The 115,343-nt window shown below is 36.9% G+C and carries 107 protein-coding genes, 2 tRNA genes and 1 riboswitch (1 of these 110 running past the window's edge); of the genes, 57 read left to right on the forward strand and 52 right to left on the reverse strand.

The window, feature by feature from the left end; translation table 11 throughout:
- Positions 1-200: 200 nt before the first annotated feature.
- Genes cobN through Q4493_RS12145 form a run of 3 tightly spaced genes read right to left on the reverse strand, consistent with a single transcriptional unit; the run spans position 201 to position 5,109 of the window.
- Positions 201-4,208, reverse strand: coding sequence for a cobaltochelatase subunit CobN (cobN, locus tag Q4493_RS12135; RefSeq protein ID WP_303452947.1), 4,008 nt, complete (start codon positions 4,206-4,208; stop codon positions 201-203).
- Positions 4,205-4,540, reverse strand: coding sequence for a DUF2149 domain-containing protein (locus Q4493_RS12140; protein WP_303452949.1), 336 nt, complete (start codon positions 4,538-4,540; stop codon positions 4,205-4,207). The genes cobN and Q4493_RS12140 overlap by 4 nt, the downstream gene beginning before the upstream one ends.
- Complete coding sequence (locus Q4493_RS12145; RefSeq protein WP_303452951.1) at positions 4,540-5,109, reverse strand: MotA/TolQ/ExbB proton channel family protein; 570 nt, start codon at positions 5,107-5,109, stop codon at positions 4,540-4,542. Before Q4493_RS12145 ends, Q4493_RS12140 begins: the two co-directional genes overlap by 1 nt.
- A 218-nt stretch (positions 5,110-5,327) precedes the next feature.
- Here Q4493_RS12145 and Q4493_RS12150 point away from each other — a divergent pair, with 218 nt between their 5' ends.
- Positions 5,328-7,484 (forward strand): TonB-dependent hemoglobin/transferrin/lactoferrin family receptor, encoded by a 2,157-nt coding sequence (locus tag Q4493_RS12150; protein ID WP_303452953.1) that lies wholly within the window; start codon positions 5,328-5,330, stop codon positions 7,482-7,484.
- A gap of 134 nt (positions 7,485-7,618) precedes the next feature.
- On the opposite strand, the gene msrA is transcribed toward Q4493_RS12150, so the two are convergent.
- Together msrA and Q4493_RS12160 are read right to left on the reverse strand one after the other, a co-directional pair.
- Positions 7,619-8,155 (reverse strand): peptide-methionine (S)-S-oxide reductase MsrA, encoded by a 537-nt coding sequence (gene msrA / locus Q4493_RS12155; RefSeq protein WP_303452955.1) that lies wholly within the window; start codon positions 8,153-8,155, stop codon positions 7,619-7,621.
- Between the two features lie 175 nt (positions 8,156-8,330).
- On the reverse strand, positions 8,331-9,443 hold the full coding sequence (locus Q4493_RS12160) for a DUF3083 family protein (RefSeq protein ID WP_303452957.1): 1,113 nt from the start codon (positions 9,441-9,443) through the stop codon (positions 8,331-8,333).
- Positions 9,444-9,632: 189 nt separating this feature from the next.
- Between Q4493_RS12160 and Q4493_RS12165 the strand changes: the two genes are divergently transcribed.
- Complete coding sequence (locus Q4493_RS12165; RefSeq protein WP_303452959.1) at positions 9,633-9,851, forward strand: DUF3820 family protein; 219 nt, start codon at positions 9,633-9,635, stop codon at positions 9,849-9,851.
- A 292-nt stretch (positions 9,852-10,143) separates the two neighbouring features.
- Positions 10,144-10,317, forward strand: coding sequence for a ribosome modulation factor (gene rmf / locus Q4493_RS12170; RefSeq protein WP_303452961.1), 174 nt, complete (start codon positions 10,144-10,146; stop codon positions 10,315-10,317).
- 130 nt (positions 10,318-10,447) lie between these two features.
- On the opposite strand, the gene Q4493_RS12175 is transcribed toward rmf, so the two are convergent.
- The 10 genes from Q4493_RS12175 to moaA all read right to left on the reverse strand — a co-directional run bounded on the left by Q4493_RS12175 (position 10,448) and on the right by moaA (position 17,432).
- Positions 10,448-11,197: a HesA/MoeB/ThiF family protein gene (locus Q4493_RS12175; protein WP_303452963.1), complete on the reverse strand. Its 750-nt coding sequence runs from the start codon at positions 11,195-11,197 to the stop codon at positions 10,448-10,450.
- Between the two features lie 47 nt (positions 11,198-11,244).
- A complete protein-coding gene (modC, locus tag Q4493_RS12180; RefSeq protein WP_303452965.1) occupies positions 11,245-12,339 on the reverse strand; it encodes a molybdenum ABC transporter ATP-binding protein in 1,095 nt (364 codons plus the stop codon).
- Positions 12,340-12,359: 20 nt separating this feature from the next.
- Positions 12,360-13,052 (reverse strand): molybdate ABC transporter permease subunit, encoded by a 693-nt coding sequence (gene modB, locus Q4493_RS12185; protein ID WP_303452966.1) that lies wholly within the window; start codon positions 13,050-13,052, stop codon positions 12,360-12,362.
- A complete protein-coding gene (modA, locus tag Q4493_RS12190) occupies positions 13,045-13,884 on the reverse strand; it encodes a molybdate ABC transporter substrate-binding protein (RefSeq protein WP_303452968.1) in 840 nt (279 codons plus the stop codon). Before modA ends, modB begins: the two co-directional genes overlap by 8 nt.
- Before the next feature lie 3 nt (positions 13,885-13,887).
- Positions 13,888-14,364, reverse strand: coding sequence for a molybdopterin synthase catalytic subunit MoaE (gene moaE / locus Q4493_RS12195; protein ID WP_303452970.1), 477 nt, complete (start codon positions 14,362-14,364; stop codon positions 13,888-13,890).
- Between the two features lie 2 nt (positions 14,365-14,366).
- Entirely contained in the window at positions 14,367-14,612 is a 246-nt protein-coding gene (gene moaD, locus Q4493_RS12200) for a molybdopterin converting factor subunit 1 (RefSeq protein ID WP_303452972.1), read from the reverse strand.
- A gap of 96 nt (positions 14,613-14,708) precedes the next feature.
- Complete coding sequence (gene moaC, locus Q4493_RS12205; protein WP_303452974.1) at positions 14,709-15,200, reverse strand: cyclic pyranopterin monophosphate synthase MoaC; 492 nt, start codon at positions 15,198-15,200, stop codon at positions 14,709-14,711.
- The gene (moaB, locus tag Q4493_RS12210) at positions 15,200-15,754 is read right to left on the reverse strand and encodes a molybdenum cofactor biosynthesis protein B (protein ID WP_303452976.1); all 555 of its coding nucleotides are present in this window, start codon (positions 15,752-15,754) and stop codon (positions 15,200-15,202) included. Before moaB ends, moaC begins: the two co-directional genes overlap by 1 nt.
- Complete coding sequence (locus Q4493_RS12215; RefSeq protein WP_303452978.1) at positions 15,747-16,457, reverse strand: molybdenum cofactor guanylyltransferase; 711 nt, start codon at positions 16,455-16,457, stop codon at positions 15,747-15,749. Before Q4493_RS12215 ends, moaB begins: the two co-directional genes overlap by 8 nt.
- A gap of 3 nt (positions 16,458-16,460) precedes the next feature.
- Complete coding sequence (gene moaA, locus Q4493_RS12220; protein WP_303452980.1) at positions 16,461-17,432, reverse strand: GTP 3',8-cyclase MoaA; 972 nt, start codon at positions 17,430-17,432, stop codon at positions 16,461-16,463.
- Positions 17,419-17,572, reverse strand: a riboswitch (molybdenum cofactor riboswitch). It overlaps the preceding gene by 14 nt.
- Positions 17,573-17,731: 159 nt before the next feature.
- Here moaA and moeA point away from each other — a divergent pair.
- Both moeA and Q4493_RS12230 read left to right on the forward strand, forming a co-directional pair.
- Positions 17,732-18,967 carry a molybdopterin molybdotransferase MoeA gene (gene moeA / locus Q4493_RS12225; protein ID WP_303452982.1) on the forward strand — a complete coding sequence of 412 codons (1,236 nt, stop codon included), beginning with the start codon at positions 17,732-17,734 and terminating at the stop codon, positions 18,965-18,967.
- Between the two features lie 61 nt (positions 18,968-19,028).
- Positions 19,029-19,745 carry an alpha/beta fold hydrolase gene (locus Q4493_RS12230; RefSeq protein WP_303452984.1) on the forward strand — a complete coding sequence of 239 codons (717 nt, stop codon included), beginning with the start codon at positions 19,029-19,031 and terminating at the stop codon, positions 19,743-19,745.
- 184 nt (positions 19,746-19,929) lie between these two features.
- Here Q4493_RS12230 and Q4493_RS12235 read toward each other — a convergent pair whose 3' ends face one another.
- On the reverse strand, positions 19,930-20,280 hold the full coding sequence (locus Q4493_RS12235; RefSeq protein ID WP_303452987.1) for a DUF3718 domain-containing protein: 351 nt from the start codon (positions 20,278-20,280) through the stop codon (positions 19,930-19,932).
- 437 nt (positions 20,281-20,717) lie between these two features.
- Here Q4493_RS12235 and Q4493_RS12240 point away from each other — a divergent pair, with 437 nt between their 5' ends.
- The 10 genes from Q4493_RS12240 (at position 20,718) to Q4493_RS12285 (ending at position 31,854) form a co-directional block, all read left to right on the forward strand.
- Positions 20,718-21,032: a YebG family protein gene (locus Q4493_RS12240; protein WP_303452989.1), complete on the forward strand. Its 315-nt coding sequence runs from the start codon at positions 20,718-20,720 to the stop codon at positions 21,030-21,032.
- 19 nt (positions 21,033-21,051) lie between these two features.
- Complete coding sequence (locus tag Q4493_RS12245; protein WP_303452991.1) at positions 21,052-21,771, forward strand: M48 family metallopeptidase; 720 nt, start codon at positions 21,052-21,054, stop codon at positions 21,769-21,771.
- A gap of 576 nt (positions 21,772-22,347) precedes the next feature.
- Positions 22,348-22,713 carry a response regulator gene (locus Q4493_RS12250; RefSeq protein WP_303452994.1) on the forward strand — a complete coding sequence of 122 codons (366 nt, stop codon included), beginning with the start codon at positions 22,348-22,350 and terminating at the stop codon, positions 22,711-22,713.
- Entirely contained in the window at positions 22,710-23,342 is a 633-nt protein-coding gene (locus Q4493_RS12255) for a chemotaxis protein (RefSeq protein WP_303452997.1), read from the forward strand. The genes Q4493_RS12250 and Q4493_RS12255 overlap by 4 nt, the downstream gene beginning before the upstream one ends.
- Positions 23,342-24,298 carry a GGDEF domain-containing protein gene (locus Q4493_RS12260; RefSeq protein ID WP_303452999.1) on the forward strand — a complete coding sequence of 319 codons (957 nt, stop codon included), beginning with the start codon at positions 23,342-23,344 and terminating at the stop codon, positions 24,296-24,298. Before Q4493_RS12255 ends, Q4493_RS12260 begins: the two co-directional genes overlap by 1 nt.
- A gap of 244 nt (positions 24,299-24,542) precedes the next feature.
- The gene (thrA, locus tag Q4493_RS12265) at positions 24,543-27,011 is read left to right on the forward strand and encodes a bifunctional aspartate kinase/homoserine dehydrogenase I (RefSeq protein WP_303453001.1); all 2,469 of its coding nucleotides are present in this window, start codon (positions 24,543-24,545) and stop codon (positions 27,009-27,011) included.
- Entirely contained in the window at positions 27,011-27,994 is a 984-nt protein-coding gene (gene thrB / locus Q4493_RS12270; RefSeq protein WP_303453003.1) for a homoserine kinase, read from the forward strand. The genes thrA and thrB overlap by 1 nt, the downstream gene beginning before the upstream one ends.
- A gap of 53 nt (positions 27,995-28,047) precedes the next feature.
- A complete protein-coding gene (gene thrC / locus Q4493_RS12275; RefSeq protein ID WP_303453005.1) occupies positions 28,048-29,352 on the forward strand; it encodes a threonine synthase in 1,305 nt (434 codons plus the stop codon).
- 65 nt (positions 29,353-29,417) lie between these two features.
- Positions 29,418-30,140, forward strand: coding sequence for a uracil-DNA glycosylase (gene ung, locus Q4493_RS12280; RefSeq protein ID WP_303453007.1), 723 nt, complete (start codon positions 29,418-29,420; stop codon positions 30,138-30,140).
- A gap of 196 nt (positions 30,141-30,336) precedes the next feature.
- Complete coding sequence (locus Q4493_RS12285) at positions 30,337-31,854, forward strand: aminotransferase class V-fold PLP-dependent enzyme (RefSeq protein ID WP_303453009.1); 1,518 nt, start codon at positions 30,337-30,339, stop codon at positions 31,852-31,854.
- 40 nt (positions 31,855-31,894) lie between these two features.
- Here the strand turns inward: Q4493_RS12285 and Q4493_RS12290 are convergent, their stop codons facing one another.
- Entirely contained in the window at positions 31,895-32,464 is a 570-nt protein-coding gene (locus Q4493_RS12290) for a GNAT family N-acetyltransferase (protein WP_303453011.1), read from the reverse strand.
- A gap of 65 nt (positions 32,465-32,529) precedes the next feature.
- On the opposite strand from Q4493_RS12290, the gene Q4493_RS12295 reads away from it, so the two are divergent.
- Positions 32,530-33,867 (forward strand): FAD-binding oxidoreductase, encoded by a 1,338-nt coding sequence (locus Q4493_RS12295; protein WP_303453013.1) that lies wholly within the window; start codon positions 32,530-32,532, stop codon positions 33,865-33,867.
- Between the two features lie 102 nt (positions 33,868-33,969).
- Here Q4493_RS12295 and Q4493_RS12300 read toward each other — a convergent pair whose 3' ends face one another.
- From Q4493_RS12300 to Q4493_RS12315, 4 genes are all read right to left on the reverse strand, one after another.
- The gene (locus Q4493_RS12300; RefSeq protein ID WP_303453016.1) at positions 33,970-36,381 is read right to left on the reverse strand and encodes an Ig-like domain-containing protein; all 2,412 of its coding nucleotides are present in this window, start codon (positions 36,379-36,381) and stop codon (positions 33,970-33,972) included.
- Positions 36,382-36,502: 121 nt separating this feature from the next.
- Entirely contained in the window at positions 36,503-37,459 is a 957-nt protein-coding gene (locus tag Q4493_RS12305) for a D-2-hydroxyacid dehydrogenase (RefSeq protein WP_303453018.1), read from the reverse strand.
- Positions 37,460-37,476: 17 nt separating this feature from the next.
- Positions 37,477-38,682 carry an NnrS family protein gene (locus tag Q4493_RS12310; protein ID WP_303453020.1) on the reverse strand — a complete coding sequence of 402 codons (1,206 nt, stop codon included), beginning with the start codon at positions 38,680-38,682 and terminating at the stop codon, positions 37,477-37,479.
- Between the two features lie 129 nt (positions 38,683-38,811).
- Positions 38,812-39,057: a DUF2164 domain-containing protein gene (locus Q4493_RS12315; protein WP_303453022.1), complete on the reverse strand. Its 246-nt coding sequence runs from the start codon at positions 39,055-39,057 to the stop codon at positions 38,812-38,814.
- A gap of 436 nt (positions 39,058-39,493) precedes the next feature.
- On the opposite strand from Q4493_RS12315, the gene iscX reads away from it, so the two are divergent.
- From iscX to Q4493_RS12375, 12 genes are all read left to right on the forward strand, one after another.
- Positions 39,494-39,694 (forward strand): Fe-S cluster assembly protein IscX, encoded by a 201-nt coding sequence (gene iscX / locus Q4493_RS12320; protein ID WP_303453024.1) that lies wholly within the window; start codon positions 39,494-39,496, stop codon positions 39,692-39,694.
- 167 nt (positions 39,695-39,861) lie between these two features.
- Complete coding sequence (locus Q4493_RS12325) at positions 39,862-41,553, forward strand: NAD-dependent malic enzyme (RefSeq protein ID WP_303453027.1); 1,692 nt, start codon at positions 39,862-39,864, stop codon at positions 41,551-41,553.
- Positions 41,554-41,869: 316 nt separating this feature from the next.
- Entirely contained in the window at positions 41,870-42,301 is a 432-nt protein-coding gene (ndk, locus tag Q4493_RS12330) for a nucleoside-diphosphate kinase (protein WP_303453030.1), read from the forward strand.
- A 325-nt stretch (positions 42,302-42,626) separates the two neighbouring features.
- Positions 42,627-43,784 carry a bifunctional tRNA (adenosine(37)-C2)-methyltransferase TrmG/ribosomal RNA large subunit methyltransferase RlmN gene (locus Q4493_RS12335; protein WP_303453033.1) on the forward strand — a complete coding sequence of 386 codons (1,158 nt, stop codon included), beginning with the start codon at positions 42,627-42,629 and terminating at the stop codon, positions 43,782-43,784.
- A gap of 32 nt (positions 43,785-43,816) precedes the next feature.
- On the forward strand, positions 43,817-45,094 hold the full coding sequence (gene pilW / locus Q4493_RS12340) for a type IV pilus biogenesis/stability protein PilW (RefSeq protein WP_303453036.1): 1,278 nt from the start codon (positions 43,817-43,819) through the stop codon (positions 45,092-45,094).
- Positions 45,095-45,098: 4 nt separating this feature from the next.
- Entirely contained in the window at positions 45,099-46,133 is a 1,035-nt protein-coding gene (gene rodZ, locus Q4493_RS12345) for a cytoskeleton protein RodZ (RefSeq protein ID WP_303453039.1), read from the forward strand.
- Between the two features lie 39 nt (positions 46,134-46,172).
- Positions 46,173-47,291, forward strand: coding sequence for a flavodoxin-dependent (E)-4-hydroxy-3-methylbut-2-enyl-diphosphate synthase (gene ispG / locus Q4493_RS12350; protein ID WP_303453041.1), 1,119 nt, complete (start codon positions 46,173-46,175; stop codon positions 47,289-47,291).
- 100 nt (positions 47,292-47,391) lie between these two features.
- The gene (hisS, locus tag Q4493_RS12355) at positions 47,392-48,672 is read left to right on the forward strand and encodes a histidine--tRNA ligase (RefSeq protein ID WP_303453043.1); all 1,281 of its coding nucleotides are present in this window, start codon (positions 47,392-47,394) and stop codon (positions 48,670-48,672) included.
- Between the two features lie 2 nt (positions 48,673-48,674).
- Positions 48,675-49,310: a tetratricopeptide repeat protein gene (locus Q4493_RS12360; RefSeq protein WP_303453045.1), complete on the forward strand. Its 636-nt coding sequence runs from the start codon at positions 48,675-48,677 to the stop codon at positions 49,308-49,310.
- A 125-nt stretch (positions 49,311-49,435) separates the two neighbouring features.
- On the forward strand, positions 49,436-50,644 hold the full coding sequence (bamB, locus tag Q4493_RS12365; RefSeq protein ID WP_303453048.1) for an outer membrane protein assembly factor BamB: 1,209 nt from the start codon (positions 49,436-49,438) through the stop codon (positions 50,642-50,644).
- A 117-nt stretch (positions 50,645-50,761) separates the two neighbouring features.
- Positions 50,762-52,216, forward strand: a complete 1,455-nt coding sequence (der, locus tag Q4493_RS12370; protein WP_303453257.1) for a ribosome biogenesis GTPase Der — start codon at positions 50,762-50,764, stop codon at positions 52,214-52,216.
- Positions 52,217-52,374: 158 nt separating this feature from the next.
- Positions 52,375-53,058, forward strand: coding sequence for a PilZ domain-containing protein (locus Q4493_RS12375; protein WP_303453051.1), 684 nt, complete (start codon positions 52,375-52,377; stop codon positions 53,056-53,058).
- Between the two features lies 1 nt (position 53,059).
- On the opposite strand, the gene xseA is transcribed toward Q4493_RS12375, so the two are convergent.
- A complete protein-coding gene (gene xseA, locus Q4493_RS12380; RefSeq protein WP_303453054.1) occupies positions 53,060-54,397 on the reverse strand; it encodes an exodeoxyribonuclease VII large subunit in 1,338 nt (445 codons plus the stop codon).
- A gap of 182 nt (positions 54,398-54,579) precedes the next feature.
- On the opposite strand from xseA, the gene guaB reads away from it, so the two are divergent.
- The 5 genes from guaB to Q4493_RS12405 all read left to right on the forward strand — a co-directional run bounded on the left by guaB (position 54,580) and on the right by Q4493_RS12405 (position 61,230).
- Positions 54,580-56,052, forward strand: a complete 1,473-nt coding sequence (guaB, locus tag Q4493_RS12385) for an IMP dehydrogenase (RefSeq protein ID WP_303453057.1) — start codon at positions 54,580-54,582, stop codon at positions 56,050-56,052.
- Between the two features lie 277 nt (positions 56,053-56,329).
- Positions 56,330-57,913, forward strand: coding sequence for a glutamine-hydrolyzing GMP synthase (gene guaA, locus Q4493_RS12390; protein ID WP_303453060.1), 1,584 nt, complete (start codon positions 56,330-56,332; stop codon positions 57,911-57,913).
- A gap of 191 nt (positions 57,914-58,104) precedes the next feature.
- Positions 58,105-58,455 (forward strand): RidA family protein, encoded by a 351-nt coding sequence (locus Q4493_RS12395; protein ID WP_303453062.1) that lies wholly within the window; start codon positions 58,105-58,107, stop codon positions 58,453-58,455.
- 129 nt (positions 58,456-58,584) lie between these two features.
- The gene (locus Q4493_RS12400) at positions 58,585-59,286 is read left to right on the forward strand and encodes a glutathione S-transferase family protein (RefSeq protein WP_303453064.1); all 702 of its coding nucleotides are present in this window, start codon (positions 58,585-58,587) and stop codon (positions 59,284-59,286) included.
- Positions 59,287-59,289: 3 nt separating this feature from the next.
- Positions 59,290-61,230, forward strand: a complete 1,941-nt coding sequence (locus tag Q4493_RS12405) for an ATP-dependent DNA helicase RecQ (protein ID WP_303453067.1) — start codon at positions 59,290-59,292, stop codon at positions 61,228-61,230.
- Positions 61,231-61,264: 34 nt separating this feature from the next.
- On the opposite strand, the gene Q4493_RS12410 is transcribed toward Q4493_RS12405, so the two are convergent.
- Positions 61,265-62,368, reverse strand: coding sequence for a GGDEF domain-containing protein (locus Q4493_RS12410; RefSeq protein ID WP_303453070.1), 1,104 nt, complete (start codon positions 62,366-62,368; stop codon positions 61,265-61,267).
- A gap of 172 nt (positions 62,369-62,540) precedes the next feature.
- Between Q4493_RS12410 and Q4493_RS12415 the strand changes: the two genes are divergently transcribed.
- Positions 62,541-62,801: a hypothetical protein gene (locus tag Q4493_RS12415; protein ID WP_303453073.1), complete on the forward strand. Its 261-nt coding sequence runs from the start codon at positions 62,541-62,543 to the stop codon at positions 62,799-62,801.
- A gap of 86 nt (positions 62,802-62,887) precedes the next feature.
- On the opposite strand, the gene Q4493_RS12420 is transcribed toward Q4493_RS12415, so the two are convergent.
- Together Q4493_RS12420 and ygfZ are read right to left on the reverse strand one after the other, a co-directional pair.
- Positions 62,888-63,376 (reverse strand): peptidylprolyl isomerase, encoded by a 489-nt coding sequence (locus Q4493_RS12420; protein ID WP_303453076.1) that lies wholly within the window; start codon positions 63,374-63,376, stop codon positions 62,888-62,890.
- A gap of 18 nt (positions 63,377-63,394) precedes the next feature.
- Complete coding sequence (ygfZ, locus tag Q4493_RS12425; RefSeq protein ID WP_303453079.1) at positions 63,395-64,369, reverse strand: tRNA-modifying protein YgfZ; 975 nt, start codon at positions 64,367-64,369, stop codon at positions 63,395-63,397.
- 164 nt (positions 64,370-64,533) lie between these two features.
- Here ygfZ and Q4493_RS12430 point away from each other — a divergent pair, with 164 nt between their 5' ends.
- The gene (locus tag Q4493_RS12430; protein WP_303453082.1) at positions 64,534-64,797 is read left to right on the forward strand and encodes a succinate dehydrogenase assembly factor 2; all 264 of its coding nucleotides are present in this window, start codon (positions 64,534-64,536) and stop codon (positions 64,795-64,797) included.
- Positions 64,745-65,260 carry a hypothetical protein gene (locus Q4493_RS12435; protein ID WP_303453086.1) on the forward strand — a complete coding sequence of 172 codons (516 nt, stop codon included), beginning with the start codon at positions 64,745-64,747 and terminating at the stop codon, positions 65,258-65,260. Before Q4493_RS12430 ends, Q4493_RS12435 begins: the two co-directional genes overlap by 53 nt.
- A 32-nt stretch (positions 65,261-65,292) precedes the next feature.
- On the opposite strand, the gene nadB is transcribed toward Q4493_RS12435, so the two are convergent.
- Positions 65,293-66,891 carry an L-aspartate oxidase gene (gene nadB / locus Q4493_RS12440; RefSeq protein ID WP_303453089.1) on the reverse strand — a complete coding sequence of 533 codons (1,599 nt, stop codon included), beginning with the start codon at positions 66,889-66,891 and terminating at the stop codon, positions 65,293-65,295.
- A gap of 202 nt (positions 66,892-67,093) precedes the next feature.
- On the opposite strand from nadB, the gene rpoE reads away from it, so the two are divergent.
- The 12 genes from rpoE (at position 67,094) to Q4493_RS12500 (ending at position 76,427) form a co-directional block, all read left to right on the forward strand.
- On the forward strand, positions 67,094-67,672 hold the full coding sequence (gene rpoE / locus Q4493_RS12445; protein WP_303453092.1) for an RNA polymerase sigma factor RpoE: 579 nt from the start codon (positions 67,094-67,096) through the stop codon (positions 67,670-67,672).
- Between the two features lie 27 nt (positions 67,673-67,699).
- Complete coding sequence (locus Q4493_RS12450) at positions 67,700-68,290, forward strand: sigma-E factor negative regulatory protein (protein ID WP_303453094.1); 591 nt, start codon at positions 67,700-67,702, stop codon at positions 68,288-68,290.
- Positions 68,287-69,252: a MucB/RseB C-terminal domain-containing protein gene (locus tag Q4493_RS12455; RefSeq protein WP_303453097.1), complete on the forward strand. Its 966-nt coding sequence runs from the start codon at positions 68,287-68,289 to the stop codon at positions 69,250-69,252. Before Q4493_RS12450 ends, Q4493_RS12455 begins: the two co-directional genes overlap by 4 nt.
- 2 nt (positions 69,253-69,254) lie before the next feature.
- Entirely contained in the window at positions 69,255-69,716 is a 462-nt protein-coding gene (locus tag Q4493_RS12460) for a SoxR reducing system RseC family protein (RefSeq protein ID WP_303453100.1), read from the forward strand.
- Between the two features lie 161 nt (positions 69,717-69,877).
- Positions 69,878-71,668, forward strand: coding sequence for a translation elongation factor 4 (gene lepA, locus Q4493_RS12465; RefSeq protein ID WP_303453102.1), 1,791 nt, complete (start codon positions 69,878-69,880; stop codon positions 71,666-71,668).
- A 10-nt stretch (positions 71,669-71,678) separates the two neighbouring features.
- Positions 71,679-72,599, forward strand: a complete 921-nt coding sequence (lepB, locus tag Q4493_RS12470) for a signal peptidase I (protein ID WP_303453105.1) — start codon at positions 71,679-71,681, stop codon at positions 72,597-72,599.
- The gene (gene rnc / locus Q4493_RS12475; RefSeq protein ID WP_303453108.1) at positions 72,599-73,321 is read left to right on the forward strand and encodes a ribonuclease III; all 723 of its coding nucleotides are present in this window, start codon (positions 72,599-72,601) and stop codon (positions 73,319-73,321) included. The genes lepB and rnc overlap by 1 nt, the downstream gene beginning before the upstream one ends.
- Complete coding sequence (era, locus tag Q4493_RS12480) at positions 73,318-74,226, forward strand: GTPase Era (protein WP_303453111.1); 909 nt, start codon at positions 73,318-73,320, stop codon at positions 74,224-74,226. Before rnc ends, era begins: the two co-directional genes overlap by 4 nt.
- 31 nt (positions 74,227-74,257) lie before the next feature.
- Positions 74,258-74,938: a DNA repair protein RecO gene (recO, locus tag Q4493_RS12485; protein ID WP_303453114.1), complete on the forward strand. Its 681-nt coding sequence runs from the start codon at positions 74,258-74,260 to the stop codon at positions 74,936-74,938.
- A 10-nt stretch (positions 74,939-74,948) separates the two neighbouring features.
- Entirely contained in the window at positions 74,949-75,683 is a 735-nt protein-coding gene (gene pdxJ, locus Q4493_RS12490; RefSeq protein ID WP_303453119.1) for a pyridoxine 5'-phosphate synthase, read from the forward strand.
- 4 nt (positions 75,684-75,687) lie between these two features.
- Positions 75,688-76,068 carry a holo-ACP synthase gene (gene acpS / locus Q4493_RS12495; protein WP_303453123.1) on the forward strand — a complete coding sequence of 127 codons (381 nt, stop codon included), beginning with the start codon at positions 75,688-75,690 and terminating at the stop codon, positions 76,066-76,068.
- Positions 76,069-76,181: 113 nt separating this feature from the next.
- Entirely contained in the window at positions 76,182-76,427 is a 246-nt protein-coding gene (locus tag Q4493_RS12500; RefSeq protein ID WP_303453126.1) for a hypothetical protein, read from the forward strand.
- Positions 76,428-76,614: 187 nt separating this feature from the next.
- Here Q4493_RS12500 and barA read toward each other — a convergent pair whose 3' ends face one another.
- Positions 76,615-79,500 carry a two-component sensor histidine kinase BarA gene (gene barA / locus Q4493_RS12505; RefSeq protein WP_303453128.1) on the reverse strand — a complete coding sequence of 962 codons (2,886 nt, stop codon included), beginning with the start codon at positions 79,498-79,500 and terminating at the stop codon, positions 76,615-76,617.
- Positions 79,501-79,613: 113 nt separating this feature from the next.
- Between barA and rlmD the strand changes: the two genes are divergently transcribed.
- The 4 genes from rlmD to Q4493_RS12525 all read left to right on the forward strand — a co-directional run bounded on the left by rlmD (position 79,614) and on the right by Q4493_RS12525 (position 85,373).
- Positions 79,614-80,969 carry a 23S rRNA (uracil(1939)-C(5))-methyltransferase RlmD gene (gene rlmD / locus Q4493_RS12510; protein ID WP_303453129.1) on the forward strand — a complete coding sequence of 452 codons (1,356 nt, stop codon included), beginning with the start codon at positions 79,614-79,616 and terminating at the stop codon, positions 80,967-80,969.
- Between the two features lie 41 nt (positions 80,970-81,010).
- Positions 81,011-83,206 carry a GTP diphosphokinase gene (gene relA, locus Q4493_RS12515; RefSeq protein ID WP_303453131.1) on the forward strand — a complete coding sequence of 732 codons (2,196 nt, stop codon included), beginning with the start codon at positions 81,011-81,013 and terminating at the stop codon, positions 83,204-83,206.
- Positions 83,207-83,246: 40 nt separating this feature from the next.
- Positions 83,247-84,065, forward strand: a complete 819-nt coding sequence (mazG, locus tag Q4493_RS12520) for a nucleoside triphosphate pyrophosphohydrolase (RefSeq protein ID WP_303453133.1) — start codon at positions 83,247-83,249, stop codon at positions 84,063-84,065.
- 117 nt (positions 84,066-84,182) lie between these two features.
- Complete coding sequence (locus tag Q4493_RS12525; RefSeq protein ID WP_303453135.1) at positions 84,183-85,373, forward strand: iron-containing alcohol dehydrogenase; 1,191 nt, start codon at positions 84,183-84,185, stop codon at positions 85,371-85,373.
- A gap of 85 nt (positions 85,374-85,458) precedes the next feature.
- Here the strand turns inward: Q4493_RS12525 and Q4493_RS12530 are convergent, their stop codons facing one another.
- From Q4493_RS12530 to Q4493_RS12565, 8 genes are all read right to left on the reverse strand, one after another.
- Positions 85,459-86,187 (reverse strand): YebC/PmpR family DNA-binding transcriptional regulator, encoded by a 729-nt coding sequence (locus tag Q4493_RS12530; RefSeq protein WP_303453137.1) that lies wholly within the window; start codon positions 86,185-86,187, stop codon positions 85,459-85,461.
- A 202-nt stretch (positions 86,188-86,389) separates the two neighbouring features.
- Positions 86,390-86,527 (reverse strand): hypothetical protein, encoded by a 138-nt coding sequence (locus Q4493_RS12535; protein WP_303453138.1) that lies wholly within the window; start codon positions 86,525-86,527, stop codon positions 86,390-86,392.
- A gap of 9 nt (positions 86,528-86,536) precedes the next feature.
- Positions 86,537-87,049: a hypothetical protein gene (locus Q4493_RS12540; RefSeq protein ID WP_303453139.1), complete on the reverse strand. Its 513-nt coding sequence runs from the start codon at positions 87,047-87,049 to the stop codon at positions 86,537-86,539.
- A gap of 129 nt (positions 87,050-87,178) precedes the next feature.
- Entirely contained in the window at positions 87,179-88,051 is an 873-nt protein-coding gene (locus Q4493_RS12545) for a LysR family transcriptional regulator (protein ID WP_303453260.1), read from the reverse strand.
- Between the two features lie 539 nt (positions 88,052-88,590).
- Entirely contained in the window at positions 88,591-90,723 is a 2,133-nt protein-coding gene (locus Q4493_RS12550; RefSeq protein ID WP_303453141.1) for a bifunctional diguanylate cyclase/phosphodiesterase, read from the reverse strand.
- 1 nt (position 90,724) lies between these two features.
- Entirely contained in the window at positions 90,725-91,222 is a 498-nt protein-coding gene (locus Q4493_RS12555; RefSeq protein WP_303453144.1) for a Rab family GTPase, read from the reverse strand.
- Positions 91,223-91,300: 78 nt separating this feature from the next.
- Positions 91,301-93,064: an OmpA family protein gene (locus tag Q4493_RS12560; RefSeq protein WP_303453147.1), complete on the reverse strand. Its 1,764-nt coding sequence runs from the start codon at positions 93,062-93,064 to the stop codon at positions 91,301-91,303.
- The gene (locus Q4493_RS12565) at positions 93,064-93,600 is read right to left on the reverse strand and encodes a hypothetical protein (RefSeq protein ID WP_303453150.1); all 537 of its coding nucleotides are present in this window, start codon (positions 93,598-93,600) and stop codon (positions 93,064-93,066) included. The genes Q4493_RS12560 and Q4493_RS12565 overlap by 1 nt, the downstream gene beginning before the upstream one ends.
- A gap of 464 nt (positions 93,601-94,064) precedes the next feature.
- Between Q4493_RS12565 and Q4493_RS12570 the strand changes: the two genes are divergently transcribed.
- Positions 94,065-94,727, forward strand: a complete 663-nt coding sequence (locus tag Q4493_RS12570; protein WP_303453153.1) for a hypothetical protein — start codon at positions 94,065-94,067, stop codon at positions 94,725-94,727.
- A gap of 79 nt (positions 94,728-94,806) precedes the next feature.
- Here Q4493_RS12570 and Q4493_RS12575 read toward each other — a convergent pair whose 3' ends face one another.
- Genes Q4493_RS12575 through Q4493_RS12595 form a run of 5 tightly spaced genes read right to left on the reverse strand, consistent with a single transcriptional unit; the run spans position 94,807 to position 102,512 of the window.
- Complete coding sequence (locus tag Q4493_RS12575) at positions 94,807-95,736, reverse strand: glutaminase (RefSeq protein WP_303453155.1); 930 nt, start codon at positions 95,734-95,736, stop codon at positions 94,807-94,809.
- 5 nt (positions 95,737-95,741) lie between these two features.
- Positions 95,742-96,767, reverse strand: coding sequence for a zinc-binding dehydrogenase (locus Q4493_RS12580; protein ID WP_303453157.1), 1,026 nt, complete (start codon positions 96,765-96,767; stop codon positions 95,742-95,744).
- Positions 96,768-96,774: 7 nt separating this feature from the next.
- Complete coding sequence (locus tag Q4493_RS12585) at positions 96,775-98,187, reverse strand: TolC family protein (protein ID WP_303453159.1); 1,413 nt, start codon at positions 98,185-98,187, stop codon at positions 96,775-96,777.
- A 2-nt stretch (positions 98,188-98,189) separates the two neighbouring features.
- Positions 98,190-101,333 (reverse strand): efflux RND transporter permease subunit, encoded by a 3,144-nt coding sequence (locus Q4493_RS12590; RefSeq protein ID WP_303453161.1) that lies wholly within the window; start codon positions 101,331-101,333, stop codon positions 98,190-98,192.
- Positions 101,334-101,342: 9 nt separating this feature from the next.
- Positions 101,343-102,512: an efflux RND transporter periplasmic adaptor subunit gene (locus Q4493_RS12595; RefSeq protein ID WP_303453162.1), complete on the reverse strand. Its 1,170-nt coding sequence runs from the start codon at positions 102,510-102,512 to the stop codon at positions 101,343-101,345.
- A 116-nt stretch (positions 102,513-102,628) separates the two neighbouring features.
- On the opposite strand from Q4493_RS12595, the gene Q4493_RS12600 reads away from it, so the two are divergent.
- The 3 genes from Q4493_RS12600 to Q4493_RS12610 all read left to right on the forward strand — a co-directional run bounded on the left by Q4493_RS12600 (position 102,629) and on the right by Q4493_RS12610 (position 105,663).
- On the forward strand, positions 102,629-103,573 hold the full coding sequence (locus Q4493_RS12600) for a LysR family transcriptional regulator (RefSeq protein ID WP_303453167.1): 945 nt from the start codon (positions 102,629-102,631) through the stop codon (positions 103,571-103,573).
- 83 nt (positions 103,574-103,656) lie between these two features.
- On the forward strand, positions 103,657-104,238 hold the full coding sequence (locus Q4493_RS12605) for a DNA-J related domain-containing protein (RefSeq protein ID WP_303453263.1): 582 nt from the start codon (positions 103,657-103,659) through the stop codon (positions 104,236-104,238).
- Between the two features lie 645 nt (positions 104,239-104,883).
- The gene (locus Q4493_RS12610) at positions 104,884-105,663 is read left to right on the forward strand and encodes a PEP-CTERM sorting domain-containing protein (RefSeq protein ID WP_303453169.1); all 780 of its coding nucleotides are present in this window, start codon (positions 104,884-104,886) and stop codon (positions 105,661-105,663) included.
- Between the two features lie 100 nt (positions 105,664-105,763).
- On the opposite strand, the gene Q4493_RS12615 is transcribed toward Q4493_RS12610, so the two are convergent.
- The 7 genes from Q4493_RS12615 to Q4493_RS12645 all read right to left on the reverse strand — a co-directional run bounded on the left by Q4493_RS12615 (position 105,764) and on the right by Q4493_RS12645 (position 112,064).
- Positions 105,764-106,768 carry a GTP-binding protein gene (locus Q4493_RS12615; protein WP_303453172.1) on the reverse strand — a complete coding sequence of 335 codons (1,005 nt, stop codon included), beginning with the start codon at positions 106,766-106,768 and terminating at the stop codon, positions 105,764-105,766.
- 61 nt (positions 106,769-106,829) lie between these two features.
- Entirely contained in the window at positions 106,830-107,225 is a 396-nt protein-coding gene (locus tag Q4493_RS12620) for a MerC domain-containing protein (RefSeq protein WP_303453175.1), read from the reverse strand.
- A gap of 35 nt (positions 107,226-107,260) precedes the next feature.
- Entirely contained in the window at positions 107,261-107,740 is a 480-nt protein-coding gene (locus Q4493_RS12625; protein ID WP_303453176.1) for a Fur family transcriptional regulator, read from the reverse strand.
- 120 nt (positions 107,741-107,860) lie between these two features.
- Positions 107,861-108,538: a DUF1826 domain-containing protein gene (locus Q4493_RS12630; RefSeq protein ID WP_303453179.1), complete on the reverse strand. Its 678-nt coding sequence runs from the start codon at positions 108,536-108,538 to the stop codon at positions 107,861-107,863.
- A gap of 287 nt (positions 108,539-108,825) precedes the next feature.
- A complete protein-coding gene (locus Q4493_RS12635; protein ID WP_303453181.1) occupies positions 108,826-110,010 on the reverse strand; it encodes a serine hydrolase in 1,185 nt (394 codons plus the stop codon).
- A gap of 396 nt (positions 110,011-110,406) precedes the next feature.
- Positions 110,407-111,663, reverse strand: a complete 1,257-nt coding sequence (locus tag Q4493_RS12640) for a Y-family DNA polymerase (protein ID WP_303453183.1) — start codon at positions 111,661-111,663, stop codon at positions 110,407-110,409.
- Positions 111,651-112,064: a LexA family transcriptional regulator gene (locus tag Q4493_RS12645; protein ID WP_303453185.1), complete on the reverse strand. Its 414-nt coding sequence runs from the start codon at positions 112,062-112,064 to the stop codon at positions 111,651-111,653. The genes Q4493_RS12640 and Q4493_RS12645 overlap by 13 nt, the downstream gene beginning before the upstream one ends.
- Before the next feature lie 428 nt (positions 112,065-112,492).
- On the opposite strand from Q4493_RS12645, the gene Q4493_RS17750 reads away from it, so the two are divergent.
- Positions 112,493-112,669 (forward strand): tyrosine-type recombinase/integrase, encoded by a 177-nt coding sequence (locus tag Q4493_RS17750; RefSeq protein WP_368506785.1) that lies wholly within the window; start codon positions 112,493-112,495, stop codon positions 112,667-112,669.
- Positions 112,670-112,671: 2 nt separating this feature from the next.
- Here Q4493_RS17750 and Q4493_RS12650 read toward each other — a convergent pair whose 3' ends face one another.
- From Q4493_RS12650 to Q4493_RS12670, 5 genes are all read right to left on the reverse strand, one after another.
- Positions 112,672-113,097 carry a hypothetical protein gene (locus Q4493_RS12650; RefSeq protein WP_303453187.1) on the reverse strand — a complete coding sequence of 142 codons (426 nt, stop codon included), beginning with the start codon at positions 113,095-113,097 and terminating at the stop codon, positions 112,672-112,674.
- A gap of 44 nt (positions 113,098-113,141) precedes the next feature.
- Positions 113,142-114,137 (reverse strand): hypothetical protein, encoded by a 996-nt coding sequence (locus Q4493_RS12655; protein ID WP_303453189.1) that lies wholly within the window; start codon positions 114,135-114,137, stop codon positions 113,142-113,144.
- A gap of 533 nt (positions 114,138-114,670) precedes the next feature.
- Positions 114,671-114,746, reverse strand: a tRNA-Thr gene (locus Q4493_RS12660).
- A 96-nt stretch (positions 114,747-114,842) separates the two neighbouring features.
- A tRNA-Phe gene (locus Q4493_RS12665) sits at positions 114,843-114,918 on the reverse strand.
- Between the two features lie 176 nt (positions 114,919-115,094).
- Positions 115,095-115,343, reverse strand: partial view of a TMEM165/GDT1 family protein gene (locus tag Q4493_RS12670; RefSeq protein ID WP_303453191.1) — the 3' portion only. Its footprint extends 36 nt past the window's final position; the window shows 249 of its 285 coding nt (coding positions 37-285); its start codon lies off the right edge, out of view — the gene reads right to left on this strand; the stop codon is at positions 115,095-115,097.

A 115,343-nucleotide genomic window follows, 5' to 3' on the forward strand; every position in this document is an offset into this window, starting at 1 on the left:
GATTCGACACCTTTATCAAAACGGGTAACTCTCAATTTTTCAAATCGAAATGTCAGATCTTGTCTGAACTAATTCAAATTACTTAAATAAAAATGAGTTATTACACAACTTTTTTTGCGTAATAACTCCTTGCTTAATAATTCATTGAGAATTGTCTTTAATAAACTAGTTTGTATGACGAATGCTTGTAATGCTTTTCATTACAAGCTTGGCGCTTCGTCATCACGTCGATAGAAGCCATAACCAAAAATTAATAAGATTAAACCGGCAATAATCCAATAATCTGTAGGAATATCTGTTTCTTCAACGTCTGTTTTTTGCTCTTCAAGCTGTTGTCCTTGAACGTATTCAGCTTGCTCATTGGCTTGAGATTGTGCATTTTCTTGCGCGGCCATATCAATACTAGGTAAAGGTGCCAGACCAAAACCGGCAGCTTGGTTATTCACATACTCATTAAATTTTTCATTCTGCGTGGTTAAATCATAGTTTTTGGCGAGCTCTAGATAAGTTTCTATCATTTTTTTCATGGTTTCTTCATCAGTTTGCCAATAGTCTTTACGCTCAGCTTCAACCATACGTTCAATCATTTGTGCTAATGCAGCAGGGTTTGATTGCTCAAAAAATTCTTTCATATCCATATCGTAAGCATCGTTCACATAGACTTCAAAAAATTGTTGCCATTGATCATCACGAACATATTCTGGTGTCATGACAGTCCAACCCCAAAAGTTATTTAATCTGTCTAATATTGCCGTTGAACCGGCATAACCGCTTTCTTGCATTTTCTTTATCCATCGAGGATGAAAATAACGGCTGCGTAATTCTTTGTTCAGGAATTGATCCATATTCTCTGATTTTACGGCATCTTTACGACGTAAATTTGCTACGTACATTTCAGGTGTTTTACCGTCAATATTACGAACGGCTAGGCCAATACCACCAAAATATTGGAAAGGGTCGTCATTGGTCATTAAAGCATACAAGTTGGATGAACGAGAGAAAACTACCGCTTCAGTGCCACTTAACATTTTAGTGTACATGTCAACGTCATCTATTTTATCGCTCCAGCGATTCTCGTCTTTGCCGTAAAAATACCCCATACGTTTTACGTATAACTCACTTAATTTGCTGTCAGAGTCCCACGTATCAGAAGCTAGGCTAGCCCCAGCTAAACCTGTACCGTAATTTCCTGATTCATTCGAAAATATTCGAACGCTTGAAAGGTAGTCCGCTTCTTTTTCATCTTTGCCTTGTTCAAGCAACTCTTGCTTAAACGCAAGTGAATGACGATAAACAAAGTTATTGTCTTCTTTTAATTTTGCGACTTTATCAATGGCATCAGCAAGCCATAACATCACGTTAGGGAAAGCATCTCGATATAAGCCTGTAGCCGATACTACAACATCAACACGCGGACGTTTTAATTCGCTGTATGGAATGATTTCTATTTCTTTAAATCGTCCTTGCTTGTCCCAAACAGGTTTAACCCCCATGGCATGAAGAATTTGGGCTTCTAATGCTCCTTGATGACGCATGGTTTCTAATGACCAAAGTGAAAATGCTAATTTTTTCGGATATTTACCATGTTTTTCAAAGTAATCTGCGAGCGTTTGATCCATCACTTTTACCCCAGCAACATAGGCTTCTTGCGAAGGTACTTTTGCTGGATTAAAGCCTATCAGGTTCTTGCCTGTTGGGATCGCATCTGGATTACGAATAGGATCATTCCCATTGCCTGGTGCAATATATTTTCCGTTTAAGGCATCAATTAGTGCACTTAATTCCCCCATAGCGTTGAAATTTTCCCAATATTTTTTCGCTAGTGGGTACTCTAATGTGAGTGAATCAGGAAGAGTAATTTTTTCGCCATCCACTATTGTGCGTTTTAACAATTGAAAACCTTTTAATGCGTAAAGATGTGTCACGCCTTGTTCATCGAAACTTTCACTCTCTGGTACTGTCCAGCCAAGAGTTTGTTCAAATGCTCCTGCGGCTTGAACAAAATCATCACCTAACATTTGTAACATAGTTGAAAGAATGTGATTTTCTTTTGGCGTTAAACCGAAAATATGTACCCCAAGCGGTTGGCTCATTTGCGACATTTCAACAAGATAATCTTGCATTCTTGCTAAATCCCCTGAAAGTGTCGGTGAATTATCACTTAGTGCTAACTCAAGATCTGCAAGAATATTCATGTCAGTAGAAATACTGATAATACGCTTTAATGTTTCAGCTTGCGTTGAACCTTCATCGAGTAAAAAATAATTGTTTATTAATTCATTTAGTTCAGAGATTTCACGATATAAACCTGCTTTGGCAAAACCAGGTGTTAAGTGACTGATCATGGTTGCGCGACCACGACGTTTGGCTTGCATTGCTTCGCCAACATTATCAATTATATATGGGTAAAAAACAGGTATATTACCAACAGCAAGATTTGGGGCATCAAATACAGATAATCCACGTTCTTTACCTGTTAACCACTCTTGCGAACCATGGGTACCCAAATGAATGAAAGCATCAGCACCAAAGGTTTCTCGAGCATATAAATAAAACGCTAAATAAGCATGATTTATCGGGGTTTTAGTGCTGTGGTAAAGCGAGGCATGTTCTTCGGCATTATCACTTCGCATACCTTGTGGTAGAACAATCATATTGCCTACTTGCATGCGAGGAATCACCATTTTTTTCTCGCCGTTATGCTCTCTCACTAAACCGTTGTTTTCTGGTTTGCCCCAACGATCGATAATAGGCTTTCGTGCACTTTCAGGTAGTTGATTAAACCAATTTAAATAGGTGTTAAGCGGTAAATAATCAGCTAAACCTTTACTCACTAGCGTTTCTACGTCTTCGCTTCGATAAAAAGGTCGTAATAAAGCACCGGCTCCTTCAATAAAAAACTGATCAGCTTGTGGTGTGATTTTGTAACCTTGATTTTTTAGTTCATTCGATATTTGCACTAATGAATTTGGTACGTCTAAAAAAGCAGCACCAATGTTTTTCTCACCTGGAGGGTAATTCCAGATAAAGGTTGCTATTTTTTTATCATGGTTGCTAATTTTTGCTAGTTTGCCGTGATTAAATGCCCGGTCGACAAGAGCAGAAACTTGATCGGTTAAAATGACTCGGTCGTTATTTTCTTTTGCGGTAATAATGACAGGATCAATGCTACCACTGCTTTCTGGCATTACTAAAAAGAATGGTGTCATATTGGCCGAAACACCACTATGATCCTTTTCAAATGCTTGAGCATTACCATCTAAATAATTTAAGGCATGAATGACAGGTATACCTAACTTAGTAAACTCAGCTTTTCTTTTTTCAACGTAGTGCAATGAGCGGTAATTAATTGCAACTTGAGCGCGAGGTTGGTTTTGTTCATCTAATAATAAGTCGACGTAATTGAGTGGTGCGTCTTCGTTCTCAAAATAAAAACCGAATGCTTTACTTCCTTTTGCGGCAAAACGTGCAATAAGGTCGTCTATTACTTGGCGTTGTTCATAATCCACTAAGTTACGATACATAGCTATTGCTACTGTTGGTGCATTTGGCACGTCATTGGCAACCGAATTATCTAAATGTTCAAAAAATGCTTGTTCATTATTAGTTAATAAGCTTGGGTAGCTAGGGTGATATAAACCTACTTCTGGGACTTCAAATACCGGAGGAACTTGTTCATTGGTTAATTTAAGTATTGAGGATGAAACATAATCCATAAAGTAACTATAGTTTTGACGGCCACCGTTAAGGTAGTAAGTAATGGCTAACTTACGTATGTCGTTTTCAATACCATGATTCATTGGAGAATCATCACTGTCGCCAATCGCTAATGTTTTAATCTCTGGAAATTGGCTTAATAATGCTTGGTGTTTATGAAACATAAACTTTGACAGGGCAGGGTTAATACCATCCAATAAAACCAAATCAGCTTGTTGCCATATTAATGCCAGTTTTTCAGTAGAAAGTCCTTTGGTGGTAGGCACATAAAAATTAAATGCTTTGTTTTTAGCGACTTCTTTGATTAATCGAGTTTTGCTGGCGCTTGAATGGCTCGATTGCATTAAAATAACTACCGGTTTTTTACTCGCCGCTAATTCTGTGATCGTTTCTTGTAACGCATCATCATTTGCAAAAGTTACGGGAGTCAATAAAACAAGGCTCAAGAATATTGAGCTAAAAATACTAAATAAAGAGGTTACTGCTTTCATTGTTTCGCGCCTTTTTCATTATCTTTACCTTCTGGAACATAAATCATCGAACCATCGTCCATTTTATAGGCTGTTCCTGCACGTAAACCTTGGCCACCACCAATATTGCCTGATGATTTGTAATGAGTGATTTCTTTTCCTTTTTTCACGATCACTTCCATGTTTTCTTTACCCTCATTTTTGATCACAGTAACGTCATCACTACTCATTGGGTTAAGTGGATTTTGCGCGATAGAAATTAACAATGCTGCAATTACCACCAAAAATACGTCGACCAAATTAACCGCAGATAATATTGGATTTAATTCTTCATCTTCATCTAAAAATCGCATTATGCTGCTTCCTGTATGCCACTTTCTTGCTCAAGTTTTGACAGAGCTTTACGATTTTTGTCAATTGTTGTTAGCTCGGCGGCCAACCAACGTTTTTGTACCGTTGCAGGCCAAAATGTTAGTGATGCGGCTAATAATCCCCAAATAACCGCGGCAAAGGCGACTACTAAGTTTTCACTGATACCTTGAACATTACCATCAGCAAGTGATTTTAGTGCCGGTCCCATTGGGATCATGGTGGCAATTAAACCAAGCATCGGCGCTAGTCGTGTCACAAGACGAAGATTCTCAAGTAATTTTAATGCGTAAACTTCGAGTTCTTCAAAAGAGGCGGTTGGATGAGCGACTAAATAATTATGTACGGGGTAACCTTTGATCGATTTTTTAGGTAAACCATTTGAGTGTTGCGTGTAAACCAGCTTATTTTTCTTACGTTGAACATACCAACCTGCAAATTTCCCTATCGCAAATACAGCATAGCAAACAACAAAGATAATCATTAAAAGAACAGGGCTTAAAAGCAGATCTGATAAGTCATACATGCTTTGCTCAAGAGCGGCGATATTCATTATTTTTACTCCAAATTATGAATTGAATTTTGTACATTTATAAAATTAACCGCAATAATAATGCGAATAATTGTTATTTGCAATATTGTTTTTTATTAGATGTTAAGGTAATATTCCTACATCAAGAATAGTTCTCATTTAGATTTAGTCATTTTAATTGTCTTTCGCTAAATGAGTAAACCCCTATACCTAATGTGAAATAAATAAGAGTTGTAAATATGAAAAACTTTTCTCCAACACTATCTGCAATAGCTGTTTTGATTGCTACTACTGGTGGTAGTGCGACAGTACTTGCTAACGATGATGTGGTAAAAAAAACGAATACCGATGTTGAAACTATTGTTGTTTCTGGTAATAAATCAGAACAAAACTTAGGAGATGTTGCCGGTAGTATTTCAGTGATGACAAATGAAGATATGCAGAAACAAGTTGTGACTGATATGAGAGATTTATTCAAATATGAGCCTGGCGTTACTGTTGTTGGTGGTAGTGGCGAAGCGCAAAATATTGTCGTTCGAGGTATGGGGGGCGATCGTGTTTTAATGATCAAAGATGGCATGCGTATGAATGAAGGTTACGGTGCAAATGGTCAAAATGATGTTGTCGGCAGAGGTTTTGTTGAAACCGGAATTTTAAAGCAAGTTGAAGTGTCAAAAAGTGCAGCTTCAAGTTTATATGGATCAGACGCTATTGGTGGTGTTGTTATCTTCACTACAAAAGACCCGAAAGACTTGCTACAAGGCGAAGATACTTATTTAGATTTAAATTTAGGTTATGCCGGTGCTAGTAGCCAACAATTCATTGGTTTTACCGGAGCACATTCGACAGGGGATTTTGAGCAATTATTGTCTGCAACTTATCGTAAAGGTAATGAAACGAAAAATTTTAATGATGATTTAAATCCCGTTGATGTTGACTCGTACGATATCTTTTATAAAGGCGTTTATAATATTTCAGCAAACGATCAATTCAAATTTACGGCTGACTTATGGAAGCAAGATGTTGATAGCCCTTATGCTATTTATGCCAATAACTTTCGAACGCTACCAGGATATAGCGTGTTAAATGAGTATACTAAAGCGGAACAAGAAAATACCTCGTTTAAAGTGTCATACCACAGTGAAAAAACAAATTTTTGGTACGACACCCTTAATGTCGCATTATATCATTCAAATACCTTACAAGATGATGAAGAGTATTTTGAAGTTGAAGTAAAAGACTCTCCTTATGGACCTGATTCTTATCGAAATATTGCTCAGTATTCGCGTTATGAACAAGAAACTATTGGTTTTTTATCGAACGCATCTAAAAAAATTGTTATTGATGGTGTAAATCATACTTTTGGTTTTGGTATCGATGTTGAATCAACGAACAGTTTACGAACAGTACATGAATATCGTTTGAGAAATGGTGAAGTAGATAGAGATCTTCATAGTAGTAAATTCCCGGAAAACGATACTTTACGTGCTGGTGTTTTTATTAATAATGTCATTGAGTTAGGAAAACTTACTGTTACCCCAGGCTTACGTTTTGATTATTACGATATGGAACCAAAAAACTCAAACGATGAAGGAGCAACACAGTTTGAAGCCATTGATGAACATCAGCTTTCACCAAGTTTAGGCGCAGTGTATAAATTTAACCCAAGACTTTCTGCTTATGGTCAATTTGCCCAAGGCTTTAAAGTACCTCCTTATGACCTTGCTTATATTGATCATAATAATGTCATGGCTGGTTATAGAGTGGTGCCAACAGATCATTTAGACCCAGAAACGAGTGATTCATATGAAATTGGATTACGCGGCCATGTTGGAAATTTTGCTTTTACATCAGCAATTTTCCATAACAAATATGATGATTTTATTAATACCGCTTTAATTGATACTGAGGTAGGAGTTTTTGGTCCTGTACAAGTTTTTCAATATGAAAATATTGAAAGTGTCACTATTGAAGGTGCTGAGTTAGGAGTAACTTATTATATTGGTGATAACTGGAGTTTATACGGCAACGCTGCATATATGAACGGGAAAAATGATGATACTGATAATTATATTGCCAGTATCAGTCCGGTATCAGGTACTGCTGGTATCGCTTATGATGATGAAAATTGGGGAATTGACAGCGTATTGCGTTGGGCTAGTTCAATGAATAAGGTAAACGATGGCGAACATCAAACCGCGGGTTTTGGTGCGCTTGATGTTATTGGATATTATAACTTGGGTGAAAACTTCAAAGTTAACCTGCGTATTGCCAACTTTTTTGATAAAGAATATGTTCAACACTACAACATTGCCGGTGCAGAAGAAGGTATTGAATTAAATAAATTCACTGAAACGGACCGTAATTTATCGGTAAGTATTAACTATACGTTTTAATTTATTAGCTCAGTAATCGTGTAGTGAGAATATTAAAAAAGTGCTTAGGCGATATGCTTAAGCACTTTTATTTTGTCTAGAGAAAATAAAAACTAAATAAAAATGAATAAAACTCTTCTGAGCTTTTTTAATTTTTAATCTTTTAATAAGTGTGAAAAGTTATTTAAAAATTTCTGTATTTTTTTAGCAACAACAAGCTGACAATACTGGTTATCAGCATTGTTGTTGTAATAGTCTTGATGATAGTCTTCAGCGGCATAGTAATTCTTTTTATGTTCTACCAAGGTTACAATGTCATCAGCAAACGCGTTCGCGTCAGTTAATTGTTTAATCTTCTTTAAGGCGGCATCTTGCTGTTGGTCATTTTCAACGACAATAATTGAACGATATTGAGTACCAATATCATTGCCTTGACGATTCAGAGTCGTTGGATCATGTATGGCAAAAAATACATCTAATACGGTATCTAAGGAAACTAAAGTAGGATCAAAGCTGATTTTAACGACCTCAGCATGGTTAGTGTTACCCGAACAAACTTGTTCATAGGTTGGATTTTCAATATCGCCATTGGCATAACCGCTCACTGCCTTTGTGATACCTTTGACTCTTGCAAAAATATTTTCAATACACCAAAAACAGCCACCACCTAAGGTTATTTCTTCTAAATTCATTACCCAAGCCTATTTAGTTACATGCCTCATTATTTCAGCGAAGCAATCCTATAAAAGAAAGGGCAATATAATCAATTGTCATTGCAAGGTCTATGTTAATTTTAACGAATGAGAGGAGGTTACGGCATGAGCTAACACTCGGTGCAATCTTTATTTATTACACCGAAATGTTAGATTACAGGTTATATGCTACATGCTGATGAAACCGAATCATAAGTTCTTCTTTGTCAGCTTGCATTTCTAGCTCAGTTGCCAGTAATCGCATCGCTTGTTCTATTTGATTAATAAAACGTCCAAAGCGATTGTCTGTGCCGTCAAGCTTAGTGGCAACAAAAATAAACTGTACATTATCAACCAATTGATCTGCTTGCCATTTACTCACTAATCCGCATGGACTTTGTTCAGGGTTGTAACCTAACATTTGTAATTCACCGACCCGAGAAACGATTTCATGAAGGCTATAACGAACTATTGGTACCAAACCATTTGCTATTAAAGCGCCATTATTTAAATTAAATCTTTTGGCGACCATTGAAAAAGTATCGGTGAGAAAAGTGTATAACGGGTTGTAAGGATCATTTGAGCTTGGATCTATGTCAACCATATTTAACAAACGGTTATTTATCGTTAAGTTGATGATTGCGTAAGTAATAGCCGAATTTTTTTCAGGTAAAGTAACCGATTGGCTTTGATAACGCTGTTCGATACTGCGAAGTTTATGAGCAACCGAACTTGTACAGCCTTTGTTTTTAGCAAAGATATCGTACGTGATATGTTGATGATCTCTCACCCTTATATCATTTTCTTTTAAAGATAATTGTTGGCAATAACATCTGAGCAGTTTGGCTACTTTTTGATGGAATTCAGCGGCATTAATGCGAATGTCACTACCTGAGGCCAAAAACAATAAGGTTATTTTTTTAGCTTTAACATTGGCATCGAAAAAAGAATTTTGTAATTCATGTACTTGCGGATCATAATAAAACAAAATTTGTTGGCTAGTTTGCCACTGATGCATCTCTTGGCTATAACGTACTCTTACTAATTTATCATTGGCAACAAACACACTACTTTTTACGTTAAAATCATTACTTAAGGTAAACAGTAATTGTGATAAATTTTGATAAAATTGAAAGTAAGCTTGTTTGTTATTTTCAGAAAAGTCGGGATACACTTGAGTTAACAAATCATCAGACAATTGAAATTCTGCCAGTATATACTGATTATCTCGGTTATTTGATGGAATATAAGCTTTATTTGCCGCACTTCTTTTACGTACTATTGACATTGAATGTCCCTATTTTTAACGCGTTAGTTTCTAAATAATGCTGAAATTATAAGAGCAAGTTATGACAAATTTATGTCAGAAACTCCGTTAAAATAAGTTAAGCTACGGCGAGTAAACCCTTAGCGTATAGTGCAAAATATTATCAAGCTGTACAAAGTAAACATGAATGTAATAAATAGTTAGGAACCTATGCTTTCAGATCAACAGGCGCTTATTCGCGCAATAAATCAAGTGATGCCTTTTGGCAAATATGCCGGGCGAAAACTACTGCAATTACCTGAGCCTTATTTAGTGTGGTTTCATAATAAAGGTTTTCCAGAAGGGAAATTAGGTGAGCAATTGGCACTTATTTATGAAGTAAAATTAAATGGTTTAGAAAAAATGTTAGAGCCGTTATTAGAAAGTTAATGATGTATATTTTCAAATATCGTTAAATGAATTTCTCATATAAAAATTCTTTTTATTATCTTTAGATCTATTTCATTGTTATTAACAATCTGTTTTTCAAACACTTCTTTATTGTGTAAAAATTAGCCGAGTACTAACAGCTGAAAATTTCAAAAAGTTGACACTTTTATGATCATTTGAGACTTGCTTTAAAAAAATAAATGTTCTTAAATAAAGTGTCAGTTGTTATTTATTGCTGACAAATAAAGCACAAGAAAAACTATACTTATCATCTGGTTATGGAGACTCGTATATGAGAAGACAGAAAAGAGATCGTTTAGGTAGAGCACATTCAAATGGTTATCAAGCAGGCCTTTCAGGTAAAAATAAAGAAAATTGTCCTTATCAAAATACTGATGCAAGATCTGAATGGTTAGGCGGATGGCGAGAAGCCGTTACTGACCGAAATTCTGGATTATTTAAATAGGCATAAATTTTAAATTACGCTAATTAATCACGTTAAAAACAGTATAGAGCCCTCAATGTTGAGGGCTTTTTTATGCCTATATTTTTTTGATATTTAGCAGAAATAACTATGGCTACGAGTACTTTTAGCATTAATTATTTTGGCAAATAGGGCAATCGACTTGTTTTGAAATATTGAATTGTTGCCATTGATTGTAAAAGCCATCATATACGTTTAATTGATTATATTTAACATCAATGCCAGTTAATAGCTTAATGGTTTGTAAAGCTTGTAATCCAGCAATAATTGCTAAAACCGGCCCTAAAATACCAACCGTTTGGCAGTTATTCGCCGGGGCTTTTTCAGAGATAGGAAAAAAACATTGATAGCAAGCTGCATTATCTTTTCTCGGATCTACAACAAGTTGTTGGCCATCGAAGCCTGTCGCAGCACCTACTACAAATGGTTTTTTATGATCAACACAAAGTGAATTGACTAAATAACGTGTCTCAATATTATCGCTACAGTCGACAACCACATCAACTTGTGGGATATAAAATTGCCCCAGTTCTTCATCAAGCATTTCGTCGATAACTTCAATTTGTGTATCGCTATTGTTTTTATTCAGTTTTTCAGCGGCACAATCGGCTTTGTTTTGCGTGAGATCTGACTCGCCGAATAACACCTGACGTTGTAAGTTGGTGATCTCAATATTATCGCCATCAGCAATCATTATTCTGCCGACGCCAGCAGCATTTAAATACATAGCAACAGGGTTTCCTAAACCGCCCATTCCTACAATAAGGACACTAGCATTACGCAATTTTAATTGGCCATTTTCGCCAATATGTTTAAGCATAGTTTGTCTGCTGTACCTAAGTTGTTCGTTTGATGTAAGCACGTTGTTCTCGTTGGCTAAAAAATAAAATAAATAAACGTTAAATTAAACTAAATTGTTAATGTTCGCACTGCACTTGCCTTAAACTGAATGTAGACAGCTTGATTAATGCTTAACGATAGTTTATCGAGCGAATAAGTTGAAATACTGGCAAAAAATGTTTGCTGATGACACGTTAATGTCAACAGTACTTGCGATTGTACTTGAGATATTTTTGTGATTATTCCATACAATTGATTCACAATTGAACTACTCGTTGGTTCAATTGTGGTAATACTAATATCACTGGCAAAGATATAACAACGTAAGGAATTAAATTGAGCTAACGCTAGTTTATCTGCCTCAGTTAAGTGATTTATCGCCATAAAAATATGTTGTTCAGCAAAGGCTAATTTTACTAAACCATGTTGGTTATTCACCTCGACAACTTTCACAGATAAGCTAGTTTGTTGCTTAATTAATTGCGTATTATTTAATTGATGAAAAACCTGGTGAACATCGCCTGACTCTATGATTTTACCACGTTCAATGACCACTAATTGCTCAGCGAGTTGCTGTAATTCTTCACTACTGTGGCTGACATAAATCATCGGTAATTTTAACTTTTGATGGACAGTTTTAAGAAGCGTTAATAACTCTTTTTTACTTTGTCTGTCTAAAGCACTTAATGGCTCATCTAATAACAATAAGCTAGGCTCTGATAATACAGCACGCGCTAACGCGACTTTTTGCTGTTCGCCACCAGACAATTCCGTAACTTCTTTACCGAGTAACGCACTGATATTGGTTAATTCAATAATATCTTTTTTAGCTAAACTACTGTGATGGCAACGTTTAATAGCAAAATCTAAATTAGCTTCTACAGTTAAATGAGGAAATAATCTAGGCTCTTGAAATACCATGGAAATATTTCGGTTTTCCGCTTTAATATCTTGCTTATTTTTACTATCAAGTAATAACTGTTCATTAAAAGCGATAGTGCCTTTAACTTGTTGTTCAAGCCCTGCAATCGCCCTTAGTAAGGTGGTTTTTCCTGAGCCAGAATGACCAAATATGCCAACAATGCCTGAAAATGATAAGCATTGATTGATAACCAGTGAAAACTGGTCTTTGGTTGATTCAATGTTTAACGTTAAGCTATTCATTGCGAGTATTTATCCCTCATTTAACTTACCACTTTCTCTGTTTTTATTGGTCGATGATTGAGTAAATAAATCATCGATAATAAAACTAAAGAGGCGATCACTAAACTGATGGCTAAGGTATGCGCTTGTGCATAATTAAACGCTTCAACATGATCAAATAGGGCGATTGAAAGTACTCGGGTTTCCCCAGGAATATTACCGCCAATCATTAGCACCACTCCAAACTCACCAACCGTATGGGCAAAACCTAAACTTGCCGCGGTAATAAAACTGGCTTTTGTCATCGGGAAAACAAGAGTGAAAAATCGATCTAGTGGCCCCGCTCTTAACATGGCACCGGCTTCTAAGTAATCGCTTCCTAGTTGTTCGAAGGCTTTTTGTAAGGGTTGTACGACAAATGGCAGGGAATAAAAAATAGAGCCTATCACTAAAGCGCTAAAACTAAAGGCCAATTGTTGCCCGGTGATCTCTTGCCATATTTGGCCGGGGAGATATTGTGGCGAAAAAGCGATTAATAGGTAAAAACCCAAAACTGTTGGGGGTAACACTAACGGTAGTGCCACGATCGCTTCAATAAACACTTTGCTTTTACTTTTCATTTTAGCCAAAAACCACGCTAATGGAGTGCCAATTATCATCAAGAAAAACGTGGTAAGTCCGGCCATTTTAAGGGTAGTAATTAATGCTAAACCGTCGTCAGAGATCTCAGTCATTGTCACTTCTCTTTAAATTCATTAAAGGAGTGACAGCTTGATAACCTAAAGTTGCAATGATTTGTTGCACCTCATTTGATAATAAATAGTCACTCAGTAATTGGCTTTGTGATACTTTTTTACTCGCTGACAAAATAACTAATTGTTGCTCAATGGCTTGATAATACTGACGTGGTATTTTAATACCTGCTAAGTCATTTAAGATGAGTTGGCTATCGGCCACAATGCCTAGCGGCACGGCACCACTTCTGACTTGTTGAAATGTTTGATTAATATTGCTGCCCATAATTAATTGTTTTTTATCAACCATCTGCCACAATTTTGTAGCTTCCAATAATTGCTTTGCAGCAACACCATAAGGGGCAATAGTAGGATTGGCTATGGCAATTCTTAGGCGTTTACGCGGGATGTCTTGTAACAAGTTTTCAAAAGTTAGGGAGTTATTGCTAGCCTGGTTATCGTGTTGCCATGTCGATGACCAAAATGAAATAGTGCCAAAAGCATAGGTTTTTAAACTGTTTCCTAGCGCGAGTTTAGCTTTAACAAGCTTTGAGGGCCTTAGCTTATCTGCAGCAATAAAAATGTCAAAAGGAGCGCCGTGGTGTATTTGTTGAAATAAATTTCCCGTAGAACCAATAAATACTTGGGTATTGATACCGGTTTGTTGCTCAAATTGGGGTAATAATTTTTTTAAGGCTGGCGCAAAATTGGCTGACACAGCAATATTGAGTATTTTTGAGGAAGGAGCAGATGAACCTTTGGCAAAGAGTGCTTGTGAAGTAACAAGTGCTAAAAAAAATAAAGTGATGGAGCAAATATTAACTTTCGTCATTATTTAAGGTTGCCATTGTTTTGCTTTAATTTCATCACTTTGTTTTGCTTCTAACCAATTTTCTACACCTTCACTTAATTCCTTTTTCCAAAATGGTGCGCTAACTTTCAAATAATCCATAATAAACTCGCAGCCGGCAAAGGCGTCTTGCCGATGTTTACTGGTGACGCCAACAAAGACAATTTGTTCGCCTACGGTGAGTTGACCAATGCGATGAATGACAGTAACTCGTCCTAATTGCCATTTTTTTTGTGCTTGTTCAATGATGTTATGTAAAGATTTTTCAGTCATGCCAGGGTAATGCTCAAGGAATAACCCACTGACTTTTTTGCCGAGATTATTGTTTCGCACTCTGCCACTAAAAGTAACAACCGCACCATCTTCTTCGTTTTGCGCTTCTAATAAATTGACTTCATCTGACAAACTAAAGTCAGCGGTTTGAATGGCAATTTTTATGGCTGAATTCTCATGCTTTACCATGTTTACCCACCTGTCACAGGAGGAAAAAAAGCAACTTCATCACCAGCGTTAACGGGATGATCTCTGCTCACCATGTTTTGGTTAACTGCACAAAGCAGACTTTGAGTAAATGCGGACTGCCATTGAGGGTGTATGGCGAGTAGAGCATCAATAACGTCTGCAATGGTTGCCGGTTTTGCTACAGGTACTGTGATTTGCTCACTGCCTAGTTGTTCACGCAGTGCGGCAAAAAATAATACTTTTATCATAGGCTTCTCGTTTTATTATCAGGTGTTTCTCTTCAGTATTTTTCTAAAGTATTTGCTATTTAATTTTCAGCAGAATTTAGGTTATAGCAATAAAAACTACGCCTGCCAGCTCCCTGACTTGCCACCCTCTTTCGTTAATACTTTAATGCCAAATATTTCCATTTTAGGATCTGCCGCTTTACACATATCAAATAAGGTTAAGCATGCAACAGAAACCGCGGTTAAGGCTTCCATTTCAACCCCTGTTTGTCCGGTTAAGCGACATAAGCTTGTTACTTTGATTTGATTTTTCTGATCGTCAATTTCAAAGTCGACATTCACTTTGGTTAACATTAACGGATGACATAAAGGAATTAGGTCACTACATTTTTTTGCGGCTTGAATGCCAGCAATACGAGCAACGGCTAAAACATCGCCTTTTTTGTTATCGCCTTGATGAATTAATCCGAGGGTTTCAGCGGTCATTTTTATAAAGCCAACGGCGGTCGCTGTTCGTGAGGTCATTGCTTTTTCGGTGACATCAACCATGTTTGCTTCGCCTTTTGAGTTTACATGGCTTAAGGCGACTTCATTGTTTTGTTCGGTCATTAGCTTCTTGTCTCACATTGCTCGGTATTAATATTTAAATGAGGCACAAAATTACAAGGGCGATGGCTAGCGTCTAATTGCTCTTTAATTAATTTATCCCAAGCGGTTCGACATGCGTTAGTTGAACCTGGCACACATAAAATAACGGTTTGATTAGCTATGCCACCAAAAGCACGAGATTGAATTGTTGAAGTGCCAATTTCATCTAATGAGATAGCGCGAAATATTTCCCCAAACCCTTCAACGTTTTTATCAAAAAGTGGTAATAGGGCTTCGGGGGTATTATCACGTAAAGTAAAGCCTGTACCGCCAGTACTGATCACCGCATGAATATTGTCATCAGCAATCCATTTAGAGACGATAGCGCGTAATTGATAAACGTCATCTTTAACTATCGCTTTTGCGGCTAACAGATGTCCTGAAGAAGTGACGCGCTCAGCTAATAATTGCCCTGAAGTATCATTTGATTCATCACGTGTATCAGACACGGTTAATACCGCAATGTTAAGAGGAATAAACACTTTACTGTTGTGATTGTTACTTGAACTAGACATGATTTTTCCTGTTTTGCACAATAGGGTTGTTAAACTTTTGTTTAGCTTGCTGCCACTGCTCAGGCGTATTGGCATTAAACAAGCATTGTAAATTTTTTGGGGTTAATGTTTTATGGGGAATTTGCGTTAACAATGCTTTTATCGAAGGTCCTTTAATCGCAGGTTTATTCGTTGTTTGGCTAGATAACGCTGATTTCTTATTAGTGAAGCTTTGTTTAAATGGTAAAAAGGCTTGCTCAAAAAACTGTTCAACAAAAGCATTAATAGGTAAATATAATGGCAACATATTATTTTGAAAAAATACTGCCTTTTGTGACAATTCGCCAGCACGCTTGAGTTGCAGTAATGATTCACTGTCGATTAAAGGCAAATCAACCGGTAAAATTAACATGGCTTTTGGATGGTACTTCTTCAGAATAGTATAAATGCCGCCCATTGGTCCTAATTGCTCAAATTGATCTGCAATGCCATGATTTTTTCCGCTAACAATAATCTCATCAACTCCGGCACTTTTTAGCTGTTGTTTGCTATATGACAGCATATTTTCTTGGGGAGCATGATTTTGTTCAGAGTTACTGGTTTGACGGTTTCCGCTTGCGCGATTAAGTAAGGCTTTATCACTTCCCATTCTAGATGATAAACCGCCCGTTAAAACCACCCCTAAACAGTGTTGATGTAGTGTTAAATCTGTTGCTGTTTTCATCGATTAGCCACCAAGCATTGCTAAGTTTTTGGTGGCACCCGTGAGATTATCATGGAGAAAATGCGTGGCTTTTTTATCACTCATCATAGCAACAATTTGTTGTTTTAATGGCTCTACATCATCTTGTTGTAAATACTCTTTTAATGACAAGCCTGCTTCGGTAAATAAACATAAATGCAATTTACCTAAGGCACTGACTCTTAAGCGATTACAAGTATTACAAAAGTCTTTGCTGTAAGGCATGATCAAGCCAACTTTTCCTTGATAATCAGGATGATAAAATTCTTGAGCAGGACCTGATGATTTATCTCGAATGGATGGCAGCCAACCGTCTAGAATCAATTTTTGTTTGATCCGAGATGCTTGCACATGTTGTTTATTAAAAAACTCCTGATTGTCACCAGTTTGCATTAATTCGATAAAACGCAAAGTAACCGGGGTATCTTTGAGCCACTCTAAATAGGTTTTAATGTCATAGCCATTAAATTCGCGCATTAACACGGTATTAATTTTTACCGATGTTTTACCACTCGCCAATGCCATATCTATACCTTTTAATATTATAGGTAATTTGTCATGGCCGGTAATGGCATGAAATTGTCTCGGATCTAAACTATCAATACTGATGTTAAGCGCATCAAGACCTGAATCTAACCATGAGTTAATATGTTCTGGTAATTTGTAGCCGTTTGACGTTAATGCGACTTTTTTGATGTTTTCAGTTTGTTTGCAGGCGGCAATGATGTCGGGAAGATCTTTTCTTAACGATGGCTCACCTCCTGTGATACGAATTTTTTCCGTGCCTAATTGACCAAAGGCTTTGGCAACGCGTTTGATTTCAGCAAACGATAAAAAGTCACGGTCGTGATCACATTGATAACCATCGGGTAAGCAATAGTTACAACGAAAATTACAGACGTCGGTAATCGATAGGCGTAAGTAATAAAACTTACGACCAAAATTGTCAGTTAACATTCCACCTTTCCAAATGTCGGGAGGCTAATATGTTTCCACATTAACCCTGGCGATTAATAAATAATCACGGCTAAGATCACGTATTTGTTTTTCTTAAGTAAAACAAAGTTAGCAATAGAAGCTCGGCGAATAATCAATATAATATAACATAGTTATTAGCAGATGATATGATAAATAACGATGTTCCAAGTTGATTTGTATCAAAAAATAACGGTGCAATTACCTAGTGGTTCGTTGTCGATTATCAGATAATACCGATATTAATAAATTTAGATAAAGATTATTTAAGGTAAAGATTAATGGTTGATTGTTGTTCAGTTCCAGGTTTACTTCCTTTTGAACAAGCGTTAGAAAACATGTTAACAGCGATCAATCCGATCGATGAAACAGAGCCAGTTACGCTGAAAAATGCCTTGGGGAGAGTATTAGCTCAAGACATAAAAAGTCCGGTGAATGTGCCGCCCAATGATAATTCGGCAATGGACGGCTACACGTTTTCTCAGCAAAGCTTAGCTATAAATACAACATTAAAATTAGTTGGGCGATCAATGGCCGGCTCGCCCTTTGTTGGTGAATGCAAAGTTGGCGAATGTGTACGAATTATGACAGGCGCAAAAGTGCCTGCTGATTGCGATACCGTCGAGATGCAAGAAAATTGTCAAGTTGAAGGAGAAAATGTTACTTTTTTATCTCCCAGAAAACACGCAGATAATGTCAGAAGTAAAGGCGAAGATATTGGCCTTGGACAAGCAGTTTTTCTTACTGGACGCGAACTTACTGCTATTGATATTGGCGTATTAGCGTCATTAGGAATTGATAACGTCACCGTTTTTAGAAAACTAAAAGTAGCATTAATTTCCACCGGCGATGAACTTAAAAAACCAGGGCAAGCGCTTAATGACGGTGATATTTATGAAAGCAATAGTCAATTTTTAACTGCAATATTGACTAAACTTGGCGCTGATATTATTGATTTTGGTATTATCGAAGACGTAGAAACTAGTATTTTTAACGCTTTTAAAAAAGCCGATGAAGTTGCCGATGTGGTAATATCCTCTGGTGGCGTGTCTGTAGGGGATGCCGATTATACAAAAACCGTGCTTGAATCTTTAGGTGAAATAGCGTTTTGGAAAATCGCCATGAAACCCGGTAAACCTTTTGCATTTGGCACCTTACCTAATTCCTACTTTTTTGGCTTGCCGGGGAATCCTGTTTCTGCTTTAGTAACCGCTCATCAGCTAGCGCTTCCCGCGTTATTAAAATTGCAAAATGTTAATCGTGTTCAAGCATTAACACTAAACGCTAAAACAACGAGTACATTAAAGAAATCGCCAGGTAGAATGGATTTTCAAAGAGGCATTGTTAGTAATGATGAAAATGGCAACTTACAAGTGACTTCTACTGGAAGCCAAGGCTCTGGCATTTTAACCAGTATGGCCGCAGCTAATTGTTATATTGTTCTTGCGGCTGAACAAGGTCAGGTGAGTGAAGGCGAATGGGTAAAAGTGCAAATGTTTGATAAATACTTACAATAATTTTACTGGCTTTTCAGTTGTCTATGATGACTTTATTTACCGTTAGTTTGGCGCTTTGATAATGCGACAATCGATATATTTATTACCCGGCACTATGTGTGATACTCGTTTATGGCAGCCGATGATTGCCTCATTGAAAAAGTTGGAAGTCAATGAGATTGACTTTCACTTTTTAACGATTGCTCCAAAACCAACCATTGATGGTATTGTTGACGATATAAAACAACAACTCCCCAATGAGAAAGTAACGCTTATGGGCTTTTCCTTAGGGGGATATTTAGCATCTGCTTTAACGTTAAAATATCCTCAAATGGTAAAGCGATTATTGGTGATCGCTAATATGCCTTGTGCTCTACCAGCAAATGAGATTAAAGAGCGTTCGCGAGCGGTTGCATGGATCAAAAGAAATGGCTATGCCGGTATTGCTCAAAAAAGAATATTAGCCTTATTAGATAAAAGTGCCCATCATCGCAACGATATTGTGTCGTTGATTGATAAAATGGATAAATCATTAGGGCAGGACGTACTCGTTCACCAATTATTGGCTACGACCAAACGTGAGGATATATTCCCTAAATTAGCCTTACTTGATCAGAAAAAACATTTTTGTGTTGGTGAAAATGATCCTTTGGTTTCGATAACATCATTAGCTGATTTTCAACAACAAGATAAAAATATGACGTTAGCTATTTTTAAACATGCAGGCCACATGTTGCCATTAGAAAAGCCCGATGAAGTAGCTAATTGGCTAACGAATATCCTAGTTAATCACCCATAAAAGTTTATGCTTTATTTGATTGGCTTGGCTTAATTTGGTTTAGTTTAGCTTGAAAGAGGGAAAGCTGAGTAGTGAAAAGGATAAGCAAACAGCAAGCAATTGAATGGGTTAACTTCAAATTGCTTCGCCGTTGTCGCTTATAAACTCTATATCTTACGGCTCCTTCTTTGCGATAGTACTGAGATTACTCCACAAAATTCACATGAATTTTACTAAGTGCTGCCACATCCGTAATACTTACATCACCATTTAGACTCTTCTCAAGTTTTGCTGCAACTTTATATGAACCGTGGTTTCTAGCAAAGTCAGTAATATCATCACCATTACACATTACTTTATTAGCAACCGCTTTGTTGTTTAAACGGAATGATTTCATGGTTTTGTTAAATTTAACTGTGCTATTGCTCGTTGAAGCTTTGCAAACTTCAATTAATGATTGCTCTATATATTTGTCCATTGCTGAACTAGAAAAACTTGTGCTAGCCAATAATGTCAATGTAATGGCTGTTGTAGTAATTGATTTAATTTTATTCATGGTAACGCTCCTAATAATAACTAAAGTGGTGAAAACTGCATTTGTATATTTGCTATGTACACTCTAATAGTGGCGTTTTTTTCAAATAAAGTTGCAATATTTATCTTGGTGAATGTAAGAGAAATCTACTTGTTAAAAGTGCTTGAAATTGCTTTAACGTTCTGATTTTTAATTTGAAAAAATAAATTATTGATGTTTTTTTTATTGAATGATGTCATTAATATTTACATTCATCGTTAAATTGACACAAATTACATGAGGAATATGTCAGTCGTCGCATGACAGTTAACAGGTTAATTTTCACTTTTTAGTCAATTTATATTGCATTTTTACTGAAAAGAGATACTCTACTGTTTTTATATACAGCTCTTGTGGTGTTCAATGCTTCGTTTAAGATGGACATACTTGAGTAGCTTTTCGTTAAATAAGGGAAAACAATGGCCGTTGAAAGTCGATTTGTTGTCATAAGACAAGGTGTGGAGGTAGAAACGTTTATGGATAAGAAAGCCGCAGATGAATATGACAAGATGTTAGACATGGCTGACAATCTTGCTGAACTATTTGAAAATGCCACCATAGAATTATCGGAAAATATGCGAGAAGAACTTAGTGTTTATATCGCACAAAATAGAGAACAAGTGCTAATTGCCTTGCAAGCTAAGAAACCTAAAACTGTGAAGAAAACAGTTCAAAAAGTTGAAGACAACAACAGTGCTGCGAAGGAAACCGTTAGTAAAAGTGATGCTGCTTAGTCGTTAACTGTTAGTGTGTATGATTGAATATCAGTTGATCCGCAGTAATAAGCGGAAAAGTATTGCCTTACAAGTAAAGCAGGGCGTTGTGATCGTTCGAGCCCCACACTATGTTAAAGAAAGCTATATTCAGCAATTGGTATCGCAAAAGTCCTCCTGGCTTGAGGCTAAGCTGTTAATACAAAATAATCAGCTTAAAGATCATCGATTAAATCATCAAGGCAATGTATATAGTGACAATGGCTTTTTATGGTTTCAAGGTACCAGAAAAAACATTTCACTTACTTTTTCTATTAACAATAGCCTCGAAAATAACGATAACACCATTCAAATTACACTCGCTCAGCGGTATAAAAAACTGTCCGAAACTCAACAACAAAAAGCCGCTAAACGGCTCGTTGAAGCATGGTTTAAACAAAGTGCTATAACATTATTATCAAACAAAGTTGAATATTTTAGTGCTCAGCTTAACTTATATCCAAGCAGCATTAAGGTCAGACAATATAAAGCTCGTTGGGGGAGTTGCAATAATAACGGGCAATTAAGTTTTAACTATTTATTGATGATGGTTCCTGATTGGGTAGTTGATTATGTGGTTGTTCATGAACTTTGCCATTTAAAACATTTAAATCATAGTCGGCAATTTTGGGCGTTAGTTGCAGCGTATTTTCCTCGCTTTCAAGAAGCTAAAGCTTGGCTTAAAGATCATCAGCATCATCTGCAATGGCCAGCTCTTTAATTGATATAATCAACTCGTTTTGTTTTCCTAATTTATTGATTTAAATGGTATTGTCTGGTTTTTTGTCTTTTCTTGTATTCATCACTTTTTGCTAATTAAATATTAATAATTCTTTTGTTATCAATTAGTTGATTTAGTATTGGCATGATAATAGCTTGTATTTTAATCAAATAATTAAAATAGCTTTTTAGTCAACAAATTGACTAGAAGAATAACATGAGGAATTGTGATGAAAGTAAATCGATATAATTGGAAAATGGCGTGTATTTATGCAGTTTCAGCTTTTTTGTCCGTTGCTATTTTAAAAGTGTTATTTGGTTTTTAAATCATTTTAATCAAATTTCCGTTTTATTAAGCCGTATAAATTTAACAGGACGTTGAATTTATACCGATACTACCTTCTACTAAAAATCTATTTATTATATATATATCAACACATTAAATTATTTGAATTTTTGATGTGAGCGATTTGCCTAAAAAAAAATCAAAAATTGTACTATTAGTCGTTAACAGCCTGACTTTTTTAAGGTAAATTACACCCCATTAAAAAATAATAATAATAGGAACGTTCACTTCATGAGTTTGTCTGTCCTTATCTGTGATGACTCCAATATGGCCCGTAAACAGGTCTTAAGAATTTTACCTGAATCGTTATCTGAAAATGTTCAACTTGCCACTAATGGTGTTGAAGCATTAGAAATCTTAAATAATCAAGCCATTGATATGCTTTTTCTAGACCTCACTATGCCAGTTGTTGATGGTATTGGGGTATTACAAGGAATAAAAGAGGCGGGAATTACTGTTAAGGTTTTTGTTATCTCTGCGGATATTCAGCCTGAAATGCAGAATAAAGTATTAGAATTAGGCGCGAAAGCTTTTCTTCGTAAACCCGTTCAATTAGATGTCCTTAATTCTCATCTAAAAGAACATGGAATTATATGAATAACGTTAATTTAAACGACGATCAACAAGATTGCTTACAAGAAATTATCAATGTTGCTATGGGGCAGGCAAGTGATCAGCTCGCGCGCTATTTAGATACTTTTGTCTACCTGAAAGTGCCAAGTATCGAGCAGGTCAGCTCGCAACATTTATCTGATACCTTAAAATCTGAAGCGCAATCTGTTGCCGTTGTGAGTCAAGGTTTCTTTGGTTATGAAGGTATCCGTGGCGAAGCCTTATTAATGTATCAACCGAAAGATTCTGATCGTTTAGCTGATTTGCTTGGTTATGAACCTGATGAATTATCGGTTGAAGAACAAATTATTGATTTAAGTTCAATCCTAACGACAACATTTTTAAATGTCTTTGCAAGCCAAATAGACAATCAAATGTCGTATAGTGCGCCGCGATTATTGTTTTCAAGTAATGCCGATAATAACACTTCAAGTCAATCATCTATTTCAGAGCATATTCAACATAATGCATTTAATTGGGAAGTCGCATTAAAAGTTAAAATTAGTTATCAAGTAACTGATTATTCGTTTAATTGCGATATGATTTTATTGATACCTGAATCTGCCATTATCAATATTACCTCTGTGATAGACCGTATATTGGAAGATTACTAGTGTCAGATAATCCTTTTTGCACAACCATTGCTGAACAATTAAATACTGGAATTTTAATTCTAGATTTAGAGTACAATATTGTTGAATGGAATCGTTTTTTCGCTATCCATGTTCATAAAAACTTACAAGATATGGTGGGAGAAAATGTTTTTACCGCTTTTCCTGAGTTACCTAAAAAGTGGTTTGAAAGAAAGTTATCAAGCGTTATTCAATTAAATACCCAAAGTTTTTGTTCTTGGGAACAGCGTCATCACTTATTTGAATTATCTCATACCAGACCAATTACGACTGATAGCCACTTTATGGCACAAAACTGTACATTTTTGCCGATTGCTACAAATAAGATAAATACCCATATTTGTATCTTAATTGAAGATGTTACCGATGTATGTCATTACCAAACTAAACTAAATAAAACCTTAGAAGAGCTCGCTAAAGCCAATAGAATTGACGGTTTAACACAAGTCTTTAATCGTAAACATTGGGAAGAGTGTTTAGATAAAGAGTTTGCTCGCGCACGTCGATATGATCATGGTTTAGCGTTGATTATGTTCGATTTAGATCATTTTAAATTACTCAATGACACCTACGGGCATCAGTGCGGTGATCAAGTATTAATTGAAACTGCCCAAGAAATCAGTTCATTACTTAGATTATGTGATCAGTTTGGCCGATATGGTGGTGAAGAGTTTGCTGCCATATTACCTGAGACAGATTTAGCGGGCGCATTAGATGTCGCAGAACGTATTTGTCGGGCGATTGAAAAACGTGTAATTAAATTTCAAGATAAAAATATTCGTATTTCTACCAGCGTAGGCGTTGCCACTATTAACCCTGAAGATAAGCGTTATGAAGACTTAATATCTAACGCAGACCTTGCCCTATATGAAGCGAAGGAAACCGGGCGGAATAAAGTATGCGCGGCAAAAGAAATAGAACTTATTCTTGAAGATTAAATATTTATACGATTTTATCTGCGTTTATTCATAAATCATCTAATTTTATTCATAAATTTATATTGACAGAAAATTACATTTCAGGCACTTTAAGGGCATGAAAAATATTACACGTCGCACCATTATTATTATTACCACCACCTTCACCGGAATGGCGGTCATTGGCTAACGTGTAAAATATAGTATTTTATCAAAGCCCGTGACCATAGGTTACGGGCTTTTTTCGTTTTTAGAGGAAGTAAAAATGCGTGTGTTAAAATTTGGCGGGTCATCGTTGGCATCTGCTGAACGGTTTGTTCAAGTTGCTAATATCATCAAAAATCAAAGTTCGTCTTCAGCTGTTGCTGTGGTTGTTTCTGCGCCACAAGGGGTTACTAATCATTTAGTGGCAATGGCAGAAAATATTTCTGATGAAATAAAATTACAAAAAGACCTTCAACATTTTAGACAGGCAATTGAAACTATTATTGAAGACCTTGCTGCGTCACTGAAAAATTTTGATGTTCAACATGCCGAGCAAACATTGGCGAATTGGGAACATCAATTAGGCCGATACTTGCAAGGGGCGACAATGTTGTCGTATTGCCCTGATCATATCCGCTCTATTATCATCAGTATTGGGGAACGCATGAGTGTTGCGATATTAGATTCTGTATTACGCACAAGCGATATAGACGTTTCTCTTTTAGCACCAGAAAAATTCCTCAGAACGAACGACGTATCTTTAAACGCTTTAGCAGATTTAGTGCTATGTAAAGAGAAATTTCAACTCGAATACGAAAACTTAAATAGAGTTTCATTGATGCCAGGTTTTATTGGTGTTGATAGCCAAGGTCAAGTGACTACTTTAGGGCGTAATGGTTCCGATTATTCTGCAGCGGTATTAGCGGTTTGTACGCAAGCAGAATGTTGTGAAATTTGGACAGATGTTGATGGCGTATATAATGCGGATCCTCGTTTAATTAAAGAAGCAAGTTTACTTGATTACTTGTCGTACCAAGAGGCGATGGAGTTATCGTTTTTTGGCGCAAGTGTTTTACACCCTAAAACCATTGGTCCTATCGCGCAATATCATATCCCTTGCCTAATTAAAAATACCGGTAATCCTGAAGCACCGGGAACATTAATTGCCAATGAAAATGATCAAAAGAAACAAGTAAAAGCGATTTCAAACCTTGATGATTTAACCATGGTTAATGTGTCTGGTCCTGGTATGAAAGGTATGGTTGGTATGGCTAGCCGTGTGTTTGCTACGATGAGCCGTGATAATATTTCTATTGTTCTGATCAGCCAATCATCGAGTGAATATTGTATTAGTTTCTGTATTCATTCTGCCGATGCGCGTTTGGCGGAAGAGAGCTTAAAACAAGAATTTGAATTAGAATTGTTAAATGGATTATTAGAACCTATTTCACTTACTAACGACTTGTCTATCGTGTCATTAGTGGGAGATGGTATGCATCATCAACAAGGTGTTGCGGCTAAATTCTTTAGTTCGCTTGCCCAAGCGCGTGTAAATATTGTCGCTATTGCGCAAGATTCATCTGAACGTAGTATCTCGGTAGTCATAGAAAAACGAAAATGTACCGATGCGATGAAAGTCAGTCATCAAAACTTTTTCTCTCATAAACCTACTATTGATGTTTTCTTGGTTGGTTGTGGTGTGGTTGGAAGTGAACTTATTGCTCAAATTGCACGTCAACAACCTAAATTAACTGCACAGAATATTTCGGTAAAAGTTTACGGATTAGCCAATAGTAAAGGCATGGTTTTTGACAAAAACGGTATTGATTTAGATAACTGGCAGCCATTATTAACGGCAGACTCTAATAAGCAACCTGTAGCGGTTACCGCTGAAAACATTAAAGAATTTGTTCGTGAAAATCATTTAATAAACCCTGTTATTGTAGACTCAACCTCTAATGAAACGTTAGCAATGAGTTATGTCGACTTCTTAAACGAAGGCTTTCATGTAGTAACACCAAATAAAAAAGCTAATACTGATTCTTGGGAATATTACCAAGCGTTGAGAACGGCTGCGCAAAAAACTAATCGTCGATTCTTATATGAAACTACTGTTGGTGCTGGCTTACCTGTTATTGATACTTTACAAAGTTTGATCAAAGCAGGGGATGAATTACAACAGTTTGAAGGTGTGTTGTCAGGGTCGCTTTCCTATATTTTTGGTAAATTAGAAGAAGGAATGACGTTGTCAGAAGCGACGGCTATTGCCAAAGAAAATGGTTTTACGGAACCAGATCCTCGTGATGATCTCAGTGGTATGGATGTCGCGCGTAAATTGTTGATCATGGCACGTGAAGCAGGAATGCAATTAGAATTGTCAGATATTAAAGTAGACTCGGTACTACCTGAAGGATTCGATGACAGTGGTGATGTTGCTACTTTTATGGAAAACCTGACACAATTAGATGAACCTTTTTCACAAAGAATTGCTTCAGCTAAAGCAGAGGGTAAGGTTTTACGTTATATTGGCACTATCATCGATGGTAAATGCCAAGTATCGATAGACGCGGTTGGTCAAGATCACCCACTTTATGGCATTAAAGATGGTGAAAATGCCTTAGCTATTCATAGCCGTTATTATCAACCATTACCATTTGTACTGCGTGGTTATGGGGCTGGCGCTGCCGTCACTGCTGCGGGGGTATTTGGCGACTTATTAAGAACGCTTGCGTGGGAGCAACAACACTAATGAGTGAAAGTAAACAAAAAGTATCCGTTTTTGCTCCGGCATCTATTGGTAATGTTAGCGTTGGTTTTGATGTATTAGGTTTAGCGGTAAAACCGATTGACGGCACGCTTTTAGGTGATGTTGTATCGGTAGCTGCAAGTGATTCTGATAGCTTAATTGTTCAAGGTGAATTTGCTAAAAAGCTTCCTGGTGAGCCAACCGATAATATTGTATGGCATTGTTTGACGTTATTTAACCAAGCCTTGGTTGAAGCAAACCAAGCTATCGATACAGTTTTGTTAACGCTAGAGAAAAAAATGCCCGTTGGTAGTGGTTTAGGTTCAAGTGCATGTTCTGTAGTAGCAGCACTTGAAGCGTTAAATTGTTATTATCAAACCAATCATCACTTTAGTTTTGATAAAGAAAAAATGCTCTTTATGATGGGGCAAATGGAAGCACAGATCAGCGGTAGTTTACATTACGATAATGTTGCGCCTTGTTACTATGGCGGTATGCAATTAATGGTACCTGACAGTAATATTATTACCCGCACTTTACCTTCTTTTGATGATTGCTATTTTGTTATGGCCTATCCGGGTATTGAAGTGTCAACCAAGGCCGCTCGTGATGTGTTACCCGATAGTTATTCGCGTAGTGACCTTATTACCTTTGGTCAAAACTTAGCTACTTTTGTTGATGCTTGTCATCGAAATGATAAACAGCAAGCATTCTCAGTAGTAACCGATATTGTTGCGCAACCTTATCGTCAGCATCTTTTACCTGGTTTTGAAAACGCTTGTGATTACTTATCATCACAAGGTTGTTTAGCGGTAGGGATCTCGGGTTCAGGGCCGACACTTTTTTGTGTAACAGATGATAAAGAAAAAGCACAAAGTTTCGCGCTTTGGTTAGAAGAGCATTATTTACAGACTTTAAGCTCAGGAGTATGTGAAGGTTTTGTTCATGTATGCCAAGCAGATATTCAAGGCGCATGTCAGATATAACAAAAAGCTTTGTTAATAGATAACGCCATTTAAGTATTAGTAGGAAGTTACAAGTGAAATTTTATAATTTAAAAGAAAATGATGAACAAGTCAGTTTTGCAGGTGCTGTAAAGCAAGGATTAGGGCGTAACCAAGGATTATTTTTTCCTGAAGAGATCCCTCAGTTCGATAATATTGAAAAACTATTGGCATTGCCAATGGTGGAGCGAAGCGTTGAAGTGCTTTATCCCTTTGTTAGCGAAGATCTAACAAAAGCGCAGCTTCTTGATATTGTAACCGATGCTTTTAATTTTCCTGCACAAATTCAACCTATCAGCGAAAATAGAGCGATTTTAGAATTGTTTCATGGCCCAACATTAGCCTTTAAAGATTTTGGCGCTCGTTTTATGGCCCGATGTTTACAAGCTTTCAGTGCTAAAGAAGGGAAAGGCAAAAAAATTACTATTTTAACGGCAACGTCTGGTGATACTGGTGCCGCCGTAGCACATGCTTTTCATGGCATAGATAACATTCGTGTCGTGATTATGTACCCGAAAGGTAAAATCAGTTTATTACAAGAAAAAATGTTCACAACGCTCGGTGGCAATATTGAAACAATCGCGGTAGAGGGTGATTTTGATGATTGCCAAGCGTTAGTAAAACAATCATTTGATGATAAAGCGTTAAAAGAAGCAATTGGGTTAAACTCTGCTAATTCTATTAATATTAGTCGTTTGCTTGCACAAATTTGCTATTACTTTGAAGCCGTCGCTCAGCTTTATCGTCAAAAAGGCGCAGCGGCCCTTAACAATATTGTTTTTTCTGTGCCTAGTGGTAATTTCGGAAATTTAACGGCAGGTTTATTTGCTAAAGCGATGGGGTTACCTATTAAACGTTTTATTGCTGCAACCAACGCCAATGATACGGTTCCTCGTTATTTGAAAACCGGCGAATGGTCACCGAATGAAACTGTTGCTACTATGTCGAATGCCATGGATGTGAGTAACCCGAACAATTGGCCTCGCGTCGAGTTTATGTTGAAGTCTGGCTTAGTAGATAAAGATTGTGTCAGCTCAGTGTCTATCGATGAAGAGCAAACGCAAATGACAGTGATTGGTTTAGCTAAACTGGGTTATATTAGTGAGCCTCATGCCGCTGTCGCTTATAAAGCATTACAATATAATGCCACGGATGAGGAATTTGGTGTCTTTTTAGGTACTGCTCATCCGGCTAAGTTTAAAGAAGTGGTGGAAAGCACGTTAGGACAGCCTATTGGTTTACCAAAAGAGTTGGCTGATTGTGCCTCGGAGACAATTCTTTCCGTTGAACAAAGTACTGAGTTTAGCGATTTAAGGCAGTATTTATTAGCAAAAGCATAAAGTTTTATTCATTTAAAATTTGATACGTTACACTAAGGGCATTGTTAAATAACTGCCCTTTTTTTATGTCTAAAATTTTACCGCAATGGCAAGCGATTATTACTCGCGAAAGTCAGCAACCCTATTTTGTAGCGTTACAGAAAACCTTGGTAGAACAAAGAAAACAGCACGTTATTTTTCCTCAAGAAGAAGATGTTTTTAATGCCTTTACTTATTGCGATTTAACGGATATTAAAGTGGTTATTATCGGCCAAGATCCTTATCATGGCGTCGGAAAAAATAATCAACCACAAGCTCATGGTTTAGCTTTTTCGGTGAATCCTGATATTAAAATCCCACCGTCTTTAGTTAACATATACAAAGAATTAGCAACAGATATTGACGGCTTTGAAATTCCTGAACATGGCAATCTCGTTGAATGGGCAAAGCAAGGCGTTTTGTTGCTCAATACTGTGCTAACTGTTAAGCAAGCCCAAGCACATGCTCACGCGAAATTAGGCTGGGAAAAATTTACTGATGCCATTATTGAAGAAATTAATCAAAATAATAATGGCTGTTGTTTTTTGCTCTGGGGGAGTCATGCTCAGAAAAAAGGCAATAATATTAACCCTAACAAACATTGTATTTTAACTTCTGTGCATCCGTCACCGTTATCGGCTTATCGAGGCTTCTTTGGTTGCCAGCATTTTTCTATGGCTAATCAATGGTTAATCAAAAAACATAAAACAGTCATTGATTGGTCAGTTTCACCAATAAGATCAGATCATCAAACAAGGTTATTTGATTGAGTATATTCTTTATCTACTAAGCCCATGAAATAATTTTTCACTATCTAAATAAAAAGAAAAAATTTTACCTTATCTAAGAATATACAATACCGTTTTGGAATTATTTTGCTAAATTATCTTTCCTGTGAGTTTTATATTGTGACAAATAGTTTGTTTGGTAGAATTATATTATTGTTTTTTACCGCTTGGTGTTGTTATGTCCTTAGAAAATCACTTTATTCCTTTTCGTCGTCACGTTATAGGTAACGATTTAACTCATCAAATAAATGGTCAAAACCTCGCAATTATATATGCTGATTGGACAGCGAGCGGGCGTTTATATCAACCGATTGAAGATTATATTACCAACACGCTCGGTCCTTATGTTGCCAACACTCATACAGAAACCAATTTGACTGGCAGCGCGATGACGCATGCTTATCATGAGGCGCAACACGTGATTAAAAAGCATATTAATGCTTGTAATAATGATGTGTTGATCACTGCTGAGGCAGGCATGACAGGGGTGATTAATAAATTTCAACGTATTCTAGGTTTACGAATTCCTGAGCGTATGCAAGAACAAGTGAGCTTTAATGAAATTGATAAGCCTGTCGTTTTTATCACCCATATGGAACATCACTCAAATCAAACATCTTGGTATGAATGCGATGTTACCTTGGAGATTATAGATCCTGACAGCAATGGCTTACCGTCGTTAGAACATTTACAAACGTTATTAGCGAAGTATCAAGATAGAAAAGTAAAAATAGGCTCGTTTTCAGCGTGTTCTAATGTTACAGGTATTAAAACGCCTTATTACCAACTTGCTGAAATCATGCACGAACATAACGGCTTATGTTTTGTCGATTTTGCTTGCTCAGCGCCCTATGTTGATATTGATATGCATCCGGCGAATCCTAAACAAGCGCTTGATGCTATTTACTTTTCGCCTCATAAATTTCTTGGTGGACCAGGTAGTTCAGGCGTTTTAGTGTTTAATAAATCCTTGTATAAAAATAAAGTGCCTGATCATCCAGGCGGGGGAACGGTCACCTGGACGAATCCTTGGGGAGAACATAGTTTTTTTGATGATATCGCTTTGCGCGAAGACGGTGGCACGCCTGGATTTTTACAATGTATTCGTACTGCTTTAGCGATTAAAGTAAAAGATGCGATGGGGGTTAAAAACATAGCCCTGCGCGAAAAAGAAATTACTGATTATGTGATGGATAATTTAAGTAAAAATGAACGTGTGGTAATGCTAGAGCCTAAAATGAAAGATCGTTTAGCAATCGTGTCATTTTACGTGCTTGGTGCCCATTACAATTTAGTGGTTCGTATTCTCAACGATCGTTTTGGCGTGCAAACGCGAGGCGGTTGTTCTTGTGCAGGCACTTATGGTCACATTTTACTGAATGTTGATCATGATACGTCGAATAAAATCACTGAAAAAATCAATTCAGGTGATTATGCGGAAAAACCAGGTTGGATCCGCGCTTCATTTCATCCGACGATGTCGAATAAAGAAATCGAATTTGTTGTTGATGCTATCAATCAAGTTACCGAGAATATTGACCAATGGAGTCAAGATTATCGCTTTAACCCCGCAACAGGAGATTTTGAACATTGTCATTTGGCGGTTGAGTTTCCAGAATTAAAAGGGTTTGATCCGATGCATTCGTGTTCGGTTAATAAAACGACCCCTTCAATTTTACATCGCATTTTTGGTTAATCAAAAATCGATTGATAAACGCTTTTTAATCATGAGTTTATCAATCAAATTTAATAAGCATTTCAGCGGCACTACAATGACAAGTATTGCCGCAAATAGGACAAAAATAACCTTGCAAACTTAATTCATGCCAACGATCTGCATGTACTTTAATCAAACTACCACCACATTTAGTGAAATATTTAACCGCACTGTTACCTGGGCTTTGCATCCACAAATGACTGACTCCAGCTTGTGCGCCTTGTTTTTTAGCAGCATTAACGGCAAGTTTAAGCAGATGACTCCCTATGCCATAGCCGCGGTAATTTTCATCGACCGTGTTGCATTTAAAATAACAAACCTTGCTTTGCTCAGTCGGCCAAAGTTCAGGTGAACACCAAGTGTCTATTGACCATTGCCCAACAGCAAAGCTGACACGAAAACCAACTAGTTTGTTACCTTCATATGCGACAAAACCGGCATTAATACCATTTTTAATGCCTTTTTGAACCCATTGCTCAAGTTTTTCGTTGTCGATATATCCTTCACCGTGCACTTGAGTGCCAAGTGCAACTACAGCTTGGTAATCTTCAGGGGTAATCGTGTTATAGCTTATGGTGTTTTTCATCATTTATTTGATTGACCTTTTGCGGATTGTTGTTAGTTTACCATTGGAATAATAATTTAGGGAAACCTATGTACGATCCTTTACATGATAAATCGCCAGGTTGCGGAGAAAAATATCCCAATAGTTACTGGGCGAATATCTCAGGTGATGCCCCTGAGAGTGACGGCACATTACAGCAAGATATTGAAGTGGATGTTGCGATAATTGGTGCTGGTTATACGGGAATGTCTTGTGCTTTGCATCTTGCTAAAGAGCACTGCATTAAAGCCCATGTGTTAGAAGCGAACCAAACCGCATGGGGTTGTAGTGGCCGCAACGCAGGTTTTATTTTAAAGTCGTCGGGAAGAAAGTCTTTTTCAACCATGCAAAAGCAATGGGGTGAAGAAGTGATGCGGGGTATTTATCAAGAAATGTCGGCAGGTGTTGAAACGGTTAACCAATTGATTGATGAAGGTATCGACTGTGATCCGCAATCTTTAGGCTATATCAAGGTTGCTCATAAAGCGAATAAACTCAACGAGTTAATTGATTTAGCGAAACTGCAAAAAGAAATGTTTGGCTACGATGTTGAAATTTTATCGAAAGATGAACTCAGTCAACAATACATGGATGATAAAAATGCGTTTGGTGCAATCCGTTATCAAGATGGTTTTGGCTTAAATCCATTAAAATTGGCGTGGGGTTATCAAAAGTTAGCCCGTCAAGCCGGCGCTAAAATCTATTGTTCATCGCCGGTGACGCAATGGCATGAAGATGGACAATATCAGCAGTTAATCACTCCTCAAGGCGTAGTGAAAGCAAAGAAAGTGGTGATTGCCACTAATGGTTACACTCCTAAAAATTTTAATGCGTTAGTTGCTGAGCGAACCTTACCTGTGTTATCGCAAATTATTGTGACAGAGCCGTTAACGGATGATCAAATAGCAGCTTGTAATTTTCTCACTTCCAATGTGGTTATGGATACAAGGGCGTTGAAATACTATTATCGAAAACTACCCGATAATCGCATTCTATTTGGTGGCAGAGGCGCAATTACCGGCAAGGGCGCGGAAGATCCTTATTATGCCAATCGATTATTGTCTGTATTAAAAACGAGTTTTCCACCATTACATTCATTGAATATTGCCTATGCGTGGTCTGGCTGGATCTGTATGGCGTTAGATGATTTACCGCATATTTACCAAAATGAAACGAAAGATGTTTTCTATAGTATGGGGTACTGTGGCGCAGGTGTGTCATTTTCAGTACAGGCGGGCAAACGATTAGCGGACAAGGTGGCTGAAAAGTCAGTGCCAAATTTACCTTTATATGATCGTCCTTTACCTAAATTCCCATTAGCGCCATTAAGACGTGTTGGGCAATGGGGATATTTTCATTATGGAAAAATTAAAGATACTTGGTTTTAAATTGCGCCCTTAAAATTAAATAGCCAGTTAAATAAAAACACCAGCCTATTAAGCTGGTGTTTTTTATCTAAACAGTGACGATAATAATTTTAGCTTTCGTGGTTATAGTAAGTTAATTGATTTAGTCACGTATGTTGTTGCTAAAGTATTAGGTGTTTCAATACTAATCGTTAACGTTGCTGTTGCCGGATCACCATTGATAGGGTTATTAATCGCGAAATCCATTGCTGCAAAACCGTCTGCATTAGTATTTCCTATTGATACTGTCGTTGTTCCTTGTAATTCACCGCCATCAAGCGTTGCTGTAACTATAGTACCAATAGGCATGGTTTGCATTGCACTGTCTGCAAAACGAAAACGTAATGCTAATGAAGTACCATCGGCAACGTCAGGTAGATTAGCACTTGTTCCCTGATTATCGGCATAAGTTGTTGTCTCAGTGGTATCTGATAAAACAAAGTTTGGGTTATTGCTTGATGACATAATTAATACTAAAGCTTTACGTAACGTTGCTTTTTTGGCATTACTGTCACATTTATCACCACTACATTGCGGACCGTTAAATTTACCGTCGGCAGCGCTATATTGTTCATCGCCATTTTGATCAAAAAACGTAGTTTCTTCAGGATCTTTCACATAGTTTTCATTGTCATCACGCCATGCTTCTGACATATCAACAAAACCAGAAGATAACGCAACTTGTCGGCCGAAACCTGAATTGACCATATCATTACTAATTGCATCACCATCGTTATTATCAAAAACATTGTCACCGTTGGAATCGAAAAAGGTTTCATGACCCGAAGTGGTCGCTAATATTGTTGCACGATGATCGAGTAAATAAGGCTCTGTTGCTGTCCAGGTTACTGAACAATTACCGGCCAAGGTGTTACACGTTGATTCAATACTGCCACCTTCGGCAGTGAAGTTAACGGGTGTGCCATCTGGTACTGGATTATTAAAGCTGTCGGCTAACCACACACGAATTGTTGATTGTTCACCGACGATATCTGCTTCTGGATTTAATACTGTGGCAGCGATAGTCATTGACGCTTGCTCAGGTAAACCCGTATTGACTGATAGTTCACTTGATTGTGTTTGCACGCTAATAGTTTCGCCATTAACTTCCATAGTAGCTTTGGCGCTAACTCTTACAACTGTCGGCACTGTACCTGATGAAACCTGTGTTGTAATTAAGCCTTGGCTATTGGTGAAACCACTGGTTCTGCTTAAGGCAATCCCCCCGATACTAGCATCTAAACTAAATTCAACTTCTTGTTGGGCAATTGGATTACCTAACTGACTTTTTAATAAAAAAGTTAAAGTGGACGTTTCTTGACCGCCACTGCCTTTAATAACGATTGAATCTGGCTGAGATGAAACAAACTCAATTGAACCAAGTGCTTCAGAACTAATATTGATATTCGCAGAAGCAGTATTGGTTACGCCATTTGATGTCACAGATGCAAGGATAACATCTTCAGTGCCATTAATACCGGCACAATTAATATCTTCAAAAGTAGCTCCTGCTTTACCTTTTATGCTGAAAACTGTTTCGTCAATCGTTGCGGTTTCATTGATCACACAATTTGAAGTAAAAGAAACTGTCGTTGGTGTGTTAATAAAATTATTCTCGCTATCAATTAACTCAACAGTTAAGCCTAAGGTACCGCCTGCGCTAATGGTATTATCTGTAATTGAAAGTTTTATTGCTCCTTCGATAAATGTACTGTTTTCATCGAAATAACCGATACGGACATCATCGAGTAATACGCTATCTTCTGGAAGCACTTGATAGTTCATTTGTGCGCTGATACTACTGTTACTGGTTAATGATACGGCTAGAACCCCAGCACCTGTCGCTCCATCACCTGAAAGAGTAACCGTTGCTTGACCGTTTTCATTGGTTAAAGCTGTGCTTGTAGTTAACGTGCCAATATCGGCTGCAACATTTATGATTTCATTTTTAACGGCTGCTCCCATGTTATCTACAAGCGTTATTTGTATTTGTACCTGTTCATTACTTTTGAATTGGTTGGTGTTTTGACCATTAAGTTGCATAGCAATTGATGCACTAAATGATGGGGCAGTGACAGTTGAGGTAATATATTCATAATCAATACTGTCAGATAAGCTTTTTTCAGCGTTAGTTACCGATGCCGTTAGTGTACCGGCACTCAATATTAGGTCATTATTGGCAATCGTAATGGTTGCGATACCGTTAGCATCAGTTAGTTTAGAATCAACTGATAAGTTACCTAAATCCGCAACATAATTTACTCGAGTACCACTCATTACCGCATTAAACTGATCTTTGACAGTTGCTTGAACGGTGACGGTATCGCTGGTATCAAAACTGAGTTGAGCAACTCCTTCGCTGTTTAGTAATGTAACTGAAATACTGGTTGCTACAGGTGTTTCTCCATTAGATGTGGGGTTATCTCCTGAACTACCGTTACAACCTGAGATGAAAATTAAAAGAAGCAAAGAAAGTGTGCTAAAAAACTTATTCATAAATGAAAATTCCAGTACAGGATAATTATTTTTTGTTGTTAGACTAAATCATAAAAGTCTATTTAACAAAAGTCCACGTATATCAATGTACTATTTAAAGTGAAAAATGTTTAATTGCTAATTATAGTTCGACACGATTAGTTGATTTATTCAACATAAAATCAGCAATGTTTTGAGCGATGATATTGATCAGTCGCTGTTGTGCTTCAAGAGTTGCCCAAGCAATATGCGCGGTAATTTTTAAATTTTTTGGCTGTTTACGTAATAAAATATGATCAGATGCCGGCGGTTCTTGTTTGAGCACATCGAGTATCGCGAATGCAATTTGCTTGGTATTTAATGCCTGTAATAAATCATCTTCATTAATAATTGCACCACGCGCGGTATTAATTAACACCGCTGATGATTTCATTTTCTTAAAAACATCGGCATTAATTAAGTTTGTTGTTTCCGGTGTTTCAGGGCAATGCAAAGACAGGACATCCGCTTTTTCGATGACCTCATTAAACGGCTTTCTGCCGTTGCGAAGTTCGGCGCTATTCGGTCGTTCAGCAATTAACACTGTCATGCCAAAAGCAAGCGCTATCGTTTCTACGGCTTTGGCGAGTGTGCCATAGCCAATTAATCCTAGTGTTTTATCGGCTAATTCACGGCTGCCATTGCCGTGATAACAAAATGATGGGCTTTGTTGCCAAAGTCCTTGTTCAACATTAAGGTTGTGATGACTTGCTTGACTAAAGTACTCCAATATTTGTGCGAAGACATATTGAGGCACCGAACCTTTTGCATAGCCACTAACGTTAGTAACGCCAATATTTAATTTTTTAGCTGCCAGGATATCGACATTATTAATCCCCGTTGCTGCGATACAAATTAGTTTTAATTTTGGCAGTTGTGCCAATAATGCTTCTCCCAATAAAACCTTATTGGTAATGATTATATCGGCATCTTTCGCTCGCGGTATTACTTCATCAGGCTGAGTCAGAGGATAACAGGTTAATGACGTAAGTTGTTTTTTTATGTCTGTTAACGCTATATCTGCTGAAAACGTTTGTTGATCAAGAAAAACCGCGTGCATGTAAAATCCTTAAATAATTAACCAGGTCTGCCATCGAGCCGACCTTTTAATAACATAGGCGCATAATGGAAAATAAAAATCCCAAACGATAAATACCAAAGACCAGCGCTTGCTTGGTAAATGCTCATTATAGACTCAGGGAATAATAAAGGTAAAAAGCTTCTGATAATTGCCGCGATAAAAATTAATATAAAAGCCAACGACATGGTTTTTGGTGGTTGTAATGGTCGTCCGGTATGACCCAAAGAAACACGAGAAATCATCGCAAGAATTAACCCTCCCATACCACCAATGGTTAAAATATGCCATAAATGACTGCTGGATAATTCAACTAAAAAGTAGCTTAAACCGACGAAAAACAAACCAAACACAATAAATATTACTGCTAAATGTAATGACCATAATAAAGGCACTTTGATGGTAATCCATGGACGCCAGCGAACAATACGGATGGCTTGAAAAATCGCCGCGATGATAAATAAACTGCCCAGTATTTGGCCATTGATAGGCAACAGAGGATGCAATATTAAATAAAAGGTGATGATAGCTAAACTGCCATTTGTTGCCTTGTCTAGCCAAGCAATATTAGCCACTTTTTTCGTTTGTGTCCCGTTTGCTGTAAACATTGGTCCCACTCGACCAACCATTACTGACATTAGTAAAGTGATTAACATCACCCCCGCATACCCAGAAAGCTGTATGGAAAAATGTTCAGGCGACATCAAGGCTAAGTAAAACTCAATATTGACTAAGGTAAAGAGAATTAATAGCGGCACAAAAAATAAATTACGGTATTGTTTAATTTTGACAATAGGCATACCAAGGAAAACAGCTACGGCAGGTAAAAAAGCAATATCTATTAACATAGTGACGTTTTCGCCGAGAAAACTTGGCTCAATTAATGATAGTCGAGCGAGTATCCATAACACGACAAGAAACAATAGCGACTTGTTTTGAATGCCGGGTATGCCTGTCCAATTTTGTACAGCGGTTAATAAAAAACCGGCAATAATAGCGGTAGCAAAACCAAATATCATTTCATGCAAATGCCACCAATAACCACCACCAAGCGGTGTTAAATCACTTTTACCTTGTATGATCAATAGCCAAGTAAAAATAGCAATCACTGCAAAGGCGGCACCAAATAAAAAGAAAGGTCTAAAACCTAAACGTAGTAAGGGGAGAACTTTTTGTTCTTTTTGTAAATCAGTAATTTGCATCATTTTTTTGTACGTCTATTTAATGTAGATAAACTATTGTAATCCTTTGAGTAATGAATACCTTAAAGCAGATCAAAGAATGCACATTTAATGATTATTTTCTCTGACTATTTCTCTAATTAATTACTACCATCAGTTCACTGGTTTTTCTAATTCATAAATTGCTTCGCTGATTTGTTCTACGCGATCACTGATAATATGTTGAGCATCATATAAACCACGGTTGTAATAAAAGTTGCCAAATTCATTACTGACAAAATCTAACAAAAATTCAGCGTCAAATTGTCCTAACTCTTGCTCTAATTCACGCTCAAAATAGCGTTGTAGTTTATCCACTAGTTGTTCTTTTTCTTGGGGGGAAAACTTAATTGTGCTCATTTAAATTAACTTGTTCAGTAGAAATTTCTCAGTAGTGTAACGAGTTTACTCTTGAACCTGAACTTGGTTTAAGAGATTTTTATACATTAAAAACTGATATTTACTATAAAGAGTCTTCTAACTCGATATTTTTCCTTAATTCAGGCGATTTTACGCGTCAATAACTGGTCACTTGCAAGTGAAATTAACGATGAAGTTAGCAAAAGTTGCCGTTAGAAAAAGATTTATAAAGCCTAGTTCAGGTTCTATACTAACCAAAGATTTTATTTTTCGATTGTATAAAACCACGTGAGCAATTTAATAGTAGCACTAAAAAAAATGTGGCAAACCGATTGTCAGTTTTGTCGAAAATCACGCATGCTTATTTTATGGTTCATTTTAATGCTGCTTGCGGATGCATTATGGTTTCATTTGTTAATAAAGTAACGGAGAAAATATGGGATATCGTTGGGTTGATTCACAAGAATTAGCGTTAGATCTAATGGAAGCACATCCAGAGGTTGATCCGCTAAAATTACATTTTACTGAACTTAGATCGTGGATTTTAGCACTTGAAAACTTCGATGATGATCCAAAGCACTGTGGTGAGCGTGTACTCGAAGCGATTCAATTGACATGGATTGCCGAAATGGATTAGCGATAAGCTATATATTTTAACGGCACATTCAAAAAAGATTTGTCATATTTAACGCTTTTTTGTCTGACGGGGTTCGACTATACTTACCTTTCTTTATTCGCATGGTGAATCTTTAACATTCATCAAACTAATATAATAAAATATAAGATCACGATTACAACGCTATTATGACAAATAAAAATAAACGTTCTTTATACATACCATACGCTGGCCCAAGCCTTTTAGAGTCTCCATTATTAAATAAAGGCAGTGCTTTTAGTAAAGAGGAGCGTATTAGTTTTAATCTTACTGGTTTATTACCGCCAAGTTATGAAACCATCCAAGAGCAGGTTGATCGTTGTTATCGTCAATATAGTAATTTTCGCACGAATTTAAACAAGCATATCTATTTACGTGCTATTCAAGATAAAAATGAAACCTTGTATTGCAAACTAGTACAAGACCATCTTGAAGAAATGATGCCAATAATCTATACGCCAACCGTAGGCGATGCTTGTGAGCAGTTTTCAGATATTTATCGCAGTAATCGTGGTTTATTCATTTCTTATGAAGACCGTGATCAATTGGATGATATTTTACGTAATGCTACCAAGAACAAAGTAAAAGTTATTGTCGTAACGGATGGCGAGCGTATTTTAGGATTAGGCGATCAAGGCATTGGTGGCATGGGGATCCCTATCGGTAAATTAGCACTTTATACCGCTTGCGGTGGTATTAGTCCGGCCTATTGTTTACCGGTAATGTTAGATGTTGGTACAAATAACGAAAAACTGCTTAACGATCCTATGTATATGGGCGCAAGACATAAGCGAATCGAGCAAGATAGCTATGACGAATTCCTTGATATGTTTATCAAAGCGGTGAAGCGTCGTTGGCCACACGTAATGTTGCAGTTTGAAGATTTTGCCCAACCAAACGCAACCCCTTTATTAACGCGTTACCGTGATGAAATTTGCTGTTTTAATGATGATATTCAAGGAACAGCCTCTGTTACCGTTGGTACCTTACTGGCTGCGTGTCGGTCAAAAGGCGTTAAACTATCCGAGCAAAAAGTGACCTTTGTTGGCGCGGGATCTGCCGGTTGTGGTATTGCGGAGCAAATTATTTCCCAAATGACCAGTGAAGGCATATCTCCAGAGCAAGCCCGAAGTCAGGTATATATGGTTGATCGATATGGTCTACTGACTGAAGGGATGAAAGATTTAAGAGATTTCCAAGAGAAATTGACGCAATCAAGAAACGCTCAACAATCTTGGCAAATTGAAGGTGAGTTTGCTTCATTATTGGAAGTGGTTAATGAAGCTAAACCAGATATTTTAATCGGGGTTTCAGGCGTATCGGGGTTATTTACCGAGCAAGTGATCAGAGCCATGAAGTCTCATTGCGATATGCCAATAATTTTTCCATTGAGTAACCCTGTCAGGCAAGTGGAAGCAACACCTGAGCAAGTGATACATTGGACCGACGGACAAGCGATTGTTGCAACTGGTAGTCCATTCGAACCTGTTCAACATAAAGAAAAGATTTTCCCTATCGCACAATGTAATAACAGTTATATTTTTCCAGGCATTGGGTTAGGTGTGGTTGCAGCGAATGTCAATCGAATTACCGATGAAATGTTGATGGTGGCGAGTAAAACCTTAGCTGAAGCCTCACCATTAGCCAATACCGGTAAAGGTGAATTATTACCACCTCTTACTGAAATTGCGAATTTAAGTAAGAAGATTGCTTTTGCCGTTGCGAAAATTGCGTTTGACCAAGGGTTAGCGTTACGTATTGATGATGAAAGTTTGCGCGCAAAAATAGAACGTAACTTTTGGCAGCCAGAATATCGTCAATATAAACGTATTAGTATTTAACGTTAGTTAATCTGCTTTTCGCTTCTTTTGAGCTTTATAATTAAACCCGCCTAACGAAAGTGCAGCGGGTTTTTTTATGCGATAAGTATCATTTTACTCATGGTTAATCGCTCATTCATATAGTAAAAAACAGCGCTATTTAATTGAGGTTATACCCATCATTGCTTTGACGTTAAGCTGTAAACAGAGCTAAACACTTCGTCTTTTGTGCAACTTAATGCAATAGATATAACATTAGTCATTTGATTATATTTCGTCTATAATCGCGCCAAAATTTATACCACCTAATTTATTAAAATTTATAAGAGGGCTTATCATGGCTATCGAACGTACTTTTTCTATCGTAAAACCAGACGCAGTTGCTAAAAACTTAATTGGTCAAATTTACAACCGTTTTGAAACTGCTGGTTTAAAAATTGTTGCTTCAAAAATGGTTCATTTAAGCAAAGAAAAAGCAGAAGGTTTTTACGCAGAACACAGCGAACGTCCTTTCTTTGGTGCTTTAGTTTCTTTCATGACTTCTGGCCCAGTTATGGTTCAAGTGTTAGAAGGTGAAAACGCTGTACTTAAAAATCGTGAAATTATGGGTGCTACTAACCCTGCTGAAGCGCTTGCTGGTACTATCCGTGCTGATCTTGCTGATAGCATTGATGAAAATGCTGCTCACGGTTCAGACGCTTTAGAATCTGCTGCACGTGAAATTGCTTATTTCTTCTCAGACGAAGAAATTTGTCCACGTACTCGATAATTTGTCATTAAACTTCTTTATTGACGAAATTTCTACGGCGAAAGTGCTCACTTACTCACGTAAGCGCCGCGCTTTCTTCTTGAACTATCGCCACTAACTAGTTTACTGAACAATTAGAAATGAAGGGTTTTACTGACTATTCGGTAAAATCCTTTTGTTTGTTTAGCGATACGATAAATATAAGTACTTTAATGGTTGCGTAAGTTCAACAGTATCATCGTTTTAAAATATTTATATTTGTTCTATCCCTTGATTAAAATTGTCTACTTTGAGCGAAAAGTGTACAATTTATCCCTGAAATTTTGCTGTATCGAGAATTTTTTACATGAGTGAAGTCACTGAATTTGTAAGCCAGAGTAAACCTAAAGTTAATTTATTAAATTTTGATCATCAATCAATGCGTGAATATTTTCATTCGATTGGTGAGAAGCCGTTTCGTGCTGATCAAATTATGAAATGGATTTATCATTTTGGTTACTCAGACTTTGAGTTAATGACTAACTTAAATAAAAAGTTACGTGAAAAATTACAGCGTAATACTGAAATCAAAGCGCCTGAAATTTCTGAAAAGCAAGTGTCTTCGGACGGTACAATTAAGTACGCCTTAAAGCTTGAAGGCGGTCAAGAAGTTGAAACTGTTTGGATCCCTGAAAACGATCGGGCAACATTATGTGTTTCTTCTCAAGTTGGTTGTGCCTTGGAATGTACTTTTTGTGCAACGGCACAGCAAGGGTTTAACCGCAACCTTTCCATGAGTGAAATTATTGGCCAAGTGTGGCGTGTTGCCAACGATATTGGCGCCACGCGCATTGCAGGTAAACGTCCGATCACGAATATTGTGATGATGGGCATGGGCGAGCCACTGTTAAACATGAAAAACCTAATTCCAGCACTTGATACTATGTTAAATGATTTAGGCTATGGTTTATCTAAACGTCGAGTTACGGTAAGTACTTCAGGGGTGGTACCTGCTTTAGATATGTTAAAAGAAAAAATAGATTGTGCCTTAGCGATTTCAGTACATGCGCCAAACAATGCCTTGCGTGATGAATTAGTGCCAATTAATAAAAAGTATCCGTTAGAAGAATTTTTAACGGCAGCAGGGCGATACATTGATGGCTCTAAAGCCAATAAACAGGCAACAATAGAATATGTCATGCTTGATCATGTCAATGATAGTACCGAGCAAGCACACGAATTAGCGATCGCGTTAAAAGATTTACCAAGTAAAATTAATTTAATTCCTTTTAACCCTTACCCTGGTTCTCCGTACAAAAGGTCGAGTAATTCTCGTATTGATAGATTTGATAAAGTACTGCAAAGTTATGGACTTACGGTAATTACAAGGCGTACACGTGGTGATGATATTGATGCCGCATGTGGTCAGTTAGCCGGCGATGTGTTAGACCGTACTAAGCGTACAAAAGAGCGTGATGAAAAAAAACAGGTGAAAGCTGATGAAATATCAGTAAAAATAGTCTGATTGCAATAAATAAATAGTGACGTCAGTATTTTATGGATAAATATTTAAAGTTTCTTGTCAGCCTTTCGGTCATGATTGTTGTTACCGGTTGCGTCACACAAAACTACGAGAATGATAAAAGTACCCCTGTTATTGAGAATGAATCTACCAATAACGAGATAGCGATGACTCGTATTTCGCTTGGCTTGGGGTATTTAAAAATGGGTAATACTACCCAAGCAAAATTAAATTTAGAAAAAGCCAAACGTTTTGCGCCAAAATTAGTCCAAGTTCACACCGCGTTTGCTCACTACTTTGATAGTGTTGGCGAACCCGAGCAAGCCATAGCATCTTATGAAAAGGCATTGTCGATTAAACCAGATGATGCCGATACCTTAAATAATTATGGTGTGTTTTTATGTAAACAACAGCGTTATCAAGACGCTGAAAAACAAATCTTAAAAGCCATTGCCCAACCAAGTTACATTTTAGTTTCTCAAAGTTATGAAAATTTAGCTTTATGTCAATTAAAAGCACAAGCCTTTGATAAAGCCGAATTGTATTTTGATAAAGCAATTCTTCATAGTCCAAGCAGCGCTTCTTCGTTACTTCATATGGTGCGTTTACAATATGCAAAAGCAGACTATAAAAAAGCGCTAGTTTTTTTAAAGCGTTATGAAAAAGCGACACGTCGTTTTTCTGCCAATGCTTTAGCGCTTGCGTTTAAAATATTTGAGAAACAACGCGATCTTAAAACCGCAAAAAACTACGCGAGCATGCTAGTAAAAATGTTTCCTAATTCGTATGAAGCAAAGCAATATTTGCTAACAGGGCTTAGGGAAATTGAAGCGGATCAACTAGCGAGAGAATATCAAGATAGTCTTTCAGGGCAGAAAAAATCTAAAAAACGTGTAGTAGTTTTATCACCTTCAAAATCAAAGAGCAGCAATACCGCCAGTAAAAATAACAATAATCACACTAAAACGGCACGTAAGCTTAAAGATAAAAATACGGTCGAAAAGCAACAAAATGTCTCAAAAGCTAGTCAACAAATCAACCCGAAAACTCAACAAGTTGATGATTTACCACCAGGTTCAGTCGCTAGTGATGTAAAGGCCAAAGACAAAATTACGCCAAATCAACAAATGGTAAGTTTACCTATCCACCTTGTGGTTAAAGGAGATAGTTTATTTTCTATCTCAAAAAAATATAATATTCATATGAAAGCAATAATGCGTTGGAATAAAATGACGCGTACGAGTGTCCTAAAAATTGGAGACGTTATCTATTTAGCGAATCCTAAAAAAATAGCAAAACCTGAAGAGCAATAGCTAAATGAGCACAGAAAACACCGTAGAAGAACTTAGCGAAGATATTGAAGTGATAGGTCCTGGGCAAATTTTGTCTGAAGCAAGAGAAGCGATGGGGTTGACTCAACAACAAGTCGCTGACCGTTTAAATTTTCGCACAACGTTAGTGAAAAACATTGAAGAAGATAATTTTGATCACTCCTTACCGACTACGTTTAATCGTGGCTACTTAAAAAATTATGCCAAGCTAGTCGATGTTTCCGTGGATGAAATTCTTGCCGGTTATGAAATGTTGAACGTTGCGAAAAAGCAAGGCGCGGAAATGCAAAGTTTTTCTAAGGAAACGAAAAAACAAGCAGAAAACAATTTAGTGATGTGGATTAGTTATTTGATTTTAGCGTTATTAATAGGTTCGACTATTTTATGGTGGTTACAAGACGCGAAAAAATCGAATGAAGAAAAGAAAATAATTAAACCAACTACGAGTATTTCAACGAATTTATCTGAAGACGATAACACGACTGAGTTAAATGAAAGTACTCAAACTAACATTGATGCGGGCTCATCTAATGCTAAAACAGAACTTACTACATTATCTGAAACGTTAAAAGATACGCCGAATCCGGTCATAAACGAAGAAAATAATTTACCTGAAAGTATTGATACCAACAATAACTTAGCAACAAATACTGAAATTGTTGAGACTACACTTGTCAGCAATGCGCTTGATAAAGCAGAGACGCCTAATGAACCAGCAGTTGCTATAACAAGTAATGAAGATATTAGTCATGAAAATGATGCTGTTGATTTTGGTCCAATTGAAACCGCCATTTTTACATTTTCCGGTGATTGTTGGGTAAATATTTATGATGCAACGGGCGAGCGTATCGCGTGGGGCATAAAAAAATCCGGTTATGTGATGAATATTTCTGGACAAGCACCTTTTAATATTACTTTGGGGAAACCAGAGTTAGTAACGATTGAATTTGAAAATCAACTTGTTGATATGTCTCAATTTAATCGTGGAAATATAGCCAAATTTACTGTGCCGTTAAGCTAGTATATCCCGCTAAACCTTTAACTATTTTATAGAGTGATCATGTTTAAAGAGTCTCCAATTATTCGCCGAAAATCTCGTCAAATTATGGTGGGAAATGTTCCTGTAGGAGGTGATGCCCCTATAACGGTTCAGTCGATGACCAATACGTTAACGACGGATGTCGCAGCAACTGTTGCGCAAATCAAATCATTAGAAGCCGTTGGAGCTGATATTGTTCGAGTGAGTGTTCCCACTATGGACGCTGCTGAAGCCTTTCGAGAGATTAAAAAGCAAGTTAATGTTCCTTTAGTGACAGATATTCATTTTGATTATCGCATAGCCTTAAAAGTGGCTGAATATGGCGCTGACTGTTTACGAATAAACCCTGGAAATATTGGTCGAGAAGACCGTGTTCGTTCAGTCGTTGAATGTGCTCGTGATAAAAATATCCCTATTCGTATCGGCGTAAATGGCGGTTCACTTGAAAAAGATATTCAAGAAAAATACACCGAGCCTACGCCTGAAGCTTTGCTTGAATCAGCGATGCGTCATGTTGATATTCTGGATAAATTAAACTTCCATGAATTTAAGGTCAGTGTTAAAGCGTCGGATGTTTTTTTAGCGGTGGGGGCTTATCGTTTATTGGCGAAACAAATTGATAATCCATTGCATCTTGGTATCACTGAAGCAGGCGGTTTGCGCTCTGGCTCAGTAAAGTCTTCTGTTGGTTTGGGCATGTTATTGTCTGAAGGGATAGGCGATACCTTACGGGTTTCTTTAGCCGCAGATCCTGTCGAAGAAATTAAAGTGGGTTTTGATATTTTAAAATCACTAAAATTACGTAGTCGAGGTATTAATTTAATTGCTTGTCCAAGTTGTTCAAGACAAGAGTTTGATGTCATTTCAACCGTTAATGCGTTAGAAGAACGTATTGAAGATATTCTTACTCCTATGGATGTGTCAATCATTGGCTGTATTGTCAATGGCCCTGGTGAAGCAACCGTATCAGATTTAGGGTTAACAGGTAGTAGTAAAAAGAGTGGCTATTATTTAGATGGTATTCGTCAAAAAGAACGCTTTGATAACAATAATTTAGTTGATGAGTTAGAAAAACGTATTCGCGCCAAAGCTAAAATGGTCGATGAAGCGAATAAAATTAAAATTCAAGAGATTGATTGATACCGATAAAGCTTGGCAGTCGCTTATTTACGTTTCAGTGTAAACTGCCTATAATGCGCGCTTTATTTTAAATTTTCAGCAAACAGAGAGAACCACTTAGGTGAGTAAAACAATTCAAGCAATTCGAGGGATGAATGACTGTTTACCAACGGAAACAAATATTTGGCAAATGGTTGAGTCAGTGTTGCGCCGTGTCGCGAGTAATTATGGTTTTGCTGAAATTCGTATGCCTATCGTTGAATCTACCGCGTTATTTAAACGTTCTATTGGTGAAGTTACCGATATTGTTGAAAAAGAAATGTACACCTTTGATGACCGTAATGGTGATAGCTTAACTTTACGTCCTGAGGGAACAGCTTGTTGTGTACGAGCAGGAAATCAGCATGGTTTACTTTATAACCAAGAGCAACGTTTGTGGTATATGGGACCAATGTTCCGCCATGAGCGACCACAAAAAGGGCGTTATCGTCAATTTCATCAATTTGGCCTAGAAGCATTTGGTATTGCAACGCCAGATATTGATGCCGAAATTATTTTACTAACTTCTCGACTTTGGCGGGAACTTGGTATCAATGAGTTTGTCACACTAGAGCTAAACTCATTAGGTTCAAATGAAGAACGAGTAAATTATCGCGATGCGTTAGTTGAATTTTTAACAACTAAGCAAGACTTGCTAGACGAAGATTCAAAGCGACGTATGCATACTAACCCATTAAGAGTGTTAGATAGCAAGAACCCTGAAGTTCAACAGGCTTTAGTAGGTGCGCCAAAACTCGCTGATTATTTTGGGCAAGACTCACTTGAGCATTTTGAAGGAGTTTGCCAACGTTTAGATGATGCCGGTATTGAATATGTAATCAATGATAAATTAGTGCGAGGCTTAGATTATTATAATCGCACCGTTTTTGAATGGGTTACAGATAGTTTAGGTTCACAAGGTACGGTTTGTGCTGGTGGGCGCTATGACGGTTTAGTTGAGCAATTAGGTGGAAAAGCAACACCTGGTGTTGGTTTTGCCATTGGAATTGAGCGACTTGTACTTATGCTAACAAGTTTAGAGAAAGTACAAAACATTCGCCCACAAGTTGATGCTTATATCATCATGTTAGGAGAAGGTGCTGATGTTAAAGGCAATGCTTTAGCTGAACAATGGCGTGATGAGGTGAATGAGATAAGAATTCAATGTCACTGTGGTGGTGGCAACATGAAAAAACAAATGAAACGTGCAGATAAGTCAGGCGCACAAGTAGCGATTATTATCGGTGAAGATGAAATAGCGAACGAAGTTGTGACGATAAAATATTTGCGCGGACAACATGAACAACAAAGCATGGCCTTTGCAGAAGTGCCAAGTTTATTATCAAATATAATTAAGGGTTAATAGTGTCTGATCATCAAACAGAAGAACAACAAGTAGAAGCAATTAAAGCGTTTTGGAGCGAAAACGGCAATTCTATCATTGCTGGATTAGTTTTAGGTTTCGCTGGTTTTATTGGTTATGGTTATTATCAAGAAAATAAACTAGAGCAGGAAGTGAATACTTCAGAAGCTTACCAAAACGTGGTGGAGCTATCATCAGGTGATGAAAAAGCTTACCTTGCTGCGGGTGAAAAGTTTATCAGTGAGAATGGCGAGTCAAGCTATTCATCGCTTACCGCTCTTGGTTTAGCAAAAGAGGCTGCTTCGCATAAAGATTGGGAACAAGCCGCTAAGTACTTAGTCACTGCTCAAGAAAAAGCAGCTAACCCTGGATTGAAAGCAATTGCCACTACGCGTTTAGCGCGTGTACAAATTGAATTAGCGCAGTATGAGAAAGCATTAACAACTTTATCAGCATCATTACCTGAGTCGTATAAAGCGAGTGTTGAGGAAATTAAAGGTGATGCCTATTTAAAACAAGAAAAAGTTGATTTAGCAAGAAATGCATATCAAGCAGCCATTGATGCTTCAGAGCAAGCAAGCCCTGTATTGCAAATGAAGCTAGATGATCTTGCTCAGCATATTGTGTTAACAAAGTAGTTACTGCGTTTACGTTAATTTTTGCGTATACCTAATTTCTGCGTATACGCTCATTATTTACCTTTTAAGCCACCGTATTATTTTTTAATTAAAGTTAAAAAATGGTACGAACGTTGGAGCATTAAGTGCTTAACTTTAAAGATATTATTTTTAACAAAAAACTTTTATTTGCTTGTTTTTTAGCAACAGGCTTGATGGCTTGTTCATCGACAGATGATGAAATTGATGAGACAGAGCCGGTTGAATTAACGGAAATTACCCCGTTATTTACTCCTCAGGTTTTATGGGATGAAGGCGGTGAAGGCGTTGGAGATTATTTTTCTCGTTTAAAAGCTAAAGTGGCTTACGGAAAAGTCTATAGTGCAAGCCGTGAAGGTTTTGTTTATGCACATGATAGTGCTTCAGGCGAACAAGTTTGGAAAACAGATTTACGAGAGAAAAGTGCCGATAGTGGATTTTTTACTAGCCTTAAACCTGCGCTAATCAGTGGTGGGCCAATTACCGGCATCAGTAAAGTTTTTGTTGGTAGTGAAAACGGTAAAGTGTTTGCCCTAGACGCCGAAACGGGTGAAGTATCTTGGCAAGCTAAAGTGAAAGGGGAAGTAATTTCTGCACCTGCATTTGATGCGGGTACGGTAGTTGTTAATACTGTTTCAGGTGTTTTAAAAGCATTCAATGCAACAAATGGCGAAGTGCAATGGCAAATTGAACAAGATGTCCCTCCGTTAACTTTACGCGGTGTTAGCGCTCCATCTATTGCTGCTGGTGGTGTCGTTGTTGGTGCTGCAGATGGAAGCCTAGCTATCTATATTTTAGAAAATGGTCAGCAAGGTTGGACATCTGAAGTTGGCGAAGCAACAGGCTCAACAGAATTAGAACGTGTTATTGATATTGACTCTCAACCACTTATTTATGGCGATATTGTGTATGCGGTTTCTTCACGTGGTCATTTAGTGGCAATTGAATTACGTACTGGGCGTATGTTATGGAAACGTCAATATTCTTCATATCGTCAATTGTCGATTAGCGGAAATACGATTTTCTTAACCGATGTTAAAGGTCATATTTATGCGGTGGATCGTATTAATGGCTTAGAGCGTTGGAGTCAACAATCTTTTACTAATCGTGGTGTTACTGGCCCTGCGGTATTGAAAAATTATGTTGTAGTTGGTGATTTTGAAGGCTATTTACATTGGTTAGATCAAGAAACGGGTGACATTGTTTCGCGTCATCATGTTGATGGTAGCGGCATATTTAGCACGCCAACGGTTGCCGATGAAATTTTATATGTACAATCACGTGATGGTGATTTACAAGCGATAAAAACACCGTAACGCTTTTTATCAGCTAGAATTAAAACGGCTCCTCGCATTGCGTAGGAGCCGTTGTTTGTTATTAAAATGGCATAAAAAGTTTAACTTTTTATGCAAAGTAAATTTTTAGAGGTAATCATGCTTCCTGTCGTAGCCCTTGTAGGGCGTCCAAATGTTGGTAAGTCAACATTATTTAATCGTTTGACACGTAGTAGAGATGCGCTTGTTGCTGACTACCCAGGCTTAACGCGTGATCGTCAATATGGACAAGCTCAAGTCGAAGAGCATCCCTTTATTGTCATTGATACCGGTGGTATTCATGGTGATGAACAAGGTATCGATGCATTAATGGCTGAACAGTCATTAATGGCAATTGCCGAGGCAGATGCTGTGCTGTTTATGGTAGATGCACGTGCCGGTTTAACTTCTGCGGATATTGGCATTGCTGATTATCTTCGTAAACAAAATAAAAAAGTGTTTTTAGCTGCAAATAAAGTTGATGGCATTGATGCTGACTCGGCTGTTGCTGAATTTTACGCGTTGTCATTAGGGGAAACGGTTCATCAAATTGCGGCAGCGCATGGACGTGGTGTTACACAACTATTAACACTTGCGTTAACGCCCCACATTGAAGCTTTAGGTGCTGAAAAGGCTGATGAAGAAGATTCAACAGCCGAGCTTTCAGAAGAAGAGATAGACGAACAAGCACCAAAAGAGTCAGATAAAATCAAATTGGCTATTATCGGCCGACCGAATGTCGGTAAATCTACTCTTACTAACCGTATTCTCGGGGAAGAACGTGTAGTGGTTTACGATATGCCAGGAACAACTCGCGACAGTGTTTACATTCCAATGGAAAGACATGGCCGTGAATATACCTTAATTGATACCGCGGGTATTCGTCGCCGTAAAAATGTTACCGATGTTGTGGAAAAATATTCCGTGATAAAGACCTTGCGGGCGATTGAAGATGCTAACGTATGTTTATTGATTATTGATGCTCAAGAAGGAATTTCTGATCAAGACCTTAGTTTACTTGGTTTTATTCTTGAAGCTGGCCGCTCTTTAGTTTTAGCGGTTAATAAGTGGGATGGTCTTGACGAGCACGTTAAAGATCGTATTAAAACCGAACTTGATCGTCGTTTAGGTTTTATCGACTTTGCGCGTATACATTTTATTTCAGCGTTACATGGTACGGGCGTAGGGCATTTATATGAGTCAGTTGAAGAAGCATTTGTTTCAGCGACTAAACGTATTTCTACTTCTATGGTCACGAAAATATTAGACATGGCAATTTTTGATCATCAGCCACCTATGCATAATGGCCGTCGCATCAAATTAAAATACGCTCATGCTGGAGGCTATAATCCGCCGTTAATTGTGATTCATGGCAACCAAGCAAAACAACTCCCCAATTCATATAAACGTTATTTAATGAATTATTATCGTAAATCATTAAAAATCATGGGTACTCCAATAAGAATTGAGTTTAAAGAAACGTCTAACCCATTTGCGGGTAAGAAAAAGTTAACGTTTACTGAACAAAAGAAGTTAGCGAGAAAAACGCAAGGTTATAAGAAAAACGAAGATTAAGACTGACTAAATATCAAGCCCAATCAATTGATTGGGTTTTTTATTAAAGAGAATTAAGTAAATGTACTAATTGTGATCTGATACATTGCTTTTAGTTATTATTTTGTCTAGTGTATTTAATAATACTTTTGTTATGAATAGCTTATCCCTTATCAACTATGCCTTTAACGCCTGTAAAAATTGAAACATTATCAAGAATTAATAATAACCTCGGCTTAATGCAGGCGGGTTCTATTGTTAGTGTTGATATTAGTACTCCCGCCGGTCAGAAAGGAAAGTTTAGAAGCACTTTTGTCGGTTTTTTAGCAAAACAGTACGTGCTAATTCAATTTCCGGACTCAAATAAAGTAGGAAATTTTGGGCAATTTATTACTCAAGGCACAGGAGTTACTGTTCGAGGACTTATTGAAGGTAATGAAGGCTCCGTTGCAGCGTTTGTTAGCAGTATTAAACAAACGGTTCAATTACCTTCCAAATTAATGGTATTAGAATTTCCCACATCAATCAGTGTGCAAAGTTTGCGTAAAACTATACGTGTCGATACCGATATTCGCGCTAAAGTTCGGATAGAAAAAAACTTTTGGGAAGGAATGATCACCGATCTTTCTAAAAATGGTTGTCAACTAAGAGTGGATAATGGTGAAGAAATATCATTAGCAAAGGATAAAACCATAGATTTTGTTATTGAAAGTTTCCCCGAATTAGGCACGTTGAAGTTTTCCGGGCAAATATGTAGTCAAAAGCAAATAACCAATGGTGTATCTTTAGGTATAAAGTTTAATGATGCTGGAAAAGAGTCTGTTGTTAAGCTGCTTTATCATGTGGTGACATTAGAGCTGTAATTTACTTGTCTGGTTTTATATCAATCACTTTTGTTTCAATCACCCCATCGGTGACTTGAACAGAAATATTTTCACCGATATTAACCTGTGTCGTGCTTTTGATTATCCCTTCATTGTTTCGACTAACACTATAACCTCTAGCGATTGTTGCTAAAGGACTAACGATATTTAATTGCTCAATGATATGAATAAATCGCTCGCTTTTTCGAGTAAAAACTTGTTGCATATTCTGTGTTAACTGTGCGCCGAGTTGCTTGAGTTTTTCTTGATTCTGTAAGATATTTTTTTGCGGTGAAAGCTGTAATAGGCGAGTATTTAAATTAATAGGCTGTAAACTAAATTGTTTTAATTCACGATGTATCGCTTGTTCAAGACGAGCAGTTAGTTCATCAGATCTTTGTTGGTAAACTTGTAATTTTTGCTCTGGATGTACTTGAAATAATCTATGTTGTAATGCGTTAACTACTTGTTTTTTACGACTGATATCTTGTTGTATATTTTGCTGAACACGCTGAGCTAGAACAGTTAGTTGGTTTAATGTCTCACTCATATCTTGTGAAACTAATTCTGCTGCAGCAGAAGGCGTAGGTGCTCTTAAATCAGCGACATAATCGGCTAGTGTCGTATCAATTTCATGGCCAACAGCGCTAATTGTTGGTATTTTGCTATGAAAAATAGCTTCAACAACATCTTCTTCATTAAAAGGCCATAAATCTTCTAAAGAGCCTCCGCCTCGGCCAACAATAAGTACATCGCATTCTGCTCGAGCGTTAGCTTTATCAATTGCACTGACAATACCAAATTTTGCTTGCTCCCCTTGAACGAGGGCAGGGTAAATAATGACTGTAATAGCAGGATTGCGTCGTTTTAAAACAGAAATGATATCTTTTACTGCGGCGCCAGTGGGGGAGGTAACTATGCCTACTCGGGTGATATGTTTTGGTATCGCTTGTTTAAATTGTTGAGCAAATAAGCCTAAAGCATTTAACTTTTGTTTGAGCTGCTCGTATTGTTGTTTCAGCAAGCCTTCCCCGGCTTCTTCCATTAACTCAATGATTATTTGAAAGTCGCCCCTTGGCTCATATAAAGAAACTTTTGCACGTACAAGTACTTGTTGACCATTTTTAGGCGTGATACGAGTGCGTTGGTTTTTTCCTTTAAACATCGCACACTTTACTTGAGACTTGGCATCTTTTAGTGATAAATACCAGTGCCCAGAGCTTGCAGCGATGAAGTTAGATATTTCACCACATAACCAGACAGTATTTAGTTCGCTTTCCAGCATAAACTTTACTTTTTTAGTTAGTTCACTTACTTGTAAAATATGCTTTGTAGCCATAAAAAATGTTACTTTATCAGATGTTAAACAGGATCTAAGCTCTATTATATATTTGTTTAAGCTATCTATAGCAAATTATTTCAATAAAATTGTAAAATTTAAGTTGTCCTAAGCTGATAAAACGGTTAAAATTCTGCCGCAATATTCACTCCCTAACCACACCTTTTTAGAGAGATGTTGCGATGCTAAGAATTGCCCAAGAAGCCTTAACTTTTGATGATGTATTACTTGTTCCTGCCCATTCAAAAGTGCTCCCACATACGGCCAGTTTAAAAACGAAATTGACCCGTAAAATTGATTTAAATGTACCGATGATTTCTGCGTCTATGGACACAGTAACAGAAGCTCGTTTGGCTATTACTTTAGCGCAAGAGGGCGGCATCGGTTTTATTCATAAAAACATGACGATTGCCGAACAAGCTAAAAATGTTTCGTTAGTTAAAAAGTATGAAAGTGGTATCGTTAGCGATCCTGTCACCGTAAGCCCTAATGCTACGATTCTTGACACCATGAAACTTGCCGATGAACTAGGTTTTTCTGGTTTCCCTGTAGTTGATGATACCAATAACTTAGTGGGTATTATTACAGGCCGTGATTTACGTTTTGAAACGGACTTAACTAAGCCTGTTTCTGAGTTAATGACGGTTAAAGAAAAATTAGTTACGGTTGAAGAAGGTGCTGAACGAGAAGAAATTTTATCGCTAATGCATGAACATCGTATTGAAAAAATACTCATGATCGATAGTAAGTTTAAGTTGAAAGGTTTAATTACGGTTAAAGATTATCAGAAAGCGGAAAGCAAACCTAATGCGTGTAAAGATGAATTAGGTCGTTTACGTGTTGGCGCTGCTGTTGGTGTTGGTGCGGGTACTGATGAACGTATTGACGCCTTAGTTAACGCAGGCGTTGACGTATTACTCATAGATACCTCTCATGGTCATTCTCAAGGTGTACTTGATCGCGTTAGCGAAACTCGACAAAAATATCCTGAACTGCAAATTATTGCCGGAAATGTAGCGACTGCAGCCGGTGCCAAAGCATTAGCTGATGTTGGTGTTGATGCCGTAAAAGTAGGTATTGGTCCAGGTTCTATTTGTACTACACGTATTGTTACTGGGGTAGGTGTACCGCAATTAACTGCTATTTCAAATGCGGTTGAAGGATTAAAAGGTACGGGTATTCCGGTTATTGCTGATGGCGGTATTCGTTTTTCTGGTGATATTGCTAAAGCCTTAGTTGCTGGGGCACATTGTGTGATGGTTGGCAGCATGCTAGCAGGCACCGAAGAAGCACCAGGTGAAGTTGAACTATTTCAAGGTCGTTACTATAAGTCTTATCGTGGCATGGGCTCATTAGGTGCTATGGCACAAAAAGATGGCTCAAGTGATCGTTACTTTCAAAAAACCGATGGCGAAGCCGATAAACTTGTACCTGAAGGTATTGAAGGTCGTGTTGCTTATAAAGGACCGGTTGCGGCGATTATTCATCAACAAATGGGCGGATTACGTTCATCAATGGGTTTAACTGGCTCTGCTACTATTGATGAAATGCGAACTAAACCTGAGTTTATGAAAATATCTTCCGCAGGAATGGGGGAGTCACATGTTCATGATGTGACCATTACTAAAGAAGCACCAAACTACCGTATGGGCTAATTTTACGTTGTATTTTTGACGATAACTTCATCAGAAGTGCTCACTGACTAACGTCAGCTCCGCGCTTCTTTTTTGTTCTCGTGCAAAACTACTTGGTAAAATAATTTGAACTCTAAGTAACAATTAGAGATAAAAATTCAAACAGGCTGATTTTCATTACTTTAGGTAAGAAAAATTTCAGCCTGTTGTTATTTTTACACAATGTATAAGTAACATTTATAAAAAGTATCGAAACTCATTAAGTAAGATGCTTCACTTTAAAAAACAGGAATTATTCATGGCGACAAATAAAGATATTCATGATTCACGAATCTTAATTTTAGATTTCGGTTCACAATACACACAGCTGATTGCGCGTCGTGTTCGTGAAATTGGTGTTTACTGTGAACTTTGGGCATGGGATGTTACTGAAGCGCAAATTAAAGAATTCAACCCTACCGGTATTATTTTAGCGGGCGGTCCAGAGTCTGTTACTGAGTTAAATTCACCTCGTGCTCCTGAATATGTATTCAATGCTGGAGTGCCTGTGTTAGGGGTTTGTTACGGCATGCAAACCATGGCTGAGCAACTTGGCGGCGGCGTTGAAGGCTCTGAACATAAAGAATTTGGTTATGCAGCTGTAGAAGTGATTGCTCAATCTGAATTATTTAAAAATATTGAAGATAATGTGAGTGAAAATGGCAATGCATTACTAGATGTTTGGATGAGCCATGGCGATAAAGTATCTGCTATTCCTGAAGGCTTTACTACCATCGCCCAAACGCCGAGTTGTCAATATGCGGCAATGGCAAATGAAGAGCGAAAATTCTATGGGGTGCAATTTCACCCTGAAGTTACTCATACTAAACAAGGTATGCGTATGCTTGAACATTTTGTTGTTGATATTTGTCAATGCGAAAAGTTATGGACATCAGCCTCTATCATTGAAAATGCCATTGAAAAAATGAAAGAGCAAGTGGGCGATGACGAAGTGGTCTTAGGCTTGTCTGGCGGCGTTGACTCTTCAGTTGTCGCTATGCTTTTACATCGTGCAATTGGTGATAAGTTAACCTGTGTTTTCGTTGATAATGGTTTGCTTCGTTTAAATGAAGGTAAGCAAGTGATGGATATGTTTGGTGATCATTTTGGTCTCAATATTATTCATGTCGATGCAGAAAATCGCTTTTTAGATCGATTAGCTGGTGAAGCTGACCCTGAGAAAAAACGTAAAATTATCGGCAATGTTTTTGTTGAAATTTTTGATGAAGAAGCCAGTAAATTAACCAATGCTAAATGGTTGGCTCAAGGTACTATTTATCCTGATGTGATCGAGTCTGCCGCTTCTGCAACAGGTAAAGCGCATGTCATCAAGTCGCATCATAATGTTGGTGGATTACCTGAAGATATGGAACTTGGTTTAGTTGAACCCTTACGTGAACTCTTTAAAGATGAAGTACGTAAAATTGGTTTAGAACTGGGTTTACCTTACGACATGCTTTATCGTCATCCATTCCCTGGTCCAGGTTTAGGAGTACGTATTCTTGGTGAAGTGAAAAAAGAATATGCCGACTTACTACGTCGTGCCGATCACATTTTCATCGAAGAACTACACAAGCATGACTTATATAAAAAAGTCAGCCAAGCCTTTACGGTATTTTTACCTGTACGCTCAGTTGGAGTCATGGGTGATGCGCGTAAATATGACTGGGTTGTTTCACTTCGCTGTGTCGAAACAATCGATTTTATGACCGCTCGTTGGTCACACTTGCCGTATGATTTCTTAGGATTAGTGTCGAACAGAATCATTAATGAGATCGATGGAATTTCTCGTGTGGTTTACGATATTTCGGGTAAGCCGCCGGCTACTATCGAATGGGAATAATTGGTTAAGTGGTGTTTTAACTTGCTGTAATTCACGACTTCATCGTCAAACGTACTCACTGACTAGCGTCAGCTCTGTGCGATTTCCTTGAATTAGCAAGTTACTTCGATGTTTAAACAACACTTAATAATATTTTGCAAAACCTCAAAGTGAAAACTCTGAGGTTTTTTCTTTAAATAGGAATAAGAGAAATGACTATAGAGCGAATTGAAACAAAACAACGTATGAGCCGAATTGTAAAGCATAACGGGACGATATATTTATGTGGACAAGTATGTGCAGATGCCAGCAAAGATATTACTGAGCAAACTCAAACTATGCTAGATAAAGTAGAAAGCTTATTAGCGCAAGCAGGAAGTTCAAAAGAACATATGTTATCGGCAACTATTTATTTAAAATCCATGGACGATTTCGCGCAAATGAATGCAGTGTGGGATGCCTGGGTACCAGAAGGTCACGCTCCTGCTAGAGCATGTGTTGAAGCAGCAATGGCACGCGATGTGTTGTTGGTTGAAATTTCAGTTGTTGCGGCTGAGAAGTAACACACTTATTTGTTTTTTACTTGTTTGTTGAGAAATACTCGAACCACTACTGTAATAATTTACAGTAGTGTTTTTTTTATGTATGCTTATTTTTCTCTTGAGAATATTTTATCAATTTAAGGATGAGTGATGATTAAGTTATATGGTTTTGGTGATGCATTTGGTGTGATTGATACGAGCCCATTCGTGGTGAAAGTAGATTTATTCTTAAAGCTCGCAGGTATTGATTACCAATTTGTTAATGATTTTAATAACTTAAAACAATCACCAAAAAATAAACTGCCTTTTATCGAGGATGAAGGTGAGAAAATTGCTGATTCAGCTTTTATTATTAAATACCTTACTGAAAAATATCATATAAAGCTTGATGATCACCTCAACGACGAACAAAAAGCTCAGTTGTCACTATATACTCATGCATTAGATGAAAGCTTATATTGGACCTTAGTGTATTCTCGCTGGTCAAAAGAAGACACCTGGCCGGTCATTAAAGAAGCTTTCTTTAATGAGTTACCTATACCATTAAAGTGGTTTTTTCCCAATATGTTACGTAAAGGTGTCGTTAAAACATTAGTACGACAAGGATTTGGCCGACATAGTGAGTCTGAGTTACTTTCCAAAGCCGATGAACATTTTTCTGCTTTATCGAGTTTATTGGGGGAAAAGGATTATTTTTTTGGCGAGCAAGCCTGCTCGTTTGATGCCGTGGCTTATTCATCATTATGTCAATTTATCAGTGTCGATTATTTTAATAGTTTTAACCAGCAAGCGAGAAAATATAAAAATTTAGTCGATTATTGCCAACGTATTGAAGCAAAATATGCGATGTAAACTATGACTAATCAACTAACACGTTCGCTACAAGAGGTTTTTGCTTTTGATGGTTTTCGTCAAGGGCAAGAACAAACGATTGAACAATTGCTGCAAGGCTATTCTTCGTTAGCTATTTTTCCTACTGGATCGGGTAAATCTTTATGTTATCAATTTACCGCAACGCAGCTCCCTCATTTAACCTTGTTGGTGTCGCCTTTATTAGCGTTAATGAAAGATCAATTAGCGTTTTTAGAAAGCAAAGGAATAGCTGCAGCCAGTATTGATTCAAGTTTAACCGCAGAGCAAAATCAGCAAGTGATGGCCGATGTTAGAAATGGTCACTTAAAGGTTTTAATGGTCTCAGTTGAGCGGTTTAAAAATGAACGCTTTCGGCAATTTATTAGCAGCGTTGAAATTTCAATGTTAGTAGTAGATGAAGCACATTGTATTTCTGAATGGGGTCATAATTTTCGTCCTGATTACTTAAAATTACCAGCATACCAGCAAGCACTGAATATTCCTTTAGTGTTATTACTAACCGCGACAGCAACTAAAAAAGTAAAAAATGATATGGCGAGTAAATTTGCTATATCATCAAAGCACATAGTACAAACAGGTTTTTACCGTGAAAATTTAACTTTATCGGTTACTCCTGTGCTTGACGTTGATAAAAATCAGCAATTACTGCAACACATACAACAGCAAAGCGGTTGCGGTATTGTTTATGTGACATTACAGCATAGCGCTGAACAAGTGGCTGACTTTTTAGTCAAAAGTGGTTTGAATGCTCACGCTTATCATGCTGGTTTTGACAGCGATATGCGAACCAAAATTCAAGATGACTTTATGTCTGGCAAAGTTGAAATTATTGTTGCTACTATTGCTTTTGGTATGGGGATCGATAAGTCAGATATTCGCTTTGTTATTCATTACGATTTACCTAAATCGATTGAGAACTATAGTCAAGAAATTGGAAGAGCAGGGCGTGATGGCTTGTCGTCTAATTGTATTACTTTGGCAAACCTAGATGGTTTAAATACGGTTGAAAACTTTGTTTATGGCGATACACCAGAGTTAACGGGTATTGAGCAGGTGCTTACAAATATTCGCGAAGAACAACAAGCAGGGCGGTGGGAGTTACAAGGATTAACGTTATCGAATGCCAGTAATATTCGGCAATTACCGATGAAAACCTTATTAGTGCAACTTGAGCTTCATCAAGTGATCAAGCCTCTTTATTCTTATTTTGCTGATTTCAAATATAAATTTATTACCAATAAAGATGAAATTTTAAATACGTTTGCAGGAGAACGCCGAGAGTTTCTTTATGCGGTTTTTCAGCATAGTAAATTCAAAAAGGTATGGGGTGAACCTGATTTTGAACAATTATTTCAGCATTACCAATGTGAACGAAGTCGTGTTGTTACCGCACTAGAGTATTTGCAAGAATTAGGACATATTACCTTAGAAACGAAAAAAATCACCGAAGTATTTAGTGTCAATGAAACCGCTTTATCGACTCCTTTTTTAGCCAATAAATTACATGATTATTTTCTCGATAAAGAGCAAAGTGAAATAAAAAGAATTGCCGCCTTGATTCGATTTTTTGAATTAGAGCAATGTTTAACTCGCAATTTATCTTTATATTTTGATGATCAACACGCACCCGAAAATTGCGGCCATTGTTCTGTGTGCCGTGGTCAAGTCGCAACATTGGCATATTCTTCATTGGCAACTTTGCCAAGTGATGATTTACTCAAAAGTTACATCAAGGAAGTCACCTCATTATTGAAAGCGAAAAGCCATCAAACAATTTCAACAGAAACCTTAACTCGATTTTTAACGGGATTGATGGTGCCTATGTTCTCACGCACTAAAGTGAAACAGCTATCAGGTTTTGCTTGTTGTCAGCATATACGTTTTCAAGAAGTGAAAGCAAAAGTACTTAGTCTTCAAATTTAATAACTAGGTGTTTAAATGCTTTTGATCTTTAAAGTTATAAGCAATGATCTTGGTTTGTCTTAGACTGAATAAAACAATTTCGGCCGTGTTGTTTTGCTTGATATAGTGCTTTATCGGCATTTTTAACCATAGCTGTTTTATTACTTGTTTTAGAAACTTGTTCGAGGTGAAAGCCAATTGAACAAGTGACATATTTACCTGCTTTACCCATGCCATGTTCAACTTTTGCTTCTTGCCATTGCGCTATGATGGCATCAGCAAATTTGACACACATCTTTTCGGTAACATTAGAGACAATCACAATAAATTCTTCACCGCCATACCTAGCAACGATATCTGCTTCGCGTTTAAATAATAAGGTTAAGTGTTGTGCTTGAAGTTTAATTATTTTATCGCCTTGCACATGGCCATATCCGTCGTTGTAATCTTTAAAGAAATCAAGGTCGATAATAAATACACAAATTGATTGTTCAGTTCTTTTATTTAAACAAAGTTGCTCTGAGAATCTAGTTTCATAGGTTCTTCGATTATAAATTTCCGTTAACGGATCTGTTTGGCTTAATTTCTCAAGGACAATATTGGCTTTTGATAATTTTTTTAAGGCAATTTCAACTTGTTTAACACCCATTAAGCCGACAATTAATCCTACTAGGACAAAGCCGAAGTTTACGCTGTTTTGATCGCCATATATGGGGTACGAAGTAATTAACAACGCAAAACCAATAATTACAATAGCCGAAAAAGCAATGCCATATTTAAAGCTTAATCTAAAGACAAACAAGGTAAATAAGCTATACATCACAGTGCCTTCATAGGGAAAAGCAAATTGCGCTAATTGCCAGCAGGTTAAAATAACCCAGTAATTAACATAGACTAGGCTCAACATAATGAAGAAAAGTATTTTTTGGTAGTGTTTTAAAAATAATGGATGAAAACTTAATAACAGAAATACGCCACAAAGCGGCAGCTGCATGAATACTCTCGAGTGAATATAAACAGTTGATAAACTCTCCGGCAATAATTCAAGATCTGCGATCATAAATCCTGCCAGCAAAGCTGCGCCGATAACAATAAGCAAGCGTACTTGTTTTAGCGAGAGGTTTGTTTGTTCAATTATTTGAGTATATGAACTTTTCACTTGGCCAAATTATGAAAATATTTAACTTTATTAAAGGCGAATATTCTTTGAATTTCAAATAAATACTATAAAAATTGCTAGTCATTTGTTATTTTGTTCAACTTTTTTTGTAATAAACTTGCACAACAAAAGACTGTTTGAGTATGAAACACATTTGCTTAGGATGAACAGTATGGAAATTATGCAATTAATTGTCGCTACCAGTATTATTGTTGCTGGAATATTATTGGTTGGTTATCTCAATAAACGTTTTGAGTTAGGGCTTGAGGATAGTTCATTAGGAGGTTGTACATTGACAAATGGTGCTAATTATTCAAATCGGTTAGCAGAAAAAGATAAAATAATTAAAAATTTATCTGAAAGAGTCGCTGTGTTGGAAAAGTTAGTAACTGATCCTCAAGAGCAATTAAAGAAAGAAATCGATAGCTTATAAAACGAAGAATGTTTGACTATCGCCATTTTATTAAAACACGTCAGTTGTTCTCAAAAAGGCTTAAACGCCCTTTTGAGAACAAAAAATTAATGGTTATGACCACATCCGCCTTCACCATGAACATGGCCATGGGCTAATTCTTCTTCGGTAGCATCACGCACTTCTAATATTTCAACATCAAATTTTAAATCAATGCCTGCTAATGGATGATTACCATCAACGGTGATCTCATCTTCTTGTACGTCAATAACAATTACCGTTTGCTCGCCTTCATCGGTTGTTGCTCGCAGTTGAGTTCCAACATCTAAATCTTCAATTTCTGCGAACATTGCTTTAGGGACCGTTTGTACATAATCATCAAATCGTTGGCCATAAGCTTGGTCGGCACTCACTTCTACTTCAAATTTGTCGCCTGCGACATGATTAGCTAAAGCACTTTCTAAGCCAGGGATTAAGTAACCTGTCCCTTGTATAATGGACAATGGACTATGATCGTACGAACTGTCGATTAATGTGTCTTCGCTATCAGATACGGCATAATGTAAAACGACGACTTTCTTATCTGTTATTTGCATGGGTTCTCCTAAAGGTAATTATTCTTGATTAAGCGTATAAGGCAATTCTATGATGGAAAGCGAAGATGCCGGATGATCTTTTATACGTAATTGTGTTGATGATTCAATGTCGTTGTTTAACACGGCTTGAATATAACATTGGCCATTATCGGCTTGGTAAATACTGGTTACATCACCGGCTTTACGCCAGTTTTCACCTAACTGTTTTTCGATAACAGGCTTGACTAATACTTCAGTATTTTCACCCGATAGGGCAAACAACGCTTTTTTATTTTTGCCTAAATACTGCATTCGAGCGACAGTTTCCTGTCCTAAATAACAGCCTTTAGTAAAGCTTATGCCTTGTATCGCTTGCATGTTTAACATTTGTGGTACGTACTCATTGTCGTTTTGCAAGGTTAACGCTGGGATGCCTTCTATAATCTCTAATAACTTCCATATCTCTGTTGAAAATACAGGTAATTCAAAAGTCGTGATTAGATGATTGATCTGCTCTGCTTCATCAATGATTAAATATCGAGTCACATTGCCCGCTATATATACTAGTGTTGTTGTACCTTGTTGAATGACGGGCGTTAAATTATCAGGGATTTGAGAAAATTGGTTTTTTAGTTTTTCTACCGCTTGTTCACCTACAACAGCAATAAAACTTAATTGATCAGTTGCTGATATTTCAACTTTAGCAAAAACGCCGAATTTTTTTAATTCAGCTAATGATGGCTCAATGGTTGATTTAGGTTGAAATAGAAGATGTTGTTGCTGACGATTAAATAAACGAAAACAAGCAAATACTTTGCCTTTCGCATTACAATGCGCGCCATTAAGCAAATTCTTTTGTTCAAGTTCATTTACATCACAAGTGACTTGTCCTTGTAAATATTTACTTTGTTCTTCACCTTTTAATGAAATCGCAGAATAATCTTCCAATGAAATCAAGTAATTGCTTGGTAAATTCTCTAATGAGGGTTTTGTTGTGTTTATTGCAATTGTCATAGCAGCTTAAAAAAATCAAAACATGACATAGTAATAAGGGCGAGCGTGTAAAAATGCAAGCGTTAGACTAAACTATAATTTACACTTTTCTTGTTAGCAAATGATGGCGTTTAAGCCGTTGAGTTTGTTACAATAGCGACAATATTGTGAACCAAGGGTGTACTATGTTAACTGTAGGGTCGGTAGAAAAAGACAAATCAAGATTAAAATGGGCGTGTCGTCGTGGCATGTTAGAGCTTGATGTACTGTTTATGCCGTTTGTTGATGAAGCTTGGGAACATTTATCAGATGAAAACAAAGCGATCTTTGAGCGTTTATTAGTTTGCCAAGATCCTGAGTTATTTGCTTGGTTTATGGGGCATGAGGAATGTAAGGATGCAGAACTCAACTCAATGGTGCAATTTATACTCGGTCGAGTCAAAGTATAATATACGGGTAGGTCAATCTGCCGTTCAACGCATTATTAAAAGATGGTTTGATGCGGTAATTATACTGCTATTTTGCCATATCGTCAGTCAGCTTTATTGGGCGATCACTATCGCAACTTCTGCTAATTTAGTGGCTATTATTGCTTTTTTATTCATATGCAACACGATTCTTTTTAAAAAATATTATAACCGCTTGCCAATCTATCAAATCAAACATTTGGTATTGCATGAAAATGGTTTAATAGATTGTGATCGCTACAATCATTTATCTTTACACATCAATAGTCGTATCGGTTGGTTGGGTTGTTGGCTAATACTTATCGATAATAGTTCTAAAATACTCGGCAAACCGATAAAAATTTTTATCTTTAAAGATAGTCTTTCTCAGCAAGATTATTGTCGATTATCTCGAACTATTTTATCAAATCATCGGCAACAACCTGCTTCGTCTTCAACTATTTAAAACACGAGTGCTTGTTTATGTGTGAACTATAATTAAATATCTTCAGATGAAAGAATTGTCATACTAATTTCGTCGCTTAACTCTGGATAGTCTAACGTGTAATGTAAGCCTCTGCTTTCTTTGCGTTTCATCGCACAATGAATAATTAATTCAGCCACTTGCACTAAATTTCTTAATTCTAATAGGTTATTACTTACTCTAAAGTTTTGATAATAATCTTCTATTTCTTGCTGAAGTAATTCAACCCGATGTAATGCTCGCTCTAAACGTTTAGTGGTGCGAACAATGCCAACATAATCCCACATAAAAAGTCGTAGTTCATGCCAGTTATGTTGAATCACGACTTCTTCATCTGAGTCGGTTACTCGGCTTTCATCCCAATCAGGTAATTCAATATATTTTTGTGAATTGGGTAAATGTTTTTCGATATCTTCCGCTGCTGCTTTCGCAAAAACTAGGCACTCCAATAACGAGTTACTGGCCATTCTATTGGCACCATGTAGTCCGGTATAAGAAACTTCACCAATGGCATATAAGTTTTCAACATCGGTTTTGCCTTGCTTATTTATCATGACACCCCCGCAGGTATAATGCGCTGCGGGTACAATTGGCATTGGTTGTTTGGTCATATCAATGCCTAAAGAAAGTGTTTTTTCGTAAATAGTAGGGAAATGTTGCATGATAAATTCAGGCGACTTATGGCTGATATCTAAATACATGCAATCAGCGCCTAGACGCTTCATTTCATAATCAATGGCACGCGCAACAATATCGCGAGGAGCTAATTCTGCACGCTCATCAAAACTTGGCATAAAGCGACTACCATCTGGTCGCCTTAAGATAGCACCTTCTCCACGTAGGGCTTCGGTTAATAAAAATGTTCCGGCTTCTGGATGAAATAAACACGTTGGATGAAATTGATTAAATTCCATATTGGCAACGCGACATCCTGCGCGCCATGCCATGGCAATACCATCACCACTGGCAACATCTGGGTTTGAGGTATATTGATAAACCTTACTTGCTCCGCCTGTCGCTAAAATGGTTTTTTTGGCAAAAATACGCTCAACTTTTTCGCTATTTCTGTTCCAAACATAAGCGCCAATACAGTGTTTGTTTTTATCATCTGAATTTTGACAGACTAAATCAATGGCATTATATCGTTCGAATACTCGAATTCTGTTATGATTATTCACACGATCAACGAGTGTCGTTTGTACCGCTTGCCCAGTAGCATCTGCGGCATGCAGTATACGACGATGGCTATGACCACCTTCTCGAGTTAGATGATATTTTACCTTGCCATTATCGTTATCTTCTTGATCAAAATTAACCCCTTGTTCAATCAACCACTCTAAACAACTTTTAGCATTTTCAGCGGTATATTGCACAATGTCTTCATTACAAAGACCTGCTCCGGCAATTAACGTGTCGGAAACATGCGATTCAATACTATCATTCTCATCAAAAACAGCGGCAATTCCGCCTTGAGCATAGAATGTAGAGCCGTCGTTCACTCGGCCTTTACTTAAAATGACAACATCTGCATTTTTTGCTAAATGAAGAGCAAGCGATAAACCTGCTGCACCACTACCAATAATTAGCACGTCACAATTGTGTTGTTGATTCATAAATGATTGAATTTCATGTATCCTATTAGATAAATAAATTTTAACGTTTATTCGGCGCAGAGAACAGAAAAAATGGACTATATCGATTAATTTAAGTTTTTTTTAATTTATTTAGAACTTTTTCGCACAAGTCTAGTCCTACTTGATGTGTTTGCTATGAGCCAAATTGAAAAGTTAACGAGTTTTAGGAGTATTGGCTCGGATGAGCGAACAAAATGTCGACCAAGTATTGGTTGAGCGGGTACAACGCGGTGATAAAAATGCGTTTAATCTGCTAGTAACAAAATACCAACATAAGGTGGCAAATTTAGTTTCACGCTATGTTAAAAACCATAGTGATGTACCTGATATAGTACAAGAAGCATTTATTAAAGCGTATCGGGCTTTACCTAATTTTAGGGGCGATAGTGCTTTTTATACTTGGTTATACCGTATTGCGGTTAACTGCGCTAAAAACCATATGGTTGCCAGTGGCAGAAAACCACCAGGATCAGATATTGAAATTGAAGATGCAGAGATTTATGATGCTGGTGATGCGCTAAGAGAAAATGCATCACCTGAAAAATTATTATTAACCAAAGAAATTAAAAGTGTAATATTTAATACCATTGAGCAATTACCTGAAGATTTACGTACAGCGATAAATCTTCGAGAGCTTGAAGGATTAAGTTACGAAGAAATAGCAACGATTATGGAATGTCCTGTTGGTACAGTACGTTCACGAATTTTTAGAGCACGTGATGCTGTAGATAAAAAAATCAGACCATTGATTCAGCGCTAATTTTATCGGTTTTTTTAAGGTGTATATATGAGTGAAAGTAAGTTTGAGACAGTTTCATCATTAGTTGACAATTATCAAACCAATGATGATGTTTTTGACGAATTAGTTAAAGACAATCATATGTCCGAAACTTGGCAACGTTACCATATGATTGGTGATGCTATGCGCGACGAATTACCTTCTTCGTTGAATATTGACTTATCTGCCAGTATAGCTAATGCCATTGCTGAAGAGCCTACCGTTCTTGCACCAATTGCTAAACCTAGTTTTACTGAATCTGTAAAAGCTAAGGTAGTACAATTTGCTAAACCCTTTGGTCAAGTTGCTATTGCCGCATCTGCTGCAGGATTAATGGTGATAGGTGTTCAGCAAAATGTTGCAGATACTGACCCTTTAGTGCCTAATCCGGTTGTCCAAACAGTACCATTTGGAGGCATAGCTGAGCCAGTGAGCCTTAACTATCAACAAAATGATAGACTTTCGAAACAACAAGCAATGGTTGAACAACAACGACGTTTTCAAGCATTATTACAAGATCATAAACAACAACTTAAATTTACAGCATTAGCTGAAAAAGAAGAGAATGCTGAAAAAGAGGTTACCAATCCGGTTAAATGAAGTTATTAATTTGTTTTTTAATGCTGGGGAGCTTAAGCTCTTCAGCATGGTCAGCTGAGAGCGAATCTCCTGAAACAGCTGATATATGGCTGGCTCGTCTTTCCCAATCTTTACAAACATTAAATTTTAGTACATCTTTTGTCGTGGTTAAAAACAATCATGCTGAACCTTATCATTGGTTTCATGGTGTAACAGAAGAAAATATTGAACTAGAAATATTATCTTTGCTCAATGGCCCTCGAAGAGACGTTTTAAGAAAAGATAATACCATTAGTTATATTGAACCTGAGTTACCGCCTTATTCTGTACTTTCTGCAAACCTTACTGGTCCAATTCCTAATATTTTAAGCGGTGATATTCACGCGTTATCAGCTACTTATAATTTTATCTCCGTGGGTAAAAGTCGAATTTTAGGGCGTAGTGCGCAAATTATTCGCATCGTCCCTAAAGAAGCGAATAAGTATGGACATTGGCTATGGTTGGATGAAAAAACCGGACTTTTATTAAAATTAGCAATTGTTACCGGCAAAGGTCAACCGCTTGAGCAGATTCAATTTACTCATTTGGATATTACGGAAAAACCTTCTGAAAGTTTACATCAATTGCAAGAAACCGAATTGCCGAATGTTGTTGATATTCCACAAGGCTACCAACAGCAAAAATTATCATGGAAAGTCAATTGGCTACCGGCAGGCTTTGAGCAAATTAATGCTAATCGTCATAGAATCGCCGCCACCAAACAACCGGTAGAATTTACATTATTTGGTGATGGGTTAGTTGAAATTTCAGTGTATGTTACCCAAAGCCAAGAGAAACAACGTTCTGTTGATTATGTGATGGATGGTGCAACTGTTGCGCTTAGTCAGGTGGTTAATGGCATTGAAGTTAGTGTTGTAGGTAAAATACCTTCTATTACTGCCAAACAAATAGCTGATTCTGTCACTCTTTTAGTTAGGCCTTAATCATGATTGAAGAACAAGCTCTAGTGACTGCTATAACACAAGATAAAGTGACGGTTGAAAGTATCGTCAAATCAACGTGTAGTGGTTGTCAGCAACTAGAGTCTTGTGGAAGTGGTCAAATAGCAAAAGCTTTTCCTCAGAAAAAAACGACTTATACAGTAACTTCTGAACTACCTGTAAAAGTAGGGGATAGAGTTATTATTGGTTTGTCAGAAAAACTATTATTATCAGCCGCTTGGCAAGTATATATGTGGCCTTTAATAGGTTTGTTTGTCGGCAGCTTTTTAGGACAAACATTACTCGAAGTTAATTTTATAAACCATGAATTATGGGCTTTACCTCTTGCTATATTAGGAGGCTATTTCGGTTACTTTTTAGCAAGGCGACAACAATTTATTAGCGGTAATAAACAAGCGTGGTTACCAACTTTAATAGGTGTCCTACCTGCAAATAAACATGATTAAAATCATTGTTTGTCAGCTTTTATCGAATTTAAACCATTAAATTGACCTAACTTTCCTCGATTATCGTTATTAATATTCAACAAAAGATAGCCCCAAGGGGCTAAATTAGCTAAAATCTCGCCACTATTGATTTTATAAAACGTTTAACTGAATTTTCATCTATGAAACATATCCGAAATTTTTCTATTATTGCCCATATTGACCATGGTAAATCGACACTTTCTGATCGTCTGATCCAGCATTGTGGCGGGTTACAAGACCGAGAAATGGCAGCGCAAGTTCTTGATTCTATGGATATTGAGCGTGAACGTGGCATTACCATTAAAGCACAGAGTGTTACCTTAGATTATCTTGCGAAAGATGGTGAAACTTACCAGTTAAACTTTATTGACACGCCTGGCCATGTTGATTTCTCTTATGAAGTTTCTCGCTCACTAGCTTCATGTGAAGGAGCATTGCTTGTTGTTGATGCTGGTCAAGGTGTTGAAGCACAAACGGTTGCCAACTGTTACACGGCTATTGAAATGGATCTCGAAGTACTGCCTATTTTAAATAAAATTGACTTACCTCAAGCAGACCCTGATCGAGTTAGCGAAGAAATTGAAGATATTATTGGTATTGACGCGACAGGTGCGGTGCAATGTTCTGCGAAAACAGGCATTGGTATTGAAGATGTATTAGAAACTATTGTTGCAAATATTCCTCCTCCAGAAGGCGACCCATCGGCTAATCTTCAAGCTTTGATTATTGACTCATGGTTTGATAATTACCAAGGCGTTGTTTCGTTAGTTCGTGTGATGAACGGTGAGGTGAGAAAAGGCGATAAAATGGTGGTGATGTCAACAGGACAAACCCACATTATTGATAAAGTAGGTATTTTTACACCTAAACAAACAGATACTGGCGTGTTAAAAACTGGGGAAGTTGGTTTTATCATTGCGGGTATCAAAGAAATTCATGGAGCACCTGTTGGTGATACCATTACTATTGCCAAAAAAGAAGCTGCTGAACAACTACCGGGGTTTAAAAAAGTACAACCGCAAGTATATGCCGGTATTTTCCCAATCAGTTCAGATGATTATGAAAACTTTAGAGATGCGTTAAATAAATTAAGCTTAAATGATGCATCGTTAGTGTTTGAACCTGAAAACTCATCGGCACTTGGGTTTGGCTTCCGTATTGGTTTCCTTGGCATGCTTCACATGGAAATTATCCAAGAGCGTTTGGCAAGAGAATATGATCTGGATTTAATTACCACGGCACCAACGGTAAATTATGAAATTGCTTGTACCGATGGTGAAATATTATCCATTGATAACCCTGGTGATTTACCGCCTATTAATAATATTGATGAAATCCGCGAGCCAATTGTGCAAGCGAATATTTTAGTACCACAAGAACACTTAGGTAATGTTATTACTCTTTGTATTGAAAAACGAGGCGTACAAAAAGACATTATTTATCATGGAAATCAGGTTGCTGTTACTTATGAATTGCCGATGGCAGAAGTCGTTATGGACTTTTTTGATAAGTTAAAGTCAACCAGTAGAGGTTATGCTTCACTTGATTATCACTTTGTTCGTTTTGAAGCGGCGGATATGGTTCGAGTTGATGTTATGATCAACGGGGATCGGGTTGATGCGCTAGCGATGATCACACACAGAACAAACTCTGTTGCTCGTGGCCGTATGTTAGTTGAAAAGTTAAAAGAACTTATTCATCGTCAAATGTTTGATATTGCGATTCAAGCGGCCATTGGCAATAACGTTATTGCTCGTACCACGGTTAAGCAACTCCGTAAAAACGTAACCGCTAAATGTTACGGTGGTGATATTTCTCGTAAGAAGAAATTATTACAGAAACAAAAAGAAGGTAAAAAGCGTATGAAACAAGTAGGTAATGTTGAAGTACCTCAAGAAGCGTTTTTAGCCGTACTTAAATTAGATAATTAATAGGGAAATCATGGCAGTTTATTTTTCAATATTTTTAGTTATTCTTACTGCGGTTTGCGGTGTTATTTGGCTATATGATAGGTATGTTTTGTTACCGCAACGTAAAGTGAAATTAGCGACAGCACAAGAACAATGTGAAGGTGAACTTAGCGAAGAAGTGAAAGAGAAAATCTTAGCGATTCCTTTTTTAATTGACACGCCAGTGCAAATTTTTCCGGTCATAGCATTTGTCTTAATTTTGCGTTCTTTTTTATATGAACCATTTCAGATCCCTTCAGGCTCAATGATGCCGACCTTACTCGATGGTGACTTTATTCTCGTGAATAAATTTAACTATGGTTTACGAGATCCAGTAGCACGTAATAAGTTTGTCGAAGTAGGGTTGCCAGAACGCGGTGATGTGGTGGTGTTTAAATATCCGATAGATACCAAAGTAGATTATATTAAACGGGTTATTGGTTTACCTGGCGATAGAATTATTTATCGCAATAAGTCGTTATATATCAAAACCGCATGCTCTGAAACTAATACCGATTGCAATGAATTTAAGCAAGTTGTAACAACATTTGTTAGTAATGGTGATTACAGTGACGGCAATGTTGAATTGACTCGTTACACTTCAGCTATGCCAAATAAAACGCATGATATTTTAGTCAATAATCAAATATTGCCCCGTACAGCAAACTATTATCAACAATCTGGCTCGCAACGCGACGAATTTGTTGTTCCACAAGGCCAATATTTTGTGATGGGTGATAACCGAGACAATAGTTTAGATGGACGATTCTGGGGCTTTGTACCAGAAGAAAACTTAGTGGGTGAAGCCGTTTTTATATGGATGAGTTTTGATTTTGAGCGCGATGACACTAGTTTCTTACCGCGTTGGGTACCTACTGGAGTTCGTTTTGAACGCTTAGGTAGTATTCATTAATGATAAATAATAATGCCCTCGCTATTAATCAATTATCTAAAAAGCTTGGTTATCGTTTTCAAGAGCCGTCATTATTGATTCAAGCGCTAACACATCGAAGCGCCAAAGGAGATCATAATGAAAGGCTTGAATTTTTAGGAGACTCAATTCTAGGCTTTGTTATTGCTGAAAAACTTTATGATAAATTTCCGCAAGAAAATGAAGGCGATTTAACTCGAATGCGTTCAAGCTTAGTCAAAGGGGTAACCTTGGCGGAAGTAGCGCGAGGGTTTAAGTTAGGCGAGTATTTAATTTTAGGTCCTGGTGAACTCAAAAGTGGTGGCCATCGAAGAGATTCAATACTTGAAGATGCCGTAGAGGCTATTATTGGTGCTATTTATATTGATTCAGATATGGCGACCTGTAAGTCGCTTATTTTGTCATGGTTTGAACAACGACTTGACGCAATAAAACCAGGTCAAGCACAAAAAGATCCAAAAACCCGTTTACAAGAATATTTGCAAGGTCGAAAAATAGCATTACCTATTTATGAAGTGATTGATACTACAGGTCAGTCACATAACCAAGAATTTACCGTGCGTTGTACAACTTCAGAAATCGATAACGAAGTTATCACTAAGGGTACTAGCCGTCGAAAAGCAGAACAATCAGCGGCATCAAAAGTGTTAGAAATTATTTTAGCGAATAATGCTAAAGGTAAACGAACGAGTAAAAAGTCATGACACAAACTACCCATTGCGGGCTTATCGCTATAGTTGGTCGCCCTAATGTTGGTAAATCAACATTACTAAATAGTATGCTTGGTCAAAAAATTAGTATTACTTCGCGTAAACCACAAACAACTCGTCATCGTATTTTGGGGATTTTAACCGAAGATAATCACCAAGCGGTGTTAGTGGATACCCCCGGTTTACATATTGATGAAAAAAAAGCGATTAATCGCTTAATGAATCGTGCGGCAAGTAGCTCTATCGCTGAAGTGGAACAGATCCTGTTTTTAGTGGAAGGCACACATTGGACAGCTGATGATGAACTTGTTTTAAATAAAGTGAAAAATAGTGGTGCACCGTGTGTTTTAATTATCAATAAAATTGATAATGTACAAGATAAAGAATCATTGTTACCACATTTGCAAAAGCTAGGTGAAAAACATAACTTTACTGATATTGTGCCTATTTCAGCGAGTAAAGGGGATAACGTCGATAAAATTCGTGAAATTTGTTTTAAAGCCTTACCTGAAAGTGACTTTTGGTTTTCCGAAGATCACATCACAGATCGCTCAAGTCGATTTATGGCATCAGAAATTATTCGTGAAAAATTAATGCGTTTTACTGGTGATGAATTACCGTATTCGACAACGGTTGAAATAGAGCAGTTTAAAGTAGATGAAAAAGGCATTTTACATATCAATGCTTTGATCTTAGTTGAACGAAATAGTCAAAAACGCATGGTGATTGGCAATAAAGGCGAACGCCTAAAAACTATTGGCCAAGAAGCGCGCCGCGATATGGAAGAAATGTTCGAACAGCAAGTTTTCCTCGAATCTTGGGTGAAAGTTAAATCGGGCTGGGCGGATGATGAAAGAGCATTGCGCAGCTTAGGTTATGGTGATGATTATTCTGGTTAATACGCAAAGTGTTGAACTGAACATGTAAATAATGAAAGAACTCGAGCAAAATGCCTTTTTATTACATTCACGCCCATTACGCGATAATCAGGTCATCGCTGAGTTTCTTACCGAATTAAACGGAAAGGTTTCAGCGATCGTTTATGTTGGTACATCTCTTAAATCTAATAAAAAAGCCTTATTACAACCATTTACTCCTTTAATTATTGTCCTTAAAGGTAATGGCAATTTAAAAACGCTTAATCGAATAGAAGTCAGTAGTAAGTCATTTTTATTGACAAGCGAGCATTTATACAGTGGTTTTTATTTAAATGAATTACAAGTACGTTTATTAGGGGAGCATATCCCTTATGAAAATTTATATGCACTATATAAGCGCTGTTTAGTACAATTAGCTGAAAAAAATGCGATAGAGCCGGTATTAAGACGGTTTGAGAATACTTTATTGGAAGAGTTAGGTTTGACCATTGATTTTTCTGTCATCAATGATCAAGTAGAGCAATTTTATTATTTTCCTGAACAAGGTTTTATACCGGTAATTGAAAATTTAACTCAACCACGTTATAGCAGAGCGCATTTAATCGCGATAAATAATCAAGACTTTAGTGACGTTGAAGTTAGGAAAACCCATAAAGTGTTAATGCGACAAATCATTAATCATTTACTTGGTGGCAAACCGTTAAATAGTCGCCAATTGTTTAAAAAAAGATAGAGAAACATTCATGAGTGATATTTTATTAGGTGTAAATGTAGATCATATAGCGACTTTACGACAAGCCCGGGGAACGACTTACCCTGATCCTGTTCATGCTGCGTCAGTCGCTGAACATGCTGGTGCAGATGGTATTACTATCCATTTACGTGAAGATCGTCGTCATATTCAAGACAGAGATGTTTACGTAATGAAAGAAACATTACAAACACGAATGAATTTAGAAATGGCTGTTACGGATGAAATGCTCGCCATAGCTTGTGAAGTTAAACCTGTTTTTTGTTGTTTAGTTCCGGAAAAGCGTGAAGAACTTACCACTGAAGGTGGTTTAGATGTTGCTGGTCAACAAGATAAAATAAACCAAGCAGTTAAGCAGCTTGAACAAGCGGGAGTGCAAACTAGTTTATTTATTGATGCTGATAAAAAACAAATAGATGCCGCTGTTGCAAGTAAGGCGCCTTATATTGAAATTCATACTGGTCATTATGCTGATGCTATTACTGAAGCAGAACAGCAAAAAGAATTAGCGCGACTTATTGAAGGTATTGAATATGCTCATCAGCAAGGATTAAAAGTGAACGCGGGTCATGGTTTAACGTATTTTAATGTAAAACCGATAGCGGCAATTCCTGAAATCATAGAACTTAATATTGGCCATGCTATTATCGCTCGTGCCGCCATTGACGGTTTAGATAATGCTGTTAGAGATATGAAGCAATTAATGTTAGAAGCAAGAAGAGCATAACAGTATGTCTGTTGTGGGTATTGGTAACGATATCGTGCAAATTCAACGCCTTGCCGATATGGATGAGCAGGCGTTAGAGCGTTTGGCGTTAAGAATATTAACGCCAAATGAATATGATTATTACAAAACCTTAAAGTTTCACGTTCCTTATTTAGCCAAACGGTGGGCAGGAAAAGAAGCGGCAGCAAAAGCATTAGGTACAGGCATAGCTGAAGGCGTGTCGTTTCAGCATTTCGAAATAGCCTCACTAGCAAGTGGGCAACCGCAATTGATTTTAACTGAAATTGCTCTTAGTAAAGCAAAAGCACTTCAAGCAAATGCTTGGCATATCTCTTTATCGGATGAAAAAGACTATGCAACTGCGTTTGTCGTTTTATCAAAATAAATCTTCTGTTATATCAATTACTCATCAACCAGTGATGATTTTAATCTGTTAAAATTAAAATTATCGACTATACTGAGATAAATTATGCTTAAAATTTATACGGAATATGTGTTATGCAGTCACAAAAACTTCCTACCGTTGATCGACGAGGTGAGGCACCCGAACAATCTGTTTGGTGGTCGAAGCTTTCTTTAGCACAAAAATTTTCTGCGAGTAGTTTAGGAAAGTTTGGTTATGAATTAGCCTTTGTTAGAAATGAAAATGGCAAAAGTCTTGCTGTGCTGTTATGCAATGGTGGGGTGGCTGTTATTAGTGAAGACGGTGATATTAATACTTCACCTGATATTAACATTCGTTAGTTTATAGATTTTTACATCCTCGATAGTTTCTTTCTTATTCGTATTTTTATTGCCTAACTCATCTACCTAAGTTTCAAAGCTTACGATCCCAAAGACTTAACTGACCATGTAGTTTTAGTTTAATTGTTGTTCATAAATCACATGAAAAATTCAAAATTACTATGATCAACATGCATGAATAAATAGGTTATGAATAATTTTTTTCCAGTAGCTTATCAATTTCTGAAAACGCTTCTTCTGCTAAGCTCGATACTCGTTCAATATGTTCAAAGAGTTCGAAAAACTCCGGTTCTAAATCATCAATACCGCTACCACTTTTTAATTGGGTTTCAATTTGATGTACTATTTTTCCTAAATCAGGAACACCCGTATAACAACAAGCACCGTTAAGTTTATGAATATACTCTTTTAGTTTATTGATATCTTGAGCTGTTAATGCTTCAGAAATGGTTAATTTTGTTTCTGGTAAACTGTCTACTAAACCTTCTAACATATCTCTGGCTAAACGTGGTTTTTTCCCTGCTTTGTTTATTGCATCTGGCCAATTAATAACACTTGAGTTAACAAAGGTTTGCTCGCTTGTCATGTTCTCATCTATATGTTTAGATTGAGCACTGGCTACATTGTTAGGGTTTTCGTGATGTGTAGTTAACTTGGCATAGCCACTATTAATATGTTTTGATTGTGTGACTTGATTACCTAGGAGTCTAAGATCGCAGTATTCATAAATAATATGACGTAACATACTTTCATCTATAGGTTTTGTCATGTAAGAGTTAAACCCTTCATTCAGTAGTTTATCTTTTTCATCACTAAGTGCGTGTGCGGTTACTGCAATAATTGGCGTTTTGTCGTTAAAGGTCTGTGCTTTAATGTGTTTTAATGCGGAAATACCGTCCATAACCGGCATTTGAATATCCATGAAAATAAGGGCAAAACTTTCATGGACACAAAGCTCTAAAGCTTCTTGACCATTTTGGGCAGTAACAACTTCTCTTACTTGCTCTTGTAATAAGGCATTTATTAATTTGAGGTTAGCTTCGTTATCATCAACGGCTAATACTTTTATATCTAATTTATTTTCTAAAACTTCGATGAGTGAATTAGCGAAATCAAAATGCTGTGGGGTTAATGCTTTACAGATTTTTTCAGGGGTGAGTGGTTTACTTAAACAACTACTTGAACCCGCAGCCATTAATGCTTCATGTAAGTTAGGTGAATTACTATTAATAGCTAAATGAATGGATGGGATATTTTCTTTAACCGATTTAATTAATTGTTTTAATTCATTTAAAGCGGTAGGCGTTATATCGTGAGCAATTAAGGCAAAATCAAAGGTATTGCCTTTCGCTAAAGCGTGGCTAATTTCTTCTAGACTTATCACTGGATACACTTTCATATTCCAGCTTTCTAATATTTCACTGGTGGCTATTCTGCTATGAGTGTGCGGTTCAAAATAAAGTATAGATTTTTGGGAAAGTGCAACAGGGCGCAGTAACGACTCATCTGGAATTGGATTAATTTCACATTGAAAAGAAAACCAAAACGTAGAACCATTTTTTTCATCACTAATGAAGTTTATTTCGCCTTTCATTTCTTTCACTAATCGTTGAGAAATCACCAAACCTAAGCCTGTACCGCCATATAGTCGGGTTACACTTTGATCTGCTTGGCCAAATGCTTCAAAAATAGATGCTTGTTGTGACGTGTTCATACCAATACCAGTATCACTAACCGTGACCTTTAATATCGCCTTATGTTCGTCAACATGTGCTTTATCAATATCAATATTCACACAGCCATTGTCGGTAAATTTTATTGCATTACTGGCTAAGTTAATAATCACTTGTTTGATTCGCATGGCATCGCCAATTAAAGAATCGGGTATTGATGGTGCAATCCGTAACGATAATTCAATATTCTTTTTATGAGCACCAGGGGCTAATAGTGTAATAGTTTCTTCAACGGTTTCACGCATTGAAAAGGGGATTTTTTCAATAACCATTTTACCGGCATCGAGTTTGGAAAAATCAAGAATATCATTGATTATCGCTAACAAATTGGCGGCCGAGCGCTCAATGGTTTGTAAATAGTCTCGCTGGGTATCAGACAAAGGTGTTTTTAGCACTTGACGAGTAAAGCCAATCACCCCATTTAACGGTGTTCTTAATTCATGACTCATGTTCGCTAAAAATTCAGATTTTACTTTATTGGCATCTTGCGCTTTTCGTTTGGCAATATCTAACTCAACGTTTTGTATTTCAAATTGCTCAAGGCTTTCTCTTAAATCGATAGTGGCTTGGTCAATGCTTTGCTGCATTTCATCATGATAATCACCTAAAGACTCAGCCATGGCATTGACACCATTTTTAAGAAAATTTAATTCACCAATTAACTGACCCGTAACCCGACTTTCAAGCTTACCTTCTCTAATTCTATCAACCGCTTGCACCATCGAAGTGACTGGGCGAGTAAAGTTTTTAATTAATCTTGTTGAGAAAAAAGCACTAATTAACGTACCGAATATAGCAATGGCAAAGGCCATCATTATCTGGCTTTGTTGAGCCAGTTTAATGTGGTTTTTATTAATTTGCATGGCAATATAGCCGACAATTACTTGAGCTGATGAAGTATTGGTGATCACTTCATCATCACTATTTTCATCAATAATAGGAGTGCGAAAAATAATATAATCATCAGTGAATACAGAAGATGTAGTTAAAGGGATTTGTTCACCTGCATCAATACGCATCAATTCGGTATCACCATTATAAGCACTAGCAACAAGCACCTGATTATCTTTAGAAAAAATGATTATGCTTTTAATAATTGAAGATTGAGTCCTATGGGTAAACCCCACTAAGTGTCTTAATTTTTCTCTATCGGCATTAATAACGGCTTCTGTGGTTGCAATTGCTAAAGGTTCAATAATACTTCTAGAGCGATCAGTAAGGTGGGTATTTAACTCAACATAACGACTATAAGAAAAGTAACTAGCAATGCTAAAACCAATAATAGTCGTAGGTACTATTGTCAGTAAAATAACCCAGTCTTTTAGACTTAATTTATACATTTAGTGTCAGACTCTTAATGCCAAGATTTCGTAAAAAATTTTTAGTATAATTGCCGTTATAATGGCACATCAGCAAGCAAATATATAGCGCTTAACAATAGGTCTCAATTTTTGTGGCAAATTTCTTTAAAGTAACTCCGAAAACCCAAAAATTGGGTCAACAATGTACCGTAAAAATTTCTCGTTTAGACGCTAATGGATGTGGGGTCGGTCAGTATCAGCAGAAAAATATTTTTATCGATGGTACCTTGCCTTCAGAAACTGTGGTGGCAAAAGTTATTGAACAAAAAAGTAAATATTTTCGCGGTAAACTCGTTGAAATACACACGGCTGCCGAGCACCGAGAAAAACCTGGTTGTCAGCACTTTACAAGCTGCGGTGGTTGCGATTTACAGCATTTGGGCTCTGAAGGTCAATTATCATTTAAACAGCAAAAAATTACCGAATTATTTGCTCGAAATGAGGTGATTGCAGGCAAGCAATATAATAATCGACAGTTAATGGAGACAAGTGAGCTGCCATGGCAGAGACCGATAACTAATCAAACTTGGTATTATCGCCATAAAGCTCGTATTGGCGTGCAGTATAATAAAAAAGGCCAGGCAACGGTTGGTTTTAGACAAAAAGCGAGTAATCAATTAGTGGCGATAAAAACATGTCCGGTGTTAGTAGAGCCTTTTGATTCAATATTTCATTCCTTAAACGAGATACTTGCGAACTTATCAGGAAAAAATCCAATCGGGCACATTGAGATCATTGCCACGAATGTCAAAACGTTGATAATAAGACAATTAGAGAAAATGTCTGTACAAGACCGAACACTTTGGTTGGCATTTGCTCAACAACATCAGTGTCAAATTATGCTAGATGATGGCAAATCAATTTTACCGTTAACTGATTGTGAAGCCTTAAGTTATCAAATTGAAAATGACATTAATATTACCTTTTATCCTGAGAACTTTATTCAGGTAAATCATCAAGTGAATCTTGAAATGGTTGCCAGAGCGATTGAATGGTTAGCCGTTACACCGCAAGATATTATTCTTGATTTATTTTGTGGCTTAGGCAATTTTAGTTTACCGTTAGCGAAAAATGTTAAAAAAGTGGTAGGAGTCGAAGGTGTCGATGAAATGGTTGTGCAAGCCCAAAACAATGCTCAAGCTAACCAATTAACGAATTGTCAGTTTTATCAAGCGGATTTAAATAGTGATTGGCAATTATACCCTTGGACAAATGAAACATTCACCAAAGTGTTAATTGACCCGGCTCGGGCTGGTGCATATAAAGCGATAGAACAACTAGTAAAGTTAGGCATAAAACAGCTGTTATATGTGAGTTGTGATCCAGCAACGCTTGCCAAAGATAGTAAACTTTTAATCAGTCATGGCTATAAAATTGAAAAAATTTCTTTAATCGATATGTTTTCACACACAAAGCATATTGAGACTATGGTATTGTTTGTTCGTTAACTTTTTCTTTATTTCTTCATTAGTAAAACACAGGATGTCACATGGTTTCGGTTCGAAAATCTCATCAAATGACCCAAACAAGCTTTGAGCAATGGCTATTATCTCTGGAAATCAGCAAAGAGAAGTGCCAATTATTAGAAAACATCTGGTCTGAGAATCAAACACACCATGAAATAGATGAGCAATGCCAAACTAAATCCTTAGAAATGGTTGAAATTTTAGCCAGCCTTAATCTAGATAAAGACTCGTTAGCCGCTGCTTTTTTGATCCCATTAATTGAGTTTAACTATATCACTTTAGACTATGTTGAAGAGCAATATTCCAATTCTGTTTTTCTATTGTGTAAAGGTGTTGCGCAAATGGAGGCGATTAAAGCTTTACGACAAAGTCAGTCAAACAAAATATCAGTTAACCAAGTGGATAATATTCGTAAGATGTTGCTTGCGATGGTGGAAGATGTCCGTGCTGTGGTGATTAAATTAGCAGAACGATTATGTCAATTACGTCTGGTTAAAAACGCTGATGAAGAGTCCCGTGTGATTGTTGCAAAAGAAACCGCTAATATTTACGCACCATTAGCCAATAGATTAGGTATTGGTCAGTTAAAGTGGGAGCTTGAAGATATCTCGTTCCGTTACTTACACCCAAAAGTTTACAAAAAAATAGCCTCATTACTGGATGAAAAGCGTTTAGATCGTGAACAATATATGGTTGATTTTGTAAGTAATTTATCTCAACAATTAGTGGATTTAAATATTAAAGGTGAAGTATATGGTCGCCCTAAACATATTTATAGTATTTGGAAAAAAATGCAGCAAAAATCACTGGATTTTGAGCAACTATACGATGTGAGAGCGGTACGTATCGTGGTTGAAAAGCTACAAGATTGTTATGGCGCTTTAGGAATTGTTCATACTAATTGGCAGCATTTACCGAAAGAGTTTGATGATTACGTTGCCACCCCGAAACCTAATGGATATCAGTCAATTCATACGGTGGTTTTAGGTCCTGAAGGCAAGTCCGTAGAAGTGCAAATTCGAACGAAGCAAATGCACGATGATGCCGAATTAGGTGTTGCGGCACACTGGCGTTATAAAGAAGGCTCTGCTCATGGCAAAACCAGCGGTTTTGATGAAAAAGTTAGTTGGTTACGAAAAATTTTACAATGGCAAGAAGATGTCACGGAAAGTGGTGAGCTCATTGAAGAACTTCGCAGCCAAGTATTTGAAGATCGCATTTATGTTTTTACCCCTAATGGCGATGTAGTTGATTTACCTAATGGTTCAACGCCATTAGATTTTGCCTATTATATTCATTCAAATGTCGGTCATTGTTGTATTGGCGCTAAAGTATTTGGCCGTATTGTGCCATTTACTTATCGGTTAAAAACCGGTGATAAAATTGAAATTTTAACCAGTAAAACGCCTAATCCAAGTCGCGATTGGCTAAACCCTAATTTACATTATATTCATGCGCCCAGAGCTCGAGCTAAAGTTCAGCATTTTTTCAAACTGCAAGATCGTGACAAGCATATCGCGCAAGGTAAAGAAATGCTTGAGCAAGAATTAATAAAGCATGATTTAATGCAAGTTGATTTATTATCAACCAGCAAACGTTTTAATATTAAAACGGTGGATGATTTATATGTTGCCATTGGCTCTGGTCATGCAAGATTGCAGCAAGTGGTTAATCATCTACTACTCGAAAATGAAAAATCACAACCTCCTGTTGAGCTAGATCCACAAAGCTTAGTAAAACCACAATACCATCAACCTAAAAATGCCGTTGATGCGAATGGCATAACGGTTTCAGGTGTCGGAAACTTACTTACCCATATGGCAAAATGTTGTCATCCGGTACCTGGCGATGAGATCATGGGGTTTATTACTCAAGGACGCGGAATTTCAGTACATCAAGCAGATTGTGAGCAATTAGCTAATTCACTATTACAACAACCTGAACGTGAAATTGAAGTGCAATGGGGGGATAACCCGACACAACATTATCAAGTGACGGTTAAACTTGTTTGCGTTGATAGGCAAGGGTTAGTGAGAGATATTTCGACGATTATTGCTAACGAAAGAGTGAGTATTATGGGCATGGAAAGCCGCTCAGATCATAGCAAGCAAACGGTTATTATGTCGTTAACCATTGAAATCGCTAATAACGAAATGCTCACGCGTTTGATCAGCAAGTTATTACAACTTGACGATATTATTGAAGCGAAACGCTTGTAGTTTATAAACATCTTAATCAGTAAATGAGAAAGCTTTTTACATGTTAAATGATACTCCTTCTATCGAAAAACTCCGTTGGATTATGGCGCAGCTTCGTGATCCTGAAACTGGCTGTCCGTGGGACATAAAGCAAACCTTTGCCACGATCGTTCCTCATACAATCGAAGAAGCTTATGAAGTTGCAGATGCTGTTACGGAAGCCGTTGAACAGAACGACTTTAGTGAGTTAGAAAAAGAATTGGGTGACTTACTTTTTCAAGTAATTTTTTATAGCCAGTTGGGTAATGAGCAAAAAAAGTTTGATTTTGATAGTGTCGTCGCTGCTATTTGTGAAAAGCTCATTCGTCGTCATCCTCATGTTTTTGCAAATGAAGAGTTATCAACTGAGGAAGCAATTAAACAAAATTGGGAAAATGAAAAAGCGAAAGAGCGACAAAGGCGTAATCAAAATGACAATATCAGTATTTTAGCGGATATTCCTAAAAATTTACCGGCACTGTCGCAAGCGGCAAAAATTCAAAAACGTTGCTCTCATGTCGGGTTTGATTGGCATAACATTCAAGACGTTGTTGCGAAAATAGAAGAAGAAGTCATTGAAGTTAAAGAAGAGTTGGCTGGCGATCAACAAGGCTTAGCAGAAGAGTTAGGCGACTTAATGTTTGCGGTGGTTAATTTATGTCGGCACGCCAAACAAGACCCAGAAAACCTGTTAAGAAAAGCGAACCAAAAATTTACTAAACGTTTTCATGGCATAGAGCAGCAAGTTGTCGATTCAGGAAAAGCATTTGAACAACACAACCTTGAAACACTAGAGCAGTATTGGCAAAAGGTAAAACAATCAGAAAAGAGTCAACGCTAATTTTTTAATACCGTGTTTATAGTTTTAAAGAAAGGAGCTAGCCAAGGTTAGACCAGTTGACAACAACCATCTATCGTAGTTAGATGATAAAATCTGCTGTTATTTATCGAGTTTTTTGTGATCCATTCTTTCATTATTTTTATCCGTCGATATGTAAATCGACTTATTCACATTCCAATGCCAACCTTGATCAACGGTTCAGGAGAATTACGTCAGTCGGCTGAAATATTAAAGGATGCTAACAGTCGCAATACTTTTATTGTGACTGATAAGACGCTTGTTGGTGTAGGTGTCGTTAAAAAACTGACTGATTTTCTCGAAAAAGCACAATTACCTTACGTTATTTTTGATGAAGTGACGCCTGATCCAACCATTGCCGTTATTGAACAAGGGGTTCATTTATATCAACAGAACAACTGTGACAGCATGATTGTTATCGGCGGTGGCTCAGTAATGGATTGCGGTAAAGCAATCGCTGCCTCGGTAGTTAAAAATAAAAACATTCAAACGTTATCGGGATTATTTAAGGTACGAAAAAAACTTCCGCCATTTATTGCTATCCCAACTACTGCAGGTACTGGCTCTGAAGCTACCTTAGTTGCCGTGGTTACTGATCCGAGTAAGAAACAAAAATTTACTGTGATAGATCCGTGTTTGGTTCCTCATTACGCGATTTTAGATCCTTTGCTGATGGTTGGTCTGCCAGCAAAAATCACGGCTGAAACTGGTATTGATGCATTAACACATGCTGTTGAATCATATATAGGTTTACATGGTACGGCACAAACTCAATCATACAGTTTAGCGGCTATACAACGAATTTTTACTTATTTGCCACAAGCGTATCAACAAGGAGATAATTTAACTGCCCGAGCCGAAATGTCATTGGCAAGTTATTATGCTGGCGTGGCATTTACTCGTACTTCTATTGGTTATGTGCATGCGATTGCTCATCAGTTAGGTGGTTATTATCATATACCACATGGATTAGCTAACGCGGTTTTATTACCCCATGTGCTACATTTTTCATTTGACAACGCTTTTCAGCAGTACGCGAAAATCGCCTATCATTTAGGCATAGTTGAACAGCATGAAAATGAAATAGTTGCTGCAAAAGCGTTTGTTCAAGCTGTTATCTCGCTAAATACTACGTTGAATATTCAAAAAACTTTTCCTGAACTGAAAAAACAAGATATTTCACTGTTAGCTAAACGCGCTATGAAAGAAGCTTACTGTGAATACCCTGTTCCTAAGCAAATGACTACCGCAGAATGTGAACAAATCTTACTTAAACTACTAAAGGAATAAAAAAAGCACCGTAAAGGTGCTTTTAAAACTAGCGTTCATGTAACTTTTTAACCGCGTAATGTTTAGCTGAAAAAGTTAATGAGGATTATTCTTCTGGCAATTCTGCGTTGTGGTAAACGTTTTGTACATCGTCACAATCATCTAACATCGCAATGAATTTCTCAAAGTTAGCGGTATCTTCTTCGCCGGTAATTTCTGTATAGGTTTGAGGAACCCAAGTAATTTCTTCAACTTCAAGATCATATTCAGGCATGCTGTTGGCGAATTCTGTTTTGATCTTAAAAAATTCTGTATGTGGAGCGTGAACAGTAATAATACCATCTTCTAATTCAACATCAGTTACGTCGATATCAGCCATCATCAGGTTTTCTAATACCGCTTCATCATCTTCGCCTTTAAAGGCAAATACCGCTTGATGATCAAACATATGTGAAACCGTACCGGTAGAACCAATTTTAGAATTTGTTTTCGTAAAACATTGACGAACATCTTTGATCGTACGGTTACCATTGTCAGTTAAACAATCGATTATCACCATACAGTTACCAGGTCCAAAACCTTCATAACGGGCTTCAGCGTAATCTTCACCACCGGCACCCGATGCTTTTTTTATTGCATTTTCAATAACATGAGTAGGTACTTGGTCTTTTTTCGCTTTGTCTATTAAACCACGAAGCGCTAAGTTGCCGTCTGGATCTAATCCGCCATTTTTAGCACAAACATAAATTGCTTTTCCGTATTTAGAATAAACTTTAGTTTTAGCGCCAGCGGTTTTGGCCATTGATAATTTACGGTTTTGGTAAGCTCTGCCCATCTTAAAATTTTCTCATGTTCTCTAAAAATTAACTTGGCTAGATTCTAACAGTGTATGAATTGGCTTTCTAGTGCTGTAAAAGAGATAGGATGAATTAATGGCGTGCTAAATGTTGATTGTCTGAGGATTCTTCTTCTAAAGGTGTAGGGTGTAACATTGCGGTTTCATTGTTACACCCAATCACGTTTCTCATAAATATTCTCTAGTTAGCGTTTTGCTGTCGATTTGCACCTAAGGTTTTCATTTGCAGCTTTTCAATATTCCATTGCGATAAAGATAAATGACTGACTTGGTAACAAAATAGCATAATGCGTTCACATTGTTTTTTTAAGTCTTTCATGTCTTTTCCTTAATCTGCTGCGACAGTATCTAAATCAACTGATGAAGCCATGCTGGTTGATGATTTGAAGTAAGCAATGTTATCTAAAATAATTGCATTTTCAGATAAAGACTTCGCTGTTAATAAATCTTCATAAGCACTGTAGCTTTCATTGTTCAAATGTTTAGCGATACTACGGTTACTATAAGCTAATGCTTTTAATAATTTACCATGGCGACCGCGAGTAGCGTTTGCAGACATTGAATCAATCGCTTTAGTACAAGACTCTTCAGCTTTTTCAAATTTAAATGTTTTAATTTGCGCTGCACATAAGTTCATTGCATGGTTGTAGTCAATTTTTTTGTGCATCTCAATGGCTTTCATACCATCGGTATATTCACCAGCGATAATTTTATCAGCGCCTGTAGTATCTTTTACTACTGCAACTTTAAATTTTTCTACGCTGTCAAAAGCAAATGTTGCGCTGCTACACAATAGTAATAATGAGGGTAATGTTTTTGAAACGAGTGAGTTAAGTTTCATGATCTTTTCCTTTTCAAGTAAAGTTATACGTTAATTTAAGTGCCAATGTTGTTGACGGTTTTAACTTTAAGGAAAAGACGGATGGCTGACAAACGACAAAATTACAGCCATCAATTGAAATTAATTCACTTATAATGAAAATTCTTGTTTAATCCAGCTTGCAAAGCTATCAAGCTCACTTCCTTCGTTGATATTTTCATGCCTAATTAAAAAATATTTATCATTGGTGACGAGTTCATGATCAAATAATTTCACTAATAATTGTTCACTGAACCATGATTTACTCATAGGCAATGGTACTAAAGCAATGCCCATTCCTTGTTGGGCGGCTCTTGCTACACCAAACATACTGTCAAATTGAATGATTTGCTTAGGATCAAAATCTTCAATATCAACACGATCAGCCCATTGATGCCATGACCAAGGGCGAGATTGATGAAGAATAAGTGGAACTTCTTTTAAGGCGTCGTAGCCTAAACTTGACCATTTTTTATATAAACTTTTATTACACGCAGGTGCATAACGTATCGGAAATAATTCATGAACAATGCTGCCATTTGGCTTGCCATTGGCTAAAACAATAGAAAGCTCTGCTGGAATATTTGTTTGATTCGCCGATTTTACTGTTTCCAATTGCAAGTTGATGGTCGGATTCGCTTCCGTCCAAACACTTAGTTTTGGAATAAACAATTCACTGGCAAAAAATTCCGGTAAGGTGATGGTAATGGTTTTATTTTCTTCTGTAGCAGTAAACCTGCCTATTGTCGCTTCTAATTCTTGAATAATAGGTTGTACTGCGTTGTAAAATTTCTTTCCCGAGGTGGTTAATTTTATCGCACGAGTTTGTCGCTCAAATAAAGTGAAACCTATTTGTTCTTCTAGTTGTTTTATCTGGTGACTGACAGCAGAAGGTGTTAGAAAAAGTTGTGAAGCTGCATGTTTGAAACTTAAACATTTGGCTGCAATACAAAAAGATCGCAGTCCGCGGATAGGTGTTTGAATAGCCATTAATTAATACTTTTGATGATCCCAATGTCCCTACAGCAATTGTCAGACCAGTAATGCCAACCATTTATTGTTTTTGTTTTCATTACGCGTTATCAGGGCTATAGAAGTTTTTTATCTATATTATAAAAGTAGCTGGTGCAAATTTTGGCAATACAAATGGATTTTTTGCTCTGTTTTGGTGCGTTGCAAGTTATTGGTGCAAATATCACTGAGGTGAATTTTGTTGAAAGCTTGCCTGCTTATTAGCTATTAAATCAATGATTCTATTAAAAACAGCAATATTGAATGACAACTTTGAAGAGAGGTTACAAATAAAATAATGAGTAGAAAAAAAGGGTGCGTAAACACGCACCCTTAACATCAAACAAATGTTTAAAAATTTAGAAATCTGGGGAGATTCCGAAAACAAGTTCATCATATGCAAACCCTATGTGTTAGACAAACGAGATAAAATCACTCGATAGATTAATTAATTTAACCTGTCCTGAAATATGGGATAAACCTTGAAGTGCGTGTTTTTCTGAATGCCGGATTTAATAAAATTCTTTTATTAATTTTAGGAAAGATTCAAAATTTACAGGACGACTATATAAAAAACCTTGGACCGAGTTGCAGGCATTATTTTTCAGAAACTTTAATTGCTCATCAGTTTCAACGCCTTCTGCCGTTACCCCTAAATTTAAATTATGCGCCATTGCAATTACTGCTCTTACGATAGCTTTGTCGTTATCATCAACTACAATATCTTTAACAAATGATTGATCTATTTTAACAAAGTCTAAAGGGAGTTTTTTAAGATAAGCTAATGAACTATAACCGGTACCAAAGTCATCAACAGAAACACTCATGCCTATTGCTCTGATTTTACTTAATAACTTTTCAGCTATTGCGTAATCATTGACTAAAACACCTTCGGTTACTTCAAACTCTAATAAATCAGGTTCAATGTTATATTCTTTAATACAATTATGAATAAAGGAAAATAAATTTTCTTCAATGACTTGGGAAGGAGATAAATTAATTGAAATTTTTATCCTATACCCATGACTATTCAATTGTTTAACTAAGGCACAAGCGGATTTTATTACCCAGTGACCAATCGCATTTATTAATTCGCTTTTCTCAGCTTCTGGAATAAATTGAATCGGGGAAATGGTACCTTTTTCCGGATGGTTCCATCGTATTAATGCTTCTGCTTTATGAATGGAATTCTGTTCTAAATTGATAATGGGTTGTAGATATAATTCAAACTCTTGATACTTGATAGCATCTCTAAGCTCTTTTTCTAATTCGATAATATGCAACGAAGCGTCTTGTAATGATTGTGAGTAAAATTGTATTGAATTTTTATTATGTGCTTTACCGCTATAAGCACTCAAATCGACAAATTTCATTAATTCTTCAACACTATTCGCATCTTTTGGATAATTAGCAGCACCAACACTTACACTGATAGTGAAAGGCTCATCTTTTGTGCTAATAAACGGTTTGTGAGTACAAGCTAATATTTTATTAAGTCTCGTTTGGCAGTCATGCTGATTTTCAATGTCAGATAAAATAATGGCAAATTCATCACCACCAACTCGTGCTAAATAGTCATTGTTATTTAACGTTCCCGAAATTCTTTCACTTAATTCAATTAATAATTTATCGCCATCATCATGCCCATAATATTCATTATGAGAACGGAAATTATTGATATCTATATATAATAAGTAAAAAGGTTTGTTATCTGTTGTTTGCTGTTCTAGTTTTTGCCAAAAAGAGAAACGGTTTGGTAATTCAGTTAGCATATCTTGTAATGCAAGTTGTTCATTTTTCTGAACTAAATGTTTAATGCTAGTGATATCATTGGTAAAAATTATCCAGTTATTCACTTCGTTGAGTTCAGTTTTTACTGGATATAAGGCTATTTTTAACCATTTTAATGTTGAAGGAGGGGATATCCAACAAAGCTCTCCATCCCACCCCGATTTGGTGCTCATTATTCGATCAAATTCAGGCAATTGAGCTTTCATTAAATTAAGAATAATATCAATGGGTTTTTCATCGTGATCAAGTGCTTGGCGTCGTTGTTCAAATAAGGAATAGGTTGACGAATTTTCTATCAATGTTTGTAGTGAATTATCGGTGATGATAACGGAGAATCCCGCATTTTCTATGGCTTTTGTTAAAGCAATTAATATATCGCCTTGCTGCTCAGGCTTTTTAAGTATCGAAAGCAAACGAGTATGTAAGTATTCATTTTGCTCGATTAATCGATCATTAGAGAGTAATAATTCACGTGCGGATTGTAAGGTATTTTGTTTGCTCTTAAACTCTTCTGCTAAGCTGGTTATTAGTAAGATATTGGTCTCGTTATGTCTTATTGCTGTCGCTTCAAGATGCAATTCTTTTTTATTCTCAGTAACTTCAGTCCAAAAACCTGATTTAAGCGTATTGTTGTTATTACCTTGCCATACTTGTTGGGCATCAATTAAAAAGTCTTGTAAAAACGGAGTGTGATCATCAATTATTATGGTGTCTTGTTGATGCAATTGAGGGAATAAATCAAAAGCCCATTGACTGTTTCCAGCAATACGTTGCACCTCTCCTGTTTCAGCGTTAGTAACTTCAAAAATCACCTGTTGTAAAGAGTTGAGTACGCTAAGTAAGGTGGTATGCATACTATTGCTCCTGAAGCGTTAACGCGGCAATTGCTTGAAACATTTCTTCTACATTACTGCCGTTTTTCGCGCTGGTATTAAAATGAGCGTTAAACAAGGTTTGATATTGGATAGTTTTACTATCTTCTAGATGCCAGTTAGCTTGAAGGTCACTTTTATTAATGGCGAGAATAGCCGGTACATTATTGGCTTTTTGAGCAAGTGAATGAATTTCCAACCCTTCAATTAATGAAGTACTTCTCGTTTGATCAACAACGATGATATAAGCGGCGGCTCCTCGTAAATACTTATCTTGAAAAACATTGTAGCGATCATAGCCTTCAATATCCCACAACATTAATTGAACGGCTTGTTGTGCAACATTGACAACTTTTTTATCAACTTTCACGCCTATTGAGGTCAGGTATTTTTCATTAAAAATGCCTTCAACAAATTGCTTAACTAAGCTAGTTTTTCCTACGCTAGACGCCCCTAAGAGGCATATTTTCTTTTGAATCAAAATCCATCTCTTGGTGTTAGTGAGTTTTAAATCTTTGTTTTTTCAAATTTATTATTGATATTAAAAGCTAACAAATGTTTATGTTGCTGTATCGTCAATATAGATAATATTAAACATAACCTTTCTAGCGGTGTTTTTCACATCTTTTATGTTAATTTGTCCTAAACCAGTCACAAATATTTGCTCTCTATCTAAACCTAATTTTGTTAATGCAATAGCGGTGTTTTCAGCTCTCTTTAAGCTAAGGGCATTATTCATACTTGTATTACCGGTATTATCACTACTTCCCATAATAATTAAGCCAACCTTTTTATTTAGCTTATTAGCTAATGATGATAAATATAAAAACTGTTGTTTCAGCTGTAATAAGTCACTTTCCATTGCTTGGTTTACTTGATCATCACCACTGGTAAAACTTAGTTGAATAGTCGATATTTTACCGACAAGATCTTTAAAAATTTGTTGGTTAATCGTATTAGATTGGGCAAGCACATCGCTGCTCATTATTGTTAAGTTTTGACGGTTTACCTCGCTTGGATTTATACCTAACGTTTCAAGTTTTGCGGTTAACTGTTGATATTTTATAAAATCAATATTACCCGTCAGTATTAATTCTTCATGAAGCCAATCAAAATTTAAGTCAGGAAAGTTTGCTGATAATTTATCTACTCTCTGTTTGATGATGACTGGCGATAATGAATAAAATCTTCGTTCTTTTAATACAACGTTTTCAAAAGGTATTTGTTGTAATTCGAACCAATTTTGTACAGACAAAGCATTAGGGTCACGCATTAAATCTAAAGAGATCAGGTGCTTTGAATGCACATCAAGGTTTTTTACAACAATGCCAGCTTCATGATCAATTGCCATAATTTGCTGATGTAAAGTATTAAGTTGGTACCAATTTAGCGTTTTAAAACCGGCAAATAGAATTGCCAAAACTATCATTAGCCACGCAAACCAAGGCTTTTTTTGGTTTGATGCTTTTTCAGGTTTTTCTTCGGTTAGAAGGCAGTCGTTTAATTGTGTGTCTACATTTTCAAAAAGGGCATTATCACCATTAAATTGATTAAATTCTTGTTGATATAAATGATGAACTTCCTCAAGTGTAAGTTGCAATTGTTCATTTACCGCCTGCGGAGGGGTTCCGGTAACTGCAGCGACAATAATTGCACTAGGTCCTGGCTTAATAAGTAAGTTGAAACTATCAGTACTAACTGTTTGTAGTTGCTCTTTAACGCCGTTTTCGTCTAATTGAAATGAATCACCAACAAAATCATTAATTGCGGTAAGCATAGAAGAAATTAATTCGGCATCATTTTGACTTTGTTGATCTAAGTTAACCGCTTTTAATAATAACCCTGTTTCTTGATGAATCAGAAAGATATGTTCAACACGATAATTATAAGTTTGTGAAACAACATATTGAGTAAAGCTAACACCAGCCTGCCAGGCTTTAAAACGCCATTTCAAGCCTTTTATGGTAAAACTGTGTTCAATTAATTGATTGGTTTTTTCGATAAAATTAGTCAGAAAAGCTCCGACTGATTTTCTCACTAAACTGCCCATAAGTGGGTAAAGTGAACTGATTAATCGATCGCTATGATGCGTAACCGAGTGTTCTACAGAGTTTTCTACAATGGGTAAAAGTACTTTTTTTATTGAGTCGTCTTTTTTCTGACGATCATGAAAAGCTTCTGTTATCACATCAGAAACAATGCCTCGGGCTTTTTTATTAACCGCATCGGTGATCAGCTGGTTATCCTGACCTAGAATTATCTGTCTTAGTTTTTCTAACTCTTGTTGTGATTCTTGGTCTGATATTGAGATATCTTTTGGCATTATATCTGGTCATCTTCCAAGTTAGTTGCCATAGTCGCCAGCAATTTAGCTAATGTTTTTCTATCTGTTTTTGAAGACGTCAGCTCATTTGATACTTCTTCTAAATGTGTTTTCAATTGGCTAAGTTGTTGATCAAAATTATTGGTTAGGGCTGAACTTTCATTATCAAGTGATTGATTTAACTCTTTAAAATCTTGCTGAGTGGCGCTAGCGAACATTTCATGCTCAGAATATAGATTGTCTAATGATTTTTGTAGATTAGCTTCATTTTCATCGTGAATTTTATCTATGAAAGTGATTCGTTTGTCGATTTCTAACTGCTTAGATTCTACATCCTTTTGAAATTCTGATATTTTTTTAGATAAACGTTGCTCTAATGAATCGAGCGATTTTTCCATATCGCTACGTAAGGCCGTTAATTGTGTAATAAGTTTTGTTTCTGCGGCACCAAATACAATAGCTCTTAACTGAGATAGTTCGTCAACTGAAGTATTGTCATTATTATTTTCTGTAGCACCTTTGTTTTTGTTCGCCATTGCCTTATCCATTTCAATCAATTTTTATTATTAAAATAAGTGTAACAGCTATCTTAAATTTTTCCTGAAAGTTAATAAATTAATACCTATAAACCAATAGTTTGAATTGATTTTACTTGATGTATCACTTGAAATTGTAAAGTAACTATAAACTTTCAATATTTGGAAATTAAACCATATAGGTGGTTAATTGATTCATTTCAGTTTAAGAATAGATTAATTGTCGCTACATTCCTGGTCAACCACTTTGTTGATGGGTTTCTTGAAATACCTGTTACCAATTTTGTTAAAAAAGGTTATAAATCACTAAGATTTTATGTTAATTTATTAAAGAAAGGAGCTATTAAGCCTTATAAATCATAAGATTAACCTTGTGTTTTTTGAACTTGATTTTGGTTATAAAGATAAAGGATTTATCACACCCGAGTTTTTGAAGATAAATCTAAAAATAGCTGGATAACAGAATGCAATATAAATTAGTGTTAATAATATTAGGGGTACTTTTTAGTTGTGATAGTACTAAAAATGCCGAAGCGGCTTTAATACAGTCAGATTATGTTAACTATGGTGATAATTTAGCGGTATACGATGAAGCAACGAATTTAACGTGGTTAGATTTGTCAGTTACAGATGGCAAAGCCTATGAAAATGCATTAACTCCTCATAATGAAAATGGCTTTAGTTATGCGAATGGTAGTCAAGTTACACAACTTTTCTTAAGTTTTTTTGGTGAGTCAGTTTCGTATAATTCTCCAGGTTACAGTACGGGTAATACTGTATTAGCTCAAAAATTTTCTTCCCTATTTGGCCTTACTAGCGCTAGTTCTTCCTTTGGTTTTTACTTCGATAACGAAAATAAATTTTCATTATTTGGCGTTACGTTAGGGGGAGGAAAGGTATATTCACCTGAGTTTCCTGTCGATTACAGTAAGTATTATGATACTGGTAATTCGGGCGTCGGAACTTATTTAGTGAGAGAAGGGCGAATAACTCTTGATGAACCCGTAATTACTGCATATTCCCCGAGACTAGCACCTCCGTTATCAGTGTCAGAGCCTACTGGTTTTATTACTTTTATTTTTGGTATTTTAGGGGTACTAGCGTACCGAAGAGTATCTTTAGGTTGAAGTTAATTAAATTAAGTATTCAGGAACAAATTTATCTCTTAGGGGGAAATTTATTTTTAAGACGAGGGATGTCGCCACTTTAGTAGATGGATAAGCCTAGTTCGTTTGCAAACCCTGATATTAAATTCATTCCAACCACAGAGTTGCCAAATTTATTTAAAGGGGGGCTCCATGAGCAAATAACGCCATAATTTGGGATTATTGCAACTATTCCTCCACCGACACCGCTTTTGGCGGGTAAACCAACGGAAAATGCAAACTCACCTGATTGATCATACATACCACTGGTCGATAAAATGGCGTTAATGCGATGTGAATCTTGCCTAGTACAAATTTGCTCTTTTGTTCTTGGGTCAACTCCTTTGTTCGCTAAAAATAACAAGCTCTGTGCTAACTGTTGGCAATTCATAGAAATTGCGCATTGAGTAAAATAATGACTAAGTACCTCAGGCACTTCAGCTTCTATATTACCAAAACTTTTCATCAGGTAAGTTAAGGCAGCATTACGGTTGCCGTGAGATAACTCTGACTGATACACGTCTTGATCTATATGAATATTTTCATCATTGGCCAAATGGCGCATAAAACATAGAAAAGCAAGTTTACTTGATGAATAATGACTCGCCAAAACATCCGCTACTAATAAAGCTCCGGCGTTGATAACCGGGTTTCTCGGGATACCTTGTTCCCATTCTAACTGGATAATTGAATTAAAAGGCTGGCCAGAAGGTTCCATTCTGACTCTGTGCCATAATGAATCACCTAAACGGTTCATCGCCATTACTAAACCAAATACTTTCGAAATACTTTGAATAGAAAATGGCACGTGAACATCACCGGCGGATACTAATTTACCATCAAGAGTAGCGACAGAAATTGCCATCAATTCAGGGGAAACTGTTGCTAACGCAGGAATATAATCAGCGACGTTGCCCTCTTGGTATAGACCTTGTTGTGAAGCTATTAATTTATCAAGCGTTGCCGCTAAATTTTTAGGAATTGAGGTCATTTATATCACGATAGTTTAACGATTTGTTTGCCAGTAAACTCACCTGATATTTGTTTTTCTAGTGCTTTTGAAATGCTTTGTTCATTAAAGTCGATAATAAATTGTTCTGGCGTCGTGATTTCAGCATTTTCGACATTTTCGAGTAATAATTTACTCATAAAACTCATATGTTGTTGTGCACATAAGCTGTTAGCTAACCAAGCTCCACCCAGCGAGACAATACTAATATTGGGGGCTTTTCTAAACATTAATTCAGGTGCTAATACGGGTAAGGTTTTTAAACAAGCAATTCGACCACAAAACCGCATTAGTTCAATATTTCTAACGGTTGTTTCACCGCCGATAGAATCGATAACCGCGTCAAAACCTTGAGGGCCTAAGGCAGTTCTAATTTTCTCACAAAGTTTTTTATCACGATAATCAAAAACAGCATCGGCACCTAATTTTTTCACTAGTTTATGGTTACGCTTTGATGCTGTAGTAAACACATTTGCCCCTCGTTGCTTGGCAAATTGAATGGCAAACTGTCCAACAGCACCTGCACCCGCTTCAATGAATACTGTATCACCTTCAGATAATTGTATTTTATTTAAGGCAATAAGTGCTGTCATACCAGCACAAGGAAGGGTTGCTGCTGTACTTGAAGGAACACCGTTTGGAATTATTGATACTGCATAGTTTGGCACTTTAGCGTATTCACTTAGCACGCCCTGTTGAGCTAGGCTAGAGTGCCACATAATACGGTCGCCAATACTAGGAAATAATCCTTTATTTGCTTGTACGACGATACCGACAGCATCTAAACCAATAGTATGTGGATATTGCCATTTACAAAAGCCCGCTTTAGCAAATTGGGCATCTAATGGGTTTAAGCCAACATATTCAACTTTTACCAACACTTCATTTTCATCGCACTTGGGTAATTCAAGTTCAATGGTTGATAATTGCATTTGCTCATTAGGTTGTTCCAACACAATGGCTTTCATTGTGTTGGGTAAGTCGCAAAGTTGTATTGTTTCGTTTAACGCCATTTTAACTCTAATGTTCGATTGTTAACTGGTGACTCCAATGACCATTAAATGCTTGATAGGTACTTACTTTGGCAATTAATGACATGATGGATGTATCAATATTATTTTTTTCCGCTATTAAAACATCCTGCCGCGCATCTAACAACTCTAGATATGGAATTTGTCCTTCTTGATACATAGCTTGAGCCTGCAAAAAGGCATTATTAGCATGCTTAAATCTAGCCTGTGCATAGGCATGCTGATTGGTTTGCTTGACTAAAAACTGAAGCGATAATTCACTCTCATTAATTGCTTTAAGCACCACTTGCTGGTAATCACTATATGCTGCTTCACTTAAAAGCTGCTGTGCTTGTTTTTGTGCGATTAATGCTGGGTAGCTTAGTAAGGACCACTCTATTTGTGGGTTCACTTGCCATTGCTGTTGAGTGTCAACCAAACGAGTGTTGTTTAAACCCAATACACCAGCAAATCCACTTAAACTAATATTTGGTAAAAGTGCCTTACTTGCAGCAACACTCAGTGAATAAGCTTGGCTAAAATTAAATAATGCTTGATTGATATCCGGTCGTAGCGCAATCGCATTATTGGGATTTGCAATTTCAACCGCCAATTCATTTGATAAAAAGCCTGGTTTTTCAGTCAATATTATTTCATTAGTAAATTGCCCTGTTAATAACGCAAGCGTTGATAAATCACGATATTGCGCGTATTTTATTTCCGGCAAAAGGGCTTGTTGTTGACTAAGTTGTGCTTTGGTTCGATTAAGATCAAGTTCATTAGCAACCCCTTCATCAACGCGCGCTTTCAGTACATCAATACTTTGTTTTAATGCTTCAATTTGTTGCGTAATGATTAGCTCATTTTCTAAGTTACCTTGATAGTTTATATAGCCTTTTACGACAGAAGAGACTATTTCAACCTTTAATAACCTGAGCTGTTCAGCTTTACTCATGGCTGAAGCGTTTGCTGCATCAACCAAAGCCGTGACGCGGCCAAACAAATCAAGCTGCCAATCAACGCCAAAATTCGCATTGGATTGGCGAGTGATAGTATCAGCTAAACTACTTCGTGCTGCTGAAACAGCAACACTTCCTTGCGGTAAGTACTCGGCTTTTTGCTCACCGAGTCTGGCAAGTGTACTTTGTAGCTGTAATTGACTGGTTTTTAAGTCGTGATTCTTGGCTAACGCATTTGCTACTAACTTATTAAGTTGTGGTGAATTTAATTGGTACCACCAATTTGTTTCGTCTATTCCTGATAAGTTAGGTGCGACATCAGCGCGTTCAATAAAACCCTCTAACAATTGTTGATGTTGCTCTTCATTTATTTTACTGGCACAGCCGGTAAGTAACAGAGAAAACACCGCAAAACCTATAAAGGCAAACTTATGTTTTATCGGGCGTATCGTTAGTGTAGTCATGATTATGCCTCATCCTTGTTAGTTTTATCTTTACTTAGGAAAATATAGAACACTGGCGTAAATAATAAGCCAAAAATGGTGACACCAATCATGCCGGAAAATACCGCATTACCCATTGCATGACGCATTTCTGAGCCTGCGCCTGTAGCAAGTACAAGTGGTATAACTCCAGCCGTAAAAGCGATAGATGTCATTAGAATTGGACGTAAACGCAAGCGACATGCTTCAATGATTGCATCTAAATGTGATAAACCATTTTCATGTTGATCTTTTGCAAATTCGACCATTAAAATTGCATTTTTAGAGGCTAAAGCAACCAATACAATTAAGGCGATTTGGGTAAAAATATTATTATCATCGCCAACAAACCATACCCCTAATAACGCTGAGAATATTGTCATAGGCACAATCAAAATAATGGCTAACGGTAAGCGTAAACTCTCATATTGTGCTGCTAATACCATAAAGACCAATAACACGACTAATGGAAATACATATACCATAGTATTACCCGCGAGTATTTGTTGGTAGGTGACCTCTGTCCATTCGTAGGCGATACCTTGCTCTAATGTTTCAGCTAAAATGATCTCGATAGCTTTTTGTGCTTGATCAGAGCTTGTACCGGGAGTCGGACTACCATTTAATTCCGCGCTCGGATAACCGTTATAATGCATTACTCGGTCCGGGCCAGTGCTTGGGGTAACAGTGAGTACAGATCCTAGCGGCACCATTTGTCCTTGTCGATTACGTACTTTTAGGTTAAGTATTTGCGCAGGATCTTGACGAAAATCGGCATCTGCTTGTGCGTTAACCTGATAGGTTCTGCCAAATAAATTAAAGTCATTTACGTAAATAGAGCCTAAATAAATTTGTAGCGCATCGAAAACCTCATCTAATGGGATCCCTTGTATCAACGCTTGCTCACGGTCAATGTCAATATCCATCTGTGGTACTTGTATCCGAAAGCTTGAATATAGTCCCATCAAGGCAGGATCTTTTTGTGCTTTGGCTATTACGGCTTGTAAGTTGTTAAACAGTGCTTCAAAGCCTTTATTTTCACGATCTTCAATCTGTAGTTTAAAACCACCAGTAGTTCCTAGTCCTTGAATAGGTGGCGGTGGAAATACAGCGACAAAGGCTTCATCAATTGCCATAAATCTTTGGTTCAGTTGTGCGGCAATGGCCATGGCTGATTGACTTGGATCTGTTCTTTTATCGAAGGACTCAAGTGGCGTAAAGACAATCGCGCTATTTGGACTTGTAGTGAAGCCGTTTACTGATAACCCCGGAAAAGCAACAGCATTGGCGACACCCGGAATTTCCAGAGCAATCTTTTGCATTTCTTTCACAACAAGCTCTGTTCTATCTAAGCTTGCCGCGTCTGGTAATTGTGCAATAGCAACTAAATACTGTTTGTCTTGTGCCGGAATAAAACCACCAGGTACTTGATTAAATAAGGAAATGGTACCGCCAAGTAAGACGAAGTAAATAATACCAACGACTGCACTCATTCGAATGAGTTTTTGTACCAGTTTTTGATAACCTTGCGCACCTTTATCAAAAACACGATTAAAAGGAGCAAATAACCATTTGCCAAATAATGCATTCAGTAAACGTGTTAACTTATCTGGCTTGCTATCGTGTGATTTTAGTAACAACGCTGATAATGCAGGCGATAAGGTTAATGAGTTAAACGCAGAGATAAAGGTTGAAATCGTTATCGTTAAAGCAAATTGCTTATAAAATTGCCCCGATAAGCCACTAATAAAAGCCGTAGGAATAAATACCGCACCTAACACTAATGCTATCGCAATAATTGGCCCTGTAACTTCTGTCATGGCAACACGAGTAGCTTCTAACGGCGTAAGTCCTTTTTCGATATTACGTTCAACGTTTTCTACAACAACGATGGCATCATCTACCACGATACCAATGGCGAGTACTAAACCAAATAGCGATAAAGTATTGATGGAAACCCCCAACCATTGCATGACTGCAAACGTACCAATTAGGGAAATAGGTACGGCAATTAATGGAATAATAGAAGCGCGCCAAGTTTGTAAGAATAAGATAACCACAATAACCACTAACACTATGGCTTCAAGTAAGGTCGTGATAACGGCATCAATTGAGCCACGCACAAAAACCGTTGGATCATAAACAATGTCGTATTCAACGCCTGCAGGGAAGTTCTTCGATAAATTAGCCATGGTTTCGCGAACTTGGTCTGATAATTCGATGGCATTTGCCCCAGGTCTTTGAAATATTGGGATAGCAAGAGCTGGTTTGCCATCAAGCATGGCACGTAACGAATAATTGTTTTGGCCTAATTCAACTCGGGCAACATCTTTAAGACGAGTGATTTGTCCTTGTTCACCAAGTTTAATGATCACTTGTTCAAATTCTTCAATATTATTTAATCGACCTTTTACGTTTAATAAAATTTGAAATTGACTATCGTTACTTGCAGGCTGAGCACCTAAGCTACCTGCTGCAACTTGTTGATTTTGTTCGCGCAAAGCAGAAACCACATCATTAGCAGTTAACTCATGTGAAGCTAAATCATCCGGGCTCAACCAAACGCGCATGGCGTATTGACCACCACCAAATAACTTGAGATCACCTACGCCTTCTAAACGAGTGATTTGGTCTTTAATATATAAATCTGCATAGTTAGTAAGGTATGTAGTGTCATGAGTATTTTCAGGAGAAAATAAATGAACAACCATAGTTAAATCAGGTGACGATTTTTCTGCAACTACACCTAAACGTTGCACTTCTTGTGGTAAACGCGGCAGTGCACTATTTACTCTATTTTGTACCTGAACTTGTGCTCTATCTAAATCAGTACCTAAGGCGAAGGTAACTGTTAGCGTCATACGACCGTCACTAGTGGCTTGTGAAAACATATACAGCATGTTTTCTGTGCCATTAATTTCTTGCTCTAATGGCGTGGCAACCGTTTGGCTAATGACGGTTGGGTTAGCACCAGGATAACTCGCTGTAACAACAACGGTTGGAGGCACAACTTCTGGGTATTCGCTAACAGGCAACTGAAATAAAGATAAACCACCAGCAATAAGTATGATCAGCGATAACATCGCTGCAAAAATGGGTCGTTGGATAAAAAAGTGAGAAAATTTCATGCGTTACCCTTAGTGTTTTGCCAGTAAGTTTTCGGCTTGATCTTTACTTAAGGTAAAGGCAACACCACGACTATCAATTTCAACACTGTTCGGTTGAATAGGCATGCCCGGACCTACACGGGCAGGACCATTGACCGCGATAATGTCACCTTTTGTTAAGCCTGATGTTACCGCGCGTAGCTTACCGTAACGCTCGCCTAATTCTACTAACTTATATTGCAAAATATTATTGTCGCCTACGGTTAATACGAAGCGATTTTTTAAATCGGTACCAATTGCTTTACTTGGAATGATGATTTGCTCAGTAACAGCATTAGCTGCTAATTTAATCCGTGCAAATGAACCCCCTCGCAATTGATTGTCTGCATTTTCAAATACTGCGCGCAGACGTAATGTTCCCGTTGAAGCATTGATTTGGTTATCAATAAAATTAATATGACCTTCATAAGAGAAAGTGTTTTGTCCAACTTTCTGCATGACTACTTGTTGCTTGCTATCAGCAGTGATATTACTGAAAGACTGATTCCAGGTGCGTTCGTCTATATCGAAATAAGCGTACATTTTTTTATTTGATACGATAGATGTAAGCACACTTTGGCCCGCTATTACGTTATTACCTTTAGTGATATTCGCATTTGAAATAACGCCATTTATTGGCGAACGAATAGCAGTAAATTCTAAATCGAGCATTGCTGCGTCAAGTTGTGCTTGTAAGGCTAAAACTTGAGCTTTACGTTGACTTAATGTGGATTTGCGTAATTCGACTTCTTCCGTTGATATGGCTTTTCTTTCTGATAATCTTATCGCACGTTGAGCCTCGCTTTTTGCTTGCTCTAACGCTGCTTTTGCACTTAACACTTGCGCTTCTAAACTGGTCACAATCGCTTGAAAAGGTCGGTTATCAAGTTGAATCAGTAAATCACCTTCTTTCACTTCATCGCCTTCTTTAAAAGCAATATTATTAATGACGCCTGAAACTCTCGGCATAAGAGCTACTTCTTCGGGTGATTCAACACGTGTGGTGTAGGTGTGCCAATTTTGTACTGGTTTAATTAATACTTCAGCAACATCAATAGGTTGAAGTGGACGCTTTGAAGGGGTTTTTGTTGTTTCTTCACTACAACCTACTAGTACTAGCGTTAAACCAACAACGGAATATATAAAAATATTTTTTAACATGTGGGACTCCTTGAATAATGGAGCAATCATACTGAACCAATCTGTTGATAAAAAGCCTAGTTTTTTACATTTATTAGTGTCAAAATTGCACCAATTGTTTTGGTTGAGTAGAAATGATGGATACAACAAGTCGGTTGTTATTATTGTTAGACGTAGTGGAAAGAGGCTCTTTTGCAAAGGCCGCTTTGGCTCGCAATATTGATCGTTCTGTTATTTCTAAACAGATCAGCCGCTTAGAAGATGACTTAGGTGTTAGGTTACTAAATAGAACAACACGTTCTTTTTCGCTTACGGCAGCTGGCGCTGAAATGATTAAAAAGGCAACGCAATTGCGCGTGCTTTTAGGGGAAACAATTAGTTTAGCTGAAAACTATCATCAAGAGCCCAGAGGTATTCTAAAAATAACGGCATCAACCACGATAGGCCGTCGCTTTATTCAGCCGGTGATAAATGATTTTCAAAAACGTTTTCCGCAAGTTGAAGTAGAATTACACTTAAATGAGTTGTTGGTTGATATTGTCTCAGAAGGCTTTGATTTGGCCTTTAGAATTGGTGAGCCAAAAGATTCATCGTTAATTGCCCGAAAAATTGCCCGTAACCGTTTATTGTTACTAGCTTCGCCTGCGTTTATAGACACATACGGAATGCCAAACTCGATAGAAGAGTTGGCAAAATTACCTTCGGCTAGTTATTCAAGTCAGTCGGTTAAAGTTGAGAGTATTCACTATTATGATGAGCAAAATAAACCGTGCGAACAAAAAACTTTCAGTACTTTTAGAGCGAATAATGGTGAAGTATTGTTGATGAAAGCGTTATCTGGTACCGCTTATGTTTTAGCACCTGCTTTTATTATTGAACATGAAGTGAAAGAAGGCTTATTAATACCGTTATTACCTCAATTGAAGTTAATGAATTTTAGCGATATGTATGCGGTATATCCTCATCGAGATTTACCGGTGAGAACTCGTTTGTTTTTTGATGCGGTAAAAGACTATCTTGGCTATCAAACACCAATATGGGAAAAAGCGATTCCTGATTTTGATAAACTTTATCAGGGGTAATATCTTTAACATAAACCCATTTATTCACATTATTCGCATTGCTTAAGAGGTGATTCATAAATTTTCAAAAACAAGATTTACTAATAGCATTGACTGAAATTCTACCTCAACATCCACTGGGTATCAGTGAATATGACTTGTTATTATTGTTACAAAATCAGCCATATCAGCTCTTTTCAAGTGATGGCATGCAAGATCCTCTTATCTTGTTTCAACGTCATTTTATCTTGTTTAATGCGCTATATCAGTTAAAAGATAAATGGCATCAAGAGCAAACAGCAAGTGTAGATATTGTGGTAACCCACATTAGATATTTGCCTTTTACAGCAGGACAAGAAGGTTTGCTTCAAACGGATAATTTGCGCTCATATTATCTGGATTGGCGAAACTTCACTGATACCGATAAAGCTGATGTTGAAGCGCTTATAGAAAGCTTTTGGGATTTGATGGCTGGCGATCACAAACCTTTGCCCTCAAGCGAAGAAAGTATTAAAAATGCGTTTAATTGTTTATTGATCAACGAGTTTACTGATTTTACTCAAGTAAAAATACAATACCGAAAATTATTGCATCAACACCACCCCGACAAAGGCGGTAATACGCAAAAATCACAAGAGATTAAAGCCGCGTATCATTTGCTTAAAGTGTATTTTAATAGCCGTTAATGTTGATTGATTAACTAACTACTATCGGTTCTATATATTGCTCTAATTTAAAACTGAGTCTGTCTAAACGCCTCTTGAAAACTTTGAATTTATAGTGGGGTCTATGAATGAGGGCAGGGGAAACAACCGTAATAACTTGTCTTATTAACTTGGTGATAATTAAATCAACACAGGCAATGTTATATACATTCCTTTGCTTTAACTCAAATAAAAAGATCATGTGTCCTACATTTTATTGTTATTTTGTTGATAGATAAAAGGTTGCCTCTAAGTCATGTTGTATTCATGATTGAGAAAACCGTGGTATTAAGTGGGTTAAACGTTTTAAAACAATGAAATTGATTGGCTATAAATTATTAAGGAAATCTCGTTTAGTCAACAGCCCATGATGTAATCTAACCGGTTAATTTGAAGGGGTTTTATAGTTTTTTGTATTAAAAAAATATTTAATTAATATCAATAAAATTAATATTAAAATTGTATATATGTTCAATTTTTTTACACTTTTTATATTATTATAATGTTAAGTCTTGTACGTAATTGAAAAACATAAACTTTTTAAATTGGCATAATCTCTGCTTTGTTTTGCATGATGTATTTAAGAAATACAAAAACATATATTAATTATTATTTTAAAGGTTACATATGAAATTATCTCACTTTATTTTTGGTTGTTCACTTACTGCACTAACTGCAGCTTCAAATGCCGGCGTAATTTATACAGAAGATTTTGAAGGAAATGATAATACTTGGGTTGATTATAATAGCTCTGTGATTAATACGCCTTCAGGTGCCATTACCGCAAGTGACGGTAATCATTACGGCTTAATCGAAGTCTCAAATGAAAATCAAACTGGAGCTTTTACCCGTTTTGGTGGTTATAGCACGGTGTTCGGCAATGGTTTTAGCACGAGTCTTGATGTCTATATTGACCCAACAGTGTGGTCAGTAGGAAATGGGTTTGATTACAGCTCAGCGGTAAATGATCAAGATAATTTTCATCAAAGAGATTTTATCTTTCAAGCCGGTCAAACTGCAAACAATGGATTTGTTATTAATGCTTCAAACAACTCTAATTTTGATTTTAATGAAGGCAGCTTAATAAACAGTGATTACTATGAAGTTACTACTGCAGGTTGGTACACACTAGAACACGTTTTTTATAACCTAGGTGGCGTGTTAGCTGTTGATTTTAATATTTTAGATGGCGCAGGCTCATTACTTCATTCGGAAACACGTTCAAGCGCAGCAGATGACATTGCAACGGTTGTTGGTGGTAATAGATATGGTTGGGTAACCTATACGGATATGTCATTAGCGATTGATAATTCAACATTAATTACTTCTGAAGTACCTGAGCCTTCTACGCTGGCTATATTCGCCTTAGGTATGATTGGTTTAGCATCACGCCGATTTAAGAAATAAGTATAGTTAAATACTGAATAACATTTAAAAAAACACCAATGATTATTGGTGTTTTTTAATATGTGTAATTTAATTGTATTAAAGCGTTTAAGAAAACGTTTTACATCGTAATAGCGTTATTCAATTGCTGCAGCCAAGTTTCGTCAATATTATCGCAAATAATTTCTATTTTACTTTCAGTGCATTTATCTTGTTCTGTAAATGTCTCATTCGCGATTTCGTTTGCTATTTCATGTTGATCGTCGCAGCTATGGTTATAACTATAAATGCCCTCTTGGGTGAGAAAAATGGCCTTGACGCGAATAGCATCAAAAGTAGGTAAAAGCTGCATGAGCTTTGTTTGGTTAAACACTTTACTTGCTGGAAAACGCCAACCTATAGATTGAAATTCTGCCTTTTTATTCGTATCAGCATAAGTCTCAGTAGGAGTATCAGTCGTCGCTTTGTGTTGGCCGTTTACAGCTTGTCTTTGGAAATTTGTTTTACCTGCTAACCAGACTAATTTTACCTGTGAATGCTCAGTAAAATATAATTTATCGGCTTTAAAATCGTGGTCTTTCACGTAATGTATTAAAGCAGATTTATCTTGCTCGCTATATAAATCTGCTTTATTAGCAACAATGACATCTGCGATTTCAAGTTGTTGATTAAAAGTGATATTTTCAATGTAACGGCTGTCATCTAACTTTCTTGCATCTATGAGTGTCAGTGTTTTTTCGAGACGTAAAGATTCTTGATAATATTGATTTGAAAGCAGTTTTAATACCTCGAAGGCGTGACCTAAACCTGTCGGTTCAATTAATAAGCGATGAGGTTTAGCTTCTTTTAGTAGTTTATTTAAAGCCGTTTGCATTGGTAATAAAGAAGCGCAGCACATACAACCACCGGATACTTCTTTAATGAAAATATTGTTGGTATTTTTTAAATGACGGTTAATTAAACTACCATCAATACCTATTTCTCCAAACTCGTTAACCAGAATCGCCCAACGTTCATTTTCAGGTTTACATTGTAATAAATTCAAAATCGCAGATGTTTTTCCTGCTCCAAGAAAACCGGTAATGATATTGGTGGGTACGGATAAAATTTTATTATCTGAGGTCATTTGCTCACTTGCTTTGATTATTTTATTCTCACTTAAACCTTATAACCTAAATGTTTGCTGGTTAACATGCGCAATTGTTCGTTTTATTGCAAAGTTGATAATTTTTAATGTGGGCAAAAGCGATAATAATCGCACCTAATGTTGTTAACCCTTTTTCGCCCATTTCGCCTAAATGGCTTTCTCCAAAAACAAACGCTGAAACTAATGTAATAAGTCCTAAAGCTCCATAAACACCAATGGAAAATTTATTGTGATTTCTGCATCCCATTGTCAGGGCATAAATACTTACGGGTAGCACACAGACTACCATCATTAAATGAAATAACTCTTGATTCAATGCATTCGCAATTATGCTGGGTACTAATACCGTAATTAAAGGCAAAGCGAGACAATGTACGACACAAAGTAAAGATAAAGTCACCGCTGACTTATCCAAATAATTATTCAAAACTTTCATGTTAAAACCTTTTAATTTAAAAAATAGCGCTAATGTTAAGCGTTGTTATTTGTGGATAAGCATTTATTGCAAATACCATTTAATTCAATTTGAGGTGAAGTAAGTTGATAACCTGTTTGCTCAGCTTGGCTCGTTAAATCACTTAAATTACTGGTGTGGGAATCGTTAAGCTCATCAACACACAAGCATTGCTGGCAAATTAAAAAATGCGATAATTCATGATGTGCATCACAACTAATATGGGCGCATGCTACATATTTATTTGCTGTATTTAGCCTATGTACTAAATGTACTTCTTCGAGAAACTCTAGCGCTCGATATGCTGTCATTGGTAGCAATACATCATCGAAATTCGTTTCAAATAATTCTATTAATTCGTATGCCGAAATAGCTTTATTTGTTGTTAATAATAGAGTGAGTACTTGGCGACGTTTTTTAGTAAGTCGCATATCATGTTTTTTACAGATTTTTTCAGCTAACTGCAGACTAATACGCAGGTGATTATTTTGATGCACGAAAATGACCTTTATCTTCTTTGAAGAACATTAATTGCGTGAATAGCATAGGTTAGTGTTAAAAGTGTACATAGCACTAAGGTAGCGAGTAGAGAAGGCAGCGACATAATTTTCACTTTATTATTCAATAAAATCTAAGGTGAGCAACAAACGTCGTTCATTTTTTGAAATAGCTGGAGAGCGATGAACAGCACCGCCATTTTCATTGTTATACCAACCTTCTCCTTTTAGTAAGATAACGTCGCCTGTGGTCATCTTTTTAATATCTTGGTCACTTTCTATAATGCCAGATATTTCATCCGGTAAACCTAAACTGCCAGCGCCAAGCTTGCTTCGATCTACTTTATGATTAGTTAACCACTCAGTGGCAACGCCATATAACGTGGTTATTAAGCGACAAGGTACTTTGTCGACATGAAATTTTGGACACATAGCATTATCTAAAATAGCTAAGCGAACACCGACTCGTTTTAAATCAAATAGAGTACAAAACATATCAGTTAATAGCGCTATATGGCAGTACAGCGATGGTTTGTCTTGTAATACATCGGCGCAATCTTTTAGCGCTTGTTCTACATCATCAGGCGCTGCCGTAAATTTTATATTCAAGCGTTCTGTAGTTAACATTATCTGGTTAATGTCATTTAATATTTGATGGGATAGCTTGTTTTCCCATATGACAATATTGACATCGGCTTGATAAATGTCCGTCAAAATAGAAGCATTGCTGTCGACTGAAACTCTCTTAAAAGGTAATGATGAGATTTCACTATCAGTGGCTTGAGGGGAGAGTAACATTGTAGTCCTTTTCATAATTAACAGTAATGATTTATAAATTTAACTAAGAGGATTAATTAGTTAAGTTTTGTTATGTTATAACATAACGATACAGTAAGAGTAAATTATTAATTATTTTTTAGTTGTTTAAATAAAGGGGCTTACAAAGTGAAATACGTGAGACTTGATAAACGACTGAATCAATCAATAGGCCAGTTTGACGATTTACAAATGAAAAAAAAGCTTCAACTTAAGTTGAAGCTTCGTTTTGAAGTGTGCCTATTGCTGAATTGAACTTTTAAGCCTTCTTAGCTGCCTACTGAGCTTAATTGTTGATGTGTTTGAGACCAAAATCGACTTGATAATTGGTTAATGGCGTTAGATTCGGCATTAAATAATATTGCAAAACCAATACCTGAATTAGGCGAATAACCTATATCTGCTCTAAAACCTTCAACCCAACCGGAGTGATAGATGACCTCTGTGTCGGCTAATTGATATATCCGCCAACCATAACCATAATGGGCATCGGTGAGATAATCTCGCCAAAACCTTCTTCGTAAATCTCTTTTGGTTTTGATCCTTGGTGTGGTTAATTCTTTGATAAGTGTTGGAGATAATACTTGCGGGCTATTTCCTAAATTTGCAATTAACCATTGTGCTAGATCAGAAATACTCGAATTTACGCCCGCGGCAGGCGCAACATTATAAAAATCTGGCGCTACATTCACTTTACGCCAAAAATATTTCTTTAACTTATTACCTTGTTTATCTGTTCTGCCGGTTGGTGTCGCTTTTATGAGTACATGGGGTTTAGCCGTGTTTTTTTGTTGGGTGAATTCTTCTATACCTACAGAACTATCTTTCATATTTAATGGTTGAAAAATACGCTCGTCTAATAACGTTGAGTAGTTTTTATTTTGGCTTGCTTCAATAGCCGGCTGTAATAAACCATAAAGAATATTTTGATAACCATAACATCTCTCAGGCTGACAAATTGGGGCTATGCGATCAAAACGACTAATAATCTTATCCATATTCCAGTTTTCGTGAAGTAAGTTGTCATAGGCGTTTGGCATTAACCCGCTTGAATGACTTAATAAATGTTTAAGTTGAATTTTCTCTGCGGCACCGGCTGTTGCTAACGAAAAGTGTGGAACATATTTAGTGATAGGATCTGATAAATCAAGTACTTGCTCCTGGGCGAGCATAGTTGTGATTGTTGAAGCAAAGGTTTTTGATACTGAAGCTAAACGAAATATCGTATTTTTATCTACAGGCTGAGACTTTGCTTTGTCGGTATAACCAAATGTTTCTAAAGCAATAACTTTGTTATTTTTTACAATAACGTAGGCAGCACCCGGAATATTATAATTTATTAGTTGCTGAGCAAAGTAAGCAGAAAAGTCTTTATTAACATCTTCAAGTGTTTTAGCCGATAAAAACGAACTGAAAAAAATAAGGGAAAATATACAATAAACTCGAGAAAACACGACCATGCCTCTTATCAAAAGAAGGTGATTCTATCGAGTTAGTTGCTAGATAAAAAGAGAAACGTATATTTTTTAACAATCGTCTATATTTTTTTTCTAACTAGTTGTTCAAGCATGATGCATTTGGGACTCTTTTCAAAAGCTTGTAGTACTCCAAGATATTTGCTCATCGTTTTATTGTTAAGCCTGTTTGATAAGCGGTATAAAGAAAATTTCAACAAAAATTAGGATTTGATGCTTCCAACGACGAAATGGTGCCGACTGCCAGAATTGAACTGTAAACCTGCTTAGCTATTGATTTCAAGGTACCTACGCTTGATAGCGAAAGCCACTATCTATGCAATATACATGTGCTTTTGACTATTTTTCATTTTTAGTGAATGATTGTTAGAAAGTTTAACAGCTTATTTTAGGTATATGTTGCCAATTAGAAGTGTATTGTGGACTAAGAAAGTGACGCTTCATATTCCACTTTTCTGTTTGTCCTGCACTGGCAATGTTAATACTCCCTTGACCATAGCGGTGATTAATTTTATCTAAGCACTGCATTAGCTTTGGATTAGTATTATCAGGTGTAAATAAATCAGCTTGATAAAATTTATTACTGGTTAATTCAATAGCACCAACACCACAACGATAAAAACTCACTCCTGATTGATAAATGTTAGGTAATACAGTTGATACTGCACTGGCTAGTTGACTAGTGTTATCGGTTGGTATCGCAAAGGGGTAAACAATCGCTTGTTTGTAGTAGTAATCATCATGCGGTGAACTGGCAGCAAATACCATGAGTTTATGGGTTTTTGATGATTGCTTACGAAGCTTTCGCGCAACTATCGTAGCGTGGCTAGCAAGTGCTGCATGTAATGTGTGATAGTCAGTAATTCGTTGCCCAAAACTACGGGTAGAAAATATCTCTTTTTTAGGCTCTTTTACTTCATCCCATGAAAGACATGAAATACCGTTTAATTCACTTACTGTTCGTTCAGTTACAACACTAAATTGTTTTCTTATATCTTTTGGGTTTTGCTCTGCTAAATGCTGAGCCGTTGTTATACCTTGTAAACTAAGTTTTTTAGCAATACGCCCTCCAATACCCCATACATCACTAGTTTTCATTTGATTTAAAATGGGTTTAGTATCTTCAATGTTGTTAATAACAGCAACACCATCAAAACCCACAAGTTTTTTAGCGGCATGATTTGCCGCTTTTGCTAAGGTTGCTGTATGGCCAAAGCCAACACCAACAGGTAAGCGAGTTTCTTGCCAAATAGCTTGCTTTATTTGATGGCCGTATTGATGCCAATTATTAATGGCTCGATGAAAATTATCGAAATGCAAAAAGGCTTCATCAATTGAATAAATGTGGTGGTTATCACAATACCTAGCGATCACAGTCATCATTCGCTCAGACAAATCAGCATATAGCTCATAGTTTGATGATCGAATAACTACTTGGTGTTGATAGAGTAAGTCTTTGATTTGAAAAAAAGGTGTAAACTTAGGAATACCTAGTTGTTTGGCAATAGGGCAAACGGCACAAATACAACCATCGTTGTTTGTTAAAACAACAACAGGTTTATTGCGAATGCTTGGATCAAACACCTTTTCAGCTGACGCATAAAAGGAGGTTGCATCAACTAAGCAATACATGCCGTTAACTCAGGCGCTTTATGATGTAGTCGAATAGAACGAGTGACTATACCTTCAATTTGAAATTCATCTTGCTCTGAAATAGTGACTGGCTGATGATACTTAGATGCAGATATTAACCGTGCTTGTGCTTTATCAATGAGTTTACATACAAAACAACCATTGTAATTAGCCACGATAACATCACCATTTTTAGCTGATATTGCACGATCAACAATTAGTAAATCGCCATCAAAAATACCGACACCTTGCATGGATTCTCCCGATGCCTGCCCAATAAAGGTAGCATTTGGGTGTCTTATCAATAACTGATCAAGTGATAAACCTAACTCCTTGTATTCTGCTGCAGGTGATTCAAATCCTGAAATGCCTGCCTCTATGTATATAGGAATAACTTTCATACAAACCAAACCAAAAACTATACTGTTAATATATACAGTATAGTTTTTTAATTGTCATTAATAAAGGATTTATAAATGAGTTGGCTTATTTTGCCTTTCAACATTTCTGCTAAGGTTTGTTTCTTCCTTTAGGAATGAATGGTACCGACTGCCGGAGGTGAGCTGCCAAACCTGCTTCGTTACTGATTACAAGCCCGCTACTTGGCGTGTATAAAGTCACTGTTTATGCGGATTAACTACATGAATAATAACTTAAATTACAATAATAGCCGATATATTAACTCGTTAAAATTAAGACCAAACTCTCTTTATTTCAGAGAATTCGTTCTCAAATAGACAGTTGGCTTCCAGTTAACAATGACTTCAGGTACTACTTTATTATTATGTTTCATAAATGAATACATTATCGAGCAATTAAAAGTGCTGGTATTGAAGATTTTCGTCATACTTGTGCTAGCCGATTAGTGCAAAATGGTATGACGGTTCAGGAAACTGCTCACATTTTAGGACATACTAATATTGCTACAACTATGCGGTATGCACACCTTGAGCAAAATAAAGTTGCTGAGAAAATGAAAGCATTGATAGATCGGTTTAATGAATAACATTAAAAAGGGTTTTGTTTTTGCTTTTCAATTACCTCTTTATGCTTGCTTCTTGCTGTTTTGTCTGCGTAATCTAAAGCATCTTGCCAATTAGCGTGTACTTCATATATCGCTTTGCCTAAGTAGCACCATGATATAATAGCAGCTAGTAAGCATATTATGCTGGCCCACCAAGATTCAAAAAATCCAAAAGATATTTGTGATATTGCGCTTATAAATGACCAACTTATTGCTTTCATCAATAAGTTAGAAAAGTTACTCAGGTTATCGTAAAAACCTATATTCTCGTTTGCTGCGATTTTTTGACATACTTTATTTTGGTATATCTCGTGATCATAAACATCTTCCTTTAAGGTTCGGATAATCACAGACTTCATTGAGAAAAGAAAACTACCGATAGTAAAACCTGTTGCAAATAAAGCAGGCATAAACTTCTGGTGGTACTCGACTAGATTACATAGAAATTCGTCCATTATTCTACAGTTTCTTTTTTATTGATTGTTTGGGCGCTTTCTAAACGCCATGCTTCATCTGCTGGCAAGTCGCCAAATATCGCTGTCTTGTTGGTAAGTATATATAAAAGTTTTTCTATTGCTTCACAACTGGAATAATCAGACCATTTATGTTCTGGCAGTAAATCAACAAACGAATCGAACTTTAGACGACCAAAGTCTTGTATATTCTCTCCGACTACTAGCCATTTATCTTCGCTAGTGCCTTCCAATTTACCACGAAGTTTGACTATGTCATCATCAGATTTATTTGCAATTAACCCTTTAATATAAGCAACAATCTTTGATTCATTAGAAACAACGTTTTCAAATGTTTGATTTATTTTACCACGTTTAATAAATTGAGCATCTGGCCTGTATCTTCCTGCATCGTTAAATGCATTCACAGAGTTTATCTCTAATGCATTGATAGTGTCATAATGCTTAATTAGATCATCTATATCGGCGGGATTAGTAAGCAACTCTAAGTTGAACAATCCTGAACAATCATCAGTAGCTCGTTTATGAGCTGCAGCTTTATCCTTTTTACCATGTTGTGAATATTCATCGATTAAAGATTTAATATTATATGTTTTTAACTTGTCGTGCGGCTTCTTCCATATGGTTTTGAGTATGCTCGAAGATAAACTGCCAATATAAGAATAATAAACCCCGCGACAGGTTTCTGGGTTTATTGCAAAAAGGCTCACTTCTGTACTTTCTTTACCTTTGCCTAGCTCAGTCTTGTCAATTATAAATTCTTCACCTTCTTTACTGGTGGCTATAGATTTTTTATCTTCTTTAAACCTAAGAACTAGGCCAATAATATAACCTTCCTTTAAATCAGTATAATAAAGGTAACTAGTTGAACCTTGCCTCAGCTTTTTTCCTGAAGAAGACTCTAGAAGTTGGTATAATTCGGGTATGTTGATGCGTCTTGCAAAAGACATCTGAAATCCGACAACATTAACGTTCATATGAAAAACCTATCCATTGGTATTATTTTTATTGACTAATAATGCAATTTACAGCATTAACAAGCAAGTGTAATGATTGAGAACAAATATGTGTGAGCTATTAACCAACTGATTTTTCTGGTTAAATTACCCAGTTCGGAATTTTACACCAGTAGATAATTTATCCTAATCATCACAACATCACTAAAATTGCTAGGTAGGGAATACCCAATGTGCCTTAATGGTGTTTGTTCAAAATAGGTTGGATGTTGTGCCTATTAATAACACGAAGTAAATAACAAGCTAACACATACGCCACGAATAGTGCAGGGTAGATAGAATATTGGTGTAAATGAAAATTGATTGAGAATTTAACCAAGTACTCTATTAGAAACGGATACAAAAAAGCCCAGCTAATGCTGGGCTTATCTGATAAATGGTGCCGACTGCCGGAGTCGAACTGCCAAACCTGCTTAGCTACTGATTCATCAGTAGGCCAGTTTCATAAGCTTTAGATACAAAAAAGCCCTAACCGAAGTTAGGGCTTGAATGAATGGTGCCGACTGCCGGAGTCGAACTGGCGACCTACTGATTACAAGTCAGTTGCTCTACCAACTGAGCTAAGTCGGCACACAAAGCTTTGTGTGCGATAAACTATTCTTCTGAATGATTTACCTTGGCACCGAACGAATGTTTGTTGAATAACAGAACACTCACTCTAAATGATGGTGCCTCGACCCGGAATCGAACCAGGGACACGAGGATTTTCAATCCTCTGCTCTACCGACTGAGCTATCGAGGCACATTGATAATACTAAATACTATCTTTGTACATGTCTTTTTGGCTTTGCCTTGAAGACGGGCGCTATTAGACTGTTTTTCTTTTTCCCCGTCAACCCTTTTTTTATAAAATATGCTTGTTTGGCGTTTTTTTCTACTGTTTGTTGCTTTATGAATCGAATTAAAGGTCGAACCTTATTAAGCCGTATATAAAGTGTACAAGCCTATGACGATAAATCCTGCGCCTGCAATATAGGATAATACTTTTTCGTTAATATATTCAGATAGAAAAGTACCAACTAATACGCCCATAGCACTGGCAAGTACTAAAGCGGCGGAAGCAGCAAAAAAAACTGTCCATTTACTAACGGCTTTATCAGCCGCAAATAACATAGTAGCTAGTTGGGTTTTATCGCCAAGTTCAGCAATAAATACTGAGACGAATAT

It is taken from the genome of Colwellia sp. 1_MG-2023, assembly GCF_030546755.1.
Lineage (GTDB): Bacteria > Pseudomonadota > Gammaproteobacteria > Enterobacterales > Alteromonadaceae > Thalassotalea_H.

Coding starts and splice junctions, on each gene's coding strand:
- cobN (WP_303452947.1), bottom strand. CDS start 4,208: ATGAAAGCAGTAACCTCTTTATTTAGTATTTTTAGCTCAATATTCTTG.
- Q4493_RS12140 (WP_303452949.1), bottom strand. CDS start 4,540: ATGCGATTTTTAGATGAAGATGAAGAATTAAATCCAATATTATCTGCG.
- Q4493_RS12145 (WP_303452951.1), bottom strand. CDS start 5,109: ATGAATATCGCCGCTCTTGAGCAAAGCATGTATGACTTATCAGATCTG.
- Q4493_RS12150 (WP_303452953.1), top strand. CDS start 5,328: ATGAAAAACTTTTCTCCAACACTATCTGCAATAGCTGTTTTGATTGCT.
- msrA (WP_303452955.1), bottom strand. CDS start 8,155: ATGAATTTAGAAGAAATAACCTTAGGTGGTGGCTGTTTTTGGTGTATT.
- Q4493_RS12160 (WP_303452957.1), bottom strand. CDS start 9,443: ATGTCAATAGTACGTAAAAGAAGTGCGGCAAATAAAGCTTATATTCCA.
- Q4493_RS12165 (WP_303452959.1), top strand. CDS start 9,633: ATGCTTTCAGATCAACAGGCGCTTATTCGCGCAATAAATCAAGTGATG.
- rmf (WP_303452961.1), top strand. CDS start 10,144: ATGAGAAGACAGAAAAGAGATCGTTTAGGTAGAGCACATTCAAATGGT.
- modC (WP_303452965.1), bottom strand. CDS start 12,339: ATGAATAGCTTAACGTTAAACATTGAATCAACCAAAGACCAGTTTTCA.
- modB (WP_303452966.1), bottom strand. CDS start 13,052: ATGACTGAGATCTCTGACGACGGTTTAGCATTAATTACTACCCTTAAA.
- modA (WP_303452968.1), bottom strand. CDS start 13,884: ATGACGAAAGTTAATATTTGCTCCATCACTTTATTTTTTTTAGCACTT.
- moaE (WP_303452970.1), bottom strand. CDS start 14,364: ATGGTAAAGCATGAGAATTCAGCCATAAAAATTGCCATTCAAACCGCT.
- moaD (WP_303452972.1), bottom strand. CDS start 14,612: ATGATAAAAGTATTATTTTTTGCCGCACTGCGTGAACAACTAGGCAGT.
- moaC (WP_303452974.1), bottom strand. CDS start 15,200: ATGACCGAACAAAACAATGAAGTCGCCTTAAGCCATGTAAACTCAAAA.
- moaB (WP_303452976.1), bottom strand. CDS start 15,754: ATGTCTAGTTCAAGTAACAATCACAACAGTAAAGTGTTTATTCCTCTT.
- Q4493_RS12215 (WP_303452978.1), bottom strand. CDS start 16,457: ATGAAAACAGCAACAGATTTAACACTACATCAACACTGTTTAGGGGTG.
- moaA (WP_303452980.1), bottom strand. CDS start 17,432: ATGTTAACTGACAATTTTGGTCGTAAGTTTTATTACTTACGCCTATCG.
- moeA (WP_303452982.1), top strand. CDS start 17,732: ATGGTTGATTGTTGTTCAGTTCCAGGTTTACTTCCTTTTGAACAAGCG.
- Q4493_RS12230 (WP_303452984.1), top strand. CDS start 19,029: ATGCGACAATCGATATATTTATTACCCGGCACTATGTGTGATACTCGT.
- Q4493_RS12235 (WP_303452987.1), bottom strand. CDS start 20,280: ATGAATAAAATTAAATCAATTACTACAACAGCCATTACATTGACATTA.
- Q4493_RS12240 (WP_303452989.1), top strand. CDS start 20,718: ATGGCCGTTGAAAGTCGATTTGTTGTCATAAGACAAGGTGTGGAGGTA.
- Q4493_RS12245 (WP_303452991.1), top strand. CDS start 21,052: ATGATTGAATATCAGTTGATCCGCAGTAATAAGCGGAAAAGTATTGCC.
- Q4493_RS12250 (WP_303452994.1), top strand. CDS start 22,348: ATGAGTTTGTCTGTCCTTATCTGTGATGACTCCAATATGGCCCGTAAA.
- Q4493_RS12255 (WP_303452997.1), top strand. CDS start 22,710: ATGAATAACGTTAATTTAAACGACGATCAACAAGATTGCTTACAAGAA.
- thrA (WP_303453001.1), top strand. CDS start 24,543: ATGCGTGTGTTAAAATTTGGCGGGTCATCGTTGGCATCTGCTGAACGG.
- thrB (WP_303453003.1), top strand. CDS start 27,011: ATGAGTGAAAGTAAACAAAAAGTATCCGTTTTTGCTCCGGCATCTATT.
- ung (WP_303453007.1), top strand. CDS start 29,418: ATGTCTAAAATTTTACCGCAATGGCAAGCGATTATTACTCGCGAAAGT.
- Q4493_RS12285 (WP_303453009.1), top strand. CDS start 30,337: ATGTCCTTAGAAAATCACTTTATTCCTTTTCGTCGTCACGTTATAGGT.
- Q4493_RS12290 (WP_303453011.1), bottom strand. CDS start 32,464: ATGATGAAAAACACCATAAGCTATAACACGATTACCCCTGAAGATTAC.
- Q4493_RS12295 (WP_303453013.1), top strand. CDS start 32,530: ATGTACGATCCTTTACATGATAAATCGCCAGGTTGCGGAGAAAAATAT.
- Q4493_RS12300 (WP_303453016.1), bottom strand. CDS start 36,381: ATGAATAAGTTTTTTAGCACACTTTCTTTGCTTCTTTTAATTTTCATC.
- Q4493_RS12305 (WP_303453018.1), bottom strand. CDS start 37,459: ATGCACGCGGTTTTTCTTGATCAACAAACGTTTTCAGCAGATATAGCG.
- Q4493_RS12310 (WP_303453020.1), bottom strand. CDS start 38,682: ATGATGCAAATTACTGATTTACAAAAAGAACAAAAAGTTCTCCCCTTA.
- Q4493_RS12315 (WP_303453022.1), bottom strand. CDS start 39,057: ATGAGCACAATTAAGTTTTCCCCCCAAGAAAAAGAACAACTAGTGGAT.
- iscX (WP_303453024.1), top strand. CDS start 39,494: ATGGGATATCGTTGGGTTGATTCACAAGAATTAGCGTTAGATCTAATG.
- Q4493_RS12325 (WP_303453027.1), top strand. CDS start 39,862: ATGACAAATAAAAATAAACGTTCTTTATACATACCATACGCTGGCCCA.
- ndk (WP_303453030.1), top strand. CDS start 41,870: ATGGCTATCGAACGTACTTTTTCTATCGTAAAACCAGACGCAGTTGCT.
- Q4493_RS12335 (WP_303453033.1), top strand. CDS start 42,627: ATGAGTGAAGTCACTGAATTTGTAAGCCAGAGTAAACCTAAAGTTAAT.
- pilW (WP_303453036.1), top strand. CDS start 43,817: ATGGATAAATATTTAAAGTTTCTTGTCAGCCTTTCGGTCATGATTGTT.
- rodZ (WP_303453039.1), top strand. CDS start 45,099: ATGAGCACAGAAAACACCGTAGAAGAACTTAGCGAAGATATTGAAGTG.
- ispG (WP_303453041.1), top strand. CDS start 46,173: ATGTTTAAAGAGTCTCCAATTATTCGCCGAAAATCTCGTCAAATTATG.
- der (WP_303453257.1), top strand. CDS start 50,762: ATGCTTCCTGTCGTAGCCCTTGTAGGGCGTCCAAATGTTGGTAAGTCA.
- Q4493_RS12375 (WP_303453051.1), top strand. CDS start 52,375: ATGCCTTTAACGCCTGTAAAAATTGAAACATTATCAAGAATTAATAAT.
- xseA (WP_303453054.1), bottom strand. CDS start 54,397: ATGGCTACAAAGCATATTTTACAAGTAAGTGAACTAACTAAAAAAGTA.
- guaB (WP_303453057.1), top strand. CDS start 54,580: ATGCTAAGAATTGCCCAAGAAGCCTTAACTTTTGATGATGTATTACTT.
- guaA (WP_303453060.1), top strand. CDS start 56,330: ATGGCGACAAATAAAGATATTCATGATTCACGAATCTTAATTTTAGAT.
- Q4493_RS12395 (WP_303453062.1), top strand. CDS start 58,105: ATGACTATAGAGCGAATTGAAACAAAACAACGTATGAGCCGAATTGTA.
- Q4493_RS12400 (WP_303453064.1), top strand. CDS start 58,585: ATGATTAAGTTATATGGTTTTGGTGATGCATTTGGTGTGATTGATACG.
- Q4493_RS12405 (WP_303453067.1), top strand. CDS start 59,290: ATGACTAATCAACTAACACGTTCGCTACAAGAGGTTTTTGCTTTTGAT.
- Q4493_RS12415 (WP_303453073.1), top strand. CDS start 62,541: ATGGAAATTATGCAATTAATTGTCGCTACCAGTATTATTGTTGCTGGA.
- Q4493_RS12420 (WP_303453076.1), bottom strand. CDS start 63,376: ATGCAAATAACAGATAAGAAAGTCGTCGTTTTACATTATGCCGTATCT.
- ygfZ (WP_303453079.1), bottom strand. CDS start 64,369: ATGACAATTGCAATAAACACAACAAAACCCTCATTAGAGAATTTACCA.
- Q4493_RS12430 (WP_303453082.1), top strand. CDS start 64,534: ATGTTAACTGTAGGGTCGGTAGAAAAAGACAAATCAAGATTAAAATGG.
- Q4493_RS12435 (WP_303453086.1), top strand. CDS start 64,745: ATGCAGAACTCAACTCAATGGTGCAATTTATACTCGGTCGAGTCAAAG.
- nadB (WP_303453089.1), bottom strand. CDS start 66,891: ATGAATCAACAACACAATTGTGACGTGCTAATTATTGGTAGTGGTGCA.
- rpoE (WP_303453092.1), top strand. CDS start 67,094: ATGAGCGAACAAAATGTCGACCAAGTATTGGTTGAGCGGGTACAACGC.
- Q4493_RS12450 (WP_303453094.1), top strand. CDS start 67,700: ATGAGTGAAAGTAAGTTTGAGACAGTTTCATCATTAGTTGACAATTAT.
- Q4493_RS12455 (WP_303453097.1), top strand. CDS start 68,287: ATGAAGTTATTAATTTGTTTTTTAATGCTGGGGAGCTTAAGCTCTTCA.
- Q4493_RS12460 (WP_303453100.1), top strand. CDS start 69,255: ATGATTGAAGAACAAGCTCTAGTGACTGCTATAACACAAGATAAAGTG.
- lepA (WP_303453102.1), top strand. CDS start 69,878: ATGAAACATATCCGAAATTTTTCTATTATTGCCCATATTGACCATGGT.
- lepB (WP_303453105.1), top strand. CDS start 71,679: ATGGCAGTTTATTTTTCAATATTTTTAGTTATTCTTACTGCGGTTTGC.
- rnc (WP_303453108.1), top strand. CDS start 72,599: ATGATAAATAATAATGCCCTCGCTATTAATCAATTATCTAAAAAGCTT.
- era (WP_303453111.1), top strand. CDS start 73,318: ATGACACAAACTACCCATTGCGGGCTTATCGCTATAGTTGGTCGCCCT.
- recO (WP_303453114.1), top strand. CDS start 74,258: ATGAAAGAACTCGAGCAAAATGCCTTTTTATTACATTCACGCCCATTA.
- pdxJ (WP_303453119.1), top strand. CDS start 74,949: ATGAGTGATATTTTATTAGGTGTAAATGTAGATCATATAGCGACTTTA.
- acpS (WP_303453123.1), top strand. CDS start 75,688: ATGTCTGTTGTGGGTATTGGTAACGATATCGTGCAAATTCAACGCCTT.
- Q4493_RS12500 (WP_303453126.1), top strand. CDS start 76,182: ATGCAGTCACAAAAACTTCCTACCGTTGATCGACGAGGTGAGGCACCC.
- barA (WP_303453128.1), bottom strand. CDS start 79,500: ATGTATAAATTAAGTCTAAAAGACTGGGTTATTTTACTGACAATAGTA.
- relA (WP_303453131.1), top strand. CDS start 81,011: ATGGTTTCGGTTCGAAAATCTCATCAAATGACCCAAACAAGCTTTGAG.
- mazG (WP_303453133.1), top strand. CDS start 83,247: ATGTTAAATGATACTCCTTCTATCGAAAAACTCCGTTGGATTATGGCG.
- Q4493_RS12530 (WP_303453137.1), bottom strand. CDS start 86,187: ATGGGCAGAGCTTACCAAAACCGTAAATTATCAATGGCCAAAACCGCT.
- Q4493_RS12535 (WP_303453138.1), bottom strand. CDS start 86,527: ATGAAAGACTTAAAAAAACAATGTGAACGCATTATGCTATTTTGTTAC.
- Q4493_RS12540 (WP_303453139.1), bottom strand. CDS start 87,049: ATGAAACTTAACTCACTCGTTTCAAAAACATTACCCTCATTATTACTA.
- Q4493_RS12550 (WP_303453141.1), bottom strand. CDS start 90,723: ATGCATACCACCTTACTTAGCGTACTCAACTCTTTACAACAGGTGATT.
- Q4493_RS12560 (WP_303453147.1), bottom strand. CDS start 93,064: ATGCCAAAAGATATCTCAATATCAGACCAAGAATCACAACAAGAGTTA.
- Q4493_RS12565 (WP_303453150.1), bottom strand. CDS start 93,600: ATGGCGAACAAAAACAAAGGTGCTACAGAAAATAATAATGACAATACT.
- Q4493_RS12570 (WP_303453153.1), top strand. CDS start 94,065: ATGCAATATAAATTAGTGTTAATAATATTAGGGGTACTTTTTAGTTGT.
- Q4493_RS12575 (WP_303453155.1), bottom strand. CDS start 95,736: ATGACCTCAATTCCTAAAAATTTAGCGGCAACGCTTGATAAATTAATA.
- Q4493_RS12580 (WP_303453157.1), bottom strand. CDS start 96,767: ATGGCGTTAAACGAAACAATACAACTTTGCGACTTACCCAACACAATG.
- Q4493_RS12585 (WP_303453159.1), bottom strand. CDS start 98,187: ATGACTACACTAACGATACGCCCGATAAAACATAAGTTTGCCTTTATA.
- Q4493_RS12590 (WP_303453161.1), bottom strand. CDS start 101,333: ATGAAATTTTCTCACTTTTTTATCCAACGACCCATTTTTGCAGCGATG.
- Q4493_RS12595 (WP_303453162.1), bottom strand. CDS start 102,512: ATGTTAAAAAATATTTTTATATATTCCGTTGTTGGTTTAACGCTAGTA.
- Q4493_RS12600 (WP_303453167.1), top strand. CDS start 102,629: ATGGATACAACAAGTCGGTTGTTATTATTGTTAGACGTAGTGGAAAGA.
- Q4493_RS12610 (WP_303453169.1), top strand. CDS start 104,884: ATGAAATTATCTCACTTTATTTTTGGTTGTTCACTTACTGCACTAACT.
- Q4493_RS12615 (WP_303453172.1), bottom strand. CDS start 106,768: ATGACCTCAGATAATAAAATTTTATCCGTACCCACCAATATCATTACC.
- Q4493_RS12620 (WP_303453175.1), bottom strand. CDS start 107,225: ATGAAAGTTTTGAATAATTATTTGGATAAGTCAGCGGTGACTTTATCT.
- Q4493_RS12630 (WP_303453179.1), bottom strand. CDS start 108,538: ATGTTACTCTCCCCTCAAGCCACTGATAGTGAAATCTCATCATTACCT.
- Q4493_RS12640 (WP_303453183.1), bottom strand. CDS start 111,663: ATGTATTGCTTAGTTGATGCAACCTCCTTTTATGCGTCAGCTGAAAAG.
- Q4493_RS12645 (WP_303453185.1), bottom strand. CDS start 112,064: ATGAAAGTTATTCCTATATACATAGAGGCAGGCATTTCAGGATTTGAA.
- Q4493_RS12650 (WP_303453187.1), bottom strand. CDS start 113,097: ATGCCTGCTTTATTTGCAACAGGTTTTACTATCGGTAGTTTTCTTTTC.
- Q4493_RS12655 (WP_303453189.1), bottom strand. CDS start 114,137: ATGAACGTTAATGTTGTCGGATTTCAGATGTCTTTTGCAAGACGCATC.